The organism is Pseudocoprococcus catus, from assembly GCF_019734885.1.
Classification (GTDB): Bacteria; Bacillota; Clostridia; order Lachnospirales; family Lachnospiraceae; genus Coprococcus_A; species Coprococcus_A catus.
In genome coordinates, this window is the sequence record NZ_JAAXCM010000034.1 from 1 (window position 1) to 115343 (window position 115343).

Below are 115343 nucleotides of genomic sequence, written 5' to 3' on the forward strand. Positions count from 1 at the left end.
GAGAACGATTTGCAAGCTAACACTGAAACGTTAATGCAAATATGTACGGATACGTTAGTCCGGAATTTACGCCTATGAAGAGTACAAGAACCTGTGAGTAGATAGATATTTATATCATCAAAAGCATACTCGTTGAAGTAGGAATGAAACATGGAAGTTTGTAACTTTTTATAAGTTTTCAGTAACGGTAACAGACAATGAGTACAACTGTGGATCAAACAAAAAATGCAATTTTGGTGGTAAGTTTTGGAACAAGCTATAATGACAGCCGTGAGAAGACAATTGGTGCAATTGAGCAAGAAATTGCAGCGGCATTCCCCGGATGGTCTGTGCGCAGGGCTTTTACAAGCCGTATGATTATCCAAAAATTAAAAGAACGGGATGGTTACCATGTTGATACGATTGAAGAAGCACTTGACTGTGCTGTAAAGGATGGCATTCAGCGTCTGATCCTTCAGCCGACCCATTTAATGGATGGTAATGAATATATGAAAGTGGCAGAAATGGCAGATGCATGGCAAACTAAGTTTGAATGCCTGGCCATAGGAGTGCCTCTTCTTTACAGTGAATCAGATATTCAATCCGTGATTCAGGTCATTACAGAAGATACAAAATCCTTTAATGACGGGCAGACGGCAATTTGTTTGATGGGGCATGGCAGTGATGCCGATGCGAATGTTATTTACAGCGATTTTCAACAGAAACTTCGTGAGACATCCCACAGAAATTATTATATAGGAACCGTTGAAGCAGATCCGACATTAGAGCAGTTGTTGGAACAGGTGCAGTCAGGCGGCAATTATGAGAAAGTTCTGCTGCAGCCGCTGATGGTAGTTGCCGGTGATCATGCCAACAATGATATGGCCGGAGAAGAGGATGATTCATGGAAATCCACTTTTGAAAAAGCCGGATATGACGTGACCTGTATTATCAAAGGGCTTGGGGAATTAGCAGGCATACGCCGAATCTATGTTCGTCATGTAGAGGATTGTATTGAAAGCTGTCTGAATGAACATTAGAGGCCAAATTATTCTGCTGTGTTTTCAGCAATGCCTCCGGTGAATGTTGATACTAAGTGTAACAAGGCTTGAAAATGATTTTGCCCTATGGTATCATTAGAGGCAGGAATGAATGAAATGGAGGCTTTAATGATGACAAAAGTAGATGTTGTAAGAGCAGAAATGGTCAAGGCAATGAAAGCCGGAGATAAGGAACGTAAGAATGCATTATCGATGCTGTTAAGCGCATTGAAGAATGCCACCATCGATAAGAGAAGCGATCTGACTGAAGAAGAAGCCGATGTGATCGTCCGCAAGGAGATCAAGCAGACACAGGAGACACTGGATACAACACCGTCAGACCGTACAGATATTATTGAAGAATGCAGACTCCGTATTGCAGTTTATGAGGAATTTGTACCGAAGATGATGGAGGCTGATGCCATTGAGGCAGTGATCAAAGAGACACTTACTGAACTTGGTATTGAAGCGCCGACAGCAAAGGACAAGGGCAAGATTATGAAGGTTTTGATGCCTAAGGTTAAAGGCAAAGCAGACGGCAAGCTTGTCAATCAGCTGTTATCAGGTATGTTTGTATAGATATAAGCAGAGTACACATGCGTACACTCCTTGAAAATCCGCGGGTAAGTTCTTCTTACAGCGGGTTTTCTGCTATAAGGAGATTTTGCTGTTTGTTATGTGCAACGCAAGATGATAGAATTAAATGGCACAGCGAATTGAATAATACAGAGAACAGAAAGGACAGATTATGAGAATAGGAATGGGATATGACGTACATCGTCTTGTACCTGATAGAGATTTAATCATCGGAGGCGTGAAGATACCCTATGAAAAAGGCTTGCTTGGTCACTCAGATGCAGATGTCATGCTGCACGCTGTGATGGATGCACTGCTTGGCGCAGCTGCTCTTGGTGATATCGGCAAGCACTTTCCTGACACGGATCCTGCTTACAAAGGAATTTCCAGTGTCAAACTGTTGGAGCATGTAGGCAAACTGATTGAAGAGAAGGGCTATATTATCGGCAATATTGATGCGACAATTGTCGCGCAGAAACCGAAGATGGCTCCGCACATTCCGCAGATGCGCCAAAATATTGCAAAGGCACTTAAGATTTCCGAAGATCAGATCAATGTGAAGGCAACGACAGAAGAAGGCCTTGGTTTTACCGGTGAGGGCGCCGGTATCTCATCTCAGGCCATCTGCCTGTTGGAAGAAATCGGCAATTTCGGTGGAAGAGATGTGATGTATGAGACTTCCTATGACCCATCAGCAGGTGGCTGTGCAGGCTGCTGCAGCTGCAGACAGTAGGTGTGTCATGAATTTTGAACATTTTATAAAAAAAGAAATGGAACCGCAGGATTATGATATTCTGCTTCCGTATTTTAAGATGCGTTACTCCCATACATGTGAGAACATCCTTGTCAGCAATTTTATGTGGAAAGACTATTATCGTACCCATTATATCCGGGATGATCATGGACTGATCTGGCTGATGGAAGTCGATGGTCAACCGGTGACTATGGTGCCTGTATGTGCCAAACAAGATCTGAAACATTATTTTGACGTGGCAGAGGCTTATTTTAATGAAGTTCTCCACAGTAAAATGACAGTATGTCTGGCCGACAAAGAGGCCGTTGAACTTCTTGATCTTGATCATGAGAAATATGACATTCTGGCTGTCCGTGATTATTATGATTATGTTTATGACGCCGAGAAACTGAGAACATTCAGTGGCAAAGCTTATCACAAAAAGAAGAATCATCTCAACGCATTTAAGAAAGCCTATGAGGGCCGATATGAATATCAAAGTCTTTCCTGCGGATGCCATCATGATGAAATTATGGCTTTTCTCAGGAAATGGGAAGCCCAGAGAGATCTTGAGGATCCTTTCCATCGCGATGAATATGAATTAAACGGAATAGATTATCTTTTATCCAATTGCGGTTATCTTGATTACAAAATGGGAGGTATTTATATTGATGGTGAGCTGCAGGCTTTCAGCCTGGGTGTCTATGGCAAAGTGGAGAAGATGGCCGTTATCCATGTGGAAAAGGCTAATCCGGATATCCGCGGTCTGTATCCGATGATCTGCCAGCAGTTTTTGTGCCATGAATTCCCGGATGCCGAACTTGTAAACCGTGAAGATGATATGGGGCTGGAAGGACTCCGTAAGTCCAAAATGTCTTACAATCCGATCTATCTGGAAGAGAAATATGAAATCAGACAAAAGTAATTTGACGGTCCGTTATGCCGATGGAAGGGATACGGATGCATTATATAAGCTGTGGAAAGAATGTTTCCATGATACAGATGCCTTTATGGCCTATTATTTTGACTACTATTTAAGAGATAACCGGATTCTTATATTGGCACAGGAAAATCAGCTGAAATCTATGATCCATCTGAATCCGTATACATTATCCGTCTGCGAAAAGAAGGTCAACAGCCTATATGTTGTCGGCGTTGCCACAGATGCCGACTTCAGACATCGCGGTGCCATGACACGGCTTTTGCAGCGGACTTTTTCCGACTGCTATGCCGGGAGAATACCTCTGATCTATCTGATGCCTGCGAATGAGGCTATTTATACACCCTTTCAATTTGCATACATTTACAGTCAGTATGTGGAAAAGAAAACGCATACGCCTTTTTCATCCATCCACAATGTTGATGCAGCAATTGTGAGGGATATTTCCGCACATCCTGTTTCTGAGGAAGCAGAAAGGCAGCAGCTGGCAGACTGGTCTAATTCGCTGCTTTCACGTCATTATGATGTTTTTACCTGGCGTGATGCCTATTATTTTGAAAGACTGCAGATGGAGAATCAGGCAGACGGCGGTGATTTACTGCTATTATCCGCCAATGGCAAACAGATCGGCTATGTCTCTTATGCCTGCGAAGAAATCATGGAAATTCGCGAAATTTATTGTGAACCCGAATGGCAGTCTGCTGTTGGTCAATGGGTGCTTCAGGCATTCCGGGACAAAAAAGGAGAACTCCTGCCACTGGTTCAGGCACCTTTTATAGCCGATGCGGCGGATGTCCGCGGTATGAAACGTCCGATCATTATGGGGCGCATCATTGATGCTGCAGGATGGATCAAATGTATGCCGATTCGGAATATTTCACTGGGTATAGCCATCAGGATCATCGATAGATGGATCCCGGAAAATGAAGGCACATGGTATTGGCAGATAAGTCCGGAGGGCAATTCCTTTGAACGTACGGAAGAGCCATGGGACATTTACCTGGATATTGACACCTTTCTGCAATGGCTTTCAGGATACATTCCGGTGGATGAACTCATCCGGCAGCACCGGATTCTGCCGCGCACGGATTGGCAGGAAAACGACGCCATGCATACATTGGAACAGATTCCTGTCCTGCATGGTCTGATGATCAATGAAATCGTGTAGGCAGATGCCAATATCTGACATAAAGAGGTTGACAAACCTGCATTTTTTGCATAGACTAAACTTCAGATAAATGCAATTATTTATGGAGGAAATCATGAAAATATTCAATACATTAACGAGAAGAAAAGATGAATTTGTTCCCCTTGAAGAAGGAAAGGTGCGCATGTATGTCTGTGGACCGACTGTATATAATTATATCCATATCGGCAATGCACGTCCGATGATCGTTTTCGACACTGTACGCCGTTATTTTGAATATAAGGGATACGATGTGAATTATGTTTCCAACTTTACAGATGTAGATGACAAGATTATCAAAAAGGCCAATGAAGAGGGCGTTGATGCCTCTGTTATTTCAGAACGCTTTATCAAGGAAGCTCAGAAAGACATGGCAGATATGAATGTCAAGGAAGCAACCTATCATCCGAAGGCAACTGAGGAAATTGACGGTATGATCGATATGATCCAGACATTGATCGACAAAGGTCATGCTTATCCTGTTGATGGAACAGTTTATTTCAGAACACGTTCTTTCAAGGATTACGGCAAGCTTTCCAAGAAGAATATCGATGACCTTGAGGCAGGCCACAGAGAGATCAAGGTAAATGGTGAAGAGGGTAAGGAAGATCCACTGGATTTCGTTCTCTGGAAACCGAAGAAAGAAGGAGAACCATCCTGGCCATCACCATGGGGTGACGGTCGTCCGGGCTGGCACATTGAGTGCTCTGTCATGTCCAAGAAATATCTTGGCGAGCAGATTGATATCCATGCCGGCGGTGAAGATCTGATATTCCCGCATCATGAGAATGAAATTGCACAGAGCGAAGCCTGCAATGATAAGGAATTTGCGCATTACTGGATGCATAATGGTTTCCTGAATATTAATAATGTGAAGATGTCCAAATCTCTGGGCAACTTCTTTACAGTTCGTGAGATTGCAGAGAAATACGATTTGCAGGTGCTGCGTTTCTTCATGCTCAGCGCGCATTACAGAAGTCCTCTGAACTTCAGTGCTGAATTAATGGAAGCATCCCGCAATGGTCTGGAACGTATCCTGACGGCTATTGATCGTCTGCGTACATTGAATCTTCAGGGCGATACATGCACAGAGGAAGAAAATGAGCAGATAAAGAGCTTTGATGCACTTGTTGCCAAATATGAAGCTGCCATGGAAGATGATTTTAATACAGCGGATGCTATTTCTGCTATTTTTGAAATGGTCAAAGCAGCCAACATTCATGTGACAGAAAATTCTACAGCTGCTTTCAGAGATCAGGTTCTGTCAGAAATCATCAAGTTATGTGATGTCCTCGGCATTAAAACTGAGAAGAAGGAAGAACTGCTGGATGACGAAATCCAGACACTGATCGACGAACGCCAGGCAGCAAGAAAAGCAAAGAATTTTGCACGCGCGGATGAAATTCGTGACGAGCTGCTTGCAAAGGGCATCATTCTGAAGGATACAAGAGAGGGTGTCAAATGGAGCAGAGCTTAGAATCCTTCGGATCATGGTTTCGTGAACTTTATCACCTGGATAAGCCGGATGTCAGAGAGTATTCTGCTCTGACACTGGCTTATATCGGTGATGCGGTTTATGAGATTATTATCCGTACTTATATTGTTGGCAAAGGCAATGCGCCTGTGGAACGTCTTCACAAACGTTCCAGCCGCCTTGTCAAAGCAGAAACACAGGCCAATCTGATCATGGCTATTGAAGATCAGCTGACAGAGGAGGAACATGCCGTTTACAAAAGAGGCCGCAATGCCAAGTCTTATACAATGGCCAAAAATGCAACCATGTCTGACTACCGTAAGGCAACAGGGTGTGAGGCACTGGTTGGGTATCTTTATCTGACGGAGCGTTATGAGCGACTGACTGAACTGATACACACCGGTCTTACAAAGCTGAATTTGATCAACTAACCGTCTGTGCAGTCAATATACAGGCGATGTGCAATAAATGAAACGCGAGGTAAATATGGGATATACAGAATTAAAAATAGAAGGCAGAAACCCTGTCATCGAAGCCTACCGTTCAGGTAAAACCATTGACAAACTATTTGTACTGGATGGATGTCAGGACGGCCCTGTCAAGACAATTACAAGAGAAGCAAGAAAACAGCATACCATCATCAGCTATGTATCAAAAGAACGTCTGGATCAGCTTTCCGAAACACATCATCATCAGGGAGTGATCGCTATTGCGGCAGCTTATGATTACGCCACAGTGGATGATATACTGGCCAAAGCCCGCGAAAAGGGTGAAGCACCATTTGTCTTCCTGCTGGATGGGATAGAAGATCCCCATAATCTTGGTGCGATCATCAGAACAGCGAATCTTGCCGGTGCCCATGGTGTCATCATTCCGAAGCATCGTGCTGTAGGACTGACAGCCACTGTTGCAAGAACTTCTGCCGGTGCCCTCAATTTTACACCTGTTGCCAAAGTAACAAATCTTGGTGCAACTATGGATGAACTTAAGAAAGAAGGCCTTTGGTTTGTCTGCGCAGATATGAAGGGTGAAATCATGTACCGCCAGAACCTGACAGGCCCAATCGGTCTTGTGATCGGCAATGAAGGGGAAGGTGTCAGCCGCCTTGTTCGTGAAAAATGTGACTTTACGGCATCCATTCCTATGAAAGGTGATATTGATTCTCTGAACGCTTCAGTGGCTGCAGGTGTACTGGCTTATGAGATTGTCAGACAGAGAATGGCAAAATAAACATAACAATATGTAAAGGGGCTGAATAAATATGCCATTATTAAGTGTTATCATTCCAATTTATAATGCCAGAACATATATTGAAAAATGTATTAAAAGTATTATTAGACAAAGTTTCTGGGATTATGAATTGATTTTGGTAGATGACGGCTCTGTAGATGGTAGTGGTTATATTTGTGATACGTATGCTGAACAGGATAACAGGATAAATGTTATTCATCAATTGAATCAAGGTGTTTCAGCAGCACGTAATGCAGGGGTGGAAGCTGCATCGGGGCGATATGTATGTTTTGTAGATGCAGACGACTGGATTGAACCAGATTTATTCAAAATTTGTATTGATACAATTGAGTCAAACGGTGCGGATATCCTGCATCATGGGATGACACGTTCTATTTGGAAAAATGGAGAGGAAGTATCCTCATCTAAAAAATATATTATTTCCGATTCAGTATGCCTTACAAAAGAACAATTAGGTGAACGTATACAGGATATGTATAGCTCTGTAAGCGTAAATGTTTTTAATTATATATATAAACGGGAATTGTTGCGGAATATACGTTTTGATACAAGAATGCCATATTCAGAGGATAATGTATTTGCAATGCAGGTCTTAAGAAATACGAATGTATATTATTTCTTGAATAACTATGGTTATCATTACAATGTTCGTGCGGGCTCAGCTGCATATAAATGGCAGCCTAAAATGATAGCTTGCTATATGAAAACTTTTTCGGCCATACAAGTTTTTTTAAGATCACTTAATATTACTAAAAAGGAAGAACATGAGTTAGTGGCAGATAAAGTTATTAATGGATACGCATCTCTTGTGTATAATCTGTGTTTGCCAACTTGCACATTAAAATATAAGGAAAAGTTAAATGTCATGCGATGTGGCCGACGACTATTTAAGGTTGATCAGTATAAGAAATATTATCATTTAGAAAAACAAAGTTTGTTCGATAAGGCTAAAACAATACTAACTTTTTGCCATATGGAATGTTTTTTAATCCTTTTTGGAAGTATTTATCTAGGAGGGTTTACAAATGACAAAGCAAAAAATTGATTTTGTCATTACGTGGGTGAATGGTGCTGATTCAAGGTGGAAACAAGAAAAAAATAATTGTATGAAGCAATTTTGTTTAATATCAGAAACAGACGATCGTACAGAACGTTATCGTGACTGGGGTATTTTACCCTATTGGTTCAGGGGCGTTGAAATGTTTGCACCCTGGGTAAGAAAAATCCATTTTGTTACATGGGGACATTTGCCTGAGTGGCTGAATGTTGATCATCCTAAACTTCATATTGTTAAACACACAGATTATATTTCCGAAAAATACCTGCCGACATTTAATTCACATGTTATTGAATGGAACTTTCACAGAATTCAAGGGCTTTCTGATAATTTTGTATATTTTAACGATGACATGCTTTTATTAAATACTGTTAAACCAACAGATTTCTTTATAGATAGCAAACCCGTTGATATGTTGGCCCTGCAGCCGGATGTAGCTAATGCCGATGATACGGTGATGCCATATATCTATCTGAATAATGCAATGGTCCTGGCAAAATATTTTGATAAGAGGGAGAATGTGAGAAAACAGCCATGGGCTTATTTTCATCCGGGGTATCCGTTGATGTATCTAGTGAACAATGCATTGGAAATGGCTTTCCCACGATTTACGGGATTTTACACTGTCCATGGACCATCACCTTTGATGAAGCAGACTTATGAGACACTCTGGCGGCTGGAACCGGAATTGCTGGATCATGTATGCTCGCATCCTTTCCGGCACAAAGAGGATGTGAATCAATATGTTTTACGTGAGTATGAGAAACTGAATCAGAATTTTGTTCCGCGAAATACCAAAAAATTTTGCCAGTATTATAATCTGGATGTGAAGAATACAAAACTCATCTCCACGATAACGAGACAAAAGTGTCCTGCTGTCTGTATTAATGACAGCAATCATTCTATTCCGTACAAGCACGTAAAAAAACAGTTGGACATTGCATTTCGACAGATTCTTCCGGATAAATCTTCCTTTGAAATTTGACGGTTTTAAGCTGGAAACATCTTTGATTTAAGGCAGAAACAGAGGGTGTGTCAGGAGATAGCTGAAAAAAGTCAAGCCATTCACATTTGGTTGAAGAAGCCCTTTAGAAAATAAGGTAAGAAATTCAAGGGCTGCTCTCGCTCTCTAAAAAAATATCAGTAGCGAGAGCAGCCACATATTTCGGCTCGTGTGTCAAGTAAACATAATTTTTTTTGTTAGACCCCTGATGGCGTTTGACTCGGAGTGTTATCTAAATACCGTCGGTTCATTCCCGTGACAATCACCTTGCTGATTGTCACATACTCAGTAATGGTATACGATTTTCTTTATTTCCTTTTTCTCATACAAAGAACTTTATGGACGATTTTATATGGAAAAATATTTTTCTTTTATATAATTTATTCCATGCAACTGCACATTCTGTATGGCCTACAGAAGTATAAATTTTCCAAAATTCATCTTTTCCAAAAACAATATCATTAAAAGTAAATTCTGAATATAAATTCTTTCCTGTATTATCAACATGCTGGATACTGCATATAGCCATATCACTTTGAGTTTCTAACAGTCTGTTATATAATGCTTCCATCATATTCCTGGCAATAAAATCATCACTGTCTACGAAAGAAATGTAGTCTCCGCTGGCAATATCCAATCCAAAATTTCTTGCCATTGACAAACCTTCATTTTCCTTATGGATCAAAATAATTCTTGAATCTGTTTTTCTATATTCCTCACAAATTTCTCCTGAATTATCTGTAGAACCATCATCGACTAATATGATTTCCAGATTTTGATATGTCTGATTTATAATTGAATCCAGACATGTTTTAAGGTATTTTTCTACATTGTATACTGGTACGATAATACTTATTTTTTCCATTTTCATTATCTCAAAAGAATATATTCTGCCTTTCTAATGTGATATGTTACAATTTTGTCTTCTACATTTATACTATCATATTTTAGGATAGGATAACAAGCGAAAATCCTCGGTAATTCAATTGCCGAGATGAAAGCTTCCATCCCAGGCGGCACAGGAAACGTGCACGAAACTGGTACAGGGTACGGATATCTCTGACCAAGGAACTGAAAATCTATGTGGAGAAGGAGTATGTGATCCATGAAAAACTTCTATATCTTGAAAACAGATTTTTCAGGAATATGGAATACATAAAGTAGCTCCGTATCTATCCGCCGGAGAGTGGAAGGTGTACAGCCATTGCTGTTTATGAAACAGCTGTCCGTAACAGTTTTGCCATCCGCTTTTCCATTTGTAGAGTCTATATGTATAACAGGAGAAAGCAGCATGTACACGTTCAACGGTCTGACTGTTATAATAAACGTCAGCATGATATTCCGTTACATTTAAGATCATACGGATACTTGCTAACTGTTTCACAATGGCTTTTGGAGTCTTTTTAAAGGTATTGTCTTCAAGGACTTCTTCCGATAGAGGGAGAAGAATCACCGACTGTGTTAGTTCCTGTCTTTTCCAGCAGTGCCCTTTATGCCCTGGCTGTGCTCACGGTTTTCGGCATATTTTTTCTCTGCCGAAAATAAATAGCCACAAAATAAAAAGAATTGCTTGACAGGGAGTAAGGATCTATGATATAGTAATCAGCGGACAATTCATTTTGTTTGCTGATGTGGCTCAGAGGTAGAGCACTTCCTTGGTAAGGAAGGGGTCACGGGTTCAATTCCCGTCATCAGCTGGAAAGCGGTTTTCTTAGGAAAGCCGCTTTTTTGCTGTAAATGCAGTAAAATCAACCACTATAAAAGGCTTTGTTTCTTTCAATTTGTTCTTGGGTGAATTTATCACCGTCGAAGTGTACAGCGATAGTGCTTGGTTGGTAATTATTATGTATCCCATACATATCATTGACTGTAACACCAAAAATCTGACACACCCGGAAAAGAATATCTATATCAATAGAATTTACTCCATTCTCCCAAGAAGAAATGGCATTATGCTTTACGCCTAATTTATCAGCAAGTTCTTTCTGAGTTATTTTATTTCCTATAGTAGAGTAAATTTTTCGCGACAGTTTCTTTAATGCTTTCTCCCATTATTGCTACATCCTTTTAATAGGATATTAACACATTATATGTATAAATACTAGAAAAGATTTCATAAAATATGAAGATGGATATTGATATTTCATAAATTGTGATATGAAAGGAAGATAAAATTTGCTTAGTCTTAGAGTTAAAAAGTATTTAGACGACAATGGAATTAAAACAGCCTGCAAAAATGCAGAGACAATGATGATAAAATACGGCTATGTAAAAGATTTCTTAGACATCAGAGAGACTGACACAAAATGTTTTTTATTTGACAAATCCAAAATCCTGCCCTATAGTATAAAAAACGAAACCATATATGTAAATAGCAGAAAGGCACCTATTATGACACTGACACAACTTCATTATGTTATTACAATTGCAGAAACAAAATCTTTTAATAAAGCGGCAGAGAAACTCTATGTCTCTCAGCCATCTTTGACCAGCGCCATGAAGGAGCTTGAAAAGGAACTGGGCATTTCTATCTTTTACCGCAATGGCCGAGGAGCTGTGCTGACTAATGATGGCACAGAATTTTTGCTTTATGCCAAACAGATTTACGGGCAGTACGAGAGTGTCCTTGAGAAATACGGCAAAGGCGGCTCTTATAAGAAGAAGTTTGGTGTATCCACCCAGCATTATTCTTTTGCAGTCAAGGCCTTTGTGGATATGGCAAGAGAATTTGATATGTCCAAATACGAATTTGCCATCCGCGAAACCAGAACCGGTGAAGTCATCAGTGATGTCAATACCATGAAGAGTGAAATCGGTGTTTTATATCTATGTGATTTCAATCGTAAATCTATGACGAAGCTTTTGAAAAATGCCAATCTGGAATTTCATCATCTGATTGACTGTCAGGCGTATGTCTATTTGTGGAAAAATCATCCGCTGGCAAAGGAATTCTCCATTCGTTTTGAACAATTGGAGAAATATCCTTGTCTTTCCTTTGAACAGGGCGACAACAGCTCTTTCTACCTGGCAGAGGAAATTCTATCTACCAATGAATATCCACAAGTCATTAAGGCCAATGACAGAGCGACCATGCTGAATCTGATGATCGGGTTAAATGGCTATACCCTTTGCTCCGGCATCATCTGTGAAGAACTCAACGGCAGCGACTGTATTGCTGTACCATTCCATGCAGACGAACAAAATCCCAACAGCCTGATGGAAATTGGCTATGTAACCCGAAAGAATACCATACTCAGCCAGATGGGAGAGCGTTATATACACTACATTAAACAATATCTGAATATAGAATAGCGTGTGTCCGTATCGAATCAAAGCTATCCGTCATGTTACAGCATATCAGACGTAAGACCCAGGGCACAGCTTCATCCCGATTATCAAATCAGCTAAGCAAGTTATAAGCTGAATTTATAACCGGGTATTTTTTTTGCATATTGGACAATTAATTCCTAGCATGTTAGTATAAATACAGAAATTAACAAAGGAGCTGCAAGACATGAAACAATTTGCAATTATGCTTAGCAGGAACCGAATGTGAGGCTAAGTTCAGCGATCCGATTAAAAGAGTGACAGAATTAAAAAAATATATATGAAAGAAAAAAGCGAGAAAAATAAAACTATATTTCGATTATTTAGGAGGACATTACAATGGCAGATATTAAAGATTCAAAGAACTGGGGTTTTGAGACAAAGCAGGTACATATCGGACAGGAACAGGCAGATCCTGTAACAGATGCAAGAGCTGTTCCGATTTATGCATCCACATCATATGTATTCCATAATTCACAGCATGCAGCTGATCGTTTTGGTCTTCGTGATGCCGGCAATATTTACGGCAGACTGACAAATCCAACAGAGGATGTTTTTGAACAGCGTATCGCAGCACTTGAAGGCGGCGTTGCGGCATTAGCTGTCGCATCCGGCGCAGCAGCCATTGATTATACCATCCAGACACTGGCAAAAAATGGTGAACATATCGTCGCATCCAAGACAATTTATGGCGGAACCTACAACCTTCTGGCTCATACACTTCCTTTGACTAACAACATTACGACAACATTTGTTGATCCGGAGGTTGAAGGTTCATTTGAAGCAGCAATCCAGGAAAATACAAAGGCGATTTATATAGAGACACTTGGCAATCCGAATTCAAATCTTGTGGATATTGAAGAACTTGCAAAAATTGCTCACAAACATCACATTCCACTGGTTGTTGACTCAACATTTGCAACACCTTATCTGATTCGTCCAATCGAATACGGTGCAGATATCGTTGTTCATTCAGCAACAAAATTCATCGGCGGCCACGGTACAGCTATCGGCGGTGTCATCGTTGACAGCGGTAACTTTGACTGGAAAGTATCCGGCAAATATCCTTGGATTTCTGATCCGAACCCAAGCTACCACGGTGTTGCATTTACAGATGCAGCTGGTCCTGCAGCATTTGTTACATACATCCGTGCAGTCATCTTAAGAGATACCGGTGCAACACTTTCACCATTCCACGCATTTATTTTCCTTCAGGGACTTGAAACATTATCACTGAGAGTAGAACGTCATGTCAGCAATGCATTAAAGATTGTTGACTACCTTTCAAAACATCCACAGGTAGAGGCTGTCCATCATCCTTCACTGCCTACAGAGCCAAGCCACGAATTATACAAGAAATATCTTCCAAATGGCGGCGGTTCCATCTTTACATTTGAAATTAAAGGCGATGCGAAAACGGCACAGAACTTTATTGATCACCTGTCTATCTTCTCGCTGCTTGCCAACGTTGCAGACGTTAAATCTCTTGTGATCCATCCTGCAACAACAACACACAGCCAGTGTACAGAAGAGGAACTCATTGATCAGGGTATCAAACCAAACACAATCCGTCTTTCTATCGGTATTGAAAAAGTAGAAGACTTGATTGCTGCATTAGACACTGCTTTTGAAGCCGTAAAATAAATTTTAAAAATGTACAGTCCTTAGAGCTGTAAAATAAACAAATAAAAAAATAATTGAAAGCTGTTGCGAAAGCTTTTATCTGGGAATGATTTAGTTTAGGATAGTATATATTTTCAGATAAAAGCCAAAGAGCAGCTTTTTTTTGCTTTACAATCGGTAAAAATATGGTATGATTTAGTAGTATTCTCTCGTTCGGAGTACAATATCTAACAGAGAGACTTGAATTTTCAATATGCAGGCAGGTGGAGTGGCCTGCTGCATTCAGGAGGACCCAAAATGGAAAAAGCAACTGACAATTTAAATGAAAAACCAGCAGTAACGAAGAACTTTATTGAACTGGCAATTGACAAAGATCTTGCAGAAGGCAAATATACTGAGATTTGTACAAGATTCCCACCGGAACCAAATGGCTATCTGCATATCGGCCATGCCAAATCCATTCTTTTAAACTATGGACTGGCTAAAAAATATAACGGTAAGTTCCATCTTCGTTTTGATGATACGAACCCGACAAAAGAGAAAACTGAATTCGTACAGTCTATTATTGCCGATGTGGAATGGCTTGGCGCAGCTTATGACGGAGAAGTGCGTTTCGCATCCAACTATTTTGATCAGATGTATGAGGCAGCCGTAAAGCTGATCAAGAAAGGCAAGGCTTATGTCTGTGATCTGACAGCAGACCAGATCCGTGAATACCGCGGCACATTAAAGGAACCAGGCAAGAACAGCCCTTATCGTGATAGAAGTGTTGAAGAGAATCTTCAGTTATTTGAAGAGATGAAAGAAGGCAAATACCCGGATGGATCTAGGGTATTAAGAGCGAAGATCGATATGTCTTCACCGAATATCAACATGCGTGACCCGATCCTTTATCGGGTTGCCAGAATGACTCACCACAATACAGGCGATAAATGGTGTATTTATCCGATGTATGACTTTGCACATCCGATTGAAGATGCCATTGAAGGTATTTCCCATTCTATCTGTACACTGGAATTCGAAGACCATCGTCCGCTTTATGACTGGGTTGTCCGCGAACTGGAATATCCGATGCCGCCAAGACAGATTGAATTTGCAAAATTATATCTGACTAATGTCGTAACCGGCAAGCGTTATATCAAGAAGCTGGTTGATCAGGGTATTGTTGATGGTTGGGATGATCCTCGTCTTGTAACCATCGCAGCGCTGAGAAGAAGAGGTTATACCCCTGAATCCATCAAGATGTTTATGGAGATGGTGGGCGTATCCAAGAGCAACAGCTCTGTTGACTATGCAATGCTTGACTACTGTATCCGTGAAGATCTGAAGATGAAACGCTCTCGTATGATGGCTGTTCTTCATCCGCTGAAGCTTGTGATCGACAACTATCCGGAAGGTCAGATTGAATACCTGGATGTACCGAATAATCAGGAGAATGAAGCCCTCGGTACAAGGAAAGTACCGTTCGGCCGAGAACTTTACATTGAGCAGGATGACTTTATGGAAGTACCGCCTAAGAAGTATTTCCGTCTCTATCCTGGCAACGAAGTTCGTCTGATGAGTGCTTATTTTGTCACATGCACAGATGTTGTGAAGGATGAAGCAGGCAATGTGGTTGAAGTACACTGTACTTATGACCCAGAGACAAAGAGCGGTTCAGGCTTTACAGGACGCAAAGTCAAAGGAACAATCCACTGGGTAGCTAAAGAAACAGCTGTTAAGGCAGAAGTGCGTCTCTATGAGAACCTTGTTGACGAGTCAAAAGGCAGTGTTTACAATGAAGACGGCAGCGTGAATATTAATCCGAATTCACTGACTGTTCTGAAAGACTGTTGTCTGGAGCCGAATTTTGAAGGTGCTGTGGGCGGAGACAGCTATCAGTTTGTCCGCAACGGTTTCTTCTGCATCGACAGTAAGGATTCCAAACCGGATGCCCTTGTATTCAACCGCATCGTATCTTTGAAGAGTTCATTTAAATTGAATAAATAAAATATGTGGAGTGCGCTCCAAGAATACTGAAAATGGATGTTAAATAAGCAATTCAACATCCATTTTATGTTATTTATGCGAGCAACGAGCCAAAACGGAGTGTAGAGGCCGCGATAACTTGAGAAACTCGTGGAGCGTGTTTCTCATAGTTGGCAGAGCACACTCCTTTTGGCTGAATGCGAGTTCTTCTAATACAAAAGTTATCCTTGAGTTTTTTGCTCAATTTAACAATTTAAAAATGAGAGATATAGTGAGTAAAAATGAGAACAAGTGATGTTTGCTAATAAAATTCACAAATAATCGCCTCTGAATAAAGTTGCACATTTTTGAAAAATTAAATAATATATAACCATCGATTAGCACTCAAATCAAGTGAGTGCTAGCAAATGATAATAATGATTATATATCCATTTGAATATTAAGGAGGCTTATTAATATGAAGTTAGTTCCATTAGGTGACAGAGTTGTATTAAAACAGTGTGAAGCAGAAGAGAAGACAAAATCCGGTATTATTTTAGCTGGTCAGGCTAAAGAGAAGCCACAGGAAGCAGAAGTTATTGCTGTAGGTCCTGGCGGTGTTGTTGATGGCAAGGAAGTTACAATGCAGGTAGCTGTTGGACAGAAGGTTATTTATTCTAAATATGCCGGTACAGAAGTGAAGCTGGATGGCGAAGAATATATCATCGTAAGACAGAATGATATTCTTGCAGTTGTAGAATAATCATTTACTCAGACAGACTTATTCCTATATTTTTAAATTATAGATTTGGAGGTAATTACAATGGCTAAAGAGATTAAATATGGCGCAGAGGCTAGAAAAGCCCTGGAAGCAGGCGTGAATCAGCTTGCAGATACAGTTAGAGTAACACTTGGACCAAAAGGAAGAAATGTTGTCCTTGACAAATCTTTTGGTGCTCCATTAATTACAAATGATGGTGTTACAATTGCCAAAGATATCGAACTTGAAGATCCTTTTGAGAACATGGGTGCTCAGATTGTCAAAGAAGTTGCTACAAAGACAAACGATGTAGCAGGTGATGGTACAACAACAGCAACTGTTCTTGCACAGGCTATGATCAATGAAGGTATGAAGAATCTGGCTGCAGGTGCTAACCCAATCATCCTGAGAAAAGGTATGCAGAAAGCAACAGAAGTTGCTGTAGACGCTATCAAGGAGATGAGCTCTACATTAACAGGCAAGGCTCAGATTGCAAGAGTTGCTGCTATTTCCGCCGGTGATGACAGTGTCGGTGAAATGGTTGCAGATGCTATGGAAAAGGTTACAAACAACGGCGTTATTACAATTGAAGAATCCAAGACAATGCATACAGAACTTGATCTGGTAGAAGGTATGCAGTTTGACAGAGGTTTCCTGTCCGCTTATATGTGCACAGATATGGACAAGATGGTTGCTGAACTTGACAACCCATACATCCTCATCACAGATAAGAAGATCTCCAACATTCAGGAAATCTTGCCTGTACTTGAACAGATCGTTCAGAACGGTGCGAAGTTACTCATCATTGCTGAGGATGTAGAAGGTGAAGCACTGACAACACTTGTACTGAACAGCTTAAGAGGTACATTCAAAGTTGTTGCTGTTAAGGCTCCGGGCTATGGTGACAGAAGAAAAGAAATGCTTCAGGATATCGCTATTCTGACAGGCGGTACAGTGATTTCTTCTGAAATTGGCTACGAATTAAAAGATACAACATTTGATATGCTTGGTCGTGCAAAATCCGTTAAGGTTACAAAAGAGAATACAATCATCGTTGATGGTGCAGGTGCTCCGGAAGCAATCAAAGCCAGAGTTGATCAGATTTCTGCTCAGGAAAAAGAGACAACATCCGATTTCGACAGAGAAAAATTACAGGAAAGACTTGCTAAACTGTCCGGCGGCGTAGGCGTTGTTCGTGTAGGTGCTGCTACAGAAACAGAAATGAAAGAAAAGAAACTCCGTATGGAAGATGCTTTAGCTGCTACAAAGGCTGCTGTTGAAGAAGGTATCATCTGCGGTGGTGGTTCTGCTTATATCCATGCATCCAAGAAAGTTGCTGAATATGCTGCAACACTTGAAGGCGATGAGAAGACAGGTGCAGGCGTTGTACTGAAAGCACTTGAAGCACCTCTGTTCCACATTTCTGCCAACGCAGGTCTTGAAGGTGCCGTGATCATCAACAAGGTTCGTGAAAGTGAAGTTGGTGTTGGTTTTGATGCACTGAATGAAAGATATGTCAACATGGTAGAAGCAGGTATTATCGACCCTGCTAAGGTTACAAGAAGTGCTCTGCAGAATGCAACAAGTGTTGCTTCTACACTTCTGACAACTGAATCCGTTGTTGCTGAAATCAAGAAAGACGTACCAGCTCCAATGCCACAGGGCGGCGGAATGGGTATGATGTAATCACATAATACTTTTACAAAAGATGAGGGTTGCCGCATATTGCGGCAGCCCTTTGCTTGTTCTTGCGTCTTTTATCGTGTATAATAGAAGAAAAATTACAAAGGAGCAGCAGACGAGATGTACAACAGCACAAATGGAGATGCCTTTTGCGAAGTTCTTGTCAAACGCAGGAGAGGTACTCCGGAAACAGTGAAAATGGTTCTGTCCATACTGGCAGGAATGGTCGTATCCATACTCATTTTTATGTTCATACCAATGTTTTTCATTTTGATCGTTCCGGTATGGGCACTGATTGTATTCGTGATCAAAATGCAGAAAAGGGAATATGAATATATCTTTACATCAGGAGATCTGGATATTGACGCATTGATCGGAGATTATAAGAGAAAGAATATATTCAGCCTTTCTATGGAGCATATGACATTGATTGCGCCTGAGAATTCCCATGATCTGGATGGCTATAAGGGGAATCCAAACTACCGTCATTATGATTTCAGTGCCAATGATGCTATGTTGACAAATTACATCATTATAGGGAATTGGAATAATCAGCAGGTTTTTGTTAAATTTACACCTAATGAACGTCTTTTAGATGATATGTTCAGAATCTCCCCAGGCAAAGTCAGACGCAGATAGACAAATGTCGCCCCATGGCGGAAAAATAAATAGTATTAATAATACTAATAAAACAATGGTTGACTTTTTTTTTACAGTTTGTTAAACTTTTTAAAAATTAAAGCAAGTCACTATCAATGACAACTTATAATCTGAACAGAATGTAGGTTGTCAAACTTATATAACGAAAGAGAGGAATACGTAATGAGCAAAATTATCGGCGAAGGTATCACATTTGACGACGTTTTACTTGTACCAGCCTATTCTGAAGTTATTCCAAATCAGGTAGATATTTCTACCTGGCTGACGAATACGATCAGATTGAATGTACCTCTGATGAGTGCAGGTATGGACACAGTTACAGAACACCGCATGGCAATTGCAATGGCAAGACAGGGAGGCATTGGTATTATACATAAGAATATGTCAATCGAAGCCCAGGCGGAAGAAGTAGATAAGGTAAAGCGCTCTGAGAATGGCGTTATCACAGACCCATTTTATTTATCCCCTGAACATACACTGGCAGATGCAGATCGTCTGATGGCTAAGTTTAGAATTTCGGGTGTGCCGATTACAGAGGGCAAGAAGCTCGTTGGTATTCTGACAAATCGTGATCTGAAATTTGAGACAGATTACAGCAAGAAGATCAAAGAATGCATGACAAGTGAAGGACTTGTTACAGCTAAAGAAGGAGTTACTCTTGAAAAAGCCAAGAAGATTCTCGGTCAGGCTCGTAAGGAGAAGCTTCCGATTGTTGACGATGACTTCAATTTGAAGGGGCTGATCACAATCAAGGATATTGAGAAACAGATCAAGTACCCATTATCAGCCAAGGATGCTCAGGGACGTCTTCTCTGCGGTGCCGGCGTCGGCGTAACAGCTGATATTCTTGATCGTGTGGATGCGCTTGTTAAAGCTCATGTCGATGTGATCGTTATAGATACAGCCCATGGCCATTCAGCAAATGTGCTTCGTACCGTTCATATGGTGAAGGATGCTTATCCGGATCTTCAGGTTATCGCAGGTAATGTTGCTACAGCAGAAGCAACAGAAGCTCTGATCAAAGCAGGTGTCGATTGTGTCAAAGTCGGTATCGGACCTGGTTCTATCTGTACAACACGTGTTGTTGCAGGTATCGGTGTTCCACAGGTTTCAGCTGTTATGGATTGCTATGAAACAGCCAGAAAGTATAATATCCCGATTATAGCCGATGGCGGTATCAAGTACTCCGGTGATGTAACGAAGGCTATTGCAGCCGGTGCCAATGTCTGCATGATGGGCAGCATGTTTGCAGGCTGTGATGAAAGCCCGGGCAGCTTCGAATTATACCAGGGAAGAAAATACAAAGTATATCGTGGTATGGGTTCCATCGCTGCTATGGAAAACGGAAGCAAAGACAGATACTTCCAGTCAGATGCCAAGAAACTGGTTCCAGAAGGTGTTGAAGGCCGTGTTGCTTACAAGGGCTTTGTTGAAGATACCGTCTTCCAGCTTCTGGGTGGTCTCCGTGCAGGTATGGGTTACTGTGGTGCAAGAACGATCGAGGAACTGAAAGAGAACGGACGTTTCGTAAAGATCTCAGCGGCAGCTTTAAAAGAAAGCCATCCACATGATATCCACATTACAAAAGAAGCACCAAACTACAGTGTCGATGCTTAATCTGTAACTGTTCAGAGCCAAGCTCTGAACAGTTATCTTAATCTTATGAAATAAGCCGGCTGCTGCAGGATTGAAGAAAAATTTTCAATTTTGCAGCAGCTTTTTGCATATTTTTTTCTAGTGGCCGGATAATAAAAGGATGACCCTTGTTTACGATTAATATCAAAATGTGTTATAATAGATGGCACGAATGCGAAAATGATCAGGAGGCATATAATGACAGATAAATTTACCAATATTCCGGCTGCCTATGAAATTGTCAGTCTGGAGTATATAGATGAGATCAAATCCCAGGCAGCCCTTTTGCGTCACAAGAAGACAGGGGCAAGAGCAGCAGTTCTTGCTAATGATGACGAGAACAAAACTTTCAATATCGGATTCAGGACCCCGCCAAAAGACAGCACAGGTGTTGCTCACATTATGGAACATTCTGTATTGTGCGGTTCAGAGAAATTCCCGGCCAAGGATCCCTTTGTAGAACTGGCCAAGGGATCTCTGAATACATTTTTGAATGCCATGACTTATCCGGATAAAACTGTTTACCCGATTGCCAGCTGTAACGATGCGGATTTTCAGAATCTGATGCATGTTTATCTGGATGCGGTTTTCCATCCGAATATTTATATTCATGATAAGATATTCAGACAGGAAGGCTGGCATTATGAATTAACAGATAAGCATGCACCGCTGATCTACAACGGTGTTGTCTATAATGAAATGAAGGGTGCTTTTTCATCACCCGAACAGATTTTATACAGAAAGATCACAGATTCCCTGTTCCCGGATACGATCTACAGTGTAGAGTCCGGCGGTGATCCGGATGTTATTCCTGAACTGACCTATGAACAGTTCCTTGACTTCCACAGAAAATACTATCATCCGTCTAACAGTTATATTTATCTGTATGGCAATATGGACGTGGCAGAAAAGCTTGCTTTTATTGACGAAGAATACCTGTGCCATTATGATAATGCACAGGTAGATTCCGCCATAGCAAGACAGCTGCCATTTAAACACAGCACTGTAACTCGCGGTGAATATCCCATCGGCAATGATGACCGTGAAGAGAATGCAGCCTATATGGCTTACAGCTGGGTGATCGGTGACAGTCTTGATGCCAAACTTTGCCTTGCCTTCCAGATTCTTGAATATGCACTGATGGATGCTCCGGGTGCACCTTTGAAACAGGCACTTTTAGACCAGAAACTGGGTGAGGATATCTATGGAATGTTTGAGACAAGCCTGCTTCAGCCGTATCTCTCCATCATTATCAAGAACATGAATGAAGCTGACAGAGATCAGATTGTTCAGATCATCCGTACAGAGCTGGCAAAACTGGCAGAAGGCGGATTAAACCACCGGACATTGGAAGGTGTGCTTAATTATTATGAATTCAAGTCCAGAGAAGGCGATTTTGGTCGTTGGCCTAAAGGACTGATGTATGGTCTTCAGCTGATGGACAGCTGGTTGTATGATGACAATAAGCCTTTTGTACATCTGAAGTTCCAGGCAATTTATGATGAGTTAAGAGAAGGTCTCTCACAGAACTATTTCGAAGGTTTGCTCAAACAGTATATGATTGACAATACCCATTGTTCCCTGTATCTGCTTTGTCCGTCTAAGGGGCTCGCAGCAAGGAAGGAACAGGCACTGGCTGACAAACTGGCAGAATACAAAGCGTCTCTTTCCGAAGAAGAACAGGAACAGCTGATTACAGCCACTGCAGAACTCAAACAGTATCAGAGTGAACCGTCACCGAAAGAAATCCTCGAAACAATTCCGCTTCTGACAATTGATGATATCCGCAGGGAAGCTGAACCCATTTATAATAAAGAATTATCAGAACATGAGATTCCTATTCTTCAGCATGAAATCGAAACAAACGGCATTGCTTACGTGGATATGCTTTTTGACATTCATCATATCGCCGCTGAAGATGTCCCTTATCTTGGCATCCTGACGGAAGTCCTTGGCAATATGGATACGGATCATTATACGTATCAGGAACTGACTGATGAAGTGAATTTATATACCGGCGGTCTGCGGACAGCTGTGAATATTTACGGACTGCAGGGTCAGAATGCATATAAGCCGAGATTTGAATTATCAGGAAAAGTATTATACAGCAAAGTATCCAAGCTGTTCGAATTATTTGAAGAAATCCTGCTTCATACCCATTTTGACGATGAGAAACGTCTGAAGGAAATTCTGAACCAACTGAAATCTCGGCTGGAGATGGGCTTTATGTCCAATGGCCATTCAACAGCGGTCAACAGAGCCATGTCCTATTTTAGCCAGGGAAGCTGGTACAAAGAACTTGTTGAGGGTATCGCATTCTATCAATTTCTGTGTGATACACTGAAAAATTATGAGACAAGGAAAGTTGAAGTTATCCGCAGATTGAATAGCATTGGTCAGAAGATTTTCAGAAAAGCGTATCTTCTGGCAGACATGACAATGAATCAGGAAGGGCTGCAGCTCTGCCTGAAACCTCTTGCAGCCTTTGAGGGCAAGCTTTATACAACGCCGATGTCAGAAACAGACTGCAGCATCAAGGCAGTCGGCATATGTCCGAAACATGGAGAAGCCTTCATTACAGCCGGCATGGTGCAGTATAACGCCTGCACAGGCAGCTTTGCAGAATCAGGCATCACCTACAATGGCAGCATGAATGTTTTGAAGAATGTTCTGGGCAATGAATATCTTTGGAACAATGTCAGAGTCAAAGGCGGTGCTTATGGCTGTATGTGCGGATTTGCGCCAAGCGGCAATGGGTACTTTACATCCTATAGGGATCCGAATCTGGCAAAAACTTATGATATTTATACAGATGCCGCCGCTTATGTCCAGTCCTTAGAGTTAGATGAGAGAGAACTGACCAAATATATCATCGGTGCCATCGGTGCCATTGATACACCGATGACAGCCTCAATGAAGGGCAGCCGTTCATTGGCTGCATATCTTGGGGAACGCAGCTTTGAACAGATTCAGAAGAACAGGGATGAGCTTCTTTCTACCACAGTCGAAGATTTAAGGAAGCTTTCAGGAGCAGTTGCCGCCATTACTGAAGCAGGACATATCTGTGTTATCGGCAGTGAGAGTAAGATCACAGAAGAAAAAGAACGATTTGAGCATGTAGAACAGCTTATTCAGTAGGTTTACTCATTCAGAGATAGCAAATTGAAAATATATAAAACACTTATTAAATAAAACAGGGGAGATTTTATGAATCAACAGTACAAATCCGGCTTTGCCACATTGATCGGCCGTCCGAATGTAGGCAAATCCACATTAATGAATCATTTGATCGGACAGAAGATTGCTATTACGTCCAACAAACCGCAGACAACAAGAAATCGTATTCAAACTGTATACACGAGTGAAGAAGGACAGATTGTTTTTGTCGATACACCGGGTATCCATAAAGCCAAGAACAAACTTGGTGAATATATGGTAAATGTTGCTGAGCGTACACTGAGTGAAGTAGATGTTATTCTCTGGCTTGTTGAACCGACGACATTTATCGGTGCCGGTGAACAGCATATCGCAGAACAGTTAAGGAAGACAAAGACACCGATCATCCTTGTTATCAACAAGATTGACACAGTCAAAAGAGAAGAGATTCTCAAGAGTATCGATGCCTACAAAGATATCTGTGATTTTGCGGAAATCGTACCTTGCTCTGCTCTTAAAGGCGACAATACAAAAGACCTGATCGATGCGATTATGAAATATTTGCCGTATGGCCCGCAGTTTTACGATGAGGATACCGTAACCGATCAGCCGGAGAGACAGATCGTGGCAGAACTGATCCGTGAGAAGGCGCTTCGCTCCCTGAATGAAGAAGTACCACATGGTATTGCCGTATCCATTGATCAGATGAAGGCCCGCAACAGAAAACTTATTGATATTGATGCGACAATTATTTGTGAGCGTGATTCTCATAAAGGTATTATCATCGGCAAGCAGGGTGCAATGCTGAAGAAAATCGGATCTCAGGCAAGACCTGAAATCGAAGATATGCTTGGCAAAAAAGTCAATTTAAAACTTTGGGTCAAGGTCAAGAAAGACTGGAGAGACAGTGATTTCCTGATCAAAAATTTCGGATACGACAAGAAAGAATACTAAGAAAGACGGTTTTAGATGGCAGAACTGATCAAAGTAACGGGCATGGTCATTTCAACGATGCCTGTGGGAGAATATGATAAACGGGTTGTCATTCTGACAAAGGAAAGGGGCAAGATCCACGGGTTTTCCAGGGGCGCCAAACGTCCCGGCAATAGCCTGATGGCAGCTTCCCAACCCTTTGTATTCGGTGAATTTATGCTGCTTGAAGGGCGCAGTGCTTACACTATTTCAAGTGTCCGGGTGCTGAATTATTTTGAAGAGTTCAGAAAGGATATGGATGCCACCTGCTATGGATGCTATTTTCTGGAATTTGCAGATTATTACGGCCGGGAGAATGCCGATGATCTGGAGATGCTGAAGCTCCTTTATCAGACCGTGCGGGCACTTTGTAAAAAGACAATTGCCTATCCTTTGATTCGGTGCATTTATGAATTGAAAATTATGGCTGTCAACGGAGAGTGTCCTCAATGCTTCGAATGTGCCTGCTGTCATTGTACAGACCCGTTAACAGTTTTCAGCAGCCGGTACAGTGGACTTTTATGCAGTAAATGCGCTTTTCATGAGAAGATGACGACGATTCCTGTAAGCCCTGCAGCTGTTTACACAATGCAGTATATCATCAGTACACCTGTTGAAAAGCTTTATACCTTCACCGTATCAGATGAAGTTCTGGAAAATCTTAAAAATATCATTGAACGATACCGTAACCAATATATTGACAGACGTTTTAAATCCCTTGAGATCTTGACCATGATGGAAGACATGTGATCCATGGAAGATACATAAATTTATCAAAAAGGGATTGAAAAACTGGTATTTTAAGGATACAATGAATGGGACATACACAGACTGGAGGTAATATTATGAGACACCGTGTATTACTGGCTGTATTGCTGTGCATGACTCTTCTGGCCGGATGCAGCGGAAGGAAAGTTGATCTGTCAAATGAGACAGTTTCAACGATCGGCGTGAATGGAGACGGTTCTGTTGAAGAAGTGGTGGTTGAGACTTTTGACAAAGATTATTATTCTCTGACGGAACTGACAGCGTATGTCAATAAGCAGGTAGATGCATTCAATCAGGCGAATCCTCAGGAACAGCCGGAGAATAAAAAGGCAGATGATCCGGAGATTACGGCTGTGACGGTTCAGTATGTTGAATCCGACGAAGATGCAAAGACTGCGACGATGGCACTTGGATATCTGAATATGGATATCTATGATTCTTTCAATGAAACAAATTTCAAGTTTCTTTCAATGGAAGAGGCTGCTTCAGACAAAAGCATATCGGATATGAATGGTCTGGTTGAGGTGAAGAGTGGTGAAGAGAAATCTTTTTCAGATTTAACGGAGCACACGCATCTTCATCTGATCTATACAGATAGTTCTGTACACATTCAGACTGGCGGTAAGATTATGTACTACAGTAAAGATGCATCATTGACAGATGACTATACAATTCAGACTTCGGATAGTCCTTCAGTGGTTCTCTTCAAGTGATTATTCACTTGATAGCATAAATTAAAATTGCGAGGTAAAGAACATGGAAAAAACAATGGAAAAAATCGTAGCACTTGCCAAAGCCCGCGGCTTTGTTTATCCGGGCTCAGAAATTTACGGCGGACTTGCCAATACATGGGACTACGGTAACCTTGGCGTTGAATTAAAGAACAATGTAAAAAAAGCCTGGTGGAAGAAATTTATCCAGGAAAATCCTTATAATGTAGGTGTTGATTGTGCGATTCTGATGAATCCTCAGACATGGATCGCATCCGGCCATCTGGGCGGCTTCTCTGATCCTCTGATGGATTGTAAAGAATGTCATGAGAGATTCAGAGCAGATAAGCTGATCGAGGATTTCTGTCAGGATAACGGTATTGAACTGGATGGCTCTGTTGATGGCTGGTCCAACGAGCAGATGGTTAAGTTTATTGATGAGAAGAATGTCTGCTGTCCAACATGCGGCAAGCATAACTTTACAGATATCCGTCAGTTCAACCTGATGTTTAAAACATTCCAGGGTGTTACAGAAGATGCCAAGAATACCGTTTACTTAAGACCTGAGACAGCACAGGGCATCTTTGTCAACTTCAAGAATGTTCAGAGAACATCCCGTAAGAAAATTCCATTTGGTATCGGCCAGATTGGTAAATCCTTCAGAAATGAGATCACTCCTGGCAACTTTACATTCAGAACACGAGAATTTGAACAGATGGAACTTGAATTCTTCTGTGAACCGGATACAGACCTTGAATGGTTTGCATACTGGAAAGAATTCTGCATTAACTGGCTTCAGACATTAGGCATCAAACCAGATGAAATGAGAGTCAGAGATCATGAAGCAGAAGAGCTCTCCTTCTATTCCAAGGCAACTTCCGATATCGAATTCCTCTTCCCATTCGGATGGGGTGAATTATGGGGTATTGCTGACAGAACAAACTATGATCTTTCCCGCCATATGGAAGTTTCCGGTGAAGATCTCACATACTTTGATGAAACAAAGAAAGAAAAATACATCCCATACGTTATTGAGCCATCTCTGGGTGCTGACCGAGTTGTCCTTGCATTCCTCTGCGGTGCATATGATGAAGAGAATATCGGCACAGAAGAGAAACCTGATATGCGTACAGTCCTTCATTTCCATCCGGCACTGGCACCTGTTAAGATTGGTGTACTGCCATTATCCAAGAAACTGGGTGAGAAAGCAGAAGCTGTCTATACTGAGCTTTCCAAGAACTGGAACTGCGAATATGATGACAGAGGCAATATTGGTAAAAGATACAGAAGACAGGATGAAATCGGTACTCCGTTCTGCGTAACGTACGATTTTGATTCTGAAGAAGACGGCTGCGTAACTGTTCGTGACAGAGATACAATGGAACAGGAACGTGTGAAGATTGAAGATCTGACAGCATACTTCATGGAAAAACTGGCCTACTAAAATCAAACTTGATTTCTGGCAGATTGCTGCATCATTAACGATAAAAGGCATGTGAAAAATGAGAATTTTTTACATGCCTTTTTACTGGCTGTACGGTGTAGAATTGAAGATGACCCATATTGATGGTCAAAAATTTGTATTGGCCATTTAAAAATGTATACATATGTCGAAGCCTATATAGCAAATATTTGTTAAATATTCACTATATAGGCTTTGCTTTTTAAGAAAATAGTGCTAAAATATAGTTGTCGAAACTTATTGTACTTATCAATTTGTAGTGTATTTTGCACAGGAATTCGAACAGAGCATATATCTGTGATCGGATCTGAAATCTGCGCCGGGACTTCCTGTTAAGTCCCGAATACGCAAACATTTAAGGGGGCTTTATAATGCGCAAGTGGGTTTATATGTTTACAGAAGGTAATGCCAGTATGAGAGAACTGCTTGGAGGAAAAGGTGCCAACCTGGCAGAGATGACGAATCTTGGACTGCCTGTTCCGCAGGGCTTTACAATTACAACCGAAGCATGTACACAGTACTATGAAGATGGCCGATATATTAATCAGGAGATTCTTGATCAGATTATGGAAGCTATCTCGAAAATGGAAGAAATCACCGGCAGGAAGTTCGGTGATAAAGAGAATCCGCTCCTTGTATCTGTCCGTTCCGGTGCCAGAGCTTCCATGCCGGGTATGATGGACACTATCCTGAATCTTGGTCTGAATGAGGAAGTCGTTCATGTTCTGGCGAAGAAATCCGGCAACCCAAGGTGGGCATGGGATTGTTATCGTCGTTTTATCCAGATGTACTCTGATGTCGTTATGGAAGTCGGCAAGAAATACTTCGAAGAACTCATCGACAAGATGAAAGCAGAAAAGGGTATTACTCTGGATATTGATTTAACAGCAGAAGATCTGCATACGCTGGCAGACCAGTTTAAGGCAGAGTACAAAGAGAAAGTCGGCAAAGATTTCCCGGATAACCCGACAGACCAGCTGATTTATGCCATCAAAGCCGTTTTCCGATCATGGGACAATCCAAGAGCCAACGTTTATCGTATGGACAATGACATTCCGTACTCATGGGGAACAGCAGTCAATGTCCAGATGATGGCTTTCGGCAATATGGGAGAGACATCCGGTACGGGTGTCGCCTTTACCCGTGATCCGGCCACTGGTGAGAATCATCTGATGGGTGAATTTCTTCTGAATGCCCAGGGCGAAGATGTTGTTGCCGGTGTTCGTACACCGCAGAAAATTTCTCATCTTCAGGAAATTATGCCGGATGTCTATGACCAGTTTGTGGGCATCTGCCATACTCTTGAAGATCATTACAGAAACATGCAGGATATGGAATTTACCATTGAGAATGGCCATCTCTATATGCTGCAGACCCGTGACGGCAAACGTACCGCACAGGCAGCCCTTAAGATTGCCTGTGATCTGGTAGATGAAGGCATGATTTCAGAAGAAAGAGCAGTTGCCATGATTGATCCGCGTAATCTAGACACATTACTGCATCCGCAGTTTGATCAGAATGTTTTGAAAGAGGCAGTTCCAATCGGCAAGGCACTGGGTGCTTCTCCGGGTGCTGCCTGCGGTAAGATTGTATTTTCAGCCGATGATGCCAAAGAATGGGCAGAGCGCGGCGAGAAGGTTGTGCTTGTCCGTCTTGAAACATCTCCAGAAGATATCGAAGGTATGAAAGCAGCTCAGGGTATTCTGACCGTCAGAGGCGGCATGACATCCCATGCAGCAGTTGTTGCACGTGGTATGGGCAAATGCTGCGTATCCGGCTGCGGCGACATCGTGATGGATGAAGAGAATAAGCGTTTTACTCTTGGCGGCAAAGAATACTGCGAAGGTGATGCCATCTCCATTGATGGTTCAACCGGTAAGATTTATGCAGGTATTATCCCGACGGTTGATGCAACCATTGCCGGTGAATTCGGACGTATTATGAGTTGGGCAGACAAGTACCGCACCATGGGTGTCCGTACCAATGCAGATACCCCTCGTGATGCAAAGAAAGCCCGTGAACTTGGTGCGCAGGGTATTGGTCTGTGCCGTACCGAGCATATGTTCTTCGGTGAAGGCAGAATCGATGCTTTCCGTGAGATGATCTGTGCAGAGACGAAAGAGGAACGTGAAAGAGCCCTGGAAAAGATCCTGCCTTACCAGCAGGATGATTTCGAACAGATTTATGAAGCAATGGAAGGACTGCCGGTAACCATTCGTTTCCTTGATCCGCCATTGCATGAGTTCGTTCCGACAGAGGAAGAGGATATTGAGAAACTGGCCAAAGCCCAGGGCAAGAGCATTGAACATATCAAAGGCATCATTCAGGGTCTCCATGAATTTAATCCGATGATGGGACACCGGGGCTGCCGTTTAAGCGTGACTTATCCTGAAATTGCAGTTATGCAGACAAAGGCTGTTATCCGTGCAGCCATCAAAGTGCAGAAAGCACATCCGGAATGGACACTTGTACCTGAAATTATGATTCCGCTTGTAGGCGAAATTAAGGAATTAAAGTATGTCAAGAAGACAGTTGTGGAAACAGCTGATGCAGAGATTAAAGCCTCCGGCGTTGATCTGAAGTATGAAGTTGGTACAATGATCGAAATCCCTAGAGCAGCATTGACAGCGGATGAGATTGCCTCAGAGGCGGACTTCTTCAGTTTCGGTACCAACGATCTGACACAGATGACCTTCGGTTTCTCAAGAGATGATGCAGGCAAATTCCTGAACGCTTACTATGATGCCAAGATTTATGAGAGTGATCCATTTGCCAAGGTAGACCAGAAGGGTGTCGGCAAACTGATGAAGATGGCCATTGACCTTGGTCGTCCGGTTAATCCGAAACTGCATATCGGTGTCTGCGGCGAGCATGGCGGCGACCCGTCATCTGTGGAATTCTTCAATAAAATAGGTCTGGATTATGTGTCCTGTTCACCTTTCAGAGTGCCAATCGCACGTTTGGCAGCAGCACAGGCAGCTATCGCCGAGTCACATCACTAAAAGATCCGTGTTAGAGGGGAAAGCAAACTATCCTATTAAAGGGTAAAATTGCCAACCAATCTAAAAATTGTCCAAGTATAAAAAATTACCGGGAATTTAGAACAAGAATTCATCAAAGAGGCAGGAAGCGTATCCTGTCTCTTTTTTTGCTACAATATGGTTGAAATTCTGTTATAATAACATCATAGAGGAGATGATCGTTATCAAAGTAATAAAGAATCACTTGACGCCGCTAAAAAAAAGTGATTACACGAAAATCCATAATTTAAGAGATACCCTGCACCGTCCGCTGACAGCAACCAGTGAACAATCTGTTTTTTCATGGCAGAATTATTATGGTTTTACCGGATATGACGGCGGTGATTTTTTTCTGGTTTACAGCAGCCGCCTGCAGCGCTTTCTATATCCTTTCGGCAATGTCGGACATGGCCTGGACTTTATCAATCATCTTAACTGGCCCCAATCAGAGAAGAACTTTGCCTATTTAAGTGCAGACCAGGCTGCGTATCTGCAGCAATCCGGGTATGAAATTCGCAAAGACTGTGATGCCAGCGAATATATTTACGAGACAGCAGCACTGTCACTGACAGCCGGCAATATATCTTCTAATTTTAAGAGGAAATGCAGGAAATTCTCCAGGGAGTATCCGTATACAGTCCGAATGATCGATCCGGACTGGCTGGATCAGCGGATTTATGATTTATTTGAAAAGCAGCTGCCGGAAGTCATCTATATGCTGGACCATTACACAGAATACGGGATGACCGGCATTGAGATCCGGTGTCAGAATGAACGGGCCTTTTTATTCGGCTATGAAAACACTCCGGATACCTTCACCATGGCAGCTACAGATTATACCAAAGGGTTCGGCTCTTCTGCCGTCGCTGCCTGTATTTATGAAATGGCCAGCCGCCTGCAGGGACACTATCAATACATCAATTTAGAAGAGGATATGGGCATCAAAGGCCTGCGCCGGATGAAGCAATTATATCTTCCTGTCTTTATATTGGAGGCATACAATGCAGATTTCAAATATCATTAACCTACAGTCTGGAAAAGGCAGGTTTTTTTGCCGGAAAATGTTTCATAAAGTTTTCTGGATGACCAATCTGGCGTCCCTTGGCCTTGTGGCGGCTAATATCATGGATGCAGTTGTTGTCGGAAGACAGATGGGGGCATCCGGTCTGGCTGCCATTGGTATGGTCAGCCCGATTTATGTCCTTTACAATATTCTCGGTTACGGCTTTTCCGTGGGAGGTGCTGTTACCTTCAGCAAATTAATGGGCAAAGGCAAGGATGAAGCTGCAGTCAGTCATTTCAATCAGATCCTGCTCTTGTCTGTACTTGTCTCAGCCTTCATAGGTATTGCCGGCAACCTGTTATTGACGCCGATCGTCCATCTGTTGGGAGGAGCAGCAGCGGATGCAGCTGTTATAAAAATGTGTAAGGACTATGCCTCCCTAATTCTATGGACATTCCCCATCTTTATGATCAATTTCGTTTTTTATGAATTTGTCCGCTGCGATGATGATCAGAGAATTGCCTCCATTTCCTATGTCATCGGCTGTCTGTCGGATGTTGCCTTGAACTGGATACTGGTGGTTGGTCTTGATATAGGCGTACAGGGTGCTGCATGGGCAACTGTCATCGGTCAGTTCGTCAGTGTTCTGATTCTTACTACACACTTTTTTAAGCCCGGATATCATCTGCATATGGCCCTTAGTAAGATCGATTTTGCAGAGACACTAATATCATTCAAAATCGGCCTGTCAACTTCCTCAAGATACTTTTTTCAATGCCTTTATCTGATCATGATGAACAATCTGCTGATGCATTTTGCTCCCGACGGCAATTTATATGTAGCGGTTTTTGATGTTGTCATGAATGTGACTTATATCGGATGTTTTATTTATACGGCTGCCTGCGAGACAATGAGCCCGTTGGCATCTACATTTAATGCAGAACATAACAGAGAAAATCTCATCGAACTGCTTAAAACGGCACTCCTGTATGGCTGTATCGGCAGTATCCTGCTGGGCATTGTCATTGCTGTTTTTGCAGACCCCGTTGCTTCCATGTTCGGTCTGAACAATGCCCTTTCCGTTTCTGCTATCCGCGCTTATTGCATCAGTATTTCTTTTACGGCTTTTGTTGAGATATCCGCCTGTTTTTATCAGGCCATCGAAAAGCCGAAAGCAGCCGGCATCATTACGCTGCTGAGAAATTTTGTTATTTTATTCCCGATATCTGCCATTATCGGCATATATTGGACACAATACTTCTGGTATGCCCTGCCGGCAGAAGAAATTCTTACGGCCTTGGCAGCTTCATTTGTGATCTTTAAAGCAATTCCGGAAGAGGATGATAATGTCTTTTCTTATACCTTGACAAATGATCAGAAAGATGTATCTCGTCTTCTGAGTCAGGTGGAGGATTACCTTGAACAAAGTGATTCCGGCATCAAACAGTCCTATGTGATTTCCATGGTTGTGGAAGAGTTGTGTACCGCCATCATTGAACACGCTTTTAAAAACGATCCGGAGGAATACATACAGCTTACCATTACACCTGAGGAGACAGGCAATATCGTAGTAAACATCCGGGACAGTGCGGTTTCATTTAATCCTTTTGAGATGCAGACTAAACGTCTGAATGTCGACTCTGCATCAGACCATGCCGCCATTGATGCCATGGGGATCCTGATGATCAAGAAGAAAGCCAAAGAGTTTTATTATCGACGCTATCAGGGATTTAATGTCACAACGATTATCGTATAAAAAGGAGCAATCATATGCAATCAAATAAAAAAATAACCGATAAACGAAGGTTTTCCGTTGTTATGAAGATTACTGCCATTGTCATTGTCATGGCAATTTTAATCGGTTCCACTGCCATCTATGCCGGCTATTATCTTCATTCAACCACCATGAATCAGTATTACAAGAATCAGGTTGTCAATATCAGCAAAACCCTTTCCAAATATATCCCTGCTGATTATATCGAACAATTAAAGGAGGCAGCATCCGATCCGGAACTGGAAATCGTGAGAGAAGAAGCCATTGCATCTGATAACCCGGATCTTGTCAAAGACTGGATGATCCAAAAGGGTGTTTACGATGATTATGAAAAAGTGTTGTCTATTCTCGAAGATTTCCGCAATAATATGGGTATGACTTATGTTTATGTTCTGAACAATCAGGCCAACTATTCAACATATCTGGCAGATCCTGATGAAGATATGACCATATTCGGCAAAAGAGAAGACAATACAGCTGGTTTTGAACAGTACACATCCAATGAAGAAATCCCGCCGACAGTATCGGAAGGTGAATACGGATGGCTCTGTTCCGGCTATGAACCGATTTATTCTGAAGATGGTAAGGCTATCGCTTTGATCGGTGTGGATATCAGCATGAACGAAGTTGTCAGTCAGCAGATGGATTTCCTGAAGCAGATGCTGACATGGCTCATTATTCTGACATTGATCATTGTGATTCTGGTCATTTGCTATTTCCGTTATACACTGACAAAACCGCTTCAGAAGCTGGCCGGATCGGCCCAGACATTTGTTGCAAGAAGAGAGGAGAAAGGCTCAAAGGAACCGGTACAAACAGCTATTTCAGATCTCACCATCAAGTCCAATGATGAGATCCGCGACCTTTATGATTCTATTCGTCAGATGGAAACAGACATCAATCAATATATTCAGAATATTACCGCTGTTACTGCGGAAAAAGAACGCATTGGTGCGGAATTGAATATTGCCACACAGATTCAGTCTTCCATGCTTCCATGTATATTCCCGCCGTTTCCGAACCGTGAGGAATTTGATATATATGCATCCATGACACCTGCCAAAGAAGTTGGCGGCGACTTCTATGATTTCTTTATGGTGGATGACCGTCATATCGCCATCGTTATGGCAGACGTCTCCGGTAAAGGTGTCCCTGCCGCACTGTTTATGGTTATCGGCAAAACGCTGATCAAAGATCATACACAGCCGGGCATAGATCTTGGCGATATTTTCTCAAAGGTCAATAATCTTCTCTGTGAATCCAACAGCGAGGATATGTTTATCACAGCTTTTGAAGGTGTCCTCAATCTTGTCACAGGAGAATTCCGTTATGTCAATGCAGGACACGAAATGCCGTTTATCCGCAAGAAAAACGAAAGTTTTGAAGCCTATAAGATCCGTCCGGGTTTTGTCCTTGCAGGTATGGAAGGCATGCGTTATAAGAGCGGTTCCATGATGCTGGAACCCGGTGACATGATTTTCCAGTACACAGATGGTGTGACAGAAGCAACCAATGCACAGAATGAACTGTTTGGCATGGATCGTCTTCAGACAACTTTGAACTCTGTCAAAGAAAATGATACCCATGCGATCTTGACCGCTGTCAAAAACGGCATTGATACATTTGTGGGAGATGCCCCGCAGTTTGATGATATAACCATGCTTTGTCTGGATTACAAAAAGAAAATGGAGGTTGATGCGCAATGAAAGAGTTAACCTTAGATGCAACCGTAGAAAACATTTCAACTGTTACGGCATTTGTAGATGAAGAATTGGAGAAAATCGATTGTCCCATGAAAGCACAGATGCAGATCGATATCGCTATCGATGAAGTATTCAGCAATATTGCACATTATGCCTATCATCCCTCTGTCGGGTCTGCAACTGTCAAAATCGAAGTGATTGAAGAACCTATGTCCGTTGTGATTACTTTTATTGACGGCGGTACCCCTTACAATCCCCTTGAAAAGGAAGATCCCGATATCACCCTTTCCGCGGAAGAGCGGGAGATTGGCGGTCTGGGTATTTTCATGGTAAAGAAATCCATGGACAGCATTGATTACGAATATAAGGACGGGCAGAATATCCTCCGAATCAAAAAAAATATATAATTATTAATTAGAAGTTTTTCGGACGCTATAACTGAATGTTATAACGTCTATTTAAAATATGCATATTTATTATATATCAATCTGTGGTAAAATAGTATCAGAGTGATTAAGAAAAGAAAGGAATTTTCATGATGGATAAAGGAACAATCTTTAAATTTTATAATGATCTTGATACAGACCAGATTATCGCATCGCAGTATCTGCTGCTGCCGAATCTGGAAGAAATGAAAGCCCATACATTTGAGTCTCAGGACCCGGATTTTGCCAAAAAGGTACAGCCTGGTGACTTTGTTGTTGCCGGTGAGAATTTTGGCTGCGGTTCTTCAAGAGAACAGGCTCCCGGTGTGTTAAAAGCCCTTGGCGTGAAAGCAGTGATTGCCAAATCCTTTGCCAGAATTTTCTTCAGAAATGCCATCAATATCGGACTGCCGGCTATCGTCTGCAAAGATCTTCCGGATGATGTCCAGACAGGGAATACAATGATCCTTCACATGTCTGAAGGTACTGTAGAAGCCAACGGAAAGACTTACACATGTACAAAACTTCCGGAATATATGCAGCATATTTTAAATCAGGGCGGTCTGATCGCTTCTTTAAATAAAGAGGAGGACAAATAAGATGGGAATGACAATTGCAGAGAAAATTATTGCCGCAGCTGCAGGTGTTGAAAGCGTACGTCCCGGCGATATCCATACAGTAAATCTTGACAAAATGATGAGTAATGACGGTACAACACATCTGACCGTTGACATGTACAACAATCAGCTGAAGCATCCGCATATTGCGGATCCGAAGAAACTGGTTTTTATTGTTGACCACAATGTGCCTTCTGACAATCCTAAAACAGCTGCATCCCAGAAGAAGATGAGAGATTTTGCCAGAGAAAACGGCATTGATTTCTGGGAAGGAAAGGGTGTCTGCCATCAGATCATGCTGGAGAATTATGTCCGTTCAGGAGAGTTGATCTTCGGTGCAGACAGCCATACATGTTCTTATGGTGCTGTCGGTGCTTTTGGTACCGGTGTAGGATGTACAGACTTCCTTTACGGCATGGTCACAGGTACATCATGGGTATTGGTGCCAGAAACTGTCAAATTTAACCTTGTCGGGAAATTACCTGAAGGTGTCTATGCCAGAGATCTGATTCTTGAGATCATCGGCACTGTCGGTGCCAACGGCTGTAACTATCAGGTTATGGAGTTTACAGGCGAGGGAGCCAGGACACTGAGCATTTCAGATCGTATTGCTCTGTGCAACATGGCTGTTGAGGCCGGTGCCAAAACAGGTATTTTTGAGCCGGATGAGAAAGCTATTGCTTACCTTGAAGAACACGGACGCAAACCAAAGGCCATTTATCACAGTGATCCGGATGCAGTTTATGTAAGAGAATATACATTTGATCTGTCAAAAATCCGCCCTGTTGTGGCCAAACCTGATTTCGTAGATAATCTCTGTCCGGCTGAGGAAGTCCAGGGAATTAAGATTGATGAAGCGTTCCTTGGTTCCTGCAATAACGGCCGCATTGAAGATCTTCGGGTGGGTGCATCTATTATCAAAGGCCATAAGGTTGCTGACAGTGTTCGTTTCCTTGTTGTACCTGCCAGCCTTGAAATTTACAAACAGGCATTAAAAGAAGGTCTGATCGATATCTTTATGGATGCCGGTGCCATTGTCATGAACCCGAACTGCAGCGTCTGCTGGGGAAGCTGTCAGGGCGTCATCGGTGAGAATGAAGTACTGATCAGCACAGGTACACGCAACTTCAAGGGGCGTGCCGGCCATCCAAGCTCCAAAGTTTATCTCGGTTCCGCAGCAACAGTAACAGCATCCGCCATTGCGGGAAAGATTGCTTTAGCTGAAGATATTCATTAATTGATAAATACATAGTATCCGGAGAATGATTCGCAGGATTTACAGCAATCTCCAGAGTAGATATGGCAATCAGCTGACTGCGGGTAACGATCCGGATAACAACAGCGAAATGACGATGAGGTGTAACAGATATGGAAAATATGACAGGTAAGGTTTGGGTACTTGGCGATGATATTGATACCGATATCATTATTCCCACAGAGTATCTGGCCATGAAAACAATTGACGATATGAAACAGTATGGTTTCAGTCCCCTGCGTCCTGAACTGGCAGGGCAGATACAAAAAGGCGACATCATTGTTGCCGGCAAGAATTTCGGCTGCGGTTCCTCGAGAGAGCAGGCACCTGAGATCATCAAGGCATTGGGCATCCAGTGTGTCATTGCCAAATCCTTTGCAAGAATCTTTTTCAGAAATTCCATCAACAACGGTCTGCTTCTGATCGAACAGCCTGATCTTCATGATGATATCAAAGAAGGCGATACCATTACCGTTCATATGAATGAGCATATTGACTACAGCGGCAAAGAATATCCCATCGCCTCTCTGCCTGAAAATCTCATGAACATCATTCAGGCAGGCGGCCTTGTAGGTGCCATGCGAAAGCTGAACGGATTGGATTAAGAGAAAGGAGCAGACAATGGGCGAGACAATTATTGAAAAGATTATCCGACATAATACAGGAAAAAATGTCAAACCTGGCGATATCGTCACAGTGAATGTAGACCGCGTCATGATTCATGATATTTTTATTCCTTTTGTAGCAGAAAAATTTGAAGAAATGGGTTTTACAAAACTCTATGATCCGGAAAAAGTGATTCTGATCTATGACCATCTGGTTCCCGCCAGCCAGCTGGATGATACAAGGCATTTTCGTATCGGTGATGCATTTGCAGCCAAATACGGCATGCCTCACGTCCACAGAAGTGATGGTATCTGCCATCAGCTGATGACAGAGGCCGGTTACGTTAAACCGGGAGACGTTGTTTTCGGTACAGACAGCCATACAACAACTTACGGCTGTGTTGGTGCCTTCTCATCCGGTATCGGCTATACAGAAATGGCCAGCATTCTCGGTACAGGTACGATGTGGATCAAAGTGCCTGAGACAATCAAAGTTGTCATTGAAGGAGAACTTCCTGTCAATGTCATGTCCAAGGATATCATCCTTCGCCTGATCGGTGATCTCGGTGCAGACGGTGCGACTTACAAAGCACTTGAATTTACAGGCAGCACGGTTGACAATATGTCTGTGGCAAGCCGTATGACCATGTCCAATATGGCCGTTGAAGCCGGTGCCAAATGTGCCTTATTTACACCGGATGAAAAAACAGCTGAATATTGTGATGTCACTCTCAACGATTATCAGAAGAGCCTTAAAGGCGATGAGGATGCCGTTTATATGAAAACCATCACTTACCGTGCCGAGGATTTCGTGCCTGTAATGGCCTGTCCTTCACAAGTGGACAAAATCCGTGATGTCAGCACCCTTGAAGGCACACCGATCGATCAGGTCTTTATCGGTTCATGTACCAATGGCCGTCTGGAAGACCTTTCAGCGGCAGCAGAGGTCTTAAAAGGACAGAAAGTCGCTGATTATGTTAAACTGATCGTTACCCCTGCCAGCCGCAAGATTTATAAGCAGGCTGTGGACCAGGGCATCATGGAAATCCTGGCAGATGCAGGTGCTATTATTACCCATCCTGGCTGCGGTCTTTGCTGCGGCCGAACAGGCGGCATCCTGTCTGACGGAGAACGTGTTGTTGCTACCAATAACCGTAATTTCCTGGGCCGTATGGGTACATCCAGTGTCGAAATTTATCTGGCATCCCCGAGAACAGCAGCAGCCTGTGCAGTTGCCGGTAAAATCGTCACTCCGGAATAAACAGGAACTCTTTCTAACTGCCCACAAATTATCATTATAAATAAATTCATTCTATGAAAAACCGTGTTTGTACTTTTCTGTGCAAATGCGGTTTTTCCCTTTTTCCTCTTCCGTTATTCCGGAATTTGGATTATACTGTTTTTATATTTGTCTGCAACCTATTGCAGATCTTTTGTTTACGATGGGAGGAAATCATATTGAATAAACTACTGAAAACACAATCCGCCCCCAGGATTATTGCCAGCGGCTTTGCCCTGGTGATTTTTATCGGTTCGTTATTGCTGATGCTGCCATGCAGCATTCAGCCCGGCACTCATTTGAATTACATTGATGCCTTATACACATCTACCAGTGCCGTCTGTGTCACCGGCCTGACAGTGGTGGATGCCGGTGATACTTTCACGGCTCTCGGGCAATTTTTCCTGGCTGTGCTAATCCAGATCGGCGGCTTAGGTGTCACATCCATCAGCGCTGGCGTCATTCTGGCCATGGGCAGACGTGTCAACCTGAAAGGGCGAATGCTCATTCGTGAGTCTATGAATCTGGATGCAGGCCGGGGACTGATCGGTTTTGTCTATACAGTTTTTAAAACTACCCTGCTAATCGAATTGATCGGCGCAGCACTGAGTTTCATCGTTTTTATACAGGATTATTCCCTGTTCAGGGCCATCGGCGTCAGTCTGTTCCATTCCGTTGCCTCTTTTAATAATGCCGGATTTGACATTTTTGGCGGCGGACAGAGTATGGTTCCCTATGCGGATAATATTTTTCTGAATATCATTACCTGTGTCCTCATCTTTTTCGGCGGCATCGGCTTCCTTGTTATTCAGGAATTATGGCAAAAGAAATGTCAATGGAAGAAGCTGTCCATGCATACCAAAGTCGTCTTATCTGTCAGTCTGACTTTGATCATCATCGGTACTTTATTGATCAAATTAACAGAACCCGTTTCGTGGTTATGTGCGCTGTTTCACAGTGTTTCCACCCGAACAGCCGGTTTTGCCTCACGTCCTATCGGCGATTTCGGTGCTCCTGCATTACTTGTGATGATCGTGCTGATGTTTATCGGTGCATCTTCGGGATCAACAGGCGGTGGCATCAAGACGAGCACCTTTTTTGTCTTGATCCGGGGAATTTTTTCAGCAGCCACCAACCAATCGGAAAAGGCCTTTCATTATTCTATTCCGAAAGATGCCTTCAAAAAAGCCGCCGTTATTTCCATTCTGGCGGCAGGTGTCGTCATCACATCCACCTACATTCTGATGATCCTGGAACCGCAGGTGGATCTGCTGGATGCATTATTCGAAATGACCAGTGCCTTTTCAACTGCGGGATTATCAACCGGTATTTCATCCGGTCTGCATCTTCCTGCCAAAATACTTTCAATCATGATGATGTTTACCGGAAGACTCGGACCACTGACCATTGCCTCTTTATGGTATTTTTCACGTGGAGAACTCGCACTTTATCCCGATGGCAATATTGTTGTCGGATAACGTCAGACCAATATTTCAACAGACAGGAGATAAAAATGTTAAATTTAAAAAATAATTCATATTGTTCCAGGAATTCAAAAAATAAAAACATGACTTACGGTATCGTGGGTCTCGGCCGTTTTGGTTCGGCACTGGCCATGGATCTGGCTTCAGCCGGAGCAGAGATCGTTGTAATGGATAAAAACGAGGAAAGGGTCCGGACCCTGCGTGAAATGACTGAACATGCCTACGTTGTTGCAAATCTGGACAAAAAAACGCTCATTGAAACCGGTATCCAGAACTGTGATGCCGCCATCGTCTGCATTGCCGAACATCTGGATACATCCATACTGACGACCCTCAACCTTGTCTCACTGGGTATTCCAAGAGTCATTGCCAAAGCAGCAACCGCAGAGCATGGGATTATTCTTGAAAAACTGGGAGCGGAAGTTGTTTTTCCTGAACGGGATATGGCCATCCGCCTTGCAAGCCGCCTTGAAAATTCACATAATCTTGATATAGTTCAATTGAGCGAACAGATCAATATATCCAAAACAATTGTAGCAAATGCGGCAATTGGGTTAAGTGTCAGAGATATCAACCTCAGAGAACGCTTTGGCCTGAATATCATTGCCATTCAAAGTGACGATATCGTTATCAATCTTGTAACACCGGATTATAGATTCAAAGAAGGGGATATTCTCTTTGTTTCCGGATCCAAAGAAGGTATTTTCAAGCTCAATCAGTGGCTCAACGATTAAGATGCTTTTCTGATGCATTTTTTGTTTAAAATGTATCTTATTAAAATCATCCGACAGGAGGAACGCCACATGATACGCATTTTAATTGTGGAAGATGAAAAACCCATTTCAAACCTGATCAGGCTGAGTCTGACAAAAGCAGGTTATCACTGTACGTGTGCTTATGACGGCAATGCCGCTGTGGAACTGCTGGATCAGGAAATCTTTGACTTAATTCTGCTGGATATCATGCTGCCGGGAGCTAACGGTTTTGAACTGATGGATTACATCAGACCGTTGGGGATTCCTGTTATCTTTCTTACCGCCGTCAATTCTGTAGGCAACCGTGTCCGAGGATTGAAAATGGGAGCGGAAGATTATATCATCAAGCCCTTTGAGATCATTGAATTGCTGGCCAGAGTGGAAGTCGTTCTCAGACGTTACAACAAAATGATCCGGCATCTCCATGTGGCCGGTATTGATATTGATACCGTCAGTATGGCAGTCAAAAGAGGGGACGATGAAATCCAGCTGACTAATAAAGAGTATGAATTGTTATTATTATTCGCCAGGAATCCCGGTATTGCCCTCTACAAGGAAACGATCTACGAACGGGTATGGGGCGGTGAATATGTTCCGGGATCAAGAACAGTAGAGCTTCATGTACAGCGTATGCGCAAAAAAGTCGGCTGGGAGAAAGCCCTTGTTACTATCCCGAAAGTGGGCTACAGATTGGTGGACACAACATGAAATTCAAATACAAAGTGATGCTTTATATGACAGCCTTTCTTTCATTCTTCTATGTGGTCAGTGCCTGTCTTTTGATCTTTGTCTCATTTCAGACATCACTGAACAAAGAAAAGGCCAATGCACTGAACACCCATCGAATGATCCAGAATATGCTGCTTGTTTCAAAGGATATGAATCAGAGAGCCTATCAATATACCCTTAATCAGCTGGCCAGCCAGAATGCTTCCATGTGGAAAGGCATCCGTCTCAAAGAAGCCAAAAATCGGATCCTTTATTATGAGAGTGGCTATATGCCTTATTTACTGACACAGGATGATATTCAGACGATGGAAGAGGAGACCTGCTGTCTGATCCGGTATATCCAAAAAGGTACAAGTCATTTTGTCCAGATTTCAGGTCTCATAGATACCGGCAGCACCTCCCTTGTTCTGGAGATTTCCCAGGATGTGACACAGGTTTATGCTGCCCGGGAGACACAGCTTCAAATCTACAAAGCCATTCTTGCCTTTGTCCTGACGGCTGGTTCTATAGGTGCACTGCTGATCTCCGAAAAATTAACGAAACCTATTCGTCAGCTGTCGGAAACATCCCGTAAAATTGCAGGAGGCAACCTGTCTATTCGGTCGAATATTCATTCCGGTGATGAGATTGAACTGCTGTCCAGAGATTTCAATCACATGACAGACAGTCTTGAGGACAATATCCGCAAAATGGCAGACAGTATCCGCAGACAGGAAGAATTTATGGGAAGCTTTGCCCATGAGTTAAAAACACCTATGACATCCATTATCGGTTATGCCGATCTAATGCGCAGTCAGGCACTCACCAAAGAAGAGCAGCAGGAAGCAGCGGAATATATTTTTTCTGAGGGACAGCGCCTTGAAAGTCTGTCATTAAAATTGCTGGATCTGCTGGTCCTCAAAAAGAGAGACTTTGAATTTCGTCCGACAAATCTTCAGGCTCTCATAGAAAGTGCTGTCAGAACAACACTGCCGTCTATGGAAGGAAGACAGATCCGACTGAAAGAACGGTCAGATGAAGGGCTCTGCCTATTAGAACCGGATCTTACAAAATCTCTGATCGTTAATCTGATCGACAATGCCAGAAAAGCCATAGATAACGGAGGTTCCATCCTTGTGACCGGCAGACTGACATCAGAAGGCTGTGAAATTACGGTAACAGATACCGGTCGTGGTATGAAAAAAGAAGAATTGGCCCGTATTACGGAAGCTTTTTATCGTGTTGATAAATCCCGTTCCCGTGCCCAGGGCGGTGCCGGCCTTGGCCTGGCACTCTGCCAGGAAATTGCCCAGCTGCATCATGGCGGACTGTTATTCGAAAGTACCCCCGGAAAGGGAACCATTGTCAAAGCTATTTTAAATGGAGGCAGCATGAAATGAGATTAAAAAAGAAATATCTGTTACTGCCCGTGGTCACGCTTGCTGTTATCCTGCTTTGCTTTCTGCTTCCATCTATATTTTTTCAGATCTATGATCAGGAATGGACCGGCAAAAGGGTAGAAAAATCCGCCAATGCCTCCGGGCTCAGCATCGACAGCATGCCATTCAGTGAGAAAATCACTATGATCCAGGATTTGGATCAGATAGAATCCGCATTAAACGAAGAGAGTGTAAACCTGGATGCAGCTATTCTAAGCAGAGGCTACAAATTAACCAAAGAAGAGGCCTGGAATAATATCATAGCAGAATTCATGAAACTGGCTGATGATCTTGAATCGATTATGCCTGAATTTTATAAATATATATCATTCCTGCAGGATTACAATGACGCCATCACCTACTTTGCTGAGCCAGGTTCTATTAAAGCGGTTCTTGTTACAGATCAAGAAGGAAATTCAACAATCATATGGACCATCTGTTTTCAAATGAGCTATGACTTTTTAAATAATATTCAAGCAGAGGCTTATGCATCCGCATACATTTCCCTGCCTTACGTGGAACTCTACTATGACGAAAGCAGCGGCTATCTACTGGGGGCTGAAATTTATAATCTGGATATCGGTGATATTACCAGCATGAGGACTATTGCGGATGCAGAATGGCAATGGCGTGATGCAGAATTTCCATATAGTGGAGAAATCACTTTCGAAAATTATATAGACTGCTATTTTCTGAAACGTTATGCAGAGTATGCAGGCTGGCCATCCGGCAAAAAATCTACAGAATGGTATCCCACATCAGATGCAATGATGGCTATGCAGACAACGAAAGACAATGATACGCTCCGTCTGACATGTTCTGTCTATCTAGATATGGAACATTTTTTAAACATCAAGCTGAATAGAGAAAACTAATGCAATTGGCAACAGCAAAAAAATCGCCGAGGGTTTACTCGGCGATTTTTGTCATATAAGGTTTTAAGGCCGATAATACAAGGGTGTAAGAAATCTTTGCAAGACTTTCCGGTGTATCATCAAAATTATTCTTCATCCAGCTGATGATCAGCCCAAGACATCCGGCAATACAAAAGCTGTTGACTCTTTCAAGGGTACGCTCATCTAAGTGTACCAGATAAGGCTTCAGATATTTCATACAGTGACTGGAAATAATCTGTTCAATCTGGCGCATGAAAGCAACATCTCCATTCGGACCGAGAAGGGCAGAAGCAATTTCTCTGTTGTCTGCAATAAAAACAAACAATTCCGTAATATGCGGCATGGTTTCTCCAATTTTCACCGGCTCATCATTATGGATAATCTCCAGGATCTCATTCTTCAGATCATTCTCCGTCTGCTCCATCAGATCATAAATATCTGTATAATGCAGGTAAAAAGTCGAACGGTTAATATCCACTTCTTCCACCAGTTCTTTAACTGCAATTTCTTTGATGGTTTTCTCTTTTAATAATTTAGCCAGACCATGTCTGAGCTGCGCTTTTGTCTTTCTAATTCGGCGATCCATCTTTTCAGCCATTTCATTTCCTCCCAATTTTATATCCTAAAGCCTTTCAAAACATGAGGTACTCTGATCGATTTTGTTTATTATGTATACAAATCAACATTATATCTATTAAACTATACAATAAGTATAAATATTAATCAAGTCCCTTTTTTCAGTAATTCGTTTAAAAAAACAGACACAAGCAGCCTTTTTTTCTATTCTTTCCCATGCATGATCATCCAATACCCAACTCACACTGACAAAATATTTTAAATACAGCAGGTCCGGCAAAAATAAGGCTGTTTTCTCATTCTTTAGTATGACGAGCCAATAAAAAATCCCCGCTATAATAAGGACAAATTCAGAAAAAAGAAGGATTGGGACGATGATTGAAAATTTACTTGACAGACAGACGATTCATCCGGAAACCGCCGGCATGATGGCATGCATCACCCACCGCAGGATACTGGTCACCGGCGGCGGTGGCTCCATCGGCAGCGAGCTGTGCAGACAGATTGCCGGATATCATCCAAAACAGCTGATCATTTTTGATATTTATGAAAACAACGCCTATGAACTGCAGATGGAGCTTCAATTCCGATATCCAAAGCTGGATCTGATCGTGCTGATCGGTTCTGTAAGGGATGAGAAGCGGGTCATGACTATTTTTAGAAAATACCGGCCCGAAATTATTTTTCATGCAGCCGCACATAAGCATGTCCCATTGATGGAGACAAGTCCCGGTGAAGCTGTGAAGAATAATATTATCGGTACTTTCCATATTGCCAGTGCCTCCGACAAATACCATGCATCCAAAATGATACTGATCTCCACAGATAAGGCCGTCCGGCCAACAAATGTAATGGGTGCTTCCAAACGGATCTGCGAAATGATCATTCAGGAATTCTCACAAAAATCAAGAACCGATTATGCGGCTGTACGCTTTGGAAATGTCATGGGCAGCAACGGCAGTGTCATTCCCTTGTTTGAAAAGCAAATTGCCCATGGCGGTCCTGTCACCGTCACACACCCCGATATGACGCGTTATTTTATGACGATTCCGGAAGCTGTGACACTGGTACTCCAGGCAGCAGCCTTCGCAAAGGGCGGAGAAATATTTATTCTCGACATGGGTGAACCTGTACATATTCTTGAACTTGCAAAGAAGATGATTCGTCTTGCCGGATTGATTCCCGGACAGGATATTCCGATTGTATTTACTGGTCTGAGACCCGGTGAAAAGCTTTATGAGGAACTGGTCATTGATAAAAGACATCTGAACCGGACATCCAATGACAAAATTTTTATCTGCCAACAGGAACCCATTGATATCTTCCAGCTGAAGTCAAAAATGAAACTGCTTTACCATGCAGCAAAGGAGGAGAGCAGTGACATGAAATGGCTGTTGAAAGAACTGCTGCCGGAATATCATATACCGGAAAAAGAAGATACCCAGATTCCTCTAAACGGATAAGAACACAGGAGGCAAATCATGCACCGTCATAAAAGGAACAGACACCGTTACTATAAAATCAAACACTTGACAGATATTTTCATTGGCTTCATCTTATCTGTTTTGATGATACCTTTATTTTTGATCATCGGAATCAGTATTGTCATAGAAGATGGATTTCCGGTGATCTTTAAGCAAAAACGTTTCGGCATCAACCGTTCATTCTTTGAAATCTATAAATTCCGGACAATGAAACGGCATACGCCTCATGACTGTCCCACTCATTTACTGAATGACCCGGATCAATATCTGACAAAAGTCGGAAGATTTCTGAGACAGTACAGTCTGGATGAATTGCCTCAGTTCATCAACATCGCAAAAGGCGAGATGTCCCTTGTAGGTCCAAGACCGGCACTGTGGAATCAGCCGGATCTGATCCAGGAAAGAGAACGTTATGGCGCCAACAGCATTTTCCCGGGGCTCACCGGATGGGCCCAGATTCACGGAAGAGATACACTGGAAATCAAAGACAAGGCTGCCTACGATGGCTACTATGTGCAGCATCTTTCATTTTTCCTTGACCTGAAATGTCTTTTTGGCACAGTTATCGCCGTTCTTGAAAGAAAGGGCTTCATGGAAGGAGGAACCGGAAACAAAGACCAGCCTGTCAAACATAAACTAATCATCTGCACTAACCATTCGTATATGTTTTATCAGTTTCATCGTGAATTGATCGAAGCGTTAGCAGATTCTTACCGGATCCTGCTGATCACACCATTTACCGGCCATATAAAAGAACTGACAGACGCAGGGGCAAATTGTAAAAGAACAGTCATTGACAGGCGGGGCTGCAATCCTTTTAATGACGCCAGACTACTCATTGATTATTTGCGTCTTTTTCGAAAGGAAAAACCGGATTTGGTCATTACGTATTCCATCAAGCCTAATATTTATGCCGGCATCCTCTGCCGGATTTTGAATATTCCGTATTGTACCAATATCCAAGGGCTTGGCACCGCTTTTCAAAAAGAACCTATTGAAAAATGGGTAACGGCACTCTATCGATATGCATTGAAAAAAGCCTCCGTTATCTTCTTTGAAAATCGTGCAAATGCCCATCTGTTTTTGGAAAAGAGAATTGCTGCTCCCGGACAGATCAAAGTTTTGCCCGGTGCCGGTGTAAATCTCCGGCAGTATGCCTACCACCCTTGTCACAGGGGACGAAAGGTGATTCATTTCCTTTATCTCGGCCGCTTGATGAAAGAAAAAGGCATTGATGAACTCCTTACTGCTTTCTGTTTTCTGCACCACAAATATGGAAGCCGTGTGCTGCTTGATGTTGTCGGCTTTTTTGAAGAAGCCTATCGTGAAAAACTCCGGCAATTGACATCATTGGGCATAGTCATTTTTCATGGCTTTCAAAAGGATCCGATTCCTTTTTACTGCAATTCCGACTGCGTCCTTCTGCCAAGTTACCATGAAGGCATGAGCAATGTTCTTCTTGAAGCGGCGGCTATCGGACGACCTGTTATTTCAAGTGACATTCCCGGATGCCGTGAAGCTGTTCTGGACAAGGTCAGCGGATATCTCTGTCAACCGGGAAATTCCCAGTCACTCTATCAGAAAATGGATGCTTTTATGCAGCTGGATGAAGAACATCGTATACTAATGGGGCTGGCAGGAAGACAACATATGGAGGTCAATTTTGACCGAAGAAACGTCGTGGCAAAGGCATCCCAGATACTCCGCACCATGACATGAAGGGAAAATAAATGATACTGACAAATTACTGGTGGCTGATTCTGTGGCCGATTCTGATGGGGCCGATTCTTGCACTGACACTGCCAAAAACAGAGGTGTCTGTATTCGGCATCACCCTGGAACGCTGGCACCTGGTTGCTGTATGGATACTTGTTCTGCCCTATATTTTCTGGTGCATGAACCGTTCAGAGTTTGCGGATACAGAAGTGTACAGAAGTATGTTTTTGGAAGTACCGTTGCCGGCATCAGCATTCACAAATTATTTATCCGGGCATACCAAGGATCGTGGCTTTTTTATCCTCATCTGGCTTCTGAAACATTGGATCGGCAATAACGATCAGGCTTTTTTCCTGATCATCGCAGTCTTTCAGCTGTTTTGCGTGGCTTCCTTTTTCAGACAGTACTCCAAAGATTTCTGGTTATGCTTCTTTATGTTTGTCGCATCCACAGATTATCTTTCCTGGATGTTCAATGGTATGCGCCAGTTTATCGCCGTATCCATTATCCTTATCAGCTTCCGATGTCTGCTCAATCGTCACTACTTTCTGATGCTGCTGCTGATTTTGCTGGCTGCCTCCATTCATGGATCCGCCCTGCTGGTGCTTCCGATCCTCCTGATCATATATGGGAGAGCATGGAATAAAAAAACCATTTTGCTTCTGATGACAGTGATCATGATGATCCTGTTTGTTCATCCGCTGACCGATATCATTGAAGAGCTGCTAAGAGATACCCAGTATAACGATATTGTCACCAATGATATCTGGCAGCAGGATGATGGCACCAATATGCTGCGCGTTTTATTTTATTCTGTTCCGGCACTGTTATCACTGGCAGGAAAATCCTATATTGATGAGGCTGATTCACCACTTTTAAATCTCTGTGTCAACTGCAGCATCTGCACCGCAGCCGTCTATCTACTTAGTGCTTTTTCTTCTGGAATTTATATAGGAAGAATTCCTGTTTTAACAACACTTCAGGGATATATTATCCTTCCATGGCTGATAGACCGGATGTTTACCAGGACATCTGCCTGGCTGGTGAGAATTGTTTTTATCAGCGTCTACCTGATATTTTTCTATTATCAGATGCATATTGCATGGCAGCTGATCTAAAGGAGGAAAATGAATGATCCGGATATTGCATATCGTTACTTATATGGGCCTAGGCGGACTGGAAACCATGCTGATGAACTATTACCGGCACATGCCAAGAGACCGGATTCAATTCGATTTCCTGGTTCACCGTGAATTTAACGCAGATTATGACAAAGAAATCCTGTCCTTGGGCGGCAAAATCTATCATTTTCAGAGGCTAATTCCATGGAGCCGCAGATATCGCCGGCAATTAACGGCCTTCCTTGGCAGCCATCCTGAATACAGGATCATTCATGTCCATCAAGATTGTTTCAGCGCCGTCGCCTTAGAGTGTGCCAAACAATGCCGGATCCCTGTACGCATTGCCCATAGTCATATCAGCAGTCAGGACAAAAACTGGAAATATCCATTGAAATGCTATTACAAAAACAAGATTCCCTCCGCTGCCACTGACTTTTTTGCCTGTAGTCAGAAAGCCGGCGAATGGATGTTTGAGGGACATTCTTTTTCTGTGCTTCCAAACGCCATAGATGCTGCCCGTTTTACATACCGGCCGGAAGCCTCCAAGGCTATACGGCGTAAACTGCATATTGATATCCGGGCCTGTGTCATCGGACATGTAGGAAGATTTCATCCCCAAAAAAATCATGGCTTTCTGATTGATATTTTTTATGAATTTCTGAAACACCATCCGGAGAGTATCCTGCTTCTGGTGGGAGACGGCAGCGGGAGAGCAGCCATCCGAAGAAAGATTAACCGGCTTGGCATCAGCAGTCATGTCTGCTTCACCGGATCGCGTGGGGATGTACCTGATCTGTTGCAGGCCATGGATGTCTTTGTTTTTCCATCCCATTATGAGGGGTTGGGTATTTCCATTGTTGAAGCACAGGCAGCCGGTCTTCCCTGTCTTATTTCAGACACCATTCCTGCAGAATGCATTGTCACAAAGCACCTGGTTGTCCGATATGATTTGAAAAAAACGCCTGATGCGTGGGCAGAGAAGATAACATCCCTTCTTCATCTGCCAAGAAAAGATCGCACAGATGAGATCAGACAGGCAGGCTATGATCTGGCACAGGCAGCCGAAAAACTTGAAACATTTTATGCAGAGGCCAAAAGGAGGAATCGATCATGGCTCTTCTGACAATTTTTACTCCATCCTATAACCGATCCCATACATTATCGCGGGTTTATAAAAGTTTGTGTCATCAGACCTGTATGGATTTTCTGTGGCTCATTGTGGACGATGGCTCAACGGACGGTACCGCTGCCTGTGTCAGAAGATGGAAGCAGAGCAGTCCCTTTCAGATACAATATCTCTATCAAAAAAACGGTGGTATGCATACAGCCCACAATACAGCCTATGCCCATATCCACACTGAATTAAATATGTGTCTGGATTCCGATGACTGCCTTGTGCCTGATGCTGTTGACCGGATCAGGCACACCTGGGTTCAGGTCCGACACAAAGGCTACGGCGGAATGATCGGATTGGATGCAGACTTAAATACCGGAAAAATTATCGGCAGGGCTTTTCCTCCGGGACTGACCGCCACAACCCTGGGCGGTTATTATGCCCGGGGCGGTGCAGGAGACAAAAAACTGATCTACCGGACAGATATCATGCAATCACTTCCGCCGTATCCGGTATTCGACGGTGAAAAATATATGGGGCTTGCCTACAAATACATACTGGCAGATCAGCAATACAGACTCTATGTGATCAATCAGGTACTCTGTAACGTTGAATACCAGGCAGATGGATCAACCAGAAATATGTGGCTGCAGTATCTCAAAAATCCAAAGGGATTTGCCTGTTTTCGCAAGCTGTCCATGATCTATCCCAGAAGCCCCTGCCGTATGGTCATAGACTGCATTCACTATTGTTCAAGCAGTATAATCGCCGGCAACCCAAGATTCGTTGAGGAATCCCCCAGAAAATTTCTGACCCTTTTATGCGCCCCTATGGGATGGCTGCTTACATGTATGATCAACAGAAAGGTTCATGTGCCATGATCCCTAAAAAAATACATTATTGCTGGTATGGCGGCGCCCCTCTTCCTGCAAAAGCCAGAAGATGCATGAAAAGCTGGGAAAAATATTGTCCGGATTACGAAATAATCCAATGGAATGAGCAAAATACAGAAATTCTTCAGATTCCCTATCTTCAGTGGTGCCGGAAGCATAAAAAATATGCTTTTTTAAGTGATTATGTTCGTCTTTTTGTCATTGAAGCTTATGGAGGCATATATTTTGATACCGATGTGGAGATTATCCGCTCTTTTGACCCTTTGCTTTCATGGTCCGCATTCTTCGGCTTCGAGACAGATCATCTGATCAATACAGGCATCGGTTTCGGTGCCGAAGCACATCACCCGTTGATCAGCCAGATGCTGGATGAATATCAGGAGATCCTTCAGCAAAACCCCTTCCAGGTCATCGGCTGTCCTCACTTAAATACCGGTGCACTGTTAAAATGCGGTCTCAGGGCCACCGGACAATTTCAAACAATCGGAGGGGCTGCCGTCTTTCCTGCAGAATACTTTAATCCTTTTGATCCTGCCACGGGACATCTGCATCTGACAACAAAGACATATTCCATCCACTGGTACAACGCCTCATGGATGTCCACGGCCAAACAGCTTCGAAACCGAGTCGGCAGGCCCTTTCACCGGCTTTTTGGAAAAGATTATTTCAGAAAGGCAGGTGACTAAATTCATGAAGACATTGATCTTTCTGCCTTATTTCGGAAAAAGGCCCGCCTATTTTAACCTGTGGCTGCATTCCTGCGGGTATCAACAGGATTTTGACTGGCTGATTTTGACAGACCATTCTTTACCATGTCCGCCGCCTGACAATGTGAAAGTTATTCAATGTACATTGTCAGAATTAAAACAGCACTTTCAGAAAAAAACAGACCTGCCCCTGTCCCTTGAAAAGCCCTACAAATTATGTGATTATAAACCTTTTTATGGCTATTTCTTATCTGAACATCTGGATGGATACGATTACTGGGGCTATTGTGACTGTGACCTGATTTTCGGGAATATCAGAAAATATCTTACCCGGCAGATACAGACAGGCTATGACAAATGTATCCGCACCGGCCATTTCAGCGTGATCAGGAATTCAATGGCGGTCAATAACGTTTTTATGAAATATGCGACCCACAAAATAGTACTGACATCCCCTGTCGTCTATGGCTACGATGAGACCGTCAATGGTTATCATCCCGGATTTACAGGTGAATTGATCAGGGAGGGTTTTACATTTACCGATCTTGAAGAGGTTATCGCAGACATTGATTTCAGGCATTTTCCTTTTTATGAGATCCACCGTTTCGGCGGCCCATTCATTTACCTTTATGAACGGGGAAAACTTTATCGGATTTGTTATGAAAAAGGCACACCCGTCAAAGAAGAATGCATGTATATCCACCTTCAGAAACGGCACATGCATGTGGAACCGGGCATCGATCCGGAGCATTTTATCATCTGTCCAAACCGATTTGTCAGATATCCCGAAGCTTTTCAAAAGCATGACTGTCTTTTGATCGGCGAAACACTCTGGACACAGAGCAATCAGGAAAAATTCGGTTATTTTAACAGACCAAAAGAAAAGCTTCTGAATGTTTACCGTGATTTCAGAAGATTGCTTTACGAACCGAATAAAATAGACAGTCTTTTGTACCGCAACAAGAAAGGTAATGATCAAAAATAATGAAAAAAATATTCATCGCAGCCACTGATATGGCCATCGGCGGAGCTGAGCGGGCACTGCTTGGACTATTGAATGCCCTGGATAAAGAAAAATATCAGATTGATCTGTTTTTGCTGCATCACAGCGGCCCTCTGATGGAGCTGATCCCAAAAGAGATCCGGCTGCTTCCTGAAATCCCGAAATATGCAGATTTGGGTATTCCGATTCAAAAAGTACTGAAACACGGTCACCTGGATATCTTTTACGGCCGTCTGAAAGGAAAAATAAAAGCAGGACAATATGCAGCAAAACATCAATTAAAAAAAGACAATTCCGTCAGCATTCATTACAGTTTCAAATATACGCTGCCTTATCTGCCGGTCATCAGCGATACCCTCTATGATCTGGCCATTGGCTTTACCATTCCTTATTATCTTGTTGATCAAAAGGTACAGGCCTCAAAAAAGGCTGCATGGATACATACCGATTACGCCATGATCGACGGAGACAGGGAAGAAGAGCTGAAGGTATGGGATGTATATAATCACATTATCTCTATTTCAGAAGCGGTCACCCGGTCTTTTGTAAGCGTTTATCCTTCCCTTGCAAAGAAAATCTTTTTGATGGAAAATATCCTCTCACCGGACCTGATCAGAAAGCAGGCTGATCTTTTTGACATACCTCCGGAATTTTCCGATGGTGCAGCATCTATTCATCTGCTGTCTATCGGCAGACTGACAAAAGCCAAAAACTTTGACAATGTACCTGATATCTGTGCCAGATTGATTCATGCCGGCTGGCCTGTCAAATGGTACATCATCGGTTTCGGCAGTGACCAATCCCTTATCGAAGACCGGATATGTGAAGCACAGATGGAAAATAATGTCTTTTTGCTGGGAGAAAAGGCGAATCCCTATCCCTACATCAGGCACTGCGATCTCTATATCCAGCCCTCCCGGTATGAAGGCAAATCCATTGCTGTGAGAGAAGCACAGATCCTGCATAAGCCTGTTGTCATTACCCGTTTTCCTACAGCAGACAGTCAATTAAAAAACGGCATCGACGGTCTGATCGTTCCTATGAATAACGAGGACTGTGCAGAGGGTATTGCAATGCTTCTGGGTAATCCCAAAAAACAGCTGGCATTGATCCGGCATTGTCAGTCCGAAGATTTTTCCACTGAAACGGAAGCATTGAAAATTGATCAATTATTTGAAAGCTCCTCTGTGAGTCCAACCATTTTCTGACACGGGAGGTGACAGCATGGACCTGAGTATCATTGTTCCTGTTTACAAAGTAGAACCCTATCTGCGGCGTTGTGTCAAAAGCCTGATGGCACAGACCTGTGAAAATTATGAAGTTCTTCTGGTTGATGACGGTTCACCGGATAGCTGTCCGAAAATCTGTGATGAACTGGCTGCATGTACAGACAATATCCATGTCATTCATAAAGCCAACGGCGGTCTCAGCAGTGCCAGGAATGCCGGCCTTTTCGCTGCCCGTGGGGATTATATCGGTTTTGTGGATTCAGATGATGTTGCTGCCCCGGATATGTTCGCTATTATGCTGACAGCTGCTAAAACATCTGATGCAGATATTGTCATGTGCGATTATATCCGTGTTTTACGAACAGGCAGGCGGCGGCTGATGACAACAGCACTCCGTCCCGGACTATATGAGAAAGCAGATATCATCAAATACCTGTATCCTTCATTGATCATGGGTGAAAATCTGGATTACGGGCCGCTGCTTTCTGTCTGGCACTGTCTTTACAGCCGAAAATTTCTAAACCAATATCATCTGGCCTTTGCTGATGATATCCCATGGTCAGAAGACAATCTTTTCAGTGCGATGGCCGGTTACCATGCCAAACGTTTTTTTTATCTGAAATCTATGGGACTTTATAATTACTTTCAAAATCCAGGCACCATTACAACAAGCTGTCCTCCCGGCGCCTGGAACGTCTATAAAAGGATGAACCGGTATCTTGAAAATTATTTTTCATTCAGAAGTGACTATGATTTCCGACGGCAGCTTCAATTGCATTTGCTTTATTATGCCTGCCATGTCATCCGCATGGAGCGACAGGAGGCCTGTATCCGGAATGTTTTAAGGGATCTTCATCAGGCACATTTTTTTGATCATTTCAGGATGCCTGATGTTTCTCTGAAATTAAAAATCCAGCTGTGGCTGATGAAACATCAGTGTGCCCGCACACTCACATTTTTACTGGGGGAATCGCCGTGCCGATCGTATCTATCATTATGCCGGTCTATAATAAGGAAAAATATCTTCCAGAAGTGTTAGAAGCCTTCATTTCCCAGTCTTTTGAAAATTGGGAGATGATCATCATCAATGACGGGTCAACGGATCAGAGTGCATCCATTCTTGCTTTTTATGCGGCCATTGACCACCGGGTCAGCATCATCCATCAGAAAAACCAGGGTGTATCTGCTGCAAGAAACCGGGGACTTGCCCTGGCCTGTGGTGAATGGATCTGGTTTGTGGATGGAGATGATGTGCCTGACAGCGATTTCCTGGAACGGGTATTCAGGAACAGGGAAGATCTTTGTGCTGACCTGATCATCGGCCATTATGAACAGCTGGAGAATCACCGGCTTTGCCGGATAAGTATCACCGAAGAAGGGATTCAGTCAACAGCCCAGTTAGCATCCCTGTTTATGAAATACCAGTACCGGACCGGTTACTTTGGTTATCTCTGGAATAAACTGATCCGCCGTGAAATCATTCAGCAAAACGCTCGTTACTTTGATGAAAATCTGACCCTGGCAGAAGATCTCCAATTTCTCGTCTCTTTATACCGTCTCGGGATCCGGGTGTTGATTCTTCCGTATACAGCGACTTGCTACAGAGTCAATGCTGAAAATTCCGCATCCAGGGGAAGGGTCGATTACTTTGCACAACTGAGAATCCAGCTGCTGATCAGAAACTGGATCATCAATGATCTTCATCGAAGGCAGTATATTCCCTTTTTCAGGAAAATCATCAGTACTTATGCTGCCTGTATCATTTTTCACGGCTATGAATCCCATATAGATGATGCCTTTCTGGCCCGAAAATTGTATGCAATGGAAACCGTAAAAAAGGAACTTGATATTCGTGGGATCGAACCGGCCCTTGTACCCATTGTCTGGTGTCTGAAAACGGAACAGTTTCACCTTATGCACAGCTATCTGGTAATCCGCAGCAGCATACGAAGGATTTACAGAAAACTGAAAGGAAGATAAACCTATGCGATTTGTATTATACAATCATATCGGCAGTGCTAATCACGGCTGTGAGGCGTTAGCCCGCACTGTCCCCCGGCTCTTTGGAGACTCCTGCATCCTCCTGTTATCTGATGCCCCGGAGGAAGAGAAGCGCTACGGCGTAAACCGGAAGCTAAAAACGTATCCGGCCAAACAGAAAGCTTACTCTGTTGATGGTTATTTTCTAATGGCCTACCTTCAGCTGAAACTGGCACACAATTATTTTTATATGGATCTGATGCCGTACCACAACCTGACCGAAAAGCTTTACAAAACAGATGTTCTTGTATCCATTGGCGGTGATATTTTCTGCTATGACGATTATCCCAAACACATTCTTCTGCACCGGCATCTGATGAAAAACCTCCGCCGCAGCCTGTTGATCGGCTGCTCCATTGACGCTGAAAGGCTGAAGGATCCCAGTCTGCTGAAGGATCTTGAATCCTTTGATCTAATCACTGCAAGGGAGCATCTTACTTTACATGCCCTGAAAAAAGCCGGCCTGAAAAATGTACAGTTTTGTCCGGATACAGCCTTTTGTCTGCAGCCTGAAAGGACACCCCTGCCGAAGGATTTTCGTCTCTATCAGACCGTCGGCATCAATGTCAGTCCGCTAATCCTGAAAAAAGCCGGCGAAGACAATCTGATCCTGGAAAATATCCGCCGGCTTATCCGGGAAATTCTTGAAAAGACAGATTTATCTGTCGCATTGATCCCCCATGTTGTCCGGCCGGATAATGATGACCGGCTCCCGCTTTTAAATCTTTATACAGGATTTAAAGACAGCGGGAGAGTGTGCATGGTCAGAGACCGTTCTGCACCGGAGCTGAAATGGGTGATCTCAAAATGCCGCTATTTTATAGGTGCAAGAACCCATGCGGTGATCGCAGCCTATTCCACAGGTGTTCCCGCCATTGCCCTTGGCTACTCTGTGAAATCCAAAGGTATCGCCGAAGATCTGTTTGGCAGCGATACGCATTATGTTCTGCATTATAGTCAGCTGACATCCCAAAATTGTCTGATCAAAAACTGGTACTGGCTGACTGAACACGAAGATGAAATCAAAAAAATATCTATCGCCAAAACAGCATTATGTAAGAAACAGATTGCCGCCGCAGGCCGCATGATCCGGGAAATGTTTGCTGAAAACAATGACACGGACAGTGCAAAGGAGATGGTCTGTAATGGATGAAAAGATCAGTATCATCCTCCCATGCTATAATGCCGGAACCACCCTGGAGCGTTGCCTGAAGTCTGTGCTTGCCCAGACATATCCGAATATTGAAGTCATTGCAGTGGATGACGGCTCAACTGACCACACTGCCGATATTCTCAAAAAATACAGACCCATTTTCAAAGAACACCGGATGTGCCTCAGATATCTGTTTGAGCCCAATGCCGGCCTTGGTGCCGCCATCCATCTCGGACTTCAATATGTAACCGGCGACTATCTGTGCTGGTCGGATCCGGATGATTTTTATTTTCCGGAATCCATGAAAAAACGATGGCTGGCCTTTCAGGCACATCCTGAATGTGCCGTTGTCAGCAGTGATGCCTTTGTTTTTTCATCCGATGATCTTCATCATCCCATCAAGCGGGAAGCTGCCCGATTTGAACATCGATATGATCCAAAGCAATTCGAATGGCTGCTGACTGAAAAATCACATTTTTGTGCCGGATGCCACATGATCCGGATGAAAGACTTTTTGAAAGTCAATCCGCAAAAATACATCTATCCCGCCAGGCGCGGTCAGAACTGGCAATTGCTGCTTCCTGTTTATTACTGTTTCAAACGCTATTATCTGGATGAACCTCTGTATGCTTATGTTCTGTATCCGGACAGTATGTCCTCCGGAGATGATTCCAAAGAAAAAGAACTGCAGCGTATTTATGAGCATGAAGAAATTATCCGGCATACATTGTCAAAAATTCCGCTGACAAAGGAAGAAGGACGAAAGTACCAAAAAATACTCCAGCTCCAATATGCCAGAAAACGGTTCTTTACAGCCATCGATTACAAAGACCGGAAACTGTTAAAGAAGCAGTATCTGCTCCTTGTAAGGAACAATGGAATTTCATCCGCTGACCGCATGCTTTACCTCAGAAACCGTTACATAATCTGGAAAATATATTACAAATTCAAAGACAGGTGGAAGGAATGCATATGTACAAAATATCCGTGATCATCCCGGTTTATAACGCTGAAAAGACACTGCCGGATACACTGAAAAGTACTGCGGCTCAGTCTTTATCAGACATTGAGATCATCTGCGTGGATGACGGTTCAACAGATCAGAGTTTCAAAATTATAAAGAACTGGCAGGCCGTTCATTCGAACATCCGCTGTGTCAGACAGCAAAATGGCGGTGCAGGCAGCGCAAGAAACAGAGGTATGGATATGGCAGCGGGAGAATATATTGCATTCATGGATGCGGATGATTCATACCCGAATGAACATGCCCTTGAAACACTGTATCAGGCCGCCGAATCACAGGGTGCCTTTATATGCGGCGGTTCGGCTGTTTATGATCATCCGCAGCCGGAAGATATGAAATGGGTTTTCTCACAGGAAAAACTGATAAATTTTTCTGATTATCAATATGATACTCTTTTTGGCCGTTTTATCTACAACCGCGAGTTTATCAATTGTTATCAACTCCGTTTTCCTGAACTGAGAATTTATGAAGATCCGGTTTTCCTATCCCGGGTGCTGATCGCAGCCAAAACATTTTACGCCGTCCCGGATCCTGTTTATTGTTATCATGGTACGCATCAGGTACAGAAAATGACCCGGGAAAAAGCAGGAGATTATCTGACGGGCCTTCGAATGGAACTGCTTTTATCTTCTGAACACCAGCTTCCAAAGCTCCATCAAATTGCTTTTAACCGGCTTGCCCATGAGGCCTGCTATTATGCAGAACCTTTCCTTTATTCCGATAATTATGACATACTTGCCCTGCTGTTAAAGGCAGAAGCTGCCCTTGATCCTTCCCTGATTTCTCTGGAAGAAAATTATCTTCTGCCGACGATTGTCTCTCTTTGTCATGCCGCCGGCAATTATATGCGGCTGTACCGGACAGTACCTGTCAAATTTTGTCGCCGGCTAATCAAAAAGCTTCATACGGGGTTCTAAGATCATGAATGCCAGAAAAAGTATCTATAATATTTTATCAGGACTGCTGGGACAGGGCATTGCCATTCTTCTGGGCATCATGATTCCGAGGCTGGTTATTGTCAATCTGGGCTCTGAATCAAATGGTCTGCTTTCGTCTGTCAATCAGATGCTGATTTACCTGAACCTTCTGGAATCAGGTGTCGGAACGGCAGCACTGCAGTCCCTTTACCGCCCGGTGGCTGAAAAAAATATATCAAAAATTAACAGCATTTTATCTGCCGTCAACCGTTTTTACAAAAGAATCGGTATCTGGTACCTGCTGACAGTTTCTGCTTTGGCACTTTTATTTCCTTTATTTCTGCAGTCGGACCTGCCATTTTCCGTCGTCTGCCCGGTTGTTCTTTTAAGTGGACTGACCCAGGCAGCATCTTTTGTTGTATGCGGCACCTGCCGCCTGCTGATACAGGCCGAAGGCCAGAATTATGTTCTGAACAATGTACAGACATTTGTCTCTGTCTTCACTGCCATAGGAAAAATTGTCCTGCTTCTTCAGGGATATCATCTGGCGGCCATACAGACCATGTACTTTGCCGTCAGTTTATCTCAGTTTGCATTCATCCGGTTTTATATGAAAAGGCAGCATCCGTGGCTGAATTTTTCTGCGGTGCCGAATCATGGGGCTTTGTCACAGAAGCATTCGGTTTTGATCCATCAGATCTCCGGTCTGATTTTCCAGAATACGGACGTCCTGATCCTGACATTTGCCTGCGGATTAAAAACAGTCAGCGTCTACACTATGTATGTCATGCTTTTCGGCATGATTGCCACAGTCATTTCAACTGTCAATAGCGGTATGTCTTTTGTCATGGGGCAGACCTATCACACCAACCGGGAAAAGTTTTTCAGGCTGTATGATGCTTTTGAGACTTACAATATGGCCCTGACATTTTCCCTGTACTGCACGGCACATATTTTTATCCTGCCATTTTTAAAAATATATACACGCGGTGTTACAGATATCAACTATATCGATCCCCGGCTGCCTTTTTTGTTTACGACCACCTATTTACTTTCCAACGGAAGATCTGCCGCACAGCGGGTCATTGAATATGCCGGTCATTTCCAAAAAACACAAAAGCAATCTCTTATTGAATCTGCCATCAATATTTTTGTTTCACTGATCTGTGTTTTCAGATTCGGTATTTATGGTGTGCTTCTCGGAACCATTGCCGCATTATTGTACAGAACTAACGAGATGATCCGATATGCCTCGGAAAATCTTCTGGGTCGTCCTCCATGGATCACCCTAAAAAAGTGGGGCAGTTATATGGCTCTATATCTTGTCAATCTGGCTGTATTCTGGAATCATCCGATAAACCAGCTCAATGATTACGGCAGTCTCATTATTGCCGCCGGTATCATCTGCCTGATCATTGTTCCTGAGTTTTTTATCCTTGGATCCCTTGTTGACAAAACATCCTTTTACTATTGTCGCCGGTATTTACAACGAAAAAAACAGATTCTCTCCTGAGATAAACCTGTTGGGGGCTTGAATAGAAATGAAAATAATCCATCAATTATTTCTTGAAGCACTTAAGGCTTCACTGCAAAAAAGAAGTGTTTCATGGTCCTTTGAAATTTCAGATCTGCAATGGCAGCAGATTTTTAAAATGGCATATGCACATCATATACTGCCAATGATTTATGACGCTGTATACAACTGCCCGGCTATCTGTAGGATGGATCCCGAAATGCTGGCTATTTACAAATCAGAAACAAAAAAAGCCGTTACCGTACAGGCCATCAAAACCGAAGAGTTCCTCAGAATCCTTTGTTATCTCGAAGATTTTGGCCTGCACCCCCTGACTGTCAAAGGGCTGATCTGCCGCAATCTGTATCCGCAGCCGGATTACAGAGACTCCGGGGATGAAGATCTTTTGGTACCGCCCGACGAATTTGAAGCCTGTCAAAAAGCACTGTGCGCCATGGGGCTCCAAAAAATCAGCCGGATTCGCAAAGGACCTTCTGAAAATGTCCGGGATATCGCCTATGGCAGGCAGGGACACCCTGTTTATGTAGAACTGCATCCTTCGCTATTTCCGCCGGATGCCGAAATATATGGGGACTGGAATATTTTTTTCCGTGACATTTACGATCATGCCATAAAAATCAATATTTGTGGCCAGGCCATTAGGACAATGAATGCATCGGATCATCTTTTTTATTTGATCTGCCATGCATTAAAACACTTTTATCACAGCGGTTTTGGTATCCGTCAGGTCTGCGATATTCTTCTTTTTGCAGGCCATTATGGTCCGATGATCAACTGGCAGCAGATCTTTGATCAATGCCGGCAGCTTCACTCCCTCTGCTTTGCGGCAGCAATCTTTCAAATAGGCATCGACTATCTGGACTTTGATCCTGAAAGTGCCGGTTATCCGCATCAGTGGAAGCAGCTTTCTGTGAACGAAACACCGCTGCTTGCAGATCTTTTGGCAGCCGGATTATACGGAGATGCCCCGGCAGGACGAAAACACAGCAGCCGGATCACCCTGCATGCCATACAGCAGACCCCCTCTCAAAGTACCTGGCAGAGGCTGTCCCGGGGATGGATCCCTGTATTTTTTCCGACTTTTCAGGAAATGGAACGTCAATATCCATGGCTTCATTCAAAGCCATGGCTCCTTTCCGCCGCATGGTATCAACGATGGCAGCACTATTTTTCGGAACAAAAGTTATCCCTGCAGATTTCAGCAGGATTATCTGCCATAAAAACCGGTGTCCACCGAACCCGTCTGATGCAGTATTACCGGTTGATACCTGAAAAACATAAGAAAGCAGGAGGTCTTTTGGATGAGGATATTTATAAATTTAATGAAAAAAAGACAGGAGGGAACCTTTTCAGAGATTTTTGATGACTGGAAATGGATTCTTTCTTACAGCAAAAGGTACAAAGGCGCCATTCTTTATGACACCATCATCGGCATTGCCGGAACATTACTGGGGATTTTATCAGCCATTGCCTCCAAATATCTCATCGATATCATTACCGGCTATGACGCCAGCCGTTTTGGTCTGCTTTTAATCATCATGATCACTTCATCCGTGCTGAACCTTTTGTTTTCCAGTCTTCTGACCCGGATCTCTGCCAAAATCAGCCTGCGTATTTATCAGGATATCCAATTGGACATCTTTGAGAAAATCATTGATTCTGACTGGCTTGAGCTGAATAAATACAGCAGCGGTGATATTTTAAACCGGTTTAATAACGATGTGAAAACCGTTGCTGACAATGCCATCACCTGGCTGCCTGCCATAGTCATCAACGTCTTTCATTTTATCGCAGTCTTCTGTGTGATTTTTCATTACGATGCCAAAATGGCCTTCATCGCTTTATCCGGGGCCCCATTTATGTTTTTTGTCTCCAAATGGCGCTTGTACCGGATGCGCGATTATACTCAAAAGGTGCAGGAGATGGGGAGCCATCTTATGGCTTTTGAAGTGGAAACCTTCTATAACTATGATCTCGTCAAAAGTTTCGGCATCTTCCGTGCTTATCGAAACAGGATGCAGACATGGCAAAAACAGTACAAAGACCTTTATCTGGATTACAATCATTTCAGTATCCGGACACATATCCTCATTTCTTTGATGGCTTATTTTGTCCGGATGATTGCTTTTTGTTATTGCCTGTATCTGTTATGGACCCATACTATTGCCTACGGTACGATGACATTATTTTTGGGCCAGGGCTCAAAATTATCATCGGCATTCAACAATCTGGCCGGGATCATTCCTGCTTTTATGAACAGCTCCGTCTCCGCCCACAGAATCCGCGAACTGACAGAACTGAGGAAAGAAGTACATCTTCCCGTCAGCGATAATTTTTCCAAATATGAAGGGCAGGGATTCGAAATACAGATGAATGCTGTTTCTTTCTCCTATGATAAGGATCATTCCTTTTGCATGAATGCTTCCTTCAAAGCCAGCCCAGGAGAGATTGTGGCCATTATCGGGACCTCCGGAGAAGGTAAAACGACGCTGCTTCGACTGATGCTTGGACTGATCCATCCTGAATACGGAGATGTCCGGCTTATTGCCTCCAATGGACAGTGGGTAGAGATGAACGCAGATACAAGACATTACTTTTCCTATGTTCCCCAGGGAAATACGATCCTTGCCGGAACCATTGCTGAAAATATGCGCATGGCCAAGGAAAATGCCACGGATGAAGAAATCATCGATGCCTTGAAAACAGCCTGTGCCTGGGAATTTGTCAGAACTCGGCCGGAAACCATCAACTGGACAGTGGGAGAGCAGGGCCTGGGGCTGTCAGAAGGGCAGGCCCAGCGGATTGCCATTGCCCGTGCAATTTTGCGTGATGCTCCGGTCCTGCTTCTTGATGAGGCGACTTCTGCCCTTGATATAGAAACTGAACAACAGGTCCTCAAAAATATTATCCGGCAAAAACCTAATAAAACATGTGTAATCACCACCCATCGGCCAAGTGTCCTTAATATGTGTCAGCATATCTACCGAACTGTGGATGGCATAGTAACAGAATACATGGAAAATACCGGCGAAAGAAATGGAGCGATCAAATGCTGAAAATGATACAAACCTTTTTAATCCTGTTTTTTACAGCCTCTGTTGTCCTTTTTTGTATTTCCCTGTGGGAGAAAAATAAAATCAGTGATTCCCAGGGCCCTGTGATCCATATGGATCGGGACAGTATAAAAATCAGTGTAAGGGATGATGCATCCGCCATCCTTAATGGCGTTGCTGCTTCAGACAGTAAGGATGGTGATGTTTCAGACACACTTGTTGTGGAAAGCCTGTCCAATTTTATAGAAAAGGGTCGACGCCAGGCAGTCATCGCGGCTTTTGATCAGGATAACCATGTCACTAAAGTGACCCGGGATATCATCTATACCGATTATCATTCACCGCATTTTTCACTGAAAGAGCCACTTCGATTCAGCATCACAGGCCATGAATCCATCATTGAAAATCTTACGGCCTATGATGTGCTGGACGGAGATATTACTGATCGCATCACGATCCGGAAAAATGATGACGATATGATCTATACGGATCTTAATCCCGGGAATTATCCATATATGCTCTCTGTTGTCAACAGTGCCGGTGACTGCGTCCAGCTGCCTGTCACAGTTGAACTGTACACACCTTCCCAGGATAACCAGTGTCCGAAGGTGGTCTTGTCGGATTATCTGATTTATATCAAGACAGGCACGAAATTGCAGCCTTCAAAGTATATTGACAGCATCCTGTTTTCAGGCCGGACATGGCCTGTTGATGATCCTCCTGAAGATGCTCCCTATACAGCAGAAGATATTCACATTTTCAATAATGCCGATACCGATGTACCGGGAACATATGAAATCCTTTACACCATGGAAAATGAAACACAGGATCAATCCAGGATCCCTTTGATCGTTGTTGTTGAAGAATGAGGTGCGGACAATGAATGAATTCATACGAAAAAACACAGATATTGATTGGAGTTGTATTCTGAGGGATATTCTCAGACAATGGTGGATAATCGTTTTATCCGGTGCAGGTGCTTTTCTTATGACAGCTGCCGTGATGCAATTTGCTTATCGGCCGGCCTATACATCTGAAAGTGCCTTTGTGATCGGACTTTCCGGACTGAATGCCCACTCCATATCCGAAAATTTGTCACAGGCAGAGACAACCTGCAGACAATACACGCAGGTTGTAGAAAGCTCCATTCTCAAAAAACAGGTCTGTGAGGATTTATCACTGGATACATTTGAAGCTAAAGTAACTGTTGCCACTGTCCCCTCAAGCAATCTGATGGTACTCAGCGTCACTGCCGCTTCACCAAGACAGGCTTATCTGATCTCACGTTCGATTATTAAGCATGCTGTAAAATTAATGGCTTACTTCCTTGATGATGTTTCGATGCAGGAACTTCAGCAGTCACAAATCCCCACCGCTCCTTCCAATCCTGTGAATTTCTTTCTCTGGGGAGAAAGAGCAGGACTTGTCAGTATGGCCGGTATGATGCTGATTCTCGGGCTTATGTCCCTTGGCCGGGACACGGTGAGAAGGCCTGAAGATGTTTCATCAAAAGTGGATGCCCGTCTATTAGGCACTATCTGCTATGAGAAGAAAAGACAGTCTCTGCTCCTGACTTCGCCGGTACTCAGTTTCGATTATGTTGAAACCAGTCATATGCTGTCTGCGCGGATCTGCATGACCTTAGACCGCCTTGACAAGCAAGTCCTGATGGTCACCAGCACAGCCGAAAATGAAGGAAAATCCACCATTGCAGCCAATCTCGCGGTGTCCATGGCTCAGAGCGGCAAAAAAGTGCTCCTGTGTGATTGTGATTTCAGAAAGCCGTCCCAGTACAAAATATTTTCATCAGAATATCCGGAGAGTCCAGATTTTACAGAGGCAATTGAGAATCAGACACCAGTTGATCCGGAAAAATTAAAACGGATCCCGGGATTATCCATACTTTTCCCACAGAAACCCATGGCCCGACCATGGAATAAAACAGAACTGCAATTTGTTCGACAAACTTTGCTCCGGCTTAAAAGCTCAGAAGACTATGTCATCCTTGATACATCCCCTGCTGCTTTGATTTCCGACACAGAAGAGTATGCATCACTGGCTGATGCCGCTTTGATGGTCATTCATCAAAACGAAATAGAAGCCTGCTGCATCAACGACACCATTGATGCACTCAATGATGCCGGTACTCACGTCATCGGCTGTGTTTTGAATGCTCTTCACCATCCTATTCTAAAAAATTCCGGTTATTCAAAATATTACAGCCGATACCGTCACAACGGTTATGCTTACAGCAGGAAAGCGGCGCCATCCCGGAAGAAAGGACATCTGCCAAATGAATGAAATAAAAAAAGAAAAAATCGATTTGTTTTATTACCTGTCACAATTTGGCAGAATGCTTAAGCGTACCTGGTGGCTTTTCATCTTTCTGTCCGTACTGGCTTTCGGCATCTTATCTGTAAAAATCCATTGGTTTTATACGCCCCGGTATGTAGTGTCTGCTTCCTTTTCTGTTAACAGCGGCGGGAATGCCTGCTACAGCGATTATGCCGCTTCTGTAACACTGGATCAGCTAAATGCCACCTTCCCTTACATTCTTGAAAGTGGTGCTCTGAAAAAAATTGTTTGTGAAGACATCGGCATCGACCCATTACCCGGGACCATCACAGCCTCTGTGCTGGATTCCACCAATCTTTTCCAGATCAGTGTGACCTCAGACGATCCTCAGACGGCCAAAACAATCCTGACATCCGTAATAGAAAATTATCCTACAGTGGCCAAGTATATTATCGGCGATACAACCCTTCATATGCTGGATCAGAGTGACGTTCCATCTGAACCTGTCAACCGGATATCAATCCGAGAGGAAATCACTGCGGGACTGTTTTTTTCCATATTTTTGTATATCCTGATACTTTCTTTTCTTGTCTGGTCCAACCACACGGTTCTTGGAGAAGAAGATTTAAAACAGGATATCAATATCCGCTGTCTGGCATCGATTCCAAAGACATGGACCAAAAAGCGAAGTCATCAGAAGGTCTCTGACCCATTGATCAGCGATCATGTTACGCCAGCTTTTATTGAGGCTTTTCACACGCTGTGCGTCCGTATTCTGAGGCGAATGAAGCAAAAACAGTATCAGGTACTTCTTGTGACCAGTTGTCGGGAGAACGAAGGGAAGACAACCGTAGCCGCCAATCTGGCACTTGCCTGTGCAGAAAAGGGTTACAAAACCCTGCTGATTGATGGTGATTTTCGCAATCCTTCCCTTCTTCAGCATTTGCATTTTCAAAAAACACCTTCATCGGAGCATATATCTTCAGAAAATAGGGCAAAAGATACCCTACAGGAGGAAGGTCTTTCTGAAAATATCCTGTTTGGGCATCCCAGTGATTATCTGGATATACTCGGCAGCAAACAGCCTGTCATGGATGCCGCTGTTTCTTCACTGCTGAATGATACCGGTATTGAAACATTTCTAAAACACTGTCGTCCAAAATACGATTATATTTTCATTGACACACCACCCTGCAGTATGATGCAGGATGCCATTCGTTTTGCCAGATACAGTGACTGTGCTTTATTTGTGATCCGCCAGGATTATACCGTCAGAGAACATATATTAACCAGTCTTGAACTGCTGTCGGAAACAGGCTGTCCCATCATCGGATACACCATCAACATGACCAATCGCTCTGCTGCCGGCTATAGCTCAGACAAATACGGTTACGGTAAATACGGATATGGCCGCGAATCATACCAAAGTATGAGATGATGGACAGATCATAGCCGACAGTTTTTCATAGACTTATTAAAATGCGGTATAATGGCCGGGAAAGGGGGAATCTGAAACGAAAAAGCAGACCAAAGACATTTATTATCAGACGAATGAAAACTTTCTTCTTCGTGAAATAGCCGGAGATAATTTACTGATTCCTGTAAATGAGGCCGGTGTCCTCAACAATACAATGATCACATTGAACCCTACATGTACATCCATCTGGAAATGCTACCAAAAACCCCATACCATGCAGGAAGTGATTGATGAAATGATACATAGCTACTTTGGAAATAAAACAGACATTGCCAAAGATATTTGCCGCTTTACATCAGAAGCACTTTATTATGGCTTATTAAAGGAGGTTGATTAGATGGGCCAAATGATCTGGTGCCGTCCAAGGGCGGTTATTGAAAAGTTTATTCCGAATGAATATATTGCTGCATGCGGTGACAGCGGAACCGTTTATAATTTTGAATGCAACGCCGGCATTAAATACCGCGGCGATCGCAATTATCATTATAATGTCTGGACAAGCAGTGGGAGAGTACTGACTGACCGGAATTCCGGCTATTACGGTCCCTGCGGTGCCACCCATCAGGCAGATTCCGATGATGAATTTCTCAATGGCTATATAGATGATATCTATACCTCTGAAAATGAGAATATCCCTGTCATCATATGGACAGATCACGGCACAGATGTACATTGCACCACAAATCTGGATATGAGCCAGTGGTCTACAGCAAAATCATAATGAGAAAGAAGTTATCTTCTATGGAACTTGCCATGATGAGAAAAGCAGCTGCCATGAGGCGGCCCATCCATGGCAGTCTGGAATTAACACCGCTGTGCAATATGAATTGTGATATGTGCTATATCCGGTTAAGCCCGACGGAAATGGCTGTCCGTGGGAAGCTTCGTACTGTCAATGAATGGATAGCACTCAGTGAACAGATGCAGCGTGCCGGCGTTTTATTTCTTCTGCTGACCGGCGGAGAACCTCTATTGTATCCGGGTTTTAAAGAACTGTTTACTCATCTGAAAAAAGCAGGCATGATCTTAACTGTCAACACCAACGGCACATTGATTGATGAAGAATGGGCAGATTTCTTTGCCAAAAATCCGCCCCGGCGCATCAATATCACTCTTTATGGGTCAGATGCGAATGTCTATAACAATCTGTGTCATTATCCGGAAGGCTTTGAAAAGGTTCTTCAAGGGCTGAAGCTGTTGAAAGACCGGAACATTGATCTTAAAATCAGCAGCAGTCTGACTTCCATCAATCAGCAGCAGATGGAACAGATGATCGCCATTGGTGACAGCCTTCAAATTCCTGTGCGTATAGACACGTATATGATGCCGGCTATCCGTGAACGGGTCCATTCTTTTCCGCAGCAAGTCCGTCTGGATCCGGAATCTGCCGCAGAGCGTCAGCTGGAAGCACTGCGGATTGAGTTCTCTGATGATACCTTTGATGCACTGATCCGCAAATATGTATGGGAAGCCGACCATCTGCTGCCGGATGCGCATTCTTTGAACCACAGCAGCTGTTACGCCGGGCGATGTTCTTTTTCTGTGAACTGGCAGGGAAAGCTCCGACCTTGTGTTATTATGGCAGAACCCTCTGCTGATACCTTCACTCTGGGTTTTGAAAATGCCTGGCAATCTGTCAGCCGAGGGATAAAGGAAATCTGTCTTAACCGGGAATGCAGCCAATGTTCTCTGCGTTCCCTGTGCAAAAACTGCGCCGCCGGTGCTTATCTTGAAACAGGACAGTATGATGCAAAACCGGATTATATCTGCCGCTATACCCAAAAACTTTATCAGTTGATGAAACAGGAAGTGAATGTACGTCTTCATGCATAAATATTTTTTAATTGGCAATTTTTATTTTGAATTAATCTACCCTGACATACTGACTTTACCGGAACATTTTATGTTATTTGAAACAGACAGGCGTCATATTCCCGCAGATTACCGTTATCAACTTTCTTTATCCGGCCATTTTCCGGCACCTGAAGGCATCTGCATTGTCAGGCGCCCTGATCTGACCGTTTTCCGGGTGTCCGGCCATCTTGAATGCCGCTATATCGGTATTAGTGGAATTCCCGGTTACTATGGCTGCTGTCAGGAACACTCTGACTTGGAAGCACGGATATTCCTTCATCCGGACCGCATTGAAAACCTGAATAGTGATCCGGTTTTTGTATCTTTATTCGCCCTGGAACGCCGGATGCCTGCCAAAAACGCCCTAATCCTTCACTGCGCCTATATCAGCTACAAAAATCAGGCTATTTTGTTTTCCGCACCATCAGGGATCGGCAAAACAACGCAGGCACGTCTCTGGGAAAAATATCGCGGCAGCCGGACTGTCAACGGGGACAGGGCACTTTTGCGGATAAAAGATGGACAATGGCATGCTGAAGGCTGGCCTGTCTGCGGAACATCCGGCATATGCCGTAACGAAGTTCTGCCCCTTGGAGCCATTGTACTTCTGTCGCAGGGAACACATGACAAAATCTCTTTTACCAAATCATCAGAAACTTTTAAACTTCTCTATGCACAGATCACCGTTAACAGCTGGCAGGCCAATGCTATCCGACGCACAATCTGTCTGTCAGAGCATCTTTTGCAGACAGTCCCTGTTTTTCAGTTCCAATGTACCATTTCCGGTCACGCTGTTGACAAACTGGATCATGCATTACAGTTCATAACGGAGGCTTCTTATGAAAACAATCTCTGCCGGAACTTATCTGCCCATTCTGCAGGCACTGATTCTTGATGGCAAAACGGTCTGTCTGAATATCTCCGGCAGCAGTATGGCACCATTCCTGATCCACCAAAGAGACTCTGTCCGTCTGCAGAGACCCGAGCATCCGCCCATTTCCGGTGACATCGTTTTGTATCAACGAGAAAATGGTCAGTTTATCCTGCACCGTATCTGCAGGATCAAAAACGGCTTTTATTATATGGCCGGGGATAATCAGACCGTTTTGGAGGGACCTGTCCCTCCGAAACAGATTTTTGCCGTAGTTACCGCCGTATGCCGCAAAGGGCAGTGGTTCAAAGCAGAAGATCCCAGATGGCAGTTCTTTGCCATTTTCTGGCGCCGCATGCTTCATCTGCGGCCAATTTTTTTATTTATTTACACCAAATTATCTAAATATTAGAAAACTCACAGGACAAATCCTGAATTATCAAAAGGATGTTTGCCAGATAATAGCCTCTGTGGTATCATATAAACGGAAGGGATACATTCAAAAATCCACTGTGTTTTTTGAATAGATCTTATCAAAGGAAGGATGAATTATATGGGAAAATATCAAAGAGTTTTTCTGATCGTACTGGATTCTCTTGGCATCGGCGCCATGCCTGATGCTGAAAGTTTCGGAGACACCGGGACTGATACCCTGGGACATATCAGTGATACCGTACCCCATCTGAATATACCGAATCTTAAGAAACTCGGACTGGCAAATCTGCATCCGTTAAAGCAGGTTGAACCTTCAGAACATCCTCTTGCCTGCCTGGCAAGATTATACGAAAAGAGCAACGGCAAGGATACCATGACCGGTCATTGGGAGATGATGGGGATCGAAACAAAAAAACCATTTATCACATTTACAGAACATGGTTTCCCGCCGGAACTGATCAAAGAACTTGAAGCAAGGACCGGCCATAAAGTTATCGGCAACAAGAGCGCCAGCGGCACAGAAATTTTGGATGAGCTGGGAGAAGAGGAGATTGCCACAGGGCATATGATCGTCTATACTTCCGCAGACTCCGTTCTTCAGATTTGCGGCAATGAAGAGACATTTGGTCTTCAGGAATTGTATCGCTGCTGTGAAATTGCAAGAGAATTGACCATGAAAGACGAATGGCGCGTCGGCCGTGTCATCGCAAGACCTTATGTCGGCAAAAAACGCGGTGAGTTTGTCCGCACAAGCAACCGCCATGATTATGCACTTAAACCGACGGGCCCGACCGCATTAAATGCTTTAAAAGATGCCGGTTACAGCTGTATTTCCGTGGGCAAGATCTATGACATTTTCGACAGTGAAGGGCTGACAGAATCCAACAAATCCAAGAGTTCCGTCCATGGAATGGAACAGACCATTGATATTGCAAAAAGAGAGTTCAAAGGCCTCTGCTTTACAAATCTTGTGGATTTTGATGCCCTCTGGGGTCATCGCAGAAACCCCATCGGATACGGAGAAGAAATCGAACGATTTGATGTAAAACTCGGTGAACTGCTCAAAGTTCTGCGTGAAGATGATCTGCTGATCCTCACTGCAGACCACGGCAACGATCCGACTTACACAGGCACCGACCATACCCGGGAAACGGTTCCTATGGTTGCCTACTCACCATCCATGAAGAATTCCGGTGTCCTCAAAGACCGCGAGGCTTTTCATACATTTGCCGTTCTCGGTGCAACGATTACAGATAATTTCGGTGTTGCCATGCCAAAGGGCACCATCGGCCAATCCATATTGAATCTGCTGCAGTAATCTGTATATCAATTGATCGGCAAACCAAAATATTTTGCTATATAAAAATCCGGGAATCATTCCCTAATGAATAATTGAAAGGAAACAACAAACGATGATCTGTATAAAAAACGGACGCGTCCATGATGCTGTCCATGAAACACCTTACATTGGCAATATCCTGATTGAAGAAGATAAGATTATATCCATTGGTTCTGATTTTTCTGTACCTGTAGATGCCCATATCATAGATGCCGGAGGAATGGAAGTTTATCCGGGATTTGTTGAAGCTCACTGCCACCTTGGTCTGGAGGAATATGGCATCGGCTATGAAGGAATGGATATCAACGAACTGAATGATGCGGTGACACCTCAGATGCGGGGAATAGACAGTATCAATCCTCTGGATCCGACATTTGAAAAGGCAGCGATGGCCGGTATTACCTGTGTCGGCACCGGTCCCGGAAGCGGCAATGTTCTCGGCGGTACATTTGCAGCGATCAAAACAGTCGGACATTGTGTCGATGACATGATTGTCAAAGACGGGGTTGCCATGAAATGTGCTTTCGGCGAGAATCCGAAAAACTGTTATAAAAACAAAAGTGTTTATACACGTATGACGATTGCTTCCAAACTGAGAGAAGCATTATACAAAACCAGGGATTATCTGGCAAGAAAAGAAGCGGCAGAGGGTGACATCAGCAAGACGCCGGCCTATGACTTTAAACTCGAAGCCCTGATTCCTGTTATTAAAGGGGAGATGCCGTTAAAAGCTCACGCCCACAGAGCAGATGATATTCTGACAGCCATCCGTATTGCCAAAGAATTTGGTGTGGGACTGACTCTGGAACACTGTACAGAGGGTCATTTAATTGCGGATAAGCTGGCGTCCGAGAACTATCCGCTGGCTGTTGGACCTTCTCTGACTCATGCTACCAAATTCGAACTGCGCAATAAAAGTTTTACAACACCGGGCATCCTTGCCAATGCCGGCTGTCAGGTCTCTATTATCACAGATTCTCCGGTCATACCTCAGGAATACCTGCCAATGGTTGCAGGTCTTGCCGTCAAAGCAGGCATGAAACCTTTCGATGCTTTAAAGGCCATCACTATCAACCCTGCCAAACATCTTGGCATTGAAGACCGTGTCGGTTCCCTTGAACCGGGCAAAGATGCCGACATAGTGATTATGAATGGTTCCGCTTTCGAATCACTGACAGAGACCGTCCACGTTCTCATCAATGGTCAGCTGATCAAATAAACATTTGATAAAGCATCATCAATAATACTTTTACTAAAATAAATCAGGAAAAGGATTTCCTTTTTCCTGATTTATTAAAATATTTCCTTTAAACTTCTTGAAAAAAATTGATATATGCGATAAAATATCGTCATGCAGATATGGTTCATCGGTAGAATGCTAGCTTCCCAAGCTGGAGAGGGGGGTTCGACTCCCCTTATCTGCTCATAAGCGGTTTCCTTACGGAGACCGCTTTTTCTTGCAGCCATTTTTATTAAACGAATCATCATTGCATTTTACATTAGATAATGTTATGATTATTGAGGCTCTTTGCAGAATAGTGCAAAGCTGCTGATATAAATACCAATTTTTTACAATTATATTTGTTAGGGGACTCACCAAAATGAATATTCTTAATTTTTTTGAAGAAACGGTACAACGTTTTCCTCAGAAAACAGCTATTGCCTATAAGGAGATTTCCTACAGCTTTTCTGACCTTTCCCATCAGGCAAAGTGTCTTGCAGAACGGATTCTTCAGGCAGGTCAGACAGGAAAACCTGTTGGTGTATTTGTTAACCGCGGTGCAGATACGGCTGTTTTATTTTTGGCTGTTCTATACAGCGGTAACTATTACATACCTATCGATCCGGATATGCCGTCAGCCAAGATTTCATCCATTCTTACAGATGCTGAACCATCTGTAATCTTATGCGGTGAAGAGAACAAACCGGTTTTGGAAGAGATTCACTATTCAGGCACCATTTACACACTGGATGATCGTTCGTCTGAAGAATGCCCTGTATGTGAATCTATCGATGTGGACTCACCGGCTTATATGGTTTACACATCCGGTTCCACCGGCAAACCAAAAGGTGTTCTCAAAAGCCATGGGGCTGTGATCAGTTTTATTATGGCCTATTCCAGTTATTTTCACCTTGGCTCCGATGAGATCATCGGCAATCAGACACCATTTTTCTTTGATGCCTCTGCCAAGGATCTCTATCTCATGATGTATACCGGTGCTACATTGGAAGTACTGCCGTCGGAGATGTTTATTTTCCCTGTTACTCTGATCGAGTACATGAATGAACGCAAGGTTTCTTATGTATGCTGGGTACCGACAGCCCTTGCTATTGTAACCCAGATGAATACATTCAAGAAAGTACTTCCGGAAACATTGAAGAAAGTTTTCTTTGTTGGAGAGGTATTCCCGACCAAACAGCTGCATAAATGGCTGACAACATTGCCGGATATCCAATACGTGAACCTGTACGGTTCTTCTGAATTGGCCGGTATCTGCTGTTATTATGAAATTCCGGATGCTGATCACCAGCCGGATATTCTGCCGATCGGCAAGCCACTGCCAAATTGCAAGGTGCTTTTGCTGCGTGACGGTGTTTTCATCAATCCAAAGGAATCTATCCCTTCCGAGGGTGAGGATGCCGGCATCGGTGAAATCTGTGTCATCGGCGATTCACTTGCTCTGGAATATTTTCATGATCCTGAGAAGACAGCAAAGACATTTACAGTATTGACCCTTCCGGACGGAACAAAAGTCAGAGCACTTATGACCGGGGATCTAGCCAGATATGATGCTGAAGGGAACCTTGTTTTCGTCTCAAGAAAGGATTTCCAGATTAAGCATATGGGCCGTCGTATTGAACTGGGAGAAATTGAGTCTGTGGCGGATACACTTCCGGAGATTCAACGATGCTGCTGTCTTTACAATGAGAAGCGCAAACTGATCCACTTATTCTGTGAACTGATCCCGGGATGTGACTGGGATGGAAAGGCAGTACAGCATGCCATGAGAGGCAAAATTTCTGACTATATGCTGCCGACAAGAATCACTGTTCTTGACGCAATGCCGTTTAATGCCAACGGCAAAATCGACAGGAACAAACTGAAAACTATGTTATAAAATTTAACCAGGAAAAGCCTGCACATACAATGAAAGGCTTAACAAAAGAAAGAGGTAAGTTACAATGGAAGAATTACTTGAAATACTGAATGATATCAACCCTGACGTAGACTATTCCAAAGAGAAAAATCTCATCGACGGCAAAGTCTATGACTCCTTCAGCATCATTACACTTGTTTCCAATATTTCCGAAGAATTTGATATTGAAATCGGACCGGAATATCTGGTACCTGAAAACTTTAATAGTGCTGAGGCAATGTGGAAAATGATCCAGAAGATCCAGGAAGATGAGGACTAATTTTATATGGATCTTCTGACACTCGGTTTCCTTTTATTCTGTATTGTATTGGTGATCGTCTATTATCTGGTGCCAAAGGCAATGCAGTGGTGGATACTGCTTGCAGCAAGTTTGTATTTTTATGCCATGTCCGGCATCAAAAATATGATCTACGTGCTCATTACCGCATTGTCAACCTATGCAGCCACGCGCATGATACAGTCTTTAACAGACCGCCAGAAAGAATGGATCAAAGCCAACAAAAAGACAACCAGTAAAGAAGAACGGGCAGCCTATAAGGCGCATATTCAGGCAAAACGCCGTGCAATCCTTGTGGCTGCTCTTTTGCTGAATTTCGGTATTCTCTGCACATTCAAGTATCTGCATTTCCTGATTGCACAGGTCAATACCGTTATTTCTTCTTTCGGTGCGTCACCTATTAACGACACATTAAAACTGATCATACCTCTTGGTATTTCCTTTTACACCTTCCAGACAATGGGCTACCTTGTGGACGTTTACTGGAATAAATATCCGGCAGAAAAGAATTTTGGCAGGGTTCTCCTGTTTGTTTCATTTTTTCCTCAGATGACACAGGGACCGATCAGTAATTACAAAGATCTGACAACAGAGCTTTTCAAAGAACATACCTTTACCTATCATCATTTTTCATGGGGTGCCCAGAGAATGTTCTGGGGCTTCTTTAAGAAAATGGTTGTTGCCAATGTATTATCCGCCTATGTACAGGATGTATTTGCCAATTATGCATCTTACTCAGGCATTACAACACTCATCGGCGCATTTATGTATAGTGTTCAGATTTATGCCGATTTCTCCGGTTATATGGATATGATGTGCGGTTTCTGTGAAGTACTGGATATCCGTCTTACAGAGAACTTTGAGCGTCCGTATTTCTCAAAATCTATTGCAGAATACTGGAGAAGATGGCACAGCAGTCTCGGTGCCTGGTTCAAAACCTATATCTATTATCCCATGGCGATGGTCAAATGGAACCAGAAGCTTGGCCGATGGGCCAAACAAAAACTAGGCAAAACCTTCGGTCAGACTGTCCCGGCCTCCGTTGCCCTTGTTGTTGTATGGCTGACAACAGGTTTATGGCATGGTGCCAGCTGGGCTTATATTGCCTGGGGTGGTGTCAACGGTATTTTTATCATTGTTTCTCTCTGGATGGAAACAGTCTATGCTTCCTGGAAACAGAAGCTGGGCATTAATGAAGCTTCCTGGGGATGGCGCGCCTTTCAGACGATCCGAACCTTTATTCTTGTCACATTTATCAAAGTACTTCCGGAAGTCGGAACCCTTTCCGATGGTTTCGGATTATGGAAACAGATCTTTACAAACCATACCATTCCGAGATCTTTCCATGCATTGCTGCCGTTTGTTGATAAGAAAATGCCGCTTCTGGCTGTTATGATCGGCACTATTTTGATTTTCGTGACCAGTTTGATCCAGCGACGCCAGCCGATCAGACAATGGCTGGAAGACCATACCAATTATGCCGTAAGAGTACTTATTTTTGCCGTTTTATTCATTGTGATCGTATACTTTGGTTATCCGGCATCAGGAAATGGAGGAGGATTTATGTATGAACAATTTTAAATCAGCCATCCGGACATGTATCATTTTCCTGATCGTACTGACAATTTTAAGTGCAGCCATTATGTCCGCCTTTTTTATCGGTGAGAACTATTACTACCAGGATTCAAGAGAGCGAGCCGAACTGAGCGGTACCCTTGACTTTTTTGTCTGTGGTGCTTCCCATGCCATGCGTGGTTTCAGACCGGATATTCTCGATCAGGAACTTGGCGTCAACAGCTACAATTTGTCCTGTTCACGTCAGACCATGCAGGGCCGCTATGAACTTTTAAATCTCGAATTGAACCGCAACCCGGCCAAAACAGTGGTATTGGAACTTTCCTATGATTCCATGACACGAAACAGAGATGAAGAGGGACCTGAAGGCGATATATATATGCTTGGTAAACTCGGCGGTTTTATGCCAAGAATCAAATATTTCTTTTCAGCTATCCGCCCAAAAGAATATGGCCGTATGTATTACAACTACATTGATAACGGTGTGAACTGCATCAAGAAGATCATCCACGGCACATGGACGAACAAAAACACAAAACTTGAAAAGGGATATGCCGCTTACAAAAGAGATGATGATGAACTGAATCAGGATCTCAAAAAGATTTATCATACAAGATCTTTTGAAGAAACCGTCTATGAGCCCAATGTTGAATATCTGAATAAGATCATTGCTTTATGCAAGGAGAAAAATGTTCAGCTTATTCTTGTTACAACACCATTATCCAAAGTAACCGTCTGCCGTTATGACAATCTGGATACATTCAAAGAATGGTATGAGAATGTTGCAAATGAAAATGGGCTTCAGTACTATGATTTTAATCTGATCAGGGACAAAGAAGAGAAGCTCCCGGACAGCTCAGCCTTCTCGGATAAATTCCATCTCGGCAATAAAGGTGCCGGCACATTTACAAAAATGTTCACTGATGTTCTGAACAAAGAGGCAGCAGGAGAGGATACATCCGCTCTGTTCTATGGAAGCTACAGTGAACTGGAGTCTCATATGACTCTGGACAAATAAAACCCGACTTTATATAAAAAGATGACGCACAGGAATTATGGAGGATTTCTGTGCGTCATCTTTTTATATTTTAATCTGTCATTACCTGATTTTAACGATTATCAACACGCTCAGGATACAGATCATGGTTGGCCAGGCGCATTGCTGCGATCTCTTCCCATTTTGTTCCCGGCTTTCCGTAGTTACAGTACGGATCAATGGAAATACCGCCTCTTGGCAGGAATTTGCCCCATACTTCAATATACTTCGGATCCATCAGTTTGATCAGATCTTCCATAATAATATTCATGCAGTCTTCATGGAAATCACCATGATTTCTGAAGCTGAATAGATACAGTTTCAAAGACTTGCTCTCCACCATTCTCTCAGAAGGGACATATGAAATAATAACATTGCCGAAATCCGGCTGTCCTGTCATTGGGCAAAGACTTGTAAATTCCGGACAATTAAATTTTACAAAGTAATCATGATCCGGATGCTTATTGACAAATGTTTCAAGCACCTCAGGGCAATAGTTGAAATCATATTTAGTTCCCTTACTGCCCAAATGTGTGATACCGTCGGTTTCTTCTTTTGTGCGTCCTGACATCATTCATTCTCCTTTTCATCAAAAAATTTTTTCACAGATACAATAACCCTGTGTACTACAGTGCCGGATCTGCAACACTATTGGCTGCAAATGCTTTTGCACGGTCAATACAGGTACCGCATTTACCGCATGGTTTCTCGCCGCCTTCATAGCAGCTCCATGTCAACTCATAAGGCACATTCAGCTCCAGTCCCTTTTTAACTACATCTGCCTTTGTCAGATTCACAAAAGGAGCTTCAACCCTCAGCTGTCGTCCGCTGCCTTCATAAATGGCCTGATTCATAGCATTCTTAAAAACTTCACTGCAGTCCGGATATGCATTACCTGCCGCATCGTCACTGTGAGCACCATAGTAGATCACATCGCAGCCTTTTGAAAGTGCAATGCTGGCAGCAGAAGAGAGAAACAGACCGTTACGGAAAGGTACATAGGTTGAAACCGGCTTGCCGTCGCTGTGATGAAGCTGTTCTGCATAGGATTCCTCAGGAATCTCCTGATCAGAATGACTGAGAAGTGAACAGTCGCTGTACTGGAAAATCGGTGTCAGATCCAGGTGCAGCATCTCCACATGATAATGAGCCGCCACCGCTTTTGCGGCTTCGATTTCTTTTGTATGACGCTGACCATAGGTAATCGCCAGAGCAATAACATTCTCACTGCCGTATTGATCAACTGCAAGCCCAAGACATGTTGTACTGTCAACACCGCCGCTGGCTAATACAAGTGCTTTCATTAATATCTGCCTCCTTTTGTAACTACTGCATCATAACACGCATCTGCAAAGATGCATCTGCCTTAAAACGACCTGTAAAGGTTGTCGTGATTGTTGTTGCTGTTGTTTTCTTAATGCCGCGTGCAGTCATACAGCTGTGACAGCCTTCAATCTTCACCGCAATAGAGTCTGATCCGGTAACTTCTTCCATAATCTCCGCAATATCAGAACCGATCCGCTCCTGCAGCTGAAGACGTTTTGCAGCCATATCTGCAATCCGGGCAATTTTGCTGAGCCCGATGACTTTGCCATTCGGAATATAAGCCACAGATACCTTCATATCATACATCAACGCCATATGATGCTCACAATAACTGAAAATCTCGATATCTTTGACATAAACCATGTCATCACTTTTGCCTGACAACTCCAGATCCTGTTCAAAGGTCTTATCAAACATCTGTGCAATCTCATGATTGGTATAATTCATACCTTCAAATACTTCCTCGTACATTTTTGCCACACGGTCCGGTGTATCCTTCAACCCTTCACGGTCCGGATCATCCCCAAGTGCAACAAGAATACCACGTATATGTTTCTTGATTGCTTCTGTATCAATCGCCATTTTTCAAAACCTCCTATACGCCGCGCCTGTCGGGATCCCAGATGACTTTGTGCATCTGGATCTGGAGATTGACGCCATTTAAATGATTCTCTTTCATAAATTCTACAATATCCGCCGGATCAATACTGCCGAAAACAGGACTGAAATAAAGGTGGCAGCGCCCGATCAGCTGAAACTGCTTCATCACTTCAAGGGCACGCTCACAATCAGCCAGAGAACCCGTGACAAATTTGACAGTATCCTTCTGTGTCAGTAATGAAAAGTTATCTGTATCCATGAATGATTCCATGCCGCTGCAGGATAATTTATAATCCATGGTAAAAGACGGTGCATTCGGAATACGGCAGAAAGGTGCAAGACTGACACTGCCGTTTGTTTCTATTTCCACATGTAATTCCGGGTCCGCAGCCAGTTCTTCTAAAAGTCCTGCAATATGCGGTCTTGCCAAGGGTTCGCCGCCTGTCAGCGTTACATTGTGTACACCTGTTTCTTTAATTGCCTGATGGATTTCTTCCGCCGTCATGGCCGTAAAGGCTGCATCCGGCTCATTGGCCCATTTTGTATCACAATATTCACAGGCAAGATTACAGCCCTTTAAACGGACAAATACAGCCAACTGGCCGGCCAGAGGCCCTTCACCGTTAATACTGACAAAATACTCTGCAACTTCATATGTTCTGTCCATAGCTTATTCCTCGTATGATGCACAATTGTTCGGTGTTTCATAAACAGTGGCGCGATGCACCTGATAACCGCAGGATGCCAGCTTTTCATAAAAATAATGTGCCAGTCTCTCCGCTGTAGGGCGATACGGAAGTTCGATAATTCTGAATTTTTCTTCCTGAAGTGCTGCCAGAGTTGCCGGCATCAGACTCCCTTTTTCGATAATCAGTGCATGATCCATGGCATCCACTTCACGTTTAACATCCTTTTTCAACTGACCGAAATCAAACATCATATCCCTTGTCTGTCCTTCTGCATCAAGATCCGGACGACAGATTTCTATAACAACACGCCATTCATGACCATGGATATTGCGGCATTTGCCGTTATAACCCGCCAGAAAATGTGCAGAATCAAAACTTTGTTCAGTCTTTAAATAATACATCGTCATTTCCTTCCTGATTTTTTATATTATTATCCGTGTAAAGAAAAAGAGACACAGCAATGCTATGTCCCTGAAATATCCGGTTTCATAGCCCTGGTTTTATTTATAGACAGGATGGTGCAATCGAACTGTCTTTTAACTCAATGAGCTTTTGCCCAACATCAGTTATAACATTGCCTTTTAACAGTGTCAAGTAGTTTCATATTTTTTTACGGATGACAAACTGCGAATGATGTGATAGAATGGAAAAAATACAGGAGTTAAAATATGAACAGACAAAAGAAATTGGCAAGAAGCCGAAGAGATATTATTATTATTGTCGGCTGTACGTTGCTGGCACTCATTGGCGGACACGTCTGGACCAGAGGGTTTGGAGGCCACATGTGGTTTCAGAATTTCGGTACTTCCGGTTCAGCGTCAGTAAATGAAAAAGTCCTTGCTTATGAACCCCTGATAGAAAAATATGCCAACGAATATCATATCAGTGATTATGTTTCCGTGATCGAAGCGATCATGCAGCAGGAGAGCAGCGGTGAAGGTACAGATGTCATGCAGTGTTCGGAATGTTATTACAATACAGAATATGCCCAGTCTCCGGGCAGTATCGAAGACCCTGAATATTCTATCAAGACAGGCATTCATTATTTTGCAGATTGTCTTGAGCTTGCCGGATGCAGAGGCCCCGGCGATCTCAGCCGTCTGAAGCTTGCCCTGCAGGGGTATAACTACGGTCACAATTATATCAACTGGGCCATTGAACGTGACGGCGGCTATACAAAGCAGAATGCGCAGGATTTTTCAGACATGATGAAAGAATCTCTGGGATGGGATATCTACGGTGACACATCTTATCCGGAACATGTTTTGCGTTACTACCATTAAATGTAGGGGATGTTCCTTATTTTGTGTACTCCAAATTAATTAAAGAAAGAAGGATCAATATATGAGTAAGTATCTTGTTGTTGTTGATATGCAGAAAGATTTTATAGATGGTGCCCTGGGTACAGCAGAAGCACAGGCAATCGTTCCAAAGGTGATTGAGAAGGTGACTTCCTTCAAAGGACCCGTTATGTTTACACGTGATACCCATGAAGAAAATTATCTCGAAACACAGGAAGGACAGAATCTTCCTGTCAAGCATTGTATCAGAGGGACCGATGGCTGGGAACTTCAGTCTGATCTGAACGATTACGCACTTAAGAACCACTGTCTGATTTTTGATAAACCGACATTCGGCTCTACCAGCCTTGCCGGATGTGTCAGCGGTATCGCCCGCATGGCACCTATTGACCAGATTGAAATTGTCGGACTGTGTACAGATATCTGCGTTATCTCCAACGCTATCCTCCTTAAAACTGCGCTGCCTGATACAGAAATTATTGTTGATGCCTCCTGCTGTGCCGGTGTTACCCCACAAAGCCATCAAAATGCCCTTGAAGCAATGCAGATGTGCCAGATTACAATTACCGGTGTATAAAGGAGAGCTGTATGATGAAAAACGACAGAAACAGCAGAAAAACTGCCGTTTTGCAATCTGAAAAAGGTTTATCCAGAAACCATTTTCGGTTAATCCTTATACTGATCGCAATCATTGTCATTGCATTGATTGCCCATGGCATTCTGCGGCCGGACCGCAATGCCTCCCTGAAAATTATTTATACAGGCAATATGGAAGGCCAGATAGTCGGAACCGAAGAATATGCCGGCTATGCCAGAGTTGCCTCCCTGGCCAAAGAAGCTGCATCTGACGGCAGTCATGTTCTTCTTCTTGATGCAGGAAATTGTCTTGGCGGCAGTATCCATGCAGAGGTTGATGAAGGGCAGTCCATGGTTTCTATTATGAGTACTGCAGGTTATGATGCGCTTGTACCGGGACCGCTGGATTTTATTTATGGTTCAGATGTCCTTTCATCCCTGCGCTCAAAGGCTTCCTTTCCTTTCCTTGCAGCGAATATTATGAAATCCGATGGAAGTACACTCCTTGAGAATTACAAGATATTAACAATCAACAGTGTACGTATCGGCATTATCGGCGTAACAACTGGACTTGATCCCTCTCAGGCAGCGACAGAAAGTCTGACAATTGCTGACCCTGTTGAAACTGTCCGGACATTGATCGGACAAATGTCCGGCAGAACAGATGCGGTCATCGTCCTTGCCTATACAGGAGATGAATCTGTTGCTTCTGCACTTGCTGATATCAGCGGTGTCAGTCTCGTTATCGAAAGTGGTTCATCTGAGGCGAATACAGATACCAGGGAAAGCGGAGCCATAGTTGTCAGTGCTGGTGAGCGTGGCAGTGTAATCGGCATTGCCAGTCTTGATATCACCAGATCCGGTTCTTCCATCACCAATACTTTCTATAAAAGTACCGATTTTGCCCAGGTATCCGATGATAAAGCAGCCGCTGAAGCTGTATCCTCTGCTGCCAAATCCGTTTCAGAAGGAGAATCTCTTCAACTTGGCAGTATTACAATAACAGAATCTTCCGATACTTCAGCGGAAGGAACTTTCTCTGATAAACTTTCAGAAGATGCCTCAGATAATACTTCCGAAAGCACGGCTGATTCCCCGGCTGACGGAACAGAAAGCTTTACAGGGCACAACACAGAAACCGGAACCGGGAATTTTGTTGCTGATGCCATGCTGAATGCAGCATCGGGAGATCAGGCCTCCCTTGCCATTATTCCTGACAAAGACATTGCCGGCACACTCGTTACCGGTCCTGTCACCCGCGGACAGATTGATGCCCTTTTTGACACACATTTATATCTTGTTACCTGCAAAATGACAGGCGGTGAACTCCGTACAGTATTGGAAACCAGCTTTGAAAATTATCCTCAGGCTGATAATTTTCTTCAGGTATCCGGCGTTACCTATACTTTCAACAGTAGCACCAGTATCGGAAGCCGGCTTTCTGATATTATGGTCGAAGGCCATACGTTGGATGATGCCAGAACTTATGTTGTCGCAATGCCGGATACTCTGGCTTCACAGCTTGGTTATACTTCTGAATCTACCGGCAAGATCAGCAGCGGCAAAACAATTGCCTCCATTGTTTCTGAATATATCCAGAAACAGCAGAAACTCAATATCCAGACAGATGCTTCAGAAAGTGCAGATGGAAGTGAATCTGACACAGCAGGAGAATCCGATTCCGAAAGCGGCACAGCACGTATTACCATTGTTGAATAAAATTCCACAATCTGCATATACTGTCCTCAAAAGGAGTGTACAGGACTATGCAGACAAATACACAGGACAATGATACATCCAATGTTTCAGAAAAAAGCGAACAGATCCGAGAATATGGACAGGTTATCCTGAAAGAGAATAATAGTCAGCATCATATTTTTCTCTTATCCATCATTGGCGAGATTGAAGGACACGAACAATCTCCCGGTAATGTTAAAACAACAAAATATGAACATGTTCTGCCTTTATTGGCAATGGCTGAGGACAATCAGGAAATCGACGGTATTCTCGTGCTTTTGAATACAATGGGCGGAGATGTAGAGGCTGGTCTTGCCATTGCCGAAATGATCGCTTCCATCAGCAAACCTACTGTTTCACTGGTTCTCGGTGGCAGTCATTCTATTGGTGTCCCCCTGGCTGTTTCTGCGGATTATTCATTTATTGTCCCCAGCGGAACAATGATCATCCATCCTGTACGAATGAATGGCATGGTGATCGGCGTCATACAGACCTATGAATATTTTGAACGTATTCAGGAACGTATTCTGAACTTTATTGTCAATAACTCCAACATTGCCAAAAATCATCTCAAAAAGATGATGCTTGATACAAGTAAGCTGGCCAAAGATGTGGGAACCGTACTTGACGGACAGGAAACTGTGGAATGCGGCCTGATAGATGCCATTGGCGGAATCAGCGATGCGCTGCACAAATTAAATGAAATGATAGACGAATTTCAAATTCGGTCTTGTTAAAGCTTAAAATATGTAGTAAAATGCAAATAGCATGCAAGAGGTTGTTGCAAACGACAGGCAGCAGCCTCTTTTTTAATGCAAATGATTTGGAGGAATTATTTTATGAGTTTACTGCAGTCAATATTAATGGGTATTATACAGGGATTGACAGAGTTTCTGCCGGTCAGCAGTTCTGGTCATCTTGCTTTGTTCAAAAACATTTTTAATATTAATACAGAAACTGGCCTGTTATTTGATACCATGCTTCATCTCGGAACACTTGTTGCAGTCTGTATTGTTTACTGGAAGGATGTCAAGAATCTTTTCACAGCGGCATTCCAGCTGTTATTTGATATCGTCTACAATTTCCGCACTTGGATCAGCAGCAAGCAAAACGGCGGCAGCGTCAAGTATCGCCGCTTAATCAACAGTGCCTACAAGAAATTTGTTGTGTTGATCCTTATTACAACCATTCCAACCGGTATCATGGGTGTTGCTTTCAGTTCCCTGATTGAGAAAGCTTCCCAGACATTGCTTGCACCTGGTATTTTTCTTGTTATCACAGCAATTCTGCTTCTTATTTCCGATACCCGTCCATCCGGACACAAGAAGGTGAAGAAGACAACTTATGGAAACGCTGTAGCCATCGGTGTCGCACAGGGCTTTGCCACATTCCCGGGTCTTTCACGTTCCGGTACGACAATTACTGCCTGTCTGCTGCTTGGTTTTGACCGTTCATACGCAGTCAAGTATTCTTTCCTGGCATCCCTTCCGGCAATTGTCGGTGCCAACATTCTGGAATTGAGACATTTTGATGCTTCAACACTGGCAAACAGTCATCTGGCATATTATTTTATCGGCATGATCATTGCAGGCGTTATAGGATACATATGCATCAAACTGATGATCCGCATCGTTCGTTCCAATAAGTTCCAATATTTTGCTTATTACTGTGCAGTTGTTGGTATCATCGCCATCGTTGCATATTTTGTAAAAGGCTAACACAAAAGATTATTCACAAGATTTCAATAACAATGCGAAATATCATGCAGACAGCAGGTATTTCGCATTTGTTTTCAAATTATCAGAAACGACTATATTTTAAGGAGTGATTAGATGGCGGCAAATCAACGCAGCAGGCAAACAAACTCTGCATCGACTAAAAAGAATATTACAGGCAAAACTTCCGCCGGAAGAAAAACGACTTCCACTAGAAAAAAGACTGCTGGAAGCAGACAGCAGGCATCTCGAAGGAACGCATCTTCTGCTCAGAAGAATCGCAGAACCTCTCGGATGCAGGTACAGGATTACGACGAACCAATCGGTGATGAAATTAAGTTAATTGTCATTCTGGCTGTCTCCATCCTGGTACTTTTGAGCGTATTCGGCATCGGCGGGCGTGTCGGTAACAAAGCGGCCGATATCTTCTTCGGTCTTTTTGGTGTTATGGCCTATGCATTGCCTTTTCTCCTTTTTATCGGCAGTGCCTTTCACATCTCCAATCGCGGCAGCAGCCTTGCACGGCTCAAACTTGGTGCAGCCATTGTATTTTCAATGATGATCATGGCACTTTTTGCATTATCCGATCCTTCTTTTGACGGCAGCATGGCATTGATAGACGGCTATCTGGATTCAGCCGCCTCCAAAAGCGGCGGCGGCATTATCGGATGTACCGTCTGCTGGCTTCTTTTTAACGCATTTGGACGTGTCGGCACGACCGTAATACTGATATGTATCATGCTTATTGCAGCTGTCATCATTACAGGCAAACGGCTTTTTGTCTGCCTTGGACATCTCATCGCATTATCCTGTTCAACATTGGCTGCAAATTTTGCCGCATGGCGGGAAAAGCGAGCGGAAGAACGGCTTTTTCAAGCTGACAGTGCAGAGGATGATGATTCTATTCTGGAAGATGACGAGGATTTTGAAGCCCCGGAAACAGAACCCGACCCAAAACCAACGAGAAAAACGGTTCCCAACATTATCATTCACAAATCAGACTCTGCAAAACCACGTAAAGAACCGCCAGAGAGTTCCGGATCATCTAAAACTCCGGCTCCGGCCGACAGCAATCCTATCCCCACTATACCGTTGACGGAATCATCAGATGTCTCTTCAGCTGCTGCAGCAGCTGAAGAGACAGTAACCGCATCTGACATCCGGCCTTTTACTGACGAACAGTTAAATACCTATGACCACGGTCAGACAGTGAAGCCTCTTCGCATTCAAATTCCTGAATTTATGAAACCAACGGTTTTATCACCGGATGATCTGAATCTGGAAATTGAAGGCCTTCCGGAGGAAATGTCCGAAGAGGAGACCGAACATATTAAACCTGAGCCAATTAAAGCCGAAACAATTGAGCCCGAACCGATACAGACAAATGAACTGTTGTCTGATACATCCGAACAAAATATTGTTGAAGAGATCGATATCTCAAAAATTTTGTCAGAGATTCCGAAGAAATCTTCTGAGGTTTCCGGCAGCAGAACTGCATCTGCAGGTTTTTCAAGAACAACAGAATCAGAAGCAAAGTCTGATCCTGCCGTTTCTGATTCTGATGAACCCCTTGAGATCACAGAAGAGGAGATTGAAAAATATGAATTTCCTCCATTAGATTTACTTGATCAGGGAAGGGGCAGCACCAATCAGCAGACAGCTTCATCTCTAAAACAAACGGCACTGAAGCTTCAGCAGACATTTGAAAGTTTTGGTGTCGGTGTCCAGGTAACCAATGTCAGCTGCGGTCCGGCTGTTACCCGATATGAACTCCAGCCGGACCAGGGTGTGAAGGTCAGCCGTATCGTCAGCCTTTCTGATGATATCAAGCTGAATCTGGCAGTAGCAGATATTCGAATTGAAGCTCCGATCCCAGGCAAGGCAGCTGTAGGTATTGAAGTTCCGAATACCCACAAAGAAATGGTCCATCTGCGTGATCTGCTTGAATCTGACAAATGCAAGCAATCAAAATCCAAACTGGCTTTTGCAGTGGGCAAAGATATCGGAGGGCAGACAGTTGTCGCTGATATTGAGAAGATGCCGCATTTGCTCATCGCAGGTGCAACAGGTTCCGGTAAATCCGTCTGTATCAATACCATCATTATGAGTATCCTGTATCGCGCAGATCCGAATGAGGTTAAGATGATCATGATCGACCCGAAAGTCGTCGAATTGAATGTCTACAACGGGCTTCCGCATCTGTTGATTCCTGTTGTTACCGATCCGAAGAAAGCAGCCGGTTCTCTGAACTGGGCCGTCAACACCATGATGGAACGCTACAACAAATTTGCAGAAATCGGTTCCAAGGATTTGAAGAGCTACAATGCCCGTGTGGAAAATCTTCCATACGAGAGCGAGCAGCATAAAAAAATGCCGCAGATCATCATCATCATCGATGAATTGGCTGATCTGATGATGGTGGCACAATCTGAAGTCGAAGACGCCATCTGTCGTCTGGCTCAGCTTGCCAGAGCTGCCGGTATTCATCTGGTCATTGCTACACAGCGTCCATCCGTCAATGTCATCACCGGCCTGATCAAAGCTAATGTACCATCCCGGATCGCCTTCTCTGTTTCATCGGGTGTTGATTCCAGAACCATTCTCGATATGAATGGTGCCGAAAAACTTCTCGGCAACGGCGATATGCTGTTCTACCCACAGGGAATGCAGAAACCTGTCCGTGTTCAGGGTGCTTTTGTTTCTGAGAGTGAAATTGCCCGTGTGACAGACTTTATCAAAGCTCATCTGACCAGCCAGCCGGTCTACAGCGAAACCATCAAGAAGAGTATTGAGACCGCATCCATCAGCAGTCCTTCCGGTTCATCAGGCAGTGACAAAGATGTCTATTTTGAAGAAGCCGGCCGTTTTATCATTGAAAAAGACAAGGCTTCCATCGGTATGCTCCAGCGGGTCTACAAAATCGGTTTTAACCGTGCCGCACGAATCATGGATCAGCTCTGTGAAGCCGGTGTTGTAGGGCCGGAGATTGGTACCAAACCACGTCAGATCAAGATGACAATGGAAGAATTTGAGACTTACCTCAATAGTAATCAATAATTTTTTGTAACTGTTCAGAGCCAAACAAAATTTCAAAAAACAGGTATAAAATGCTTGCATTTTTAAGACTGTTTTTGAAATTTTATTCGGCGGATACGCCACACCGACGAAATGCGCAGCATTTTGGAGGTTAGCTCTGAACAGTTACAATTTTTTCAACAAAAAACCCTATAAGAAGTATAACTAATAGAATCTATAAGTAATTTTAAATATACTTATTATGAGAATCGTGATACTATCGAGAAAGATACCCTGATAAAAGTCTCATCAGGGATACAAAACTGAATGACATTCACCTTTAATACGCAGGAGGAGTTAGTATGAAAACAGATATTGAAATTGCACAGGAAGCAGTCATGCTCCCGATCAAAGATGTGGCTGCATCTATCGGTGTGGAAGAAGATGACCTTGAATTATACGGCAAATACAAAGCTAAATTTTCAGATGAATATTTAAAGAAAGTTGAATCTAATCCAAACGGTAAACTTGTGCTTGTGACTGCCATCAATCCGACTCCGGCCGGCGAAGGCAAAACAACAACAACTGTCGGTCTCGGTGAAGCATTCGGACAGCTGGGCAAGAAAGCTGTCATTGCTTTAAGAGAGCCATCTCTCGGACCTTGCTTCGGTATCAAAGGCGGTGCTGCAGGCGGCGGCTATGCCCAGGTTGTTCCTATGGAAGATCTGAACCTGCATTTTACAGGTGATTTTCATGCCATCACCTCTGCCAACAACCTTCTGGCAGCTATGATGGATAATCACATCCAGCAGGGCAATGCATTAGATATAGATACACGACAGATCATCTGGAAGAGATGTCTTGATATGAACGATCGTGTTCTCAGAAATGTCGTTGTAGGTCTTGGCAGCAAGATGGATGGATTTGTACGCGAAGATCACTTTGTCATCACGGTTGCCTCAGAGATCATGGCAATCCTCTGTCTGGCAGACGATATGGAAGATCTGAAACAGCGTCTGGCTAAGATCATCGTTGCCTACAACCGTGCCGGTGAACCTGTAACTGCCGGTGACCTGAATGCGGTTGGTGCTATGGCTGCACTTTTAAAAGATGCCCTGAAACCAAACCTGATCCAGACACTGGAACACACACCGGCTATTGTCCACGGCGGTCCTTTTGCCAATATCGCCCACGGCTGCAATAGTGTCCGTGCCACAAAGCTTGCACTGAAGATGGCAGACATCGTTGTCACTGAAGCAGGATTTGGCGCTGACCTTGGTGCTGAAAAGTTCTTCGATATCAAATGCCGTATGGCTGGACTGAAACCGGATGCTGTTGTTCTGGTTGCCACAGTCCGTGCCCTGAAATATAACGGCGGTGTTCCAAAGACTGAGACATCCGAACCAAATCTTGAAGCATTGAAGAAAGGTATTGTCAACCTTGAGAAGCATATCGAGAATCTTCAGAAATACGGCGTTCCGATCGTTGTTACTCTGAATGCTTTCATCACAGACTCTGAAGAAGAAATCAACTTTGTCAAGAATTTCTGTGAAGAAAGAGGCTGTGAATTTGCCCTTTCAGAAGTATGGGAAAAGGGCGGCAAAGGCGGTATTGCCCTGGCTGAGAAAGTACTTGATACCCTTGAGAACAAAGAGAGCCATTTTGAAGTGCTCTATGAGAACAGCCTGTCTCTGAAAGAGAAGATTGAAACCATTGCCAAAGAGATTTACGGCGCAGCAACTGTGACCTATGCACCGGCTGCCGAAAAAGCACTGAAGAAGATTGCCGAGATGGGATTTGGCGATGTACCTGTCTGTATGGCAAAGAATCAGTATTCTTTATCTGATGATCCAAAGCTTCTGGGACGTCCGGAGAATTTCAACGTCAATATTCGTGAAGTTTATGTATCTGCAGGCGCCGGATTTGTCGTTGCCATTACAGGTGCAATTATGACAATGCCTGGTCTTCCGAAGAAACCGGCTGCAGAAGGTATTGATGTTGATGCAGATGGTGTGATCACCGGTTTATTCTAAAGCTGTCCGGTCAGCATACCGGATATTCTTGAAATGAATATCTGAACAATTGCAGGCATTTTAAGAAAGTTGACAGCTTGTATAGTAAATTTTTATGTGATATAGTAAAGGGGATACCTGAAGACAGGTATCCCTTTTTAAAACAAATATGCTGGAGGTTTAGTATAATGGCTTTTTTGATTGACGGGAAGAAAATCTCCTCCCAGATAAAAGATGAATTAAAGAACGAAGTCGCAGAAATGAAAAAAAAAGGCACAGAAGTAACATTGGCAGTGATCCAGGTCGGCAATGATCCTGCTTCCTCTGTCTATGTGGGCAACAAGAAAAAGGCCTGTGCTTATATCGGTATCCGCTCCCTGGCATACGAACTGCCTGAAAGTACAACAGAAATGGAATTATTGACATTGATCGATAAGCTCAACAACAGAAAGGATGTCAATGGTATCCTTGTTCAGCTGCCTGTGCCGGCTCATATCAACGAGAAACACATTATCGAGGCTATTCACCCGTTAAAGGATGTTGACGGCTTCCATCCCCGTAATGTAGGTGCCCTTGTCACAGGTGAAGACGGTTTTGTCTCCTGTACACCGGCCGGCATTATTCAGCTTCTTAAACGCAGCAATATCGATATCGACGGCAAAGAATGTGTTGTTGTGGGCAGAAGCAATATCGTCGGTAAACCGATGGCCATTCTTCTCCTTCGTGAAAATGCAACAGTAACCATCTGTCATTCCCACACAAAGGACTTAAAGGAAGTCTGCAAACGTGCAGATATTCTTGTTGCTGCTATCGGCAAGCCGAAATTCTTCAACCGCGAATATATCAAAGAAGGTGCTGTTGTGATTGATGTAGGTATTCACCGCAATGAACAGAATAAACTCTGCGGAGATGTAGACCGAGATGATGTCATGGATCTTGTCAGCGCTATTACACCGGTACCGGGCGGTGTAGGACCTATGACCATCGCTATGCTGATGTATAATTGTGTAGAGGCAGTACGCCTCCAGAAAACGGAGAGATAATATTTATGAGTAATACAAATACCAATAACCTGACCATCTTTTTTGTGTCCCTGGGCTGTGACAAAAACCTTGTGGATTCCGAAGTCATGCTCGGCATTCTTCGGGAGCACGGTTTTACGCTGGTGGATGACGAGATGGAAGCAGATATCATCGTTGTCAACACATGCAGCTTTATCCATGACGCCAAGGAGGAGAGTATCCAGACTATCCTTGAAATGGCTGAAATGAAGCATAGCTGCAGATGTAAGGCACTGATTGTCACCGGATGTATGGCAGAACGCTACAAAGATGAAATCATGACAGAGATTGAAGAAGTTGATGCCGTGATCGGCACAACCAGCTACCAGCATATCGCTGAGGTTGTAGCTGAAGTTTTAGATGGCCGGAAAGTTGAACAGTTTGACGACCTTCAGGCCCTGCCGGAAGTGGATGTTCAGCGTATCATGACAACTGGTGGATACAGCAGTTATCTGAAGATTGCTGAAGGCTGTGACAAACACTGTACTTACTGCATTATTCCAAAACTTCGCGGTTCTTACCGCAGTCACTCCATGGATTATCTGATCAGGCAGGCCGAATCACTGGCTGCCCAGGGTGTGAAAGAGCTGAATATTGTTGCCCAGGAGACAACGGTTTACGGCACAGACCTTTACAACGGACAGAAACTGCTTCCTGAGCTGCTTAGAAGACTCTGCCGCATCGAAGGCATTTCCTGGATCCGTGTTCTATACTGTTACCCTGAAGAGATCAATGAAGAGCTTATTCAGGTCATCAAAGAAGAACCGAAGATCTGTCATTATCTTGACCTTCCCATCCAGCATGGCAGTGACGCCGTCTTAAAACGAATGGGCAGACGCACCACACAGGCTGAACTTCGAAGTATCATTGGGCGATTAAGAGAAGAAATCCCTGATATTGCCCTGAGAACAACGCTGATTGCCGGTTTCCCGGGTGAAACAGAAGAAGACCATCAGGAAGCTTTACAATTTGTTAAGGATATGCGATTTGATCGTCTCGGTGTATTTACTTACTCAGAAGAAGAAGGTACACCGGCTGCACAGATGCCGGATCAGATCGAGGAATTCGTTAAGGAAGAACGCCGAGATGCATTGATGCTGGCTCAACAGTCAATCGCCTTTGAGAAATCCGAAGAAATGGTTGGAAAGACTGTGGATGTTCTGATTGAAGGCCGACTACCTGAAGAAGATATTTATATCGGACGTACCTACAGAGATGCGCCTGATGTGGATGGCTACGTTTTTGTTCACGCCGAAGAAGATATGATCTCCGGTGATATTGTCAAAGTTGAGATAACAGATGCTAAAGATTACGATCTGGTAGGAGATGTGATATATGAATTTACCGAATAAACTGACCGTTTTAAGGGTCATTCTTGTTCCTTTCTTTGTTTTATTCCTGCTTGGCGCAGACTATATGGGACCATTTTCACCCTATATTGCATTGATCATTTTCATTGTAGCCAGCCTGACAGATATGCTGGACGGTAAGATTGCCCGAAAGTATAATCTGATCACCAATTTCGGCAAGTTTATGGATCCCTTGGCAGATAAACTGCTTGTCTGCTCTGCACTGATCTGTTTCGTAGATATGCATCGTATGCCGACATGGGTTGTTCTTATTATCATTGCCAGAGAATTTATTATCAGCGGCTTCCGTCTTGTTGCTGCTGAAGGTGGTACCGTCATTGCAGCCGGTATATGGGGCAAGTATAAAACCGCCATTACTATGATTACCATCATTTTTATGATCCCAAATTTCGGCGGGCCGACTGTCCACATCATTGAGCAGATTATGATTTACCTCTCCCTGGCACTGACGGTCATCTCCCTTGTTGATTATCTGGTTCACAATAAATCTGTCCTTGCAGGCAAAATGTAACCAAACATCCTGCACAGTGGAAGAGGAGTGATAGCAACTGTGAAAATAGTAAAACAATTTCTTTTAATCATCAGCACATTACTTGTACTGATGCTGGCAGGTTGTTCAGGCAAACTCAGTCATATCGATATCAACACAACGCTGACGGTGGACAAAACCTTCAACGGCAGCCGTGTCATGACAGCCGATATTCCCGCTGCCGCATACAAATACGTCTTTGGCGGCAGTTTGACAACACTGGAAGATGTCATTAATCAATATACCCCCGGGGATATGTACTGTACAGCTTCAGAAAATGAAAACGGCGGCGTTCAGATCCAGATGATCATTGATTTTGCATCCAGAAATGAATACCAGAAGAAGATTGAAACCATCTGCAGCGGCAATACCACTGATTCAGCCATCACGCCGGTCATTAACTTCGATTATTCCCATTCTATTTTAAAGAACGGTTATACCATCGAAGAGAACTTTACATCCATGGATCTGTTCTACTGGCTGGCAGATGCCATTATCAAGGAATATCCGTCTATGGGTGACAAAAATATTCAGGATATTTTCCAGCTTGGCAAAACAGAAGTTGTTTTTGACGGCGAAACCATGCAGATGGATGATTATATCAAAATTTCCACAATCCAATCAAATGCTTTTGACAGTGTCTCCGTTGCTGCACAGTTAGCAGATGATCAGTCCGTCGCTGCAGAGATCACCTATGTTGTCAGCAATAAAGTCGTTGCTGCCCTTGGCACCAAGCTGAAATCACTGATGGATACCCTTGTGCCCGCAGATGCCTCCATGACATACCAGGATGGAAACAACTCCCGGACTTATACCATCAGCTTTGAATCTGCAACATTGCAGAACTATGTAACAAATGTCAACAAAGCACTGCATACAAGTAACACGGTCTTTGAAGTGACCACGGAAGGTGACACCGAATCCCTCTCTGCCAAAAAACTGATCAAGCAGTATTATGACGGCAGTTATTTTCTGGATTTTACAGATGAAAATACAACAATGTCCTATATCCTCAAAGTATCACCGGAATATACTGTTGAAAGCTGCAGCAGTACCTATGGCTATCTGAAGGATGAGGCTTCCTCCTACAGCAGCGATACATGCGAGATCACCATGACTGTTGCCTCAGCGGATGAGGTGACAGCCGTTCTCGGTTTTGCCGTCGATATTGATGAAGTAGATATTACAACATCTGTTCACAGTGACACCAATATTGAACGTACATTTGAGTTCCGTCTGTCATCAGATGCTGTCAACCTGATCGGCAGCAGTATCGAAGATCGTCTGAACACAGCCGCAGAGCAGTGGCCGGATCAGATGAATGTCAATAAGGAAAATATCCTCAACAATACCACCTACAGCATCACCCTTTCAGCAAACTCGGCAGATGAGCTGACTAAAATGACCCGGGCTGTTCTCGGAGAATCCAGTACCTCCGACAACGACAAAAACAACAGCGGAGAATTGACAAACTCTCTATTTAACGGAGGCACCGAGAAGCACAAAAATCCATGGAATATTCATTGTTCCTACGAAGATACACTGAATCTGTCAGGCTTCCTGAAAGGCTCTCAGATCAAAAACGGAATTCACTATCAGTTGGATTACCCAAAGGGCTTTAAAGCTACCTTTACAGAAAACAATACCTTTGAGGACGCTGCAGCTGATGGTGCATCCATCACATGCAGTACTTTTAACAAAGTACTCTCCGTTAAATCCACCGCAGAAAAAGCCAATTTCAACGGTATTCTGATTTTCGGATTATGGATTCTTTCTATTCTTTGCATCCTTGTTATTGCATTGATGAACATTGGAAATATTGCCAGCCTTATATCCAACAAAAAACTGGATATATCCGGTGCAGACCTCTTCAAAGGCAAGCATCTGATCCGTTTAACACTGTTGATTATCGCTATTGTCTGCTTTATCTTTATGACAATCCGACTCATTTTCCGTGTCTATTAATCACCATAATACAAAGCAAAAAGCTGCATCTGCAGACAGTCGATTAAAAAATCGCTGAAACTGCAGATGCAGCTTTAATTTACGCGGGCAACGAGCCAAAGTCCGTGCTTGCACGAGACCTTGGAGACTGCCGCGATAACTTGAGAAACTCGCGGAGCATGTTTCTCATAGTTATATCTGTCGGACATGCTGTCCGTTAGAAACTACTTAAACTTACGATGAATCGCATCGATAATCACATCAACTGTATCATCAATGCCAAATACAGAACTATCCACCATCAGATCATAGCTTTCACGCTCGCCCCAACGATACTCAGAGTAATACTGATAATATGTACGACGGATCTTATCTGTACGAAGAATTTCCTTCTTGGCCTTGTCCTGAGAATCGATCAGATGTCTGTCCATGACACGTTTGATACGATTGCTGAGCGGTGCATAGACAAAGACATTCAATACGTTGTCCTTGTCTTCAAGCACACTATTGGAACAGCGTCCTACAATAACAAAAGACTCCTTCTCAGCAAGTTCACGGATTACATCGCTCTGTGCTCTGTACAGCTGGTCTGCAATTGTTGGTGCATACGGTGAAATGAAAGGGCTTGGTGCCTTCTCATCTGTTGACCCCAACACATCCAGATCCAATCCACTGTGCTTTGCCGCAAGCTCGATCAGATTCTTGTCATAAAATGCAATACCCAGTTTCTTCGCCAGCTTCTCACCAATCTCATGACCGCCGCTGCCGCATTCACGCCCTAATGTAATAATAATCTTCTTATCACTCATATATTTCACCTGACCCCTCTAAGTAGTAGATAACTTTACTTTTGTCACTTCTATTATACCATATATATACCTTCAAATTCAACCAAAACGGTGCTTTAATAAATGAGAAAATATAAAACATAAAAGGCTGCCTGCCATCACAAGTACAAAAATCATGATGGTACAATGCATAAAATAAACATCCGGCAAAATATTGATGATGGGATCCGTAGTCGGATCAAACAGCCAGTAATCATTGTTAAAAACAAGCTGATGAAAAGTCACAAATACATACTCCCAATTCACCGCAACCATGATACCAAGAAACGCCGGCAGCACAATACACAAAATCCCCGCGATCCGAAGCCAGAGCCATTCTTTCTTTCGGACAAATCGGACTGTAACGATCAATGTCAGACCAAATGTGATGATTAATGTCCACCCAAAAAGATCAAATATTTTCTTCACTTCTTCAAAATGGCTCCTTCCAGACTCAGACATTGTACATGTCGGGAATTTCAAAGGCTCATGGTTAAACAATGAATTATAGTCGATCAATGCGTCATAATTCTGACGGATATCTTCTTCATTCCTTCCTGATAATTCCGCAATATGCAAATGCTGGATATCTGCATAATAAAGCGGCCTGAAATTCAATGTTAATGTCACAGAAAAAGAAATAATCAGCAGACAGACAATCATACCGCCGATCAACTGTGCGCAATATGAATAAAAACGATGCATTCACGCACCTCCTCTCGCTATCAGTATACCACATTATCGTATAAAAGTGGAACAGCACCGTCAAAAATACACTTTTCGTATTGTCACCGTTTTATGGATATGTTATAATGCGCAAAGAGATTAGTCTTAATGGGAAGCTTTCCCAGGAGCATTCGACTTGAATGTAGCCCCAATCTATACTTGTCAGCGGGGCAGAAGGAGGAACTATGGAATTATTATACAAAAGCACTCGAAGTGCAGATAAAACTGTAACTGCATCCTATGCAATTTTAAAGGGACTTGCTGAAGACGGAGGCCTTTTTGTACCGACAGCATTTCCAAAACTGGACGTATCCATTGATCAGCTGGCCGTCATGACTTACCAGGAAGTGGCCTATGAAGTTATGAAGCTTTTCCTGACCGATTTTACAGAAGAAGAGTTAAAACACTGTATCAATAGTGCTTATGATCAGAAATTCGATACTGAAGTGATCGCACCTCTTGTCAAAGCAGACGGTGCTTATTACCTTGAACTTTTCCATGGAAAAACCATTGCTTTCAAAGATATGGCTTTATCCATTCTTCCCTATCTGATGACAACTGCTGCCCGTAAGAACAATGTCAAGAACGAAATTGTCATCCTGACAGCAACATCCGGTGATACAGGCAAAGCTGCTCTGACAGGTTTTGCCGATGTTCCGGGAACCAAAATTATTGTTTTCTATCCTAAGGATGGCGTCAGTCCTGTCCAGGAGAAGCAGATGGTCACACAGAAAGGTGACAATACATTTGTTGTCGGTATCCACGGTAATTTCGATGATGCCCAGACAGGTGTAAAGAAGATGTTTGGCTGTGAAGAACTGAACAGGGAACTGAATGCAGCTGGATATCAGTTCTCATCCGCCAACTCCATCAATATCGGTCGTCTTGTTCCTCAGGTTGTGTACTATGTTTATGCCTATGCATCACTGGTTCATAACGGCGAGATCAAGAACGGTGATCCAATCAATGTAGATGTTCCAACCGGCAACTTCGGCAATATCCTTGCTGCTTATTATGCCAGAAACATGGGCGTTCCGATCGCCAAACTGATCTGTGCATCTAACACCAATAAAGTCCTTTACGATTTCTTCGCCACAGGTACCTATGACCGCAACAGAGAATTCCATGTGACAACATCTCCATCCATGGATATCCTGATTTCAAGCAACCTGGAACGTCTGATTTATCAGATTGCCGGTCAGGATGCAGATAAGGATACCCAGCTTATGAAATCATTGTCAGAAACAGGTGTTTACGAGATCACACCTGCTATGCGTGACAATCTCAAAGATTTCTACGGCAATTATGCAACAGAAGAGGAGACAGCCCAGGCTATTCACGAGCTGTACACGAAGACAGGTTATGTGATCGATACACATACAGCCGTCGCTGCATCCGTTTACAAGAAATATGTCGCAGATACAAAAGATACGACGCCGACAGTGATCGCCTCCACTGCAAGCCCATTTAAATTTGCCCGCAGTGTCATGACAGCCATCAAGGGTGATGTGAGCCGGTATTCTGAATTCGAACTGGTAGATCAGCTGGTCGCTACATCCGGCGGCAAAGAACCTTCAGCTGTTACTGAGATCCGTACAGCGCCAATCCGTCATACAACCGTATGTGATAAGACAGAGATGGAAGCTACAGTTAAGAAATTTCTTGGTATCCACTAAATAAATACTCCTAATAAAAAGAACTTCTAAATGAATTGATGATTTCCTTTAGAAGTTCTTTTAGATTTTATGGTTCAAAGCCCTCAAATATCATCGCATCAACCTTGCCTTTAAATCGATCATAAGTGGGTTTTCCCGGGATTGTCCAGACCACTGTCATAATCCGGAACAATTTTCTGTTATAGATCACTGCTGGATTTTTCAGATCAAGATATTTGTATGCAATAAAATCCGGATGCGTAAAAAAATTAGTCATCAGATTAGACATTAGAAATAAAACGATATCACAGTGCGGGTTTTCCTTGAAGAAGTTGCAGGAAAGCTGTCCTCGGACCACCTGTGGCTGATGGCGTTTAAACCACTGCAAAACAAATGGATGAAAAGATTCGATACAGTAGCTGCCTTTGTATCCGGATAGCAGCTGCCATACAAGGGGACAGAGAAGATTCTGATTGCTGCCATCCACCTTCAGTTCAATAATCAGCGGTACTTTGCCATCCACCAGTGCCAGCACGTCTTTAAAAAGAGGAATGCCTTCCCCCGTCCCCAAAAGGCGGAGCTGCTGCAGATACGAATACAAAAATCCCGAAATCTTTTTGTTGATTCCACACATTCTCGTCAATGTGTCATCATGAAAAACAACCAGCTGGTTATCCGCTGTCAAATGAACATCCAATTCAATACCATATCCTTTATCAACAGCTCTTTGAAAAGCTGCCATGGAATTCTCCGGAATACCGTGTTCATTGTCATGAAGGCCGCGATGCGCATAATCCCATCCTGTGAGATGCTGCCATTTCTCCCTCTTATGAAACCCCGGAGCACTTGTAAACAAATAAAATCCTGTGATGATACTGCCAATATATGCCATGGTTCGTGCTATTTTTTTTAACATCATTATTTACCTCTTTTCTTACCGTCTCTATTATAACGTCATCTCCTTTTATTTGACAATAGGCATTGACGTGAATTTCCTCTTGAAATAACAGAATGAATCATGTATAATACACTCATGAAGAAACTTATCTGGGGTGTGCGACAGTTCGCAATTTTGAACCTACATTTTTTTGACTGGGAAACTGCGTGTTTCATAATATGTCAGGCCGCCCGCAACGGTAGCGGAAGACAGAAAAATGGACCAGGTTACCCACCTGGCTTTAAGGCTAGGCGTCAAAAATGCGGACATCGGCACTTTGGAGGTTTCTTTTTTTATTCTAAATATTTATCATAATCCGGTCATCCTGAACATAGATTAAGAGTGTTTGATACTGCAATCAAGGACAGGAGACCGCCATGAAAAGAATGCAACCGGTCATCCTGCTTCTGGCAGCGATGACTCTTTTTTTATTTTACAAACATTTCTTTCGGCAAAACAGCACACAGGGAATTACCCGTGCCCAGACTGCACGAATGCTGGCCTGGACCGTCTGCGACATGAATGAGAACAGTTCAAAGAGTGCCGAACCGCTTATTGATGTTGACAGCAATCTGTGGTATGCCGATGAAATAACCGCTGTCCTTACAGACGGACTGATGAAAAAAGACGGTGATCTGTTTCATCCAACAAACCTTCTTACATGGCAGGAAGCCTCCGATATTGCCGCCAGGCTGGGGATTTCGATGTCTGTTCCTATCATCAGGAAAACCAGACCGATTCCCCTTGAAAAATGGCTGCAATATTTTAATCTGTGGCTTTCCCAGCATGAAATGGCCATCACCAGGACACTTACCATAGAAGCCCTGCCATCTGGCGACAGTTCTTTGGACAGATGGCAGGTAAAAACAGACTCCGGTATTTACAGCAGCCAGGGACTTGTACTTGAACCCTATCTAGGGCAACCGGTCACAGCATATATTGTCGGCGATCAAATGCTGATAATCTGCCCTAAGAAGGATACACACCCAGAAATAATGAATGTCACAGAAACTGATAGCCTGACTTTTCACGAAACCAATACTGCACAACCCGATCCGAAAAAACAAAATGAACCCCTCCGGTATCCCGACATCACTTCGGATATCCGGGTTTGTCTGATGAATGATGATTTCACATCAGAAGCACACACAACCATTATTCTGACCAGTGAAGCCCCATGGCAAATGACATTCAAAGACAAAACCATTCAGCACGCAGCCGGTGAAATGGCAGAACTGACAATACAGGATTTTTCCGAAGAGGGCGATACAGCCGAAATAACCACTGAGAACGGGCAGCCTGTCTGTGTTGCCAGTCTTAACAGAAGCTTCGGACAGCCTGCTTATACCGGGCGTCTGCGTGTGATCAGAGCCGGTGACAGCCTTTATCTTGTCAATATCCTCCCTGTAGAAGAATATTTAAAGGGCGTTGTTCCCAGCGAAATGCCGGCTTCCTATGCATCAGAAGCTTTAAAATCCCAAACGGTCTGTGCCAGAAGCTATGCCTTTACCGCTATTCAAAATCCCAAATATTCATTTGCAGATTTAAACGACAGCACCGCCTGTCAGGTTTATATGAATCAGAACACTGATCCGCGAACAGACAATGCCGTAGAATCCACCGCCGGAGAAGTTCTGTCCTTTCATCAGCAGATTGCATCCGCCAAGTATTTTTCTTCCTCATGCGGAAGTCTTTCATCCGATGATGATATCTGGACTTATCCCGATACAGGACAGGGAGATTCCTATATGACTGCACGGTTGGAAACAGAACCGCCGACGTTGTGTGCACTTTCTTCAGAAGCTGCTTTTGTAGATTTTATCCTACATCCGGAGGCAGATACTTATCTTGAAGCATCCGACCCCTGGTTCCGATGGCAGGTAACCCTTTCTATGACGACTATCCGGTCCAATATATCTGAATTGTTTGCCAGACGGATGGCTGCAGATCCGAAACGCTTCACCCTTTTATCTTCAGACGGCACAGTAAAAGCAGATGATATTTTGCAGGTAGAAGTGACAGAAAGGGCCGCAAGCGGGGTCTTGCAGCAAATAAAACTGACAGGCAGGGATCAGGAACTGACCGTCAGCGGAGAATACAATATCCGGTGCCTTCTTGCACCTTCGGCAGAGGAAACCATCACCCTGCAGGATGGCAGCATCAGAAAGGGCATGTCCCTGCTGCCCAGCGGTTATTTTTTCCTTGAAGCAATTCGTGATACCGAAGAGATAACCAGCTACAAAATATATGGCGGCGGTTTCGGCCACGGTGCCGGACTAAGCCAGAATGGTGCCAATGAACTGGCAGAAAAAGGATATGATTATAAAGAAATACTGAAATACTTTTTTGAGGGGATCGACATCGAAAATGTCAGTCCCCTCAATGGTCATGAATCTTAATTGAAAATATTTTCTGCTGTGTCCCCTGAAATGGATTCGGGATGCAGCAGATTGTTCAGCTCCGCACCAAGAAAAAGCTGATACATACATGTATAAAGCCAGAGCATGATCATCATGATACCTGCCAAACTGCCGTACATATAGGTAAAACTATGTGAAGTGTTAAAATAGATGGCAAAAATGCTGGAAGTGATCATCCATCCGATGGAGCAGGAAATCGCTCCCGGCAGCACATATAGAAGCGGTGTCTTCTTATTCGGCAGAACTCTGTACACAAATATGAAAAACAAGGTCAGCAGACAGAAGATGATCAGCATGCGGATACTGATGACAAAGGCCGCAAAATCGTGTAATACAGGCAGAAGCTGTATCACCTTTCGGTAAATAACATTACCGAATACAAGAAGGCCCAGCGTCACGATCAGTGCCACAGCCAGCCACAGTGTGTACACAGCTGAGATAAACCGTATATAAAAATAATTTCGTGTTTCATTGATATGATAAATCTCGTTAATTCCCCTGGTAATGGACAAAATCCCTCGTCCTGCCGACCAGAGAACAAAGATGATTGTAAACGATGTAATCGCAATCGTAGACTGCTCATAAACTTCCTTCATAACCGAACGAATGACATCATTGGCCATCTTCGGCGATAACATCTGGAGAATATTCAGCAGATCTTCATGGGTCAGCGGTGAATACCGCAAAAGAGTCAGCAAGAAGATACAGAATGGAAATGCAGAGAGTACAATAAAATAGGCCGCCTGTGAAGCATAAGCTCCCAGATGATCTTCTGTATTCTTCTTCAAAAATCCCTTGACCCAGCGCAAAACTGTACGCATAGATTCCCCCCTCATTAAAATGTCACATGTCCTCATCTTATCATAGATTACAAAAATTAACAACTGTGAAGATGACCTATTGACAAGCTTTTTGAATATGTTAAAATAAAACATGAACAAAAGCTGTGAATGTGCTGCAGATTATGTATAGTATATGCATATCTGTATCAGGTTATCATTTCCTTACAGAGAGAGGGAGCCATTGGCTGGAAGCTGCCTTAAGTTCTGATGATGACTGAATTTCCCACAGGAGCTGTATCTCTGAACCATATACCAAGTAGGAGATACCGCCGATGCCCGTTAAGCATCTCCAAGTGCCCCGCTATATGTCATTTTTGAATAACTTCGATTTGAACGGGGAAGCAGGGTGGTACCGCGGAATGAATTCGTCCCTTTATTTTTCATAAAGGGACTTTTTTTATGCACTTTTGCGCGCAAATACATACCTGCCTGCAAACCACATCCACAGTCAAAATAAGATTAGTCAAAGAAAGGAGCGTATGATTTTTTCATACGAGTCGTACAATGAAGGACAGACTGCAAAAAATTAGAAATGAAGCCATCGCCCAGATCAAAGCTGCCGGTGGTATGGATGCACTGAATGATATCCGTGTTTCCTTTTTAGGTAAAAAAGGCGAACTGACAGCCATTATGAAATCCATGAGAGATATCCCGCCTGAAGAACGTCCGGCATTCGGCCAGATGGTCAATGAAGCCCGTCAGGAAATTGAAAATTCTCTTGATACGATGAAGAAAGATCTTGCTGCAAAAGCCAGAGAACTTCAGCTCAAATCCGAAGTCATCGATGTGACACTTCCGGCAAAGAAGAACCACCTGGGTCACCGCCACCCAAACAGCATTGCCCAGGAAGAAGTTGAACGTATCTTTACAGGTATGGGTTATGAAGTTGTAGAAGGACCTGAGATTGAGTTTGACTACTACAACTTTGAGGCTTTGAACATTCCTGCCAATCATCCTGCCAAAGATGAACAGGATACATTCTACATCACCAAGGATCTGCTGCTTCGTACACAGACATCCGGTACACAGATCCATACCATGGAAACTCAGCCGCTGCCGATCCGTATGATCGCACCGGGCCGTGTATTCCGTGCCGATGAACTGGATGCTACGCATTCACCGAACTTCCACCAGATTGAAGGCCTTGTCGTTGACAAGAATGTCACATTTGCCGATCTGAAGGGCACACTGGCTGAATTTGCAAAACAGCTTTTCGGCGAAGATACAAAGGTCAAGTTCAGACCGCATCATTTCCCATTCACAGAACCAAGTGCCGAAATGGATGTCACATGCTTCAAATGCGGCGGCAAAGGCTGCAGAATGTGTAAAGGTGAAGGCTGGATTGAAATCCTTGGCTGCGGTATGGTGCATCCGCATGTATTTGAAATGTGCGGCATTGATCCTGAAGAATATCAGGGCTTTGCATTCGGTGTCGGCCTTGAGCGTATCGCCATGCTCAAATACGAAATTGATGACATGCATCATCTCTATGAAAATGACATCAGATTTCTGAAACAGTTCTAAGCAGCAGGAGGAAAATAGATTATGAGAACATCATTAAAATGGATTAAAGACCTTGTACCGGGTATTGAGGATCTGACACCTCAGGAATATCTGGATGCCATGACATTATCCGGTTCAAAGGGTGAATATTATGTCGAGTTAGACAAGAATCTCGAGAATATCGTTGTCGGACAGATTTTAAAAATCGAAAAACATCCTGATGCCGACAAACTGGTCATCTGCCAGGTGAATGTTGGTCAGGAAGAACCTGTACAGATAGTCACAGGTGCACCAAACGTCTTTGAGGGCGCTGTTGTTCCGGTTGTCCTTGCAGGCGGAAGAGTTGCCGGCGGTCATGACGGCAGCACCCCTCCGGAAGAGGGCATCAAAATCAAAAAGGGCAAACTCCGCGGTGTACCAAGTAACGGTATGATGTGTTCCATCGAAGAACTGGGTTCCAGCCGCGATATGTATCCGGATGCCCCTGAAAACGGTATCTACATCTTTAAGAACAGAGAAGATATCAAACCGGGTGACAACGCTGTCAAGGCTTTGGGCTTAGATGACGCTGTTATTGAATACGAGATCACATCCAACCGTGTAGACTGCTTCAGTATCCTCGGTATTGCAAGAGAAGCTGCTGTTACATTCGACAAACCATTTTGTCCGCCGGTTGTAGAACCAACAGGCAACGATGAGGATGTCAACGATTTTATCAGCGTTGAAGTCAAAGATACAGAGCTGTGTCCGCGCTACACAGCCCGTGTGGTTAAGAATATCAAGGTGGGACCATCTCCTGAATGGATGCAGCGTCGTCTGGCGGCTCAGGGCATCCGTCCGATCAACAACATCGTCGATATTACCAACTATGTCATGGAAGAATACGGTCAGCCAATGCATGCCTATGACCTTTCTACCATCGCAGGCCAGAAGATCATTGTCCGCCGTGCCGAAGACAATGAGAAATTTGTTACTCTGGATGGCCAGGAGAGAACACTGGACAACTCTATGCTGATGATCTGTGATGCAGAGAAACCAGTTGGTATCGCAGGTATCATGGGTGGCGAAAATTCCATGATCACAGATGACGTAGATGCTATTTTATTTGAAGCAGCCTGCTTTGACGGCACCAATATCCGTCTCTCCGGCAAGAAGCTCGGTATGCGTACCGATGCCCAGAGCAAATTCGAAAAGGGTCTGGATCCGAATAATGCCAGCGCAGCCATCGACCGTGCCTGCCAGTTAATCGAAGTGCTGGGCTGTGGCGAAGTTGTCGGCGGTATGGTAGACGTTTACGGCAAAGTCAAAGAGCCTCATGAAATTCCTTTCCAGCCTGAGAGAATTAACCGTCTCCTTGGTACTGATTTATCTGCTGAACAGATGCTTGGTTACTTCAAGTCACTGGAGCTTGAATACGATGCTGACAGAAATGTCATGATTATCCCGACATTCAGACAAGATCTTCTGGGCACAGCAGACCTTGCTGAGGAAGTTGCAAGATTCTATGGCTACTCCAATATTCCTTCAACACTGCCAAGCGGCGAATCCACCAGCGGTAAAGTTTCCTTCAAGCACAGAGTCGAAGATGTTGCCAAGGAAACTGCTGAATTCTGCGGATTCTCCGAAGGTATGACTTTCTCCTTTGAAAGTCCGAAGGTATTTGACAAACTCCGCCTGGATGCTGATGATCCGCTGCGTCAGGCAATCACTATTGCCAACCCACAGGGTGAAGATTACAGTATCATGAAGACAACACCTTTAAACGGCATGCTTGTTTCTCTGGCAAGAAACTTCAACCGCCGCAACAAAGATGTAAAATTATACGAAATGGCCAAGATTTATCTGCCTAAATCACTGCCACTGACAGAATACGCTGATGAACGTGTTCAATTTACACTCGGTTTCTACGGTGAAGGCGATTTCTTCACAATGAAAGGTGTTGTGGAGGAATTCCTTGAAAGAGCAGGTATGCATGATATCGTTGATTATGATCCAAATGCCGGAAAAAGCTTTCTGCATCCGGGTCGTCAGGCCAACATCATTTACCAGGGCAAAGTCATCGGCTACATGGGTGAAGTTCATCCGGAAGTATGCGAAAACTATGACCTGAAGACACGTGCTTACATTGCCGTTCTTGATATGCCTGTCATTACAGAAATGGCAACATTTGACCGTCATTTCAAGGGCATTGCCAAACATCCTGCTGTAAACCGTGATATCAGTATGGTGGTTAAGAAAGACATCCTTGTTGGTCAGATTGAAAAAGTCATCCGCGAAAAGGGTGGTCATCATCTTGAAAGCTACCATCTGTTTGATATCTACGAAGGTTCACAGATCAAACCAGGTTACAAGTCCGTTGCTTACTCCATCACTTTCAGAGCAAACGACAGAACACTGGAAGAAAAAGATATCACAGCGGCTATGGACAAGATCATTGCCGGCCTTGAAGACCTTGGCATCGAACTGAGAAAATAGAGGCTGACAGACAATGAAAACAAGTGATTTTTATTACGATCTTCCTGAAGAACTGATCGCTCAGGATCCGTTAGAAGACCGGTCAAGCTCCAGACTCATGGTGCTTGACCGCGAAAGCGGTGAGATCAGCCATCATATCTTCAAGGATATTATTGAATATTTAAACCCTGAAGACTGCCTTGTTATCAATGATACAAAGGTCATTCCGGCAAGACTCTACGGTATCAAAGAAGATACCGGCGCCCACATTGAAATTCTCTTATTGAAGAGAAGAGAAAATGATGTCTGGGAGACACTGGTTCGCCCAGGCAAAAAAGCAAAACCGGGTACCCGCCTGACATTTGGTGACGGACGTCTGAAAGCAGAAGTCATTGATGTAGTGGAAGAGGGCAACCGTCTGATCCATTTCGAATACGAAGGTATTTTTGAAGAAATCCTTGACCAGTTAGGTGAAATGCCGCTGCCGCCATATATCACCCACAAGCTTCAGGACAAAAACCGTTACCAGACAGTCTATGCCAAACATGAAGGCAGTGCCGCTGCACCCACAGCCGGACTGCATTTTACACCGGAACTTCTGGCGGCCATTGAAGCCAAAGGCATCCGCATCGCCCGTGTGACCCTTCATGTGGGCCTGGGCACATTCCGTCCTGTCAAGGTGGAGGATGTGACACAGCACCATATGCACTCTGAGTATTATCAGGTCACTCAAGAAGCCGCTGATATCATCAATGATACAAAAAAACGCGGCGGCAGAGTCATCGCCGTTGGTACCACCAGCACACGTACACTGGAATCCGTGGCGGATGAAGACGGCACCATGCATGCTGCAGGCGGATGGACGGAGATTTTCATCTATCCGGGCTACAAATTCAAATGCATTGATGCGCTCATCACCAATTTCCATCTTCCGGAATCAACACTTTTAATGCTCGTCTCCGCACTGGCAGGCAAAGAGCATATTATGCATGCCTACGAAACAGCTGTTCAGGAGCGTTATCGTTTCTTCAGCTTCGGGGATGCGATGTTTATAAAATAACCTGTTTTGACCGCAAAGTGACTTCAAAACGGGCTGAACAAAAGGCATATGTTGCAGTTATCTGCCGGCATATGCCTTTCTTTTTTCAAAAGAGTCCATTAAAGATAATGTTGAAAATCCATAGACAACTAAGCACTCATAGTGTTATAATGGAGCGTATGATGTCAATGGAATGACACCGCAATATTATTTTATTACTACAAAAAGGAAAGGATTATATATGGACGTAGACAGGGAACAGCTTCAAAAACTCAGAGAACAGATTGGCAGAAAAGCACATCTGACATCCATGCTTGACAATTTGTATGTTCAGGAAAAAGAACAGAAGGAAAAGGTTGAAGAACTGCGACAGGAAAAAGAAGATGAGCAAAAGGATGTAGACCGTTTAGAAGACAGGGGCCTGACAGCCCTTTTTTACAGCCTCATCGGCAAAATCGACGAGAAGATGACGAAGGAACAGAAGGAAGCATATGCAGCCTCCGTGAAATATGAAGCTGCCAGCCAGGAATTAAAGGCGATTCAATATCATATTGATACATATGTGAAAGAACTGGATTACCTCAAAGGATGCGAAGCAACCTACAATGAATTGTTGAAGGCAAGAGAGGACGGAATTCGTCTCAGGAATTCAGACAAAGCGGACAGATTGCTTCATCTCGATGAACAGATATCTGCCTGCAGCAGCCGTATCAAAGAACTTCAGGAAGCTATTTCAGCAGGACAGAAGGCCGCTTTTACAACAGATTGTGTACTTGGCAAGCTTGACAATGCAGAAGCATGGGGCACATGGGATATCCTCGGCGGCGGTTTACTCAGCACAGCAGCCAAACACGGCAATCTGGACGATGCCCAGAGCTATATTACCGAACTCCAGATGGATCTCAGACACTTCAACACAGAATTGACTGATATCTCCGTTCAGAGGGATGTTCATGTCAACACAGATGATTTCCTGCGTTTTGCAGATTACTTTTTTGATGGCATCTTTGCAGATCTGGCTGTTCAAAAGCGTATCAAGCAATCCAAAGAACAGGTTCAAGGGATTAAAACCGAGATTGAGTACGTTCTCGAAGAACTGGAACGCATGCTGGATGAGGAACAGCACCTGAAAGAGACACTCCAATCAGAGATTGAAGACGTCCTTGTAGAATAATCAACATATACCATGCCGATGACGGGATTTGATTGTCATCGGCATTTTTTGCAAGTCTTGACGAATTCTTTATGGTACGCGTCGGCTCTCTGATCGATCAGAAGCTGCTGGACGAATCCCAACCGCTGATACCGCAGATCATAAAACATGATGTCCTGCCTCCCCTCAATTCCCAGGAATATTTCTTTGATGCCGCTTATGCTGCAGCGGAAAATAATAATTTCAGATAATATCCTGCACATAAATGATTTGACAAAACAGGGCACATCTTTTATAATTTGATAAGGTGTGTCCTGTTTCTTTTTCAGAGGCAGAATACAGAAATTGTCATTAAATTTTATAAAATAAAGGATAAGGTGAATAACATGAGTTTAATGGAAGATTGGGAAGTACTTGCAAACCAGTACAATACAGATCAGGCAACAGCACAAAAGTTCTGGACAGATTACTATATGCAGGAAAAGGCAGTTTATGAGAAGATGCTGACAAAACCTGTTGAAGTTGAGAAAGGCACTGTCGCTGAACTCGCTGAGAAATACGGCATGGATGTCGTTCGTTTCGGCGGATTCCTTGATGGTATCAACGAAAGCTTAAAGACACCAAACCCGGTTGATACAATCGTTGCTGAATCAGAAGTTACTGTTGATATCGACCTTGAGAAGCTGTACTACAATATGGTTGCTGCAAAAGCTGATTGGCTTTACAACCTGCCTCAATGGGATGCACTTCTGACAGAAGAACGCAGAAAAGAGCTCTACAAAGCCCAGAAGAAATCTATGACTGTTGTTAAAGGCAAGAAGATCGGACGTAATGATCCATGCCCATGCGGAAGCGGCAAGAAGTACAAACAGTGCTGTGGACGTTAATCACTGCTTAAGTCTGAACAGAGGTTTTTATGAGTATTTTAAATGTTGAACATTTATCCCACGGATTCGGAGACAGAGCCATCTTTCAGGATGTCTCTTTCCGGATGCTGGCGGGAGAACATATTGGACTTATCGGCGCCAACGGTGAAGGTAAGTCTACTTTTATGAGTATTATTACAGGCAAACTGATGCCTGACGAAGGTAAGATTGAATGGGCCAAAAATGTCCGTGTCGGTTATCTTGACCAGCACACAGTCCTTGAAAAGGGCATGACGGTCCGTCAGGTGCTGACATCCGCCTTTGACTTCCTTTTTGAGATGGAAGAGAAGATGAATCATCTCTGTGACAACATGGGCGAGATGTCACAGGATGAGATGGATGCGGCCATGGAGGAACTCGGCACCATTCAGGATCTTCTTATGATGCATGATTTTTACATGATCGACAGCAAGGTGGATGAAGTAGCCCGGGCACTTGGTCTGACAGATATTGGCCTTGACAGGGATGTCACTGATTTAAGCGGCGGCCAGCGTACCAAAGTCCTGCTGGCCAAGCTTCTCCTTGAAAAACCGGACATCCTGCTTTTGGATGAGCCTACCAACTATCTGGATGTCCTCCATATTGAATGGCTGAAACGTTACCTGAATGACTATGAGAATGCTTTCATTCTTATTTCCCACGATATTCCATTCCTGAACTCCGTGGTCAATTTGATTTATCATATGGAGAATCAGCGTCTGGATCGTTATGTAGGCAATTACGACCAGTTCCAGGATATTTATGCCATGAAGAAAGCCCAACTGGAAGCTGCTTACAATAAACAACAGAAAGAGATTGCCCAGTTGAAGGACTTTGTTGCCCGCAACAAAGCCAGAGTCGCTACCCGCAATATGGCCATGTCCCGACAGAAGAAACTGGACAAAATGGATGTAATTGAACTGGCAGCCGAAAAACCGAAACCGGAATTTAACTTTAAACTTTCCCGCACACCAAGCCGCTATATTTTCCAGACAAAAGATCTTGTTATCGGTTATGATGAGCCTTTGTCAACACCGTTGAATCTTGAGATGGAACGCGGACAGAAGATTGTCCTGACCGGTGCCAACGGTATTGGTAAAACAACGCTGTTAAAGAGTATTCTCGGTCTCATCCCATCCATCAGAGGAAGCGTGGAACAAGGTGATTATCTGAATATCGGTTATTTTGAACAGGAGATGACCGGAGACGGCGCGAAAACCTGTATCGAAACACTCTGGGATGAATTTCCATCCTTCAGCCAGTATGAAGTCCGGTCAGCACTGGCCAAATGCGGCCTGACAACCAAACATATTGAGAGCCAGGTCCGTGTCTTAAGCGGCGGTGAGCAGGCCAAAGTCCGTCTCTGCAAATTAATCAACCGTGAGACCAACGTCCTGCTTCTGGATGAGCCTACCAACCATCTGGATGTGGATGCCAAAGATGAATTAAAACGTGCATTGCTGGACTATAACGGCAGTATTTTAATGGTCTGCCATGAACCGGACTTTTATGACGGTCTGGCCACAGATGTCTGGGACTGCACAAAATGGACAACTAAAATTTTTTAAAAATACGACATTTTAATCCTTTTGTAGCTTTTTATTGAACATTTGCCTTTTTGTGAATCTGTACTTTCCAGTCAATTTCTTTTATAGTACTAATTGCCAGCAGACAGGCTGAAGTAAACAGGAAATAAATAAAAGGACTGGAGGTCCGATATGAGTCTGATAGAGATACTTATCATTTCCATTGGGTTGTCTTTAGATGTCTATGCTGTTGTTGTGTGTCAGGGAGCAGTTCTTTTGAATATAGAAAAGTCTAAGCTCCTGAAGATGAGTTTGTTTTTCTGTGCCTGGCAGGTGGCTGCCGTTGCCATTGGCCATACAGTCACATTGATTCCTTATCTGGCTGATATTGCACATAATGTCAGTTATATCGGGGAATCAATTTCCGTTATCATTTTTACAGTAATGGGTGCATATATGTTATACAAGGCCTGGAAAAACGAAGGCATTCTTGAGAGACTCAGTGATATTAATTACAAGCAGCTTTCTGCAGCCGCTTTTTTCACCAGTCTTGACGCACTTTTTGCCGGCATGGGATTTGGTCTTTTGCAGGCCAGATTCTATATTGTAGCCTTAAGCATACTGATTGTTACAGCATTTATGGTTATACTTGGATTGTACACCGGCATGCAGCTTGGATACGAACAGAAGACAAAAGCATACGGTATTGGCGGTATCCTGCTATTGATTTCCGCTGTAGATGTCGTACTTAAATATTTAGCATAAATCAGGAGGATTGAAATATGAATACAACATTAGACAAAATTTCACATAAAGCGCAGCGTGCAGCTGCCAGTGTTATCATCGACAAAGTCCTTGCGATGGTAGACAAAGACAGAGAAAAAGGATTTCTTGAATTAGTAGACTGGGCGGAACAATTCTGGGGCAATGGATTTTCCAAAGAAGATTACGATAAGGTTAGAACAGCTATCAAAGATCCTGATAACAGATGGATTAAATTCATCAATCGCGTATTGGATGAAACAAATCCTCATGTTGCCAAAATGGCTGCATTGAATCTTGGTTTTGAAGCTTTCTTCCGCGGCACAAAGATGATCCGTAAGAACCGTGAAATCTACCACTGCAATATTCCGTGGCTGATTCTCTTTGACCCGACATCCGCCTGCAATATGCATTGTCAGGGATGCTGGTCCGGTACATACGGTCACAAGGCTAATCTGAGCTTCGATGATATGGATAAGATCATCACAGAAGGCAAAGAACTTGGCGTTTATCTGTATATGATGACAGGCGGTGAACCGCTTGTACGTAAGGCCGACATTCTTCGTCTTGCAGAGAAGCATAACGATGTTGAGCTTTCAATCTACACAAACTCTACATTGATTGATGAAGATTTCTGTAAGGAAGTGGTTCGTCTCGGCAATATTACTTTCCAGCTTTCTATTGAAGGAACGCCTGAAACCAATGATGCACGCCGTGGTGACGGTCACTATGCAGCAGTTATGAAAGCCATGGATCTGCTGAAGAAATACGGTATTATCTTCGGTACATCCATCTGCTATACACGTGCCAATATCGAAGCCGTTACAAGCGATGAGTTCTTAAGAATGATTGCTGATAAAGGTGCCCGTTTTGGATTCTATTTCCATTATATGCCAGTGGGCAACAATGCAGTTCTTGACCTGATGCCTACAATGGAACAGCGTGAATACATGATCAAACGTATCCGTGAGATCCGTTCTCCACAGTGTGATATCGGTTTCTTCCCAATGGATTTCCAGAATGACGGTGAATATGTCGGCGGATGTATCGCAGGCGGACGAAACTACTTCCACATTAACTCCGCAGGTGACGCAGAACCTTGTGTATTCATCCATTTCTCCAACACAAACATTCATGAGAATTCCATCCTTGAGATTCTCCAGAGCCCGTTGTTTATGGCTTATCATAACGGTCAGCCATTCAACAACAACCATCTGCGTCCTTGCCCGATGCTTGAGAACCCTGAGTTCCTTCAGAAGATGGTTCATGAAACAGGCGCTCATCAGACAAACATGGAATCACCGGAAACAGTTGAACATCTCTGCAATAAGTGTAAAGCATATGCGGACGAATGGAAGGGCCATGCAGATATAATCTGGGATGAAGAAACGCACAAGACACCACAGTATACAAATTACAAAAAGTAATTTCTTCAACGTGACCGCACTCATCATATAGGGGTGCATTCGAAAGATAAACATATAGCTTCAGCAGTTACAATTCACCCAGAAGCACCTGTGTCCGAATTGTAACTGCTGAAGCTTTCTTTTGAAGTTTTTGACCGCACCCGCTAATGATTTCAGTATATCCTGCTGATATCATTCTGTTGATATACTATGAAGATAACTGAAGGTAATGGAGCATGAAAATATGAAAACATTTATTATAGAAGCAACTGATACGTTTTTACACGGCAGACAGTATGGAGATGATGGTTCTCCGGTTGTTTTGATCCATGGTGCCTGTGTGGATGCGGATTTCTGGAATGATTGTGCTGCCCATCTTTCAAAGCATCACAGAGTTTTTACTTATGACCGACGGGGATACGGCCGAAATGAGGAGACGGATGATCACAGTATCCATATTCAGGCTGAGGATGCCTGCCGCCTGATTCGCTTGATTGGTGAACCATGTTTTGTTGTGGGACATTCTG

At 43.5% G+C, this 115343-nt stretch carries 100 protein-coding genes, 2 tRNA genes, 1 other RNA gene and 1 pseudogene (1 of these 104 running past the window's edge); 92 read left to right on the forward strand and 12 right to left on the reverse strand.

The genetic code is table 11. The annotated features are described in order from the left end of the window. Positions 1–209 precede the first annotated feature (209 nt). The 10 genes from HED67_RS09725 (at position 210) to HED67_RS09770 (ending at position 9221) form a co-directional block, all read left to right on the forward strand. Positions 210–1019: a sirohydrochlorin cobaltochelatase gene (locus HED67_RS09725; RefSeq protein WP_260702710.1), complete on the forward strand. Its 810-nt coding sequence runs from the start codon at positions 210–212 to the stop codon at positions 1017–1019. A 132-nt stretch (positions 1020–1151) separates the two neighbouring features. Continuing rightward, a complete protein-coding gene (locus tag HED67_RS09730) occupies positions 1152–1598 on the forward strand; it encodes a GatB/YqeY domain-containing protein (RefSeq protein ID WP_178441697.1) in 447 nt (148 codons plus the stop codon). Positions 1599–1767: 169 nt separating this feature from the next. Continuing rightward, complete coding sequence (gene ispF, locus HED67_RS09735) at positions 1768–2328, forward strand: 2-C-methyl-D-erythritol 2,4-cyclodiphosphate synthase (protein ID WP_221718179.1); 561 nt, start codon at positions 1768–1770, stop codon at positions 2326–2328. Further along, positions 2267–3253 carry a DUF2156 domain-containing protein gene (locus HED67_RS09740; protein ID WP_246612179.1) on the forward strand — a complete coding sequence of 329 codons (987 nt, stop codon included), beginning with the start codon at positions 2267–2269 and terminating at the stop codon, positions 3251–3253. The genes ispF and HED67_RS09740 overlap by 62 nt, the downstream gene beginning before the upstream one ends. Continuing rightward, positions 3234–4436 carry a GNAT family N-acetyltransferase gene (locus HED67_RS09745; RefSeq protein WP_221718180.1) on the forward strand — a complete coding sequence of 401 codons (1203 nt, stop codon included), beginning with the start codon at positions 3234–3236 and terminating at the stop codon, positions 4434–4436. Before HED67_RS09740 ends, HED67_RS09745 begins: the two co-directional genes overlap by 20 nt. Positions 4437–4530: 94 nt before the next feature. Continuing rightward, positions 4531–5931: a cysteine--tRNA ligase gene (gene cysS / locus HED67_RS09750; RefSeq protein WP_178441692.1), complete on the forward strand. Its 1401-nt coding sequence runs from the start codon at positions 4531–4533 to the stop codon at positions 5929–5931. Then, positions 5916–6359, forward strand: a complete 444-nt coding sequence (locus HED67_RS09755) for a Mini-ribonuclease 3 (protein ID WP_178441691.1) — start codon at positions 5916–5918, stop codon at positions 6357–6359. Before cysS ends, HED67_RS09755 begins: the two co-directional genes overlap by 16 nt. Positions 6360–6414: 55 nt before the next feature. Continuing rightward, a complete protein-coding gene (gene rlmB / locus HED67_RS09760; protein WP_215633193.1) occupies positions 6415–7158 on the forward strand; it encodes a 23S rRNA (guanosine(2251)-2'-O)-methyltransferase RlmB in 744 nt (247 codons plus the stop codon). Positions 7159–7189: 31 nt separating this feature from the next. Continuing rightward, the gene (locus HED67_RS09765; protein WP_221718181.1) at positions 7190–8224 is read left to right on the forward strand and encodes a glycosyltransferase family 2 protein; all 1035 of its coding nucleotides are present in this window, start codon (positions 7190–7192) and stop codon (positions 8222–8224) included. Next, positions 8205–9221: a stealth family protein gene (locus tag HED67_RS09770; RefSeq protein WP_221718182.1), complete on the forward strand. Its 1017-nt coding sequence runs from the start codon at positions 8205–8207 to the stop codon at positions 9219–9221. Before HED67_RS09765 ends, HED67_RS09770 begins: the two co-directional genes overlap by 20 nt. 340 nt (positions 9222–9561) lie before the next feature. Here the strand turns inward: HED67_RS09770 and HED67_RS09775 are convergent, their stop codons facing one another. After that, positions 9562–10104: a glycosyltransferase family 2 protein gene (locus HED67_RS09775; protein ID WP_221718183.1), complete on the reverse strand. Its 543-nt coding sequence runs from the start codon at positions 10102–10104 to the stop codon at positions 9562–9564. 760 nt (positions 10105–10864) lie between these two features. Here HED67_RS09775 and HED67_RS09780 point away from each other — a divergent pair. After that, positions 10865–10936, forward strand: a tRNA-Thr gene (locus tag HED67_RS09780). Between the two features lie 51 nt (positions 10937–10987). On the opposite strand, the gene HED67_RS17545 is transcribed toward HED67_RS09780, so the two are convergent. After that, positions 10988–11269 (reverse strand): helix-turn-helix transcriptional regulator, encoded by a 282-nt coding sequence (locus HED67_RS17545; protein ID WP_246612183.1) that lies wholly within the window; start codon positions 11267–11269, stop codon positions 10988–10990. 361 nt (positions 11270–11630) lie between these two features. Here HED67_RS17545 and HED67_RS09790 point away from each other — a divergent pair, with 361 nt between their 5' ends. From HED67_RS09790 to HED67_RS09915, 26 genes are all read left to right on the forward strand, one after another. Next, positions 11631–12551 carry a LysR family transcriptional regulator gene (locus HED67_RS09790; protein WP_221718271.1) on the forward strand — a complete coding sequence of 307 codons (921 nt, stop codon included), beginning with the start codon at positions 11631–11633 and terminating at the stop codon, positions 12549–12551. A gap of 354 nt (positions 12552–12905) precedes the next feature. Continuing rightward, positions 12906–14210, forward strand: coding sequence for an O-acetylhomoserine aminocarboxypropyltransferase/cysteine synthase family protein (locus HED67_RS09795; RefSeq protein ID WP_221718184.1), 1305 nt, complete (start codon positions 12906–12908; stop codon positions 14208–14210). A gap of 276 nt (positions 14211–14486) precedes the next feature. Next, complete coding sequence (locus HED67_RS09800) at positions 14487–16178, forward strand: glutamine--tRNA ligase/YqeY domain fusion protein (protein WP_178439897.1); 1692 nt, start codon at positions 14487–14489, stop codon at positions 16176–16178. 436 nt (positions 16179–16614) lie between these two features. Further along, positions 16615–16899: a co-chaperone GroES gene (gene groES, locus HED67_RS09805; protein WP_117526992.1), complete on the forward strand. Its 285-nt coding sequence runs from the start codon at positions 16615–16617 to the stop codon at positions 16897–16899. 60 nt (positions 16900–16959) lie between these two features. After that, the gene (groL, locus tag HED67_RS09810; protein WP_015514325.1) at positions 16960–18582 is read left to right on the forward strand and encodes a chaperonin GroEL; all 1623 of its coding nucleotides are present in this window, start codon (positions 16960–16962) and stop codon (positions 18580–18582) included. A gap of 117 nt (positions 18583–18699) precedes the next feature. Next, a complete protein-coding gene (locus HED67_RS09815) occupies positions 18700–19218 on the forward strand; it encodes a DUF6106 family protein (RefSeq protein ID WP_178438514.1) in 519 nt (172 codons plus the stop codon). 183 nt (positions 19219–19401) lie between these two features. After that, positions 19402–20856, forward strand: coding sequence for an IMP dehydrogenase (guaB, locus tag HED67_RS09820; RefSeq protein WP_221718185.1), 1455 nt, complete (start codon positions 19402–19404; stop codon positions 20854–20856). 216 nt (positions 20857–21072) lie between these two features. After that, positions 21073–24012: an insulinase family protein gene (locus HED67_RS09825; protein WP_221718186.1), complete on the forward strand. Its 2940-nt coding sequence runs from the start codon at positions 21073–21075 to the stop codon at positions 24010–24012. 69 nt (positions 24013–24081) lie between these two features. After that, positions 24082–24984: a GTPase Era gene (era, locus tag HED67_RS09830; RefSeq protein ID WP_178438523.1), complete on the forward strand. Its 903-nt coding sequence runs from the start codon at positions 24082–24084 to the stop codon at positions 24982–24984. Between the two features lie 15 nt (positions 24985–24999). Next, positions 25000–25752, forward strand: coding sequence for a DNA repair protein RecO (gene recO / locus HED67_RS09835; protein ID WP_221718187.1), 753 nt, complete (start codon positions 25000–25002; stop codon positions 25750–25752). Between the two features lie 95 nt (positions 25753–25847). Further along, on the forward strand, positions 25848–26483 hold the full coding sequence (locus tag HED67_RS09840; protein WP_221718188.1) for a hypothetical protein: 636 nt from the start codon (positions 25848–25850) through the stop codon (positions 26481–26483). 43 nt (positions 26484–26526) lie between these two features. Further along, positions 26527–27924, forward strand: coding sequence for a glycine--tRNA ligase (locus HED67_RS09845; protein ID WP_215633070.1), 1398 nt, complete (start codon positions 26527–26529; stop codon positions 27922–27924). A gap of 389 nt (positions 27925–28313) precedes the next feature. Beyond that, complete coding sequence (ppdK, locus tag HED67_RS09850) at positions 28314–30944, forward strand: pyruvate, phosphate dikinase (RefSeq protein ID WP_221718189.1); 2631 nt, start codon at positions 28314–28316, stop codon at positions 30942–30944. 193 nt (positions 30945–31137) lie between these two features. Then, positions 31138–31986, forward strand: coding sequence for a phosphatidylglycerol lysyltransferase domain-containing protein (locus HED67_RS09855; RefSeq protein ID WP_221718190.1), 849 nt, complete (start codon positions 31138–31140; stop codon positions 31984–31986). Next, positions 31964–33721 (forward strand): MATE family efflux transporter, encoded by a 1758-nt coding sequence (locus tag HED67_RS09860; protein WP_221718191.1) that lies wholly within the window; start codon positions 31964–31966, stop codon positions 33719–33721. The genes HED67_RS09855 and HED67_RS09860 overlap by 23 nt, the downstream gene beginning before the upstream one ends. 14 nt (positions 33722–33735) lie before the next feature. Next, positions 33736–35445, forward strand: coding sequence for a PP2C family protein-serine/threonine phosphatase (locus tag HED67_RS09865; RefSeq protein WP_221718192.1), 1710 nt, complete (start codon positions 33736–33738; stop codon positions 35443–35445). Continuing rightward, a complete protein-coding gene (locus HED67_RS09870; RefSeq protein WP_178438546.1) occupies positions 35442–35849 on the forward strand; it encodes an ATP-binding protein in 408 nt (135 codons plus the stop codon). Before HED67_RS09865 ends, HED67_RS09870 begins: the two co-directional genes overlap by 4 nt. 131 nt (positions 35850–35980) lie before the next feature. Then, entirely contained in the window at positions 35981–36466 is a 486-nt protein-coding gene (locus HED67_RS09875; RefSeq protein WP_178438681.1) for a LeuD/DmdB family oxidoreductase small subunit, read from the forward strand. A gap of 1 nt (position 36467) precedes the next feature. Beyond that, positions 36468–37721, forward strand: coding sequence for a 3-isopropylmalate dehydratase large subunit (locus tag HED67_RS09880; protein ID WP_221718193.1), 1254 nt, complete (start codon positions 36468–36470; stop codon positions 37719–37721). 131 nt (positions 37722–37852) lie between these two features. Then, positions 37853–38344: a LeuD/DmdB family oxidoreductase small subunit gene (locus HED67_RS09885; RefSeq protein WP_178438553.1), complete on the forward strand. Its 492-nt coding sequence runs from the start codon at positions 37853–37855 to the stop codon at positions 38342–38344. A gap of 16 nt (positions 38345–38360) precedes the next feature. Beyond that, positions 38361–39605 (forward strand): 3-isopropylmalate dehydratase large subunit, encoded by a 1245-nt coding sequence (locus HED67_RS09890; protein WP_178438555.1) that lies wholly within the window; start codon positions 38361–38363, stop codon positions 39603–39605. Between the two features lie 197 nt (positions 39606–39802). Further along, a complete protein-coding gene (locus HED67_RS09895; RefSeq protein WP_246612180.1) occupies positions 39803–41101 on the forward strand; it encodes a TrkH family potassium uptake protein in 1299 nt (432 codons plus the stop codon). Between the two features lie 35 nt (positions 41102–41136). Further along, positions 41137–41841, forward strand: coding sequence for a potassium channel family protein (locus tag HED67_RS09900; protein ID WP_221718194.1), 705 nt, complete (start codon positions 41137–41139; stop codon positions 41839–41841). 69 nt (positions 41842–41910) lie between these two features. Continuing rightward, positions 41911–42570 carry a response regulator transcription factor gene (locus tag HED67_RS09905; protein ID WP_221718195.1) on the forward strand — a complete coding sequence of 220 codons (660 nt, stop codon included), beginning with the start codon at positions 41911–41913 and terminating at the stop codon, positions 42568–42570. Continuing rightward, positions 42567–43970 (forward strand): sensor histidine kinase, encoded by a 1404-nt coding sequence (locus HED67_RS09910; RefSeq protein WP_221718196.1) that lies wholly within the window; start codon positions 42567–42569, stop codon positions 43968–43970. The genes HED67_RS09905 and HED67_RS09910 overlap by 4 nt, the downstream gene beginning before the upstream one ends. Further along, on the forward strand, positions 43967–44884 hold the full coding sequence (locus HED67_RS09915) for a hypothetical protein (protein WP_221718197.1): 918 nt from the start codon (positions 43967–43969) through the stop codon (positions 44882–44884). The genes HED67_RS09910 and HED67_RS09915 overlap by 4 nt, the downstream gene beginning before the upstream one ends. A 34-nt stretch (positions 44885–44918) precedes the next feature. On the opposite strand, the gene HED67_RS09920 is transcribed toward HED67_RS09915, so the two are convergent. Continuing rightward, positions 44919–45503, reverse strand: coding sequence for a TetR-like C-terminal domain-containing protein (locus HED67_RS09920; RefSeq protein ID WP_221718198.1), 585 nt, complete (start codon positions 45501–45503; stop codon positions 44919–44921). Between the two features lie 355 nt (positions 45504–45858). On the opposite strand from HED67_RS09920, the pseudogene HED67_RS09925 reads away from it, so the two are divergent. The 31 genes and pseudogenes from HED67_RS09925 to HED67_RS10080 all read left to right on the forward strand — a co-directional run. Next, positions 45859–46944: pseudogene (locus HED67_RS09925) on the forward strand (UDP-N-acetylglucosamine 4,6-dehydratase family protein); the annotation flags it as partial. Positions 46945–46962: 18 nt separating this feature from the next. After that, positions 46963–48684 carry a sugar transferase gene (locus HED67_RS09935; protein ID WP_330656546.1) on the forward strand — a complete coding sequence of 574 codons (1722 nt, stop codon included), beginning with the start codon at positions 46963–46965 and terminating at the stop codon, positions 48682–48684. 11 nt (positions 48685–48695) lie between these two features. Then, a complete protein-coding gene (locus tag HED67_RS09940) occupies positions 48696–49799 on the forward strand; it encodes an EpsG family protein (protein WP_221718199.1) in 1104 nt (367 codons plus the stop codon). A 13-nt stretch (positions 49800–49812) separates the two neighbouring features. Next, on the forward strand, positions 49813–50925 hold the full coding sequence (locus HED67_RS09945; protein WP_221718200.1) for a glycosyltransferase family 1 protein: 1113 nt from the start codon (positions 49813–49815) through the stop codon (positions 50923–50925). Continuing rightward, the gene (locus tag HED67_RS09950; protein ID WP_178438590.1) at positions 50913–51797 is read left to right on the forward strand and encodes a glycosyltransferase family 2 protein; all 885 of its coding nucleotides are present in this window, start codon (positions 50913–50915) and stop codon (positions 51795–51797) included. Before HED67_RS09945 ends, HED67_RS09950 begins: the two co-directional genes overlap by 13 nt. After that, positions 51764–52495 carry a glycosyltransferase family 32 protein gene (locus tag HED67_RS09955; protein ID WP_178438593.1) on the forward strand — a complete coding sequence of 244 codons (732 nt, stop codon included), beginning with the start codon at positions 51764–51766 and terminating at the stop codon, positions 52493–52495. The genes HED67_RS09950 and HED67_RS09955 overlap by 34 nt, the downstream gene beginning before the upstream one ends. A 4-nt stretch (positions 52496–52499) precedes the next feature. Beyond that, positions 52500–53501 carry a DUF6625 family protein gene (locus HED67_RS09960; protein ID WP_221718201.1) on the forward strand — a complete coding sequence of 334 codons (1002 nt, stop codon included), beginning with the start codon at positions 52500–52502 and terminating at the stop codon, positions 53499–53501. Next, entirely contained in the window at positions 53501–54727 is a 1227-nt protein-coding gene (locus tag HED67_RS09965; protein WP_221718202.1) for a glycosyltransferase, read from the forward strand. The genes HED67_RS09960 and HED67_RS09965 overlap by 1 nt, the downstream gene beginning before the upstream one ends. Before the next feature lie 16 nt (positions 54728–54743). Further along, on the forward strand, positions 54744–55787 hold the full coding sequence (locus HED67_RS09970) for a glycosyltransferase (RefSeq protein WP_221718203.1): 1044 nt from the start codon (positions 54744–54746) through the stop codon (positions 55785–55787). Next, positions 55724–56728 (forward strand): glycosyltransferase family 2 protein, encoded by a 1005-nt coding sequence (locus tag HED67_RS09975; RefSeq protein ID WP_221718204.1) that lies wholly within the window; start codon positions 55724–55726, stop codon positions 56726–56728. Before HED67_RS09970 ends, HED67_RS09975 begins: the two co-directional genes overlap by 64 nt. Positions 56729–56732: 4 nt before the next feature. Continuing rightward, the gene (locus HED67_RS09980; RefSeq protein ID WP_221718205.1) at positions 56733–57941 is read left to right on the forward strand and encodes a polysaccharide pyruvyl transferase family protein; all 1209 of its coding nucleotides are present in this window, start codon (positions 56733–56735) and stop codon (positions 57939–57941) included. Next, entirely contained in the window at positions 57934–58932 is a 999-nt protein-coding gene (locus tag HED67_RS09985; protein WP_221718206.1) for a glycosyltransferase family 2 protein, read from the forward strand. The genes HED67_RS09980 and HED67_RS09985 overlap by 8 nt, the downstream gene beginning before the upstream one ends. Continuing rightward, entirely contained in the window at positions 58914–59882 is a 969-nt protein-coding gene (locus HED67_RS09990; protein ID WP_221718207.1) for a glycosyltransferase family 2 protein, read from the forward strand. Before HED67_RS09985 ends, HED67_RS09990 begins: the two co-directional genes overlap by 19 nt. Before the next feature lie 4 nt (positions 59883–59886). After that, complete coding sequence (locus HED67_RS09995; protein ID WP_221718208.1) at positions 59887–61395, forward strand: lipopolysaccharide biosynthesis protein; 1509 nt, start codon at positions 59887–59889, stop codon at positions 61393–61395. 28 nt (positions 61396–61423) lie between these two features. After that, the gene (locus tag HED67_RS10000; protein WP_221718209.1) at positions 61424–62779 is read left to right on the forward strand and encodes a nucleotidyltransferase domain-containing protein; all 1356 of its coding nucleotides are present in this window, start codon (positions 61424–61426) and stop codon (positions 62777–62779) included. Next, positions 62718–64472, forward strand: coding sequence for an ABC transporter ATP-binding protein (locus HED67_RS10005; RefSeq protein WP_178438619.1), 1755 nt, complete (start codon positions 62718–62720; stop codon positions 64470–64472). The genes HED67_RS10000 and HED67_RS10005 overlap by 62 nt, the downstream gene beginning before the upstream one ends. Further along, entirely contained in the window at positions 64466–65338 is an 873-nt protein-coding gene (locus HED67_RS10010) for a hypothetical protein (RefSeq protein WP_221718210.1), read from the forward strand. Before HED67_RS10005 ends, HED67_RS10010 begins: the two co-directional genes overlap by 7 nt. A 10-nt stretch (positions 65339–65348) precedes the next feature. Then, complete coding sequence (locus HED67_RS10015) at positions 65349–66770, forward strand: polysaccharide biosynthesis tyrosine autokinase (protein ID WP_178438624.1); 1422 nt, start codon at positions 65349–65351, stop codon at positions 66768–66770. Beyond that, positions 66763–68202 (forward strand): tyrosine-protein kinase domain-containing protein, encoded by a 1440-nt coding sequence (locus tag HED67_RS10020; protein ID WP_221718211.1) that lies wholly within the window; start codon positions 66763–66765, stop codon positions 68200–68202. Before HED67_RS10015 ends, HED67_RS10020 begins: the two co-directional genes overlap by 8 nt. A 157-nt stretch (positions 68203–68359) precedes the next feature. Continuing rightward, positions 68360–68578: a PqqD family protein gene (locus HED67_RS10025; RefSeq protein ID WP_330656552.1), complete on the forward strand. Its 219-nt coding sequence runs from the start codon at positions 68360–68362 to the stop codon at positions 68576–68578. After that, a complete protein-coding gene (locus HED67_RS10030; RefSeq protein ID WP_246612181.1) occupies positions 68579–68962 on the forward strand; it encodes a hypothetical protein in 384 nt (127 codons plus the stop codon). It abuts the gene before it with no gap. Continuing rightward, positions 68962–70074, forward strand: coding sequence for a radical SAM protein (locus HED67_RS10035; protein WP_221718213.1), 1113 nt, complete (start codon positions 68962–68964; stop codon positions 70072–70074). Before HED67_RS10030 ends, HED67_RS10035 begins: the two co-directional genes overlap by 1 nt. 70 nt (positions 70075–70144) lie before the next feature. Next, entirely contained in the window at positions 70145–70990 is an 846-nt protein-coding gene (locus HED67_RS10040) for a hypothetical protein (RefSeq protein WP_221718214.1), read from the forward strand. Beyond that, positions 70935–71378, forward strand: a complete 444-nt coding sequence (locus HED67_RS10045) for a S24/S26 family peptidase (protein WP_221718215.1) — start codon at positions 70935–70937, stop codon at positions 71376–71378. Before HED67_RS10040 ends, HED67_RS10045 begins: the two co-directional genes overlap by 56 nt. A gap of 141 nt (positions 71379–71519) precedes the next feature. Continuing rightward, positions 71520–72719 carry a phosphopentomutase gene (locus tag HED67_RS10050; RefSeq protein ID WP_221718216.1) on the forward strand — a complete coding sequence of 400 codons (1200 nt, stop codon included), beginning with the start codon at positions 71520–71522 and terminating at the stop codon, positions 72717–72719. Positions 72720–72813: 94 nt separating this feature from the next. After that, a complete protein-coding gene (locus HED67_RS10055; RefSeq protein ID WP_215633102.1) occupies positions 72814–73959 on the forward strand; it encodes an amidohydrolase in 1146 nt (381 codons plus the stop codon). A 134-nt stretch (positions 73960–74093) separates the two neighbouring features. Continuing rightward, positions 74094–74164, forward strand: a tRNA-Gly gene (locus tag HED67_RS10060). Positions 74165–74341: 177 nt separating this feature from the next. Continuing rightward, positions 74342–75859, forward strand: a complete 1518-nt coding sequence (locus tag HED67_RS10065; RefSeq protein ID WP_221718217.1) for an amino acid adenylation domain-containing protein — start codon at positions 74342–74344, stop codon at positions 75857–75859. Positions 75860–75923: 64 nt separating this feature from the next. Further along, complete coding sequence (locus tag HED67_RS10070; protein WP_178438655.1) at positions 75924–76157, forward strand: acyl carrier protein; 234 nt, start codon at positions 75924–75926, stop codon at positions 76155–76157. Between the two features lie 6 nt (positions 76158–76163). Further along, positions 76164–77756: an MBOAT family O-acyltransferase gene (locus HED67_RS10075; RefSeq protein WP_221718218.1), complete on the forward strand. Its 1593-nt coding sequence runs from the start codon at positions 76164–76166 to the stop codon at positions 77754–77756. Then, positions 77743–78768, forward strand: a complete 1026-nt coding sequence (locus tag HED67_RS10080) for an SGNH/GDSL hydrolase family protein (RefSeq protein WP_221718219.1) — start codon at positions 77743–77745, stop codon at positions 78766–78768. Before HED67_RS10075 ends, HED67_RS10080 begins: the two co-directional genes overlap by 14 nt. A 91-nt stretch (positions 78769–78859) precedes the next feature. Here the strand turns inward: HED67_RS10080 and queF are convergent, their stop codons facing one another. The 5 genes from queF to HED67_RS10105 are packed head-to-tail and all read right to left on the reverse strand — an operon-like array spanning position 78860 to position 81802. Next, positions 78860–79357, reverse strand: coding sequence for a preQ(1) synthase (gene queF, locus HED67_RS10085; RefSeq protein ID WP_178438690.1), 498 nt, complete (start codon positions 79355–79357; stop codon positions 78860–78862). Between the two features lie 55 nt (positions 79358–79412). Further along, positions 79413–80090: a 7-cyano-7-deazaguanine synthase QueC gene (gene queC, locus HED67_RS10090; protein ID WP_221718220.1), complete on the reverse strand. Its 678-nt coding sequence runs from the start codon at positions 80088–80090 to the stop codon at positions 79413–79415. Positions 80091–80112: 22 nt separating this feature from the next. After that, the gene (gene folE / locus HED67_RS10095) at positions 80113–80694 is read right to left on the reverse strand and encodes a GTP cyclohydrolase I FolE (protein WP_221718221.1); all 582 of its coding nucleotides are present in this window, start codon (positions 80692–80694) and stop codon (positions 80113–80115) included. A 13-nt stretch (positions 80695–80707) separates the two neighbouring features. Continuing rightward, positions 80708–81379, reverse strand: coding sequence for a putative 7-carboxy-7-deazaguanine synthase QueE (gene queE, locus HED67_RS10100; RefSeq protein WP_215633106.1), 672 nt, complete (start codon positions 81377–81379; stop codon positions 80708–80710). Between the two features lie 3 nt (positions 81380–81382). Further along, complete coding sequence (locus HED67_RS10105; RefSeq protein WP_221718222.1) at positions 81383–81802, reverse strand: 6-pyruvoyl trahydropterin synthase family protein; 420 nt, start codon at positions 81800–81802, stop codon at positions 81383–81385. 267 nt (positions 81803–82069) lie between these two features. On the opposite strand from HED67_RS10105, the gene HED67_RS10110 reads away from it, so the two are divergent. The 11 genes from HED67_RS10110 (at position 82070) to HED67_RS10160 (ending at position 96682) form a co-directional block, all read left to right on the forward strand. Then, complete coding sequence (locus HED67_RS10110) at positions 82070–82684, forward strand: lysozyme family protein (protein ID WP_178438678.1); 615 nt, start codon at positions 82070–82072, stop codon at positions 82682–82684. A gap of 61 nt (positions 82685–82745) precedes the next feature. Further along, positions 82746–83279, forward strand: coding sequence for a cysteine hydrolase family protein (locus HED67_RS10115; RefSeq protein ID WP_221718223.1), 534 nt, complete (start codon positions 82746–82748; stop codon positions 83277–83279). A gap of 11 nt (positions 83280–83290) precedes the next feature. Next, positions 83291–84997, forward strand: coding sequence for a bifunctional metallophosphatase/5'-nucleotidase (locus tag HED67_RS10120; RefSeq protein ID WP_221718224.1), 1707 nt, complete (start codon positions 83291–83293; stop codon positions 84995–84997). Between the two features lie 47 nt (positions 84998–85044). Further along, positions 85045–85752 (forward strand): ClpP family protease, encoded by a 708-nt coding sequence (locus tag HED67_RS10125; protein ID WP_178438039.1) that lies wholly within the window; start codon positions 85045–85047, stop codon positions 85750–85752. Between the two features lie 102 nt (positions 85753–85854). Then, positions 85855–86733, forward strand: a complete 879-nt coding sequence (locus HED67_RS10130) for an undecaprenyl-diphosphate phosphatase (RefSeq protein WP_221718225.1) — start codon at positions 85855–85857, stop codon at positions 86731–86733. 114 nt (positions 86734–86847) lie between these two features. After that, complete coding sequence (locus HED67_RS10135; RefSeq protein WP_221718226.1) at positions 86848–89787, forward strand: DNA translocase FtsK; 2940 nt, start codon at positions 86848–86850, stop codon at positions 89785–89787. Between the two features lie 320 nt (positions 89788–90107). Then, the gene (locus HED67_RS10140) at positions 90108–91778 is read left to right on the forward strand and encodes a formate--tetrahydrofolate ligase (RefSeq protein ID WP_221718227.1); all 1671 of its coding nucleotides are present in this window, start codon (positions 90108–90110) and stop codon (positions 91776–91778) included. A gap of 167 nt (positions 91779–91945) precedes the next feature. After that, positions 91946–92800: a bifunctional methylenetetrahydrofolate dehydrogenase/methenyltetrahydrofolate cyclohydrolase FolD gene (gene folD, locus HED67_RS10145; protein ID WP_221718228.1), complete on the forward strand. Its 855-nt coding sequence runs from the start codon at positions 91946–91948 to the stop codon at positions 92798–92800. Between the two features lie 29 nt (positions 92801–92829). Beyond that, the gene (gene rimO, locus HED67_RS10150; protein ID WP_221718274.1) at positions 92830–94170 is read left to right on the forward strand and encodes a 30S ribosomal protein S12 methylthiotransferase RimO; all 1341 of its coding nucleotides are present in this window, start codon (positions 92830–92832) and stop codon (positions 94168–94170) included. Next, complete coding sequence (gene pgsA / locus HED67_RS10155) at positions 94154–94699, forward strand: CDP-diacylglycerol--glycerol-3-phosphate 3-phosphatidyltransferase (protein WP_178438029.1); 546 nt, start codon at positions 94154–94156, stop codon at positions 94697–94699. Before rimO ends, pgsA begins: the two co-directional genes overlap by 17 nt. Before the next feature lie 39 nt (positions 94700–94738). Next, positions 94739–96682 carry a hypothetical protein gene (locus tag HED67_RS10160; protein WP_221718229.1) on the forward strand — a complete coding sequence of 648 codons (1944 nt, stop codon included), beginning with the start codon at positions 94739–94741 and terminating at the stop codon, positions 96680–96682. A gap of 203 nt (positions 96683–96885) precedes the next feature. Here the strand turns inward: HED67_RS10160 and HED67_RS10165 are convergent, their stop codons facing one another. After that, positions 96886–97470 (reverse strand): cytidylate kinase-like family protein, encoded by a 585-nt coding sequence (locus tag HED67_RS10165; protein WP_178438024.1) that lies wholly within the window; start codon positions 97468–97470, stop codon positions 96886–96888. Between the two features lie 78 nt (positions 97471–97548). Continuing rightward, a complete protein-coding gene (locus HED67_RS10170) occupies positions 97549–98193 on the reverse strand; it encodes a TIGR01906 family membrane protein (RefSeq protein WP_221718230.1) in 645 nt (214 codons plus the stop codon). A gap of 206 nt (positions 98194–98399) precedes the next feature. Between HED67_RS10170 and thrC the strand changes: the two genes are divergently transcribed. Next, entirely contained in the window at positions 98400–99890 is a 1491-nt protein-coding gene (gene thrC / locus HED67_RS10175) for a threonine synthase (protein WP_221718231.1), read from the forward strand. Positions 99891–99957: 67 nt separating this feature from the next. Here thrC and HED67_RS10180 read toward each other — a convergent pair whose 3' ends face one another. After that, positions 99958–100788 (reverse strand): glycerophosphodiester phosphodiesterase, encoded by an 831-nt coding sequence (locus HED67_RS10180; RefSeq protein WP_178438017.1) that lies wholly within the window; start codon positions 100786–100788, stop codon positions 99958–99960. 122 nt (positions 100789–100910) lie between these two features. Between HED67_RS10180 and ssrS the strand changes: the two genes are divergently transcribed. Together ssrS and HED67_RS10190 are read left to right on the forward strand one after the other, a co-directional pair. Beyond that, a non-coding RNA gene (gene ssrS / locus HED67_RS10185) (6S RNA) lies at positions 100911–101094 on the forward strand. An 89-nt stretch (positions 101095–101183) separates the two neighbouring features. Continuing rightward, entirely contained in the window at positions 101184–103205 is a 2022-nt protein-coding gene (locus HED67_RS10190; RefSeq protein WP_221718232.1) for a SpoIID/LytB domain-containing protein, read from the forward strand. Here HED67_RS10190 and HED67_RS10195 read toward each other — a convergent pair. Further along, positions 103202–104047, reverse strand: a complete 846-nt coding sequence (locus HED67_RS10195) for a YihY/virulence factor BrkB family protein (RefSeq protein WP_221718233.1) — start codon at positions 104045–104047, stop codon at positions 103202–103204. The two genes, HED67_RS10190 and HED67_RS10195, sit on opposite strands and share 4 nt — an antisense overlap. 525 nt (positions 104048–104572) lie before the next feature. Between HED67_RS10195 and pheS the strand changes: the two genes are divergently transcribed. From pheS to HED67_RS10245, 10 genes are all read left to right on the forward strand, one after another. Beyond that, positions 104573–105592 carry a phenylalanine--tRNA ligase subunit alpha gene (pheS, locus tag HED67_RS10200; protein WP_015514280.1) on the forward strand — a complete coding sequence of 340 codons (1020 nt, stop codon included), beginning with the start codon at positions 104573–104575 and terminating at the stop codon, positions 105590–105592. Positions 105593–105613: 21 nt separating this feature from the next. Next, on the forward strand, positions 105614–108046 hold the full coding sequence (gene pheT, locus HED67_RS10205) for a phenylalanine--tRNA ligase subunit beta (protein WP_221718234.1): 2433 nt from the start codon (positions 105614–105616) through the stop codon (positions 108044–108046). 13 nt (positions 108047–108059) lie between these two features. Beyond that, positions 108060–109085 (forward strand): tRNA preQ1(34) S-adenosylmethionine ribosyltransferase-isomerase QueA, encoded by a 1026-nt coding sequence (gene queA, locus HED67_RS10210; protein ID WP_221718235.1) that lies wholly within the window; start codon positions 108060–108062, stop codon positions 109083–109085. A gap of 220 nt (positions 109086–109305) precedes the next feature. Beyond that, a complete protein-coding gene (locus tag HED67_RS10215; RefSeq protein WP_178438005.1) occupies positions 109306–110238 on the forward strand; it encodes a hypothetical protein in 933 nt (310 codons plus the stop codon). 32 nt (positions 110239–110270) lie between these two features. Beyond that, positions 110271–110468, forward strand: a complete 198-nt coding sequence (locus HED67_RS10220) for a hypothetical protein (protein WP_221718236.1) — start codon at positions 110271–110273, stop codon at positions 110466–110468. Between the two features lie 135 nt (positions 110469–110603). Next, on the forward strand, positions 110604–111104 hold the full coding sequence (locus HED67_RS10225; RefSeq protein ID WP_221718237.1) for an SEC-C metal-binding domain-containing protein: 501 nt from the start codon (positions 110604–110606) through the stop codon (positions 111102–111104). Positions 111105–111133: 29 nt separating this feature from the next. Next, positions 111134–112690, forward strand: a complete 1557-nt coding sequence (locus tag HED67_RS10230) for an ABC-F family ATP-binding cassette domain-containing protein (RefSeq protein WP_221718238.1) — start codon at positions 111134–111136, stop codon at positions 112688–112690. Positions 112691–112840: 150 nt separating this feature from the next. Then, positions 112841–113413 carry a manganese efflux pump MntP gene (locus tag HED67_RS10235; protein ID WP_221718239.1) on the forward strand — a complete coding sequence of 191 codons (573 nt, stop codon included), beginning with the start codon at positions 112841–112843 and terminating at the stop codon, positions 113411–113413. 17 nt (positions 113414–113430) lie between these two features. Further along, on the forward strand, positions 113431–114837 hold the full coding sequence (locus HED67_RS10240) for a radical SAM protein (protein ID WP_178437999.1): 1407 nt from the start codon (positions 113431–113433) through the stop codon (positions 114835–114837). Between the two features lie 223 nt (positions 114838–115060). Next, positions 115061–115343: the beginning of an alpha/beta fold hydrolase gene (locus HED67_RS10245; protein ID WP_221718240.1), read on the forward strand. 524 nt of this gene lie beyond the right edge of the window; only the first 283 of its 807 coding nucleotides appear in the window; its start codon is at positions 115061–115063; its stop codon lies off the right edge, out of view.

Excerpts from the sequence above, each read along its gene's own strand:
- HED67_RS09730 (WP_178441697.1), top strand. The coding sequence starts at position 1,152 with ATGACAAAAGTAGATGTTGTAAGAGCAGAAATGGTCAAGGCAATGAAA.
- ispF (WP_221718179.1), top strand. The coding sequence starts at position 1,768 with ATGAGAATAGGAATGGGATATGACGTACATCGTCTTGTACCTGATAGA.
- HED67_RS09740 (WP_246612179.1), top strand. The coding sequence starts at position 2,267 with ATGAGACTTCCTATGACCCATCAGCAGGTGGCTGTGCAGGCTGCTGCA.
- HED67_RS09745 (WP_221718180.1), top strand. The coding sequence starts at position 3,234 with ATGAAATCAGACAAAAGTAATTTGACGGTCCGTTATGCCGATGGAAGG.
- cysS (WP_178441692.1), top strand. The coding sequence starts at position 4,531 with ATGAAAATATTCAATACATTAACGAGAAGAAAAGATGAATTTGTTCCC.
- HED67_RS09755 (WP_178441691.1), top strand. The coding sequence starts at position 5,916 with ATGGAGCAGAGCTTAGAATCCTTCGGATCATGGTTTCGTGAACTTTAT.
- rlmB (WP_215633193.1), top strand. The coding sequence starts at position 6,415 with ATGGGATATACAGAATTAAAAATAGAAGGCAGAAACCCTGTCATCGAA.
- HED67_RS09765 (WP_221718181.1), top strand. The coding sequence starts at position 7,190 with ATGCCATTATTAAGTGTTATCATTCCAATTTATAATGCCAGAACATAT.
- HED67_RS09770 (WP_221718182.1), top strand. The coding sequence starts at position 8,205 with ATGACAAAGCAAAAAATTGATTTTGTCATTACGTGGGTGAATGGTGCT.
- HED67_RS09775 (WP_221718183.1), bottom strand. The coding sequence starts at position 10,104 with ATGGAAAAAATAAGTATTATCGTACCAGTATACAATGTAGAAAAATAC.
- HED67_RS09790 (WP_221718271.1), top strand. The coding sequence starts at position 11,631 with ATGACACTGACACAACTTCATTATGTTATTACAATTGCAGAAACAAAA.
- HED67_RS09795 (WP_221718184.1), top strand. The coding sequence starts at position 12,906 with ATGGCAGATATTAAAGATTCAAAGAACTGGGGTTTTGAGACAAAGCAG.
- HED67_RS09800 (WP_178439897.1), top strand. The coding sequence starts at position 14,487 with ATGGAAAAAGCAACTGACAATTTAAATGAAAAACCAGCAGTAACGAAG.
- groES (WP_117526992.1), top strand. The coding sequence starts at position 16,615 with ATGAAGTTAGTTCCATTAGGTGACAGAGTTGTATTAAAACAGTGTGAA.
- groL (WP_015514325.1), top strand. The coding sequence starts at position 16,960 with ATGGCTAAAGAGATTAAATATGGCGCAGAGGCTAGAAAAGCCCTGGAA.
- HED67_RS09815 (WP_178438514.1), top strand. The coding sequence starts at position 18,700 with ATGTACAACAGCACAAATGGAGATGCCTTTTGCGAAGTTCTTGTCAAA.
- guaB (WP_221718185.1), top strand. The coding sequence starts at position 19,402 with ATGAGCAAAATTATCGGCGAAGGTATCACATTTGACGACGTTTTACTT.
- HED67_RS09825 (WP_221718186.1), top strand. The coding sequence starts at position 21,073 with ATGACAGATAAATTTACCAATATTCCGGCTGCCTATGAAATTGTCAGT.
- era (WP_178438523.1), top strand. The coding sequence starts at position 24,082 with ATGAATCAACAGTACAAATCCGGCTTTGCCACATTGATCGGCCGTCCG.
- recO (WP_221718187.1), top strand. The coding sequence starts at position 25,000 with ATGGCAGAACTGATCAAAGTAACGGGCATGGTCATTTCAACGATGCCT.
- HED67_RS09840 (WP_221718188.1), top strand. The coding sequence starts at position 25,848 with ATGAGACACCGTGTATTACTGGCTGTATTGCTGTGCATGACTCTTCTG.
- HED67_RS09845 (WP_215633070.1), top strand. The coding sequence starts at position 26,527 with ATGGAAAAAACAATGGAAAAAATCGTAGCACTTGCCAAAGCCCGCGGC.
- ppdK (WP_221718189.1), top strand. The coding sequence starts at position 28,314 with ATGCGCAAGTGGGTTTATATGTTTACAGAAGGTAATGCCAGTATGAGA.
- HED67_RS09855 (WP_221718190.1), top strand. The coding sequence starts at position 31,138 with ATGATCGTTATCAAAGTAATAAAGAATCACTTGACGCCGCTAAAAAAA.
- HED67_RS09860 (WP_221718191.1), top strand. The coding sequence starts at position 31,964 with ATGCAGATTTCAAATATCATTAACCTACAGTCTGGAAAAGGCAGGTTT.
- HED67_RS09865 (WP_221718192.1), top strand. The coding sequence starts at position 33,736 with ATGCAATCAAATAAAAAAATAACCGATAAACGAAGGTTTTCCGTTGTT.
- HED67_RS09870 (WP_178438546.1), top strand. The coding sequence starts at position 35,442 with ATGAAAGAGTTAACCTTAGATGCAACCGTAGAAAACATTTCAACTGTT.
- HED67_RS09875 (WP_178438681.1), top strand. The coding sequence starts at position 35,981 with ATGGATAAAGGAACAATCTTTAAATTTTATAATGATCTTGATACAGAC.
- HED67_RS09880 (WP_221718193.1), top strand. The coding sequence starts at position 36,468 with ATGGGAATGACAATTGCAGAGAAAATTATTGCCGCAGCTGCAGGTGTT.
- HED67_RS09885 (WP_178438553.1), top strand. The coding sequence starts at position 37,853 with ATGGAAAATATGACAGGTAAGGTTTGGGTACTTGGCGATGATATTGAT.
- HED67_RS09890 (WP_178438555.1), top strand. The coding sequence starts at position 38,361 with ATGGGCGAGACAATTATTGAAAAGATTATCCGACATAATACAGGAAAA.
- HED67_RS09900 (WP_221718194.1), top strand. The coding sequence starts at position 41,137 with ATGTTAAATTTAAAAAATAATTCATATTGTTCCAGGAATTCAAAAAAT.
- HED67_RS09905 (WP_221718195.1), top strand. The coding sequence starts at position 41,911 with ATGATACGCATTTTAATTGTGGAAGATGAAAAACCCATTTCAAACCTG.
- HED67_RS09910 (WP_221718196.1), top strand. The coding sequence starts at position 42,567 with ATGAAATTCAAATACAAAGTGATGCTTTATATGACAGCCTTTCTTTCA.
- HED67_RS09915 (WP_221718197.1), top strand. The coding sequence starts at position 43,967 with ATGAGATTAAAAAAGAAATATCTGTTACTGCCCGTGGTCACGCTTGCT.
- HED67_RS09920 (WP_221718198.1), bottom strand. The coding sequence starts at position 45,503 with ATGGCTGAAAAGATGGATCGCCGAATTAGAAAGACAAAAGCGCAGCTC.
- HED67_RS09935 (WP_330656546.1), top strand. The coding sequence starts at position 46,963 with ATGCACCGTCATAAAAGGAACAGACACCGTTACTATAAAATCAAACAC.
- HED67_RS09940 (WP_221718199.1), top strand. The coding sequence starts at position 48,696 with ATGATACTGACAAATTACTGGTGGCTGATTCTGTGGCCGATTCTGATG.
- HED67_RS09945 (WP_221718200.1), top strand. The coding sequence starts at position 49,813 with ATGATCCGGATATTGCATATCGTTACTTATATGGGCCTAGGCGGACTG.
- HED67_RS09950 (WP_178438590.1), top strand. The coding sequence starts at position 50,913 with ATGGCTCTTCTGACAATTTTTACTCCATCCTATAACCGATCCCATACA.
- HED67_RS09955 (WP_178438593.1), top strand. The coding sequence starts at position 51,764 with ATGTATGATCAACAGAAAGGTTCATGTGCCATGATCCCTAAAAAAATA.
- HED67_RS09960 (WP_221718201.1), top strand. The coding sequence starts at position 52,500 with ATGAAGACATTGATCTTTCTGCCTTATTTCGGAAAAAGGCCCGCCTAT.
- HED67_RS09965 (WP_221718202.1), top strand. The coding sequence starts at position 53,501 with ATGAAAAAAATATTCATCGCAGCCACTGATATGGCCATCGGCGGAGCT.
- HED67_RS09970 (WP_221718203.1), top strand. The coding sequence starts at position 54,744 with ATGGACCTGAGTATCATTGTTCCTGTTTACAAAGTAGAACCCTATCTG.
- HED67_RS09980 (WP_221718205.1), top strand. The coding sequence starts at position 56,733 with ATGCGATTTGTATTATACAATCATATCGGCAGTGCTAATCACGGCTGT.
- HED67_RS09985 (WP_221718206.1), top strand. The coding sequence starts at position 57,934 with ATGGATGAAAAGATCAGTATCATCCTCCCATGCTATAATGCCGGAACC.
- HED67_RS09990 (WP_221718207.1), top strand. The coding sequence starts at position 58,914 with ATGTACAAAATATCCGTGATCATCCCGGTTTATAACGCTGAAAAGACA.
- HED67_RS09995 (WP_221718208.1), top strand. The coding sequence starts at position 59,887 with ATGAATGCCAGAAAAAGTATCTATAATATTTTATCAGGACTGCTGGGA.
- HED67_RS10000 (WP_221718209.1), top strand. The coding sequence starts at position 61,424 with ATGAAAATAATCCATCAATTATTTCTTGAAGCACTTAAGGCTTCACTG.
- HED67_RS10005 (WP_178438619.1), top strand. The coding sequence starts at position 62,718 with ATGAGGATATTTATAAATTTAATGAAAAAAAGACAGGAGGGAACCTTT.
- HED67_RS10010 (WP_221718210.1), top strand. The coding sequence starts at position 64,466 with ATGCTGAAAATGATACAAACCTTTTTAATCCTGTTTTTTACAGCCTCT.
- HED67_RS10015 (WP_178438624.1), top strand. The coding sequence starts at position 65,349 with ATGAATGAATTCATACGAAAAAACACAGATATTGATTGGAGTTGTATT.
- HED67_RS10020 (WP_221718211.1), top strand. The coding sequence starts at position 66,763 with ATGAATGAAATAAAAAAAGAAAAAATCGATTTGTTTTATTACCTGTCA.
- HED67_RS10030 (WP_246612181.1), top strand. The coding sequence starts at position 68,579 with ATGGGCCAAATGATCTGGTGCCGTCCAAGGGCGGTTATTGAAAAGTTT.
- HED67_RS10035 (WP_221718213.1), top strand. The coding sequence starts at position 68,962 with ATGAGAAAGAAGTTATCTTCTATGGAACTTGCCATGATGAGAAAAGCA.
- HED67_RS10040 (WP_221718214.1), top strand. The coding sequence starts at position 70,145 with ATGTTATTTGAAACAGACAGGCGTCATATTCCCGCAGATTACCGTTAT.
- HED67_RS10045 (WP_221718215.1), top strand. The coding sequence starts at position 70,935 with ATGAAAACAATCTCTGCCGGAACTTATCTGCCCATTCTGCAGGCACTG.
- HED67_RS10050 (WP_221718216.1), top strand. The coding sequence starts at position 71,520 with ATGGGAAAATATCAAAGAGTTTTTCTGATCGTACTGGATTCTCTTGGC.
- HED67_RS10055 (WP_215633102.1), top strand. The coding sequence starts at position 72,814 with ATGATCTGTATAAAAAACGGACGCGTCCATGATGCTGTCCATGAAACA.
- HED67_RS10065 (WP_221718217.1), top strand. The coding sequence starts at position 74,342 with ATGAATATTCTTAATTTTTTTGAAGAAACGGTACAACGTTTTCCTCAG.
- HED67_RS10070 (WP_178438655.1), top strand. The coding sequence starts at position 75,924 with ATGGAAGAATTACTTGAAATACTGAATGATATCAACCCTGACGTAGAC.
- HED67_RS10075 (WP_221718218.1), top strand. The coding sequence starts at position 76,164 with ATGGATCTTCTGACACTCGGTTTCCTTTTATTCTGTATTGTATTGGTG.
- HED67_RS10080 (WP_221718219.1), top strand. The coding sequence starts at position 77,743 with ATGAACAATTTTAAATCAGCCATCCGGACATGTATCATTTTCCTGATC.
- queF (WP_178438690.1), bottom strand. The coding sequence starts at position 79,357 with ATGTCAGGACGCACAAAAGAAGAAACCGACGGTATCACACATTTGGGC.
- queC (WP_221718220.1), bottom strand. The coding sequence starts at position 80,090 with ATGAAAGCACTTGTATTAGCCAGCGGCGGTGTTGACAGTACAACATGT.
- folE (WP_221718221.1), bottom strand. The coding sequence starts at position 80,694 with ATGGCGATTGATACAGAAGCAATCAAGAAACATATACGTGGTATTCTT.
- queE (WP_215633106.1), bottom strand. The coding sequence starts at position 81,379 with ATGGACAGAACATATGAAGTTGCAGAGTATTTTGTCAGTATTAACGGT.
- HED67_RS10105 (WP_221718222.1), bottom strand. The coding sequence starts at position 81,802 with ATGTATTATTTAAAGACTGAACAAAGTTTTGATTCTGCACATTTTCTG.
- HED67_RS10110 (WP_178438678.1), top strand. The coding sequence starts at position 82,070 with ATGAACAGACAAAAGAAATTGGCAAGAAGCCGAAGAGATATTATTATT.
- HED67_RS10115 (WP_221718223.1), top strand. The coding sequence starts at position 82,746 with ATGAGTAAGTATCTTGTTGTTGTTGATATGCAGAAAGATTTTATAGAT.
- HED67_RS10120 (WP_221718224.1), top strand. The coding sequence starts at position 83,291 with ATGATGAAAAACGACAGAAACAGCAGAAAAACTGCCGTTTTGCAATCT.
- HED67_RS10125 (WP_178438039.1), top strand. The coding sequence starts at position 85,045 with ATGCAGACAAATACACAGGACAATGATACATCCAATGTTTCAGAAAAA.
- HED67_RS10130 (WP_221718225.1), top strand. The coding sequence starts at position 85,855 with ATGAGTTTACTGCAGTCAATATTAATGGGTATTATACAGGGATTGACA.
- HED67_RS10135 (WP_221718226.1), top strand. The coding sequence starts at position 86,848 with ATGGCGGCAAATCAACGCAGCAGGCAAACAAACTCTGCATCGACTAAA.
- HED67_RS10140 (WP_221718227.1), top strand. The coding sequence starts at position 90,108 with ATGAAAACAGATATTGAAATTGCACAGGAAGCAGTCATGCTCCCGATC.
- folD (WP_221718228.1), top strand. The coding sequence starts at position 91,946 with ATGGCTTTTTTGATTGACGGGAAGAAAATCTCCTCCCAGATAAAAGAT.
- pgsA (WP_178438029.1), top strand. The coding sequence starts at position 94,154 with ATGAATTTACCGAATAAACTGACCGTTTTAAGGGTCATTCTTGTTCCT.
- HED67_RS10165 (WP_178438024.1), bottom strand. The coding sequence starts at position 97,470 with ATGAGTGATAAGAAGATTATTATTACATTAGGGCGTGAATGCGGCAGC.
- HED67_RS10170 (WP_221718230.1), bottom strand. The coding sequence starts at position 98,193 with ATGCATCGTTTTTATTCATATTGCGCACAGTTGATCGGCGGTATGATT.
- thrC (WP_221718231.1), top strand. The coding sequence starts at position 98,400 with ATGGAATTATTATACAAAAGCACTCGAAGTGCAGATAAAACTGTAACT.
- HED67_RS10180 (WP_178438017.1), bottom strand. The coding sequence starts at position 100,788 with ATGATGTTAAAAAAAATAGCACGAACCATGGCATATATTGGCAGTATC.
- HED67_RS10190 (WP_221718232.1), top strand. The coding sequence starts at position 101,184 with ATGAAAAGAATGCAACCGGTCATCCTGCTTCTGGCAGCGATGACTCTT.
- HED67_RS10195 (WP_221718233.1), bottom strand. The coding sequence starts at position 104,047 with ATGCGTACAGTTTTGCGCTGGGTCAAGGGATTTTTGAAGAAGAATACA.
- pheS (WP_015514280.1), top strand. The coding sequence starts at position 104,573 with ATGAAGGACAGACTGCAAAAAATTAGAAATGAAGCCATCGCCCAGATC.
- pheT (WP_221718234.1), top strand. The coding sequence starts at position 105,614 with ATGAGAACATCATTAAAATGGATTAAAGACCTTGTACCGGGTATTGAG.
- queA (WP_221718235.1), top strand. The coding sequence starts at position 108,060 with ATGAAAACAAGTGATTTTTATTACGATCTTCCTGAAGAACTGATCGCT.
- HED67_RS10215 (WP_178438005.1), top strand. The coding sequence starts at position 109,306 with ATGGACGTAGACAGGGAACAGCTTCAAAAACTCAGAGAACAGATTGGC.
- HED67_RS10225 (WP_221718237.1), top strand. The coding sequence starts at position 110,604 with ATGAGTTTAATGGAAGATTGGGAAGTACTTGCAAACCAGTACAATACA.
- HED67_RS10230 (WP_221718238.1), top strand. The coding sequence starts at position 111,134 with ATGAGTATTTTAAATGTTGAACATTTATCCCACGGATTCGGAGACAGA.
- HED67_RS10235 (WP_221718239.1), top strand. The coding sequence starts at position 112,841 with ATGAGTCTGATAGAGATACTTATCATTTCCATTGGGTTGTCTTTAGAT.
- HED67_RS10240 (WP_178437999.1), top strand. The coding sequence starts at position 113,431 with ATGAATACAACATTAGACAAAATTTCACATAAAGCGCAGCGTGCAGCT.